This is a genomic window from Modestobacter sp. VKM Ac-2982 (genome assembly GCF_026967935.1).
In the GTDB taxonomy this organism is placed as follows: Bacteria; Actinomycetota; Actinomycetes; order Mycobacteriales; family Geodermatophilaceae; genus Modestobacter.
In genome coordinates this window covers 110,051-225,393 of record NZ_JAPVBL010000006.1, presented here as the reverse complement: position 1 = coordinate 225,393, position 115,343 = coordinate 110,051, and the positions used below count along the sequence as shown (strand labels likewise).

Annotated in this window: 83 protein-coding genes, 1 pseudogene and 1 riboswitch (1 of these 85 cut by a window edge); of the genes and pseudogenes, 48 read left to right on the top strand and 36 right to left on the bottom strand. The window is 72.0% G+C overall.

Translation table 11 applies throughout. The features are described 5' to 3' along the window. The 10 genes from drmD to O2W20_RS20620 all read left to right on the top strand — a co-directional run. On the top strand, nucleotides 1-2,225 hold the 3' portion of the coding sequence (gene drmD / locus O2W20_RS20665; protein WP_269173503.1) for a DISARM system SNF2-like helicase DrmD. It extends 967 nt beyond the left edge of the window; the window shows 2,225 of its 3,192 coding nt (coding positions 968-3,192); its start codon lies beyond the left edge, outside the window; its stop codon occupies nucleotides 2,223-2,225. A 74-nt stretch (nucleotides 2,226-2,299) separates the two neighbouring features. Further along, nucleotides 2,300-6,355 carry a DNA methyltransferase gene (locus tag O2W20_RS20660; protein WP_269173502.1) on the top strand — a complete coding sequence of 1,352 codons (4,056 nt, stop codon included), beginning with the start codon at nucleotides 2,300-2,302 and terminating at the stop codon, nucleotides 6,353-6,355. Then, the gene (drmA, locus tag O2W20_RS20655) at nucleotides 6,352-10,092 is read left to right on the top strand and encodes a DISARM system helicase DrmA (RefSeq protein ID WP_269173501.1); all 3,741 of its coding nucleotides are present in this window, start codon (nucleotides 6,352-6,354) and stop codon (nucleotides 10,090-10,092) included. The genes O2W20_RS20660 and drmA overlap by 4 nt, the downstream gene beginning before the upstream one ends. Then, nucleotides 10,062-12,146, top strand: a complete 2,085-nt coding sequence (drmB, locus tag O2W20_RS20650) for a DUF1998 domain-containing protein (RefSeq protein WP_269173500.1) — start codon at nucleotides 10,062-10,064, stop codon at nucleotides 12,144-12,146. Before drmA ends, drmB begins: the two co-directional genes overlap by 31 nt. Next, complete coding sequence (gene drmC, locus O2W20_RS20645) at nucleotides 12,136-12,846, top strand: DISARM system phospholipase D-like protein DrmC (protein ID WP_269173499.1); 711 nt, start codon at nucleotides 12,136-12,138, stop codon at nucleotides 12,844-12,846. The genes drmB and drmC overlap by 11 nt, the downstream gene beginning before the upstream one ends. A 982-nt stretch (nucleotides 12,847-13,828) precedes the next feature. Then, nucleotides 13,829-15,634 carry a hypothetical protein gene (locus O2W20_RS20640; protein WP_269173498.1) on the top strand — a complete coding sequence of 602 codons (1,806 nt, stop codon included), beginning with the start codon at nucleotides 13,829-13,831 and terminating at the stop codon, nucleotides 15,632-15,634. Continuing rightward, entirely contained in the window at nucleotides 15,631-16,836 is a 1,206-nt protein-coding gene (locus O2W20_RS20635; RefSeq protein WP_269173497.1) for a DUF6361 family protein, read from the top strand. The genes O2W20_RS20640 and O2W20_RS20635 overlap by 4 nt, the downstream gene beginning before the upstream one ends. Further along, nucleotides 16,823-18,595 (top strand): phospholipase D family protein, encoded by a 1,773-nt coding sequence (locus O2W20_RS20630; RefSeq protein ID WP_269173496.1) that lies wholly within the window; start codon nucleotides 16,823-16,825, stop codon nucleotides 18,593-18,595. Before O2W20_RS20635 ends, O2W20_RS20630 begins: the two co-directional genes overlap by 14 nt. Next, entirely contained in the window at nucleotides 18,592-21,759 is a 3,168-nt protein-coding gene (locus O2W20_RS20625) for a helicase-related protein (protein WP_269173495.1), read from the top strand. The genes O2W20_RS20630 and O2W20_RS20625 overlap by 4 nt, the downstream gene beginning before the upstream one ends. A gap of 89 nt (nucleotides 21,760-21,848) precedes the next feature. Beyond that, entirely contained in the window at nucleotides 21,849-22,427 is a 579-nt protein-coding gene (locus O2W20_RS20620) for a hypothetical protein (RefSeq protein ID WP_269173494.1), read from the top strand. Between the two features lie 41 nt (nucleotides 22,428-22,468). On the opposite strand, the gene O2W20_RS20615 is transcribed toward O2W20_RS20620, so the two are convergent. After that, nucleotides 22,469-25,561, bottom strand: a complete 3,093-nt coding sequence (locus O2W20_RS20615; RefSeq protein ID WP_269173493.1) for a DUF3427 domain-containing protein — start codon at nucleotides 25,559-25,561, stop codon at nucleotides 22,469-22,471. A gap of 273 nt (nucleotides 25,562-25,834) precedes the next feature. Between O2W20_RS20615 and O2W20_RS20610 the strand changes: the two genes are divergently transcribed. Continuing rightward, complete coding sequence (locus O2W20_RS20610; RefSeq protein ID WP_269173492.1) at nucleotides 25,835-26,599, top strand: nuclease-related domain-containing protein; 765 nt, start codon at nucleotides 25,835-25,837, stop codon at nucleotides 26,597-26,599. 184 nt (nucleotides 26,600-26,783) lie between these two features. Here O2W20_RS20610 and O2W20_RS20605 read toward each other — a convergent pair whose 3' ends face one another. From O2W20_RS20605 to O2W20_RS20595, 3 genes are all read right to left on the bottom strand, one after another. After that, nucleotides 26,784-32,615, bottom strand: coding sequence for a DUF4011 domain-containing protein (locus tag O2W20_RS20605; protein ID WP_269173491.1), 5,832 nt, complete (start codon nucleotides 32,613-32,615; stop codon nucleotides 26,784-26,786). A 141-nt stretch (nucleotides 32,616-32,756) separates the two neighbouring features. After that, entirely contained in the window at nucleotides 32,757-32,921 is a 165-nt protein-coding gene (locus O2W20_RS20600) for a hypothetical protein (RefSeq protein ID WP_269173490.1), read from the bottom strand. 165 nt (nucleotides 32,922-33,086) lie between these two features. Continuing rightward, entirely contained in the window at nucleotides 33,087-34,502 is a 1,416-nt protein-coding gene (locus tag O2W20_RS20595) for an ADP-ribosylglycohydrolase family protein (protein WP_269173489.1), read from the bottom strand. Between the two features lie 71 nt (nucleotides 34,503-34,573). Between O2W20_RS20595 and O2W20_RS20590 the strand changes: the two genes are divergently transcribed. Beyond that, nucleotides 34,574-35,704 carry an NUDIX domain-containing protein gene (locus O2W20_RS20590; RefSeq protein ID WP_269173488.1) on the top strand — a complete coding sequence of 377 codons (1,131 nt, stop codon included), beginning with the start codon at nucleotides 34,574-34,576 and terminating at the stop codon, nucleotides 35,702-35,704. A 23-nt stretch (nucleotides 35,705-35,727) separates the two neighbouring features. Here the strand turns inward: O2W20_RS20590 and O2W20_RS20585 are convergent, their stop codons facing one another. Both O2W20_RS20585 and O2W20_RS20580 read right to left on the bottom strand, forming a co-directional pair. After that, nucleotides 35,728-40,299, bottom strand: coding sequence for a cation-translocating P-type ATPase (locus O2W20_RS20585; protein ID WP_269173487.1), 4,572 nt, complete (start codon nucleotides 40,297-40,299; stop codon nucleotides 35,728-35,730). 185 nt (nucleotides 40,300-40,484) lie between these two features. Next, on the bottom strand, nucleotides 40,485-41,045 hold the full coding sequence (locus O2W20_RS20580; protein ID WP_269173486.1) for a DUF6328 family protein: 561 nt from the start codon (nucleotides 41,043-41,045) through the stop codon (nucleotides 40,485-40,487). Nucleotides 41,046-41,128: 83 nt separating this feature from the next. On the opposite strand from O2W20_RS20580, the gene O2W20_RS20575 reads away from it, so the two are divergent. From O2W20_RS20575 to O2W20_RS20545, 7 genes are all read left to right on the top strand, one after another. After that, complete coding sequence (locus O2W20_RS20575; RefSeq protein ID WP_269173485.1) at nucleotides 41,129-41,398, top strand: type II toxin-antitoxin system Phd/YefM family antitoxin; 270 nt, start codon at nucleotides 41,129-41,131, stop codon at nucleotides 41,396-41,398. Next, entirely contained in the window at nucleotides 41,398-41,829 is a 432-nt protein-coding gene (locus O2W20_RS20570) for a type II toxin-antitoxin system VapC family toxin (protein ID WP_269173484.1), read from the top strand. The genes O2W20_RS20575 and O2W20_RS20570 overlap by 1 nt, the downstream gene beginning before the upstream one ends. Before the next feature lie 154 nt (nucleotides 41,830-41,983). Further along, nucleotides 41,984-42,523 carry a hypothetical protein gene (locus O2W20_RS20565; RefSeq protein ID WP_269173483.1) on the top strand — a complete coding sequence of 180 codons (540 nt, stop codon included), beginning with the start codon at nucleotides 41,984-41,986 and terminating at the stop codon, nucleotides 42,521-42,523. Continuing rightward, nucleotides 42,520-43,815, top strand: coding sequence for an exonuclease domain-containing protein (locus O2W20_RS20560; RefSeq protein ID WP_269173482.1), 1,296 nt, complete (start codon nucleotides 42,520-42,522; stop codon nucleotides 43,813-43,815). Before O2W20_RS20565 ends, O2W20_RS20560 begins: the two co-directional genes overlap by 4 nt. Before the next feature lie 10 nt (nucleotides 43,816-43,825). Beyond that, nucleotides 43,826-45,469, top strand: coding sequence for an NERD domain-containing protein (locus tag O2W20_RS20555; RefSeq protein WP_269173481.1), 1,644 nt, complete (start codon nucleotides 43,826-43,828; stop codon nucleotides 45,467-45,469). A 104-nt stretch (nucleotides 45,470-45,573) separates the two neighbouring features. Next, the gene (locus O2W20_RS20550; protein ID WP_269173480.1) at nucleotides 45,574-46,119 is read left to right on the top strand and encodes a DinB family protein; all 546 of its coding nucleotides are present in this window, start codon (nucleotides 45,574-45,576) and stop codon (nucleotides 46,117-46,119) included. Between the two features lie 359 nt (nucleotides 46,120-46,478). After that, on the top strand, nucleotides 46,479-47,213 hold the full coding sequence (locus O2W20_RS20545) for a matrixin family metalloprotease (RefSeq protein WP_269173479.1): 735 nt from the start codon (nucleotides 46,479-46,481) through the stop codon (nucleotides 47,211-47,213). A gap of 206 nt (nucleotides 47,214-47,419) precedes the next feature. Here O2W20_RS20545 and O2W20_RS20540 read toward each other — a convergent pair whose 3' ends face one another. The 5 genes from O2W20_RS20540 to O2W20_RS20520 form a co-directional block, all read right to left on the bottom strand. Further along, the gene (locus tag O2W20_RS20540) at nucleotides 47,420-49,105 is read right to left on the bottom strand and encodes a GAP1-N2 domain-containing protein (protein WP_269173478.1); all 1,686 of its coding nucleotides are present in this window, start codon (nucleotides 49,103-49,105) and stop codon (nucleotides 47,420-47,422) included. After that, nucleotides 49,102-50,283 (bottom strand): TRAFAC clade GTPase domain-containing protein, encoded by a 1,182-nt coding sequence (locus O2W20_RS20535; RefSeq protein ID WP_269173477.1) that lies wholly within the window; start codon nucleotides 50,281-50,283, stop codon nucleotides 49,102-49,104. Before O2W20_RS20535 ends, O2W20_RS20540 begins: the two co-directional genes overlap by 4 nt. 1 nt (nucleotide 50,284) lies before the next feature. Beyond that, on the bottom strand, nucleotides 50,285-50,422 hold the full coding sequence (locus O2W20_RS20530; RefSeq protein WP_269173476.1) for a hypothetical protein: 138 nt from the start codon (nucleotides 50,420-50,422) through the stop codon (nucleotides 50,285-50,287). Between the two features lie 17 nt (nucleotides 50,423-50,439). Continuing rightward, the gene (locus tag O2W20_RS20525) at nucleotides 50,440-51,543 is read right to left on the bottom strand and encodes a serine/threonine-protein kinase (RefSeq protein ID WP_269173475.1); all 1,104 of its coding nucleotides are present in this window, start codon (nucleotides 51,541-51,543) and stop codon (nucleotides 50,440-50,442) included. 429 nt (nucleotides 51,544-51,972) lie between these two features. After that, nucleotides 51,973-52,677, bottom strand: coding sequence for an endonuclease/exonuclease/phosphatase family protein (locus O2W20_RS20520; protein WP_269173474.1), 705 nt, complete (start codon nucleotides 52,675-52,677; stop codon nucleotides 51,973-51,975). Between the two features lie 213 nt (nucleotides 52,678-52,890). Here O2W20_RS20520 and O2W20_RS20515 point away from each other — a divergent pair, with 213 nt between their 5' ends. Next, a complete protein-coding gene (locus O2W20_RS20515) occupies nucleotides 52,891-54,636 on the top strand; it encodes a putative bifunctional diguanylate cyclase/phosphodiesterase (RefSeq protein WP_269173473.1) in 1,746 nt (581 codons plus the stop codon). 55 nt (nucleotides 54,637-54,691) lie between these two features. Here O2W20_RS20515 and O2W20_RS20510 read toward each other — a convergent pair whose 3' ends face one another. Continuing rightward, nucleotides 54,692-55,171: an allene oxide cyclase barrel-like domain-containing protein gene (locus tag O2W20_RS20510; protein WP_269173472.1), complete on the bottom strand. Its 480-nt coding sequence runs from the start codon at nucleotides 55,169-55,171 to the stop codon at nucleotides 54,692-54,694. 26 nt (nucleotides 55,172-55,197) lie between these two features. Beyond that, on the bottom strand, nucleotides 55,198-55,677 hold the full coding sequence (locus O2W20_RS20505; protein ID WP_269173471.1) for a hypothetical protein: 480 nt from the start codon (nucleotides 55,675-55,677) through the stop codon (nucleotides 55,198-55,200). 166 nt (nucleotides 55,678-55,843) lie between these two features. Between O2W20_RS20505 and O2W20_RS20500 the strand changes: the two genes are divergently transcribed. The 4 genes from O2W20_RS20500 to O2W20_RS20485 all read left to right on the top strand — a co-directional run bounded on the left by O2W20_RS20500 (nucleotide 55,844) and on the right by O2W20_RS20485 (nucleotide 61,590). Beyond that, nucleotides 55,844-57,799 (top strand): GAF domain-containing sensor histidine kinase, encoded by a 1,956-nt coding sequence (locus O2W20_RS20500; protein WP_269173470.1) that lies wholly within the window; start codon nucleotides 55,844-55,846, stop codon nucleotides 57,797-57,799. After that, nucleotides 57,796-58,437, top strand: a complete 642-nt coding sequence (locus O2W20_RS20495) for a response regulator transcription factor (protein ID WP_269173469.1) — start codon at nucleotides 57,796-57,798, stop codon at nucleotides 58,435-58,437. The genes O2W20_RS20500 and O2W20_RS20495 overlap by 4 nt, the downstream gene beginning before the upstream one ends. A 131-nt stretch (nucleotides 58,438-58,568) precedes the next feature. Then, nucleotides 58,569-58,715, top strand: a complete 147-nt coding sequence (locus O2W20_RS20490) for a hypothetical protein (protein WP_269173468.1) — start codon at nucleotides 58,569-58,571, stop codon at nucleotides 58,713-58,715. Nucleotides 58,716-58,989: 274 nt separating this feature from the next. Continuing rightward, entirely contained in the window at nucleotides 58,990-61,590 is a 2,601-nt protein-coding gene (locus O2W20_RS20485; protein WP_269173467.1) for an MGH1-like glycoside hydrolase domain-containing protein, read from the top strand. Nucleotides 61,591-61,640: 50 nt separating this feature from the next. Here the strand turns inward: O2W20_RS20485 and O2W20_RS20480 are convergent, their stop codons facing one another. The 10 genes from O2W20_RS20480 to O2W20_RS20435 form a co-directional block, all read right to left on the bottom strand. Further along, nucleotides 61,641-62,963, bottom strand: coding sequence for a hypothetical protein (locus O2W20_RS20480; protein WP_269173466.1), 1,323 nt, complete (start codon nucleotides 62,961-62,963; stop codon nucleotides 61,641-61,643). Nucleotides 62,964-63,029: 66 nt separating this feature from the next. Then, nucleotides 63,030-63,347 carry a DUF1905 domain-containing protein gene (locus O2W20_RS20475; RefSeq protein ID WP_269173465.1) on the bottom strand — a complete coding sequence of 106 codons (318 nt, stop codon included), beginning with the start codon at nucleotides 63,345-63,347 and terminating at the stop codon, nucleotides 63,030-63,032. Next, a complete protein-coding gene (locus O2W20_RS20470; protein ID WP_269173464.1) occupies nucleotides 63,347-63,724 on the bottom strand; it encodes a VOC family protein in 378 nt (125 codons plus the stop codon). The genes O2W20_RS20475 and O2W20_RS20470 overlap by 1 nt, the downstream gene beginning before the upstream one ends. 110 nt (nucleotides 63,725-63,834) lie before the next feature. Further along, nucleotides 63,835-64,797 (bottom strand): ROK family protein, encoded by a 963-nt coding sequence (locus O2W20_RS20465; protein WP_269173463.1) that lies wholly within the window; start codon nucleotides 64,795-64,797, stop codon nucleotides 63,835-63,837. Further along, entirely contained in the window at nucleotides 64,794-65,525 is a 732-nt protein-coding gene (locus O2W20_RS20460) for a copper homeostasis protein CutC (protein WP_269173462.1), read from the bottom strand. The genes O2W20_RS20465 and O2W20_RS20460 overlap by 4 nt, the downstream gene beginning before the upstream one ends. Beyond that, complete coding sequence (locus O2W20_RS20455; RefSeq protein ID WP_269173461.1) at nucleotides 65,522-66,484, bottom strand: asparaginase; 963 nt, start codon at nucleotides 66,482-66,484, stop codon at nucleotides 65,522-65,524. The genes O2W20_RS20460 and O2W20_RS20455 overlap by 4 nt, the downstream gene beginning before the upstream one ends. After that, nucleotides 66,474-67,343 carry an amino acid ABC transporter permease gene (locus O2W20_RS20450; protein ID WP_269173460.1) on the bottom strand — a complete coding sequence of 290 codons (870 nt, stop codon included), beginning with the start codon at nucleotides 67,341-67,343 and terminating at the stop codon, nucleotides 66,474-66,476. The genes O2W20_RS20455 and O2W20_RS20450 overlap by 11 nt, the downstream gene beginning before the upstream one ends. Continuing rightward, nucleotides 67,340-67,984, bottom strand: a complete 645-nt coding sequence (locus O2W20_RS20445; RefSeq protein WP_269173459.1) for an amino acid ABC transporter permease — start codon at nucleotides 67,982-67,984, stop codon at nucleotides 67,340-67,342. The genes O2W20_RS20450 and O2W20_RS20445 overlap by 4 nt, the downstream gene beginning before the upstream one ends. A 42-nt stretch (nucleotides 67,985-68,026) precedes the next feature. Further along, on the bottom strand, nucleotides 68,027-68,986 hold the full coding sequence (locus O2W20_RS20440; RefSeq protein ID WP_269173458.1) for a glutamate ABC transporter substrate-binding protein: 960 nt from the start codon (nucleotides 68,984-68,986) through the stop codon (nucleotides 68,027-68,029). Nucleotides 68,987-69,068: 82 nt separating this feature from the next. After that, nucleotides 69,069-69,809 (bottom strand): amino acid ABC transporter ATP-binding protein, encoded by a 741-nt coding sequence (locus tag O2W20_RS20435; RefSeq protein ID WP_269173457.1) that lies wholly within the window; start codon nucleotides 69,807-69,809, stop codon nucleotides 69,069-69,071. A gap of 140 nt (nucleotides 69,810-69,949) precedes the next feature. Here O2W20_RS20435 and O2W20_RS20430 point away from each other — a divergent pair, with 140 nt between their 5' ends. Both O2W20_RS20430 and O2W20_RS20425 read left to right on the top strand, forming a co-directional pair. Then, nucleotides 69,950-71,128, top strand: coding sequence for an ROK family transcriptional regulator (locus tag O2W20_RS20430; protein WP_269173456.1), 1,179 nt, complete (start codon nucleotides 69,950-69,952; stop codon nucleotides 71,126-71,128). Between the two features lie 149 nt (nucleotides 71,129-71,277). After that, nucleotides 71,278-73,128 carry a bifunctional metallophosphatase/5'-nucleotidase gene (locus tag O2W20_RS20425; RefSeq protein ID WP_269185528.1) on the top strand — a complete coding sequence of 617 codons (1,851 nt, stop codon included), beginning with the start codon at nucleotides 71,278-71,280 and terminating at the stop codon, nucleotides 73,126-73,128. 162 nt (nucleotides 73,129-73,290) lie between these two features. Here the strand turns inward: O2W20_RS20425 and O2W20_RS20420 are convergent, their stop codons facing one another. After that, on the bottom strand, nucleotides 73,291-73,575 hold the full coding sequence (locus O2W20_RS20420; protein WP_269173454.1) for a HesB/IscA family protein: 285 nt from the start codon (nucleotides 73,573-73,575) through the stop codon (nucleotides 73,291-73,293). A gap of 219 nt (nucleotides 73,576-73,794) precedes the next feature. Continuing rightward, nucleotides 73,795-74,331: a C40 family peptidase gene (locus tag O2W20_RS20415; protein WP_331254065.1), complete on the bottom strand. Its 537-nt coding sequence runs from the start codon at nucleotides 74,329-74,331 to the stop codon at nucleotides 73,795-73,797. 16 nt (nucleotides 74,332-74,347) lie between these two features. After that, nucleotides 74,348-74,480, bottom strand: a riboswitch (cyclic di-AMP (ydaO/yuaA leader). A 540-nt stretch (nucleotides 74,481-75,020) separates the two neighbouring features. On the opposite strand from O2W20_RS20415, the pseudogene O2W20_RS22835 reads away from it, so the two are divergent. Continuing rightward, nucleotides 75,021-76,221: pseudogene (locus tag O2W20_RS22835) on the top strand (DUF222 domain-containing protein). Nucleotides 76,222-76,364: 143 nt separating this feature from the next. Here O2W20_RS22835 and O2W20_RS20405 read toward each other — a convergent pair. After that, on the bottom strand, nucleotides 76,365-82,025 hold the full coding sequence (locus O2W20_RS20405) for a DUF4011 domain-containing protein (protein WP_269173453.1): 5,661 nt from the start codon (nucleotides 82,023-82,025) through the stop codon (nucleotides 76,365-76,367). Between the two features lie 90 nt (nucleotides 82,026-82,115). Beyond that, a complete protein-coding gene (locus tag O2W20_RS20400; RefSeq protein WP_269173452.1) occupies nucleotides 82,116-83,327 on the bottom strand; it encodes a M20 metallopeptidase family protein in 1,212 nt (403 codons plus the stop codon). Between the two features lie 91 nt (nucleotides 83,328-83,418). Between O2W20_RS20400 and O2W20_RS20395 the strand changes: the two genes are divergently transcribed. The 8 genes from O2W20_RS20395 (at nucleotide 83,419) to O2W20_RS20360 (ending at nucleotide 92,512) form a co-directional block, all read left to right on the top strand. Continuing rightward, the gene (locus O2W20_RS20395; protein ID WP_269173451.1) at nucleotides 83,419-84,441 is read left to right on the top strand and encodes an Lrp/AsnC family transcriptional regulator; all 1,023 of its coding nucleotides are present in this window, start codon (nucleotides 83,419-83,421) and stop codon (nucleotides 84,439-84,441) included. A 135-nt stretch (nucleotides 84,442-84,576) separates the two neighbouring features. Further along, the gene (locus O2W20_RS20390) at nucleotides 84,577-85,620 is read left to right on the top strand and encodes an ABC transporter ATP-binding protein (RefSeq protein WP_269173450.1); all 1,044 of its coding nucleotides are present in this window, start codon (nucleotides 84,577-84,579) and stop codon (nucleotides 85,618-85,620) included. Beyond that, nucleotides 85,617-86,669, top strand: coding sequence for an ABC transporter ATP-binding protein (locus O2W20_RS20385; RefSeq protein WP_269173449.1), 1,053 nt, complete (start codon nucleotides 85,617-85,619; stop codon nucleotides 86,667-86,669). The genes O2W20_RS20390 and O2W20_RS20385 overlap by 4 nt, the downstream gene beginning before the upstream one ends. Before the next feature lie 151 nt (nucleotides 86,670-86,820). Next, nucleotides 86,821-88,368, top strand: a complete 1,548-nt coding sequence (locus O2W20_RS20380) for an ABC transporter substrate-binding protein (protein ID WP_269173448.1) — start codon at nucleotides 86,821-86,823, stop codon at nucleotides 88,366-88,368. Nucleotides 88,369-88,462: 94 nt separating this feature from the next. Then, complete coding sequence (locus O2W20_RS20375; protein ID WP_269173447.1) at nucleotides 88,463-89,389, top strand: ABC transporter permease; 927 nt, start codon at nucleotides 88,463-88,465, stop codon at nucleotides 89,387-89,389. 30 nt (nucleotides 89,390-89,419) lie between these two features. Continuing rightward, nucleotides 89,420-90,265 carry an ABC transporter permease gene (locus O2W20_RS20370; RefSeq protein ID WP_269173446.1) on the top strand — a complete coding sequence of 282 codons (846 nt, stop codon included), beginning with the start codon at nucleotides 89,420-89,422 and terminating at the stop codon, nucleotides 90,263-90,265. Nucleotides 90,266-90,273: 8 nt separating this feature from the next. Next, the gene (locus O2W20_RS20365; RefSeq protein ID WP_269173445.1) at nucleotides 90,274-91,239 is read left to right on the top strand and encodes a threonine/serine dehydratase; all 966 of its coding nucleotides are present in this window, start codon (nucleotides 90,274-90,276) and stop codon (nucleotides 91,237-91,239) included. Nucleotides 91,240-91,279: 40 nt separating this feature from the next. Next, on the top strand, nucleotides 91,280-92,512 hold the full coding sequence (locus O2W20_RS20360) for a metal-dependent hydrolase family protein (RefSeq protein ID WP_269173444.1): 1,233 nt from the start codon (nucleotides 91,280-91,282) through the stop codon (nucleotides 92,510-92,512). A gap of 81 nt (nucleotides 92,513-92,593) precedes the next feature. Here O2W20_RS20360 and O2W20_RS20355 read toward each other — a convergent pair whose 3' ends face one another. The 5 genes from O2W20_RS20355 to O2W20_RS20335 form a co-directional block, all read right to left on the bottom strand. Continuing rightward, nucleotides 92,594-93,820 carry a M20 family metallo-hydrolase gene (locus tag O2W20_RS20355; RefSeq protein WP_269173443.1) on the bottom strand — a complete coding sequence of 409 codons (1,227 nt, stop codon included), beginning with the start codon at nucleotides 93,818-93,820 and terminating at the stop codon, nucleotides 92,594-92,596. Continuing rightward, nucleotides 93,817-94,263, bottom strand: a complete 447-nt coding sequence (locus O2W20_RS20350; RefSeq protein WP_269173442.1) for a RidA family protein — start codon at nucleotides 94,261-94,263, stop codon at nucleotides 93,817-93,819. Before O2W20_RS20350 ends, O2W20_RS20355 begins: the two co-directional genes overlap by 4 nt. Further along, complete coding sequence (locus O2W20_RS20345; protein WP_269173441.1) at nucleotides 94,260-95,453, bottom strand: amidohydrolase family protein; 1,194 nt, start codon at nucleotides 95,451-95,453, stop codon at nucleotides 94,260-94,262. The genes O2W20_RS20350 and O2W20_RS20345 overlap by 4 nt, the downstream gene beginning before the upstream one ends. A gap of 1 nt (nucleotide 95,454) precedes the next feature. Beyond that, entirely contained in the window at nucleotides 95,455-96,405 is a 951-nt protein-coding gene (locus O2W20_RS20340) for a threonine/serine dehydratase (protein ID WP_269173440.1), read from the bottom strand. 153 nt (nucleotides 96,406-96,558) lie between these two features. Continuing rightward, a complete protein-coding gene (locus O2W20_RS20335) occupies nucleotides 96,559-98,079 on the bottom strand; it encodes a M20/M25/M40 family metallo-hydrolase (protein ID WP_269173439.1) in 1,521 nt (506 codons plus the stop codon). A gap of 402 nt (nucleotides 98,080-98,481) precedes the next feature. Here O2W20_RS20335 and O2W20_RS20330 point away from each other — a divergent pair, with 402 nt between their 5' ends. Both O2W20_RS20330 and O2W20_RS20325 read left to right on the top strand, forming a co-directional pair. Next, nucleotides 98,482-98,889, top strand: coding sequence for a hypothetical protein (locus O2W20_RS20330; RefSeq protein WP_269173438.1), 408 nt, complete (start codon nucleotides 98,482-98,484; stop codon nucleotides 98,887-98,889). Between the two features lie 167 nt (nucleotides 98,890-99,056). After that, entirely contained in the window at nucleotides 99,057-100,142 is a 1,086-nt protein-coding gene (locus O2W20_RS20325) for a DUF3048 domain-containing protein (RefSeq protein WP_269173437.1), read from the top strand. Nucleotides 100,143-100,200: 58 nt separating this feature from the next. Here the strand turns inward: O2W20_RS20325 and O2W20_RS20320 are convergent, their stop codons facing one another. After that, nucleotides 100,201-101,043 (bottom strand): hypothetical protein, encoded by an 843-nt coding sequence (locus tag O2W20_RS20320; protein WP_269185527.1) that lies wholly within the window; start codon nucleotides 101,041-101,043, stop codon nucleotides 100,201-100,203. 185 nt (nucleotides 101,044-101,228) lie between these two features. On the opposite strand from O2W20_RS20320, the gene O2W20_RS20315 reads away from it, so the two are divergent. From O2W20_RS20315 to O2W20_RS20300, 4 genes are all read left to right on the top strand, one after another. After that, on the top strand, nucleotides 101,229-103,124 hold the full coding sequence (locus O2W20_RS20315) for a metallophosphoesterase (protein WP_269173435.1): 1,896 nt from the start codon (nucleotides 101,229-101,231) through the stop codon (nucleotides 103,122-103,124). Between the two features lie 164 nt (nucleotides 103,125-103,288). Beyond that, the gene (locus O2W20_RS20310) at nucleotides 103,289-104,056 is read left to right on the top strand and encodes a biosynthetic peptidoglycan transglycosylase (protein ID WP_269173434.1); all 768 of its coding nucleotides are present in this window, start codon (nucleotides 103,289-103,291) and stop codon (nucleotides 104,054-104,056) included. 921 nt (nucleotides 104,057-104,977) lie between these two features. Further along, nucleotides 104,978-106,150 (top strand): DUF262 domain-containing protein, encoded by a 1,173-nt coding sequence (locus O2W20_RS20305; RefSeq protein WP_269173433.1) that lies wholly within the window; start codon nucleotides 104,978-104,980, stop codon nucleotides 106,148-106,150. Beyond that, a complete protein-coding gene (locus O2W20_RS20300) occupies nucleotides 106,147-107,559 on the top strand; it encodes an AAA family ATPase (RefSeq protein ID WP_269173432.1) in 1,413 nt (470 codons plus the stop codon). The genes O2W20_RS20305 and O2W20_RS20300 overlap by 4 nt, the downstream gene beginning before the upstream one ends. 136 nt (nucleotides 107,560-107,695) lie before the next feature. Here O2W20_RS20300 and O2W20_RS20295 read toward each other — a convergent pair whose 3' ends face one another. Continuing rightward, a complete protein-coding gene (locus tag O2W20_RS20295) occupies nucleotides 107,696-108,859 on the bottom strand; it encodes an RtcB family protein (RefSeq protein ID WP_269173431.1) in 1,164 nt (387 codons plus the stop codon). A gap of 155 nt (nucleotides 108,860-109,014) precedes the next feature. Between O2W20_RS20295 and O2W20_RS20290 the strand changes: the two genes are divergently transcribed. The 5 genes from O2W20_RS20290 (at nucleotide 109,015) to O2W20_RS20270 (ending at nucleotide 112,402) form a co-directional block, all read left to right on the top strand. Further along, a complete protein-coding gene (locus O2W20_RS20290) occupies nucleotides 109,015-109,491 on the top strand; it encodes an NUDIX domain-containing protein (protein WP_269173430.1) in 477 nt (158 codons plus the stop codon). Between the two features lie 242 nt (nucleotides 109,492-109,733). Then, complete coding sequence (locus tag O2W20_RS20285; protein WP_269173429.1) at nucleotides 109,734-110,444, top strand: biosynthetic peptidoglycan transglycosylase; 711 nt, start codon at nucleotides 109,734-109,736, stop codon at nucleotides 110,442-110,444. A gap of 51 nt (nucleotides 110,445-110,495) precedes the next feature. Continuing rightward, nucleotides 110,496-111,485, top strand: a complete 990-nt coding sequence (locus tag O2W20_RS20280) for a TIGR03557 family F420-dependent LLM class oxidoreductase (protein ID WP_269173428.1) — start codon at nucleotides 110,496-110,498, stop codon at nucleotides 111,483-111,485. Nucleotides 111,486-111,504: 19 nt separating this feature from the next. Next, nucleotides 111,505-112,164, top strand: a complete 660-nt coding sequence (locus tag O2W20_RS20275; RefSeq protein WP_269173427.1) for a hypothetical protein — start codon at nucleotides 111,505-111,507, stop codon at nucleotides 112,162-112,164. 85 nt (nucleotides 112,165-112,249) lie between these two features. Further along, nucleotides 112,250-112,402, top strand: coding sequence for a hypothetical protein (locus tag O2W20_RS20270; protein WP_269173426.1), 153 nt, complete (start codon nucleotides 112,250-112,252; stop codon nucleotides 112,400-112,402). 28 nt (nucleotides 112,403-112,430) lie between these two features. Here O2W20_RS20270 and O2W20_RS20265 read toward each other — a convergent pair whose 3' ends face one another. After that, nucleotides 112,431-112,919 (bottom strand): MarR family winged helix-turn-helix transcriptional regulator, encoded by a 489-nt coding sequence (locus O2W20_RS20265; RefSeq protein WP_269173425.1) that lies wholly within the window; start codon nucleotides 112,917-112,919, stop codon nucleotides 112,431-112,433. An 83-nt stretch (nucleotides 112,920-113,002) separates the two neighbouring features. Here O2W20_RS20265 and O2W20_RS20260 point away from each other — a divergent pair, with 83 nt between their 5' ends. Both O2W20_RS20260 and O2W20_RS20255 read left to right on the top strand, forming a co-directional pair. After that, the gene (locus tag O2W20_RS20260; protein WP_269173424.1) at nucleotides 113,003-113,890 is read left to right on the top strand and encodes an NmrA/HSCARG family protein; all 888 of its coding nucleotides are present in this window, start codon (nucleotides 113,003-113,005) and stop codon (nucleotides 113,888-113,890) included. A gap of 95 nt (nucleotides 113,891-113,985) precedes the next feature. Continuing rightward, nucleotides 113,986-114,597: an HD domain-containing protein gene (locus O2W20_RS20255; RefSeq protein WP_269173423.1), complete on the top strand. Its 612-nt coding sequence runs from the start codon at nucleotides 113,986-113,988 to the stop codon at nucleotides 114,595-114,597. A gap of 36 nt (nucleotides 114,598-114,633) precedes the next feature. Here O2W20_RS20255 and O2W20_RS20250 read toward each other — a convergent pair. Further along, a partial coding sequence (locus tag O2W20_RS20250; protein ID WP_269185526.1) for a DUF3320 domain-containing protein occupies nucleotides 114,634-115,343 on the bottom strand: 710 nt, incomplete at its 5' end.

Here is a 115,343-nt window from a genome sequence, read left to right as displayed (position 1 = left end):
ACCGGCTCTTCCTCAGCGCCACCCCACACAACGGTCACCCCGAGTCGTTCACCGCCCTGATGGAGATGATTGATCCCCGCCGGTTCTCGCGAGGCGCTCGTCTCGACGCCGCGGCGCTGCGCGATGTCACCGTCCGACGACTGAAAACGGACCTGACCGACAAGGGCTTTCAAAAGCGCTCAGTCACAGCGCTCTCCTACTCCCCGAGCGCCGAGGAGCAAAGCAAGTTCGAGGTGCTTGATCGGATCGTCCGGCGGAGTGCGGAGCTCAACGGCACCAGGCCGGGCGGCGACATCGTCACGATGCTGTTGAAGAAGCGATTCCTGTCGAGCCCTTACGCCTTCGGGACGACGTTGTCCCACTACGTTGCCGCGCGCGCCGGGGCTGGCTTGGCCGACGACGACTACGACGACGTCTTCGGGGAGGGGCGGGCCGACGACGAGGAAGGGCTCTGGGAGCAGGACGAAGCGACCCGACTCCGAGACTCGAAGAGCTCCGACCCACTCAGCGGCGCCGAGCCGGGGCAATTGGAGGAGCTCGCGCAGTGGGGGCGCAGCCATGAGAGCAAGCCTGATTCGCGGCTGGAGCGGCTCGTTGAGCTACTTGACGCCGTCTGTCGTCCCGCCGGCTCCTGGTCGAACGAGCGCGTCGTGGTCTTCACCGAGTACGCGGATACCGTCGACTGGCTGACCAGGGTGCTCACGCAGCGCGGGTACGCAGACGTGCTGGCCGTCATACAAGGGTCGACGCCGACCGAAGAGCGCGAAGTCCTCCGCGAGCAGTTCAACGCCGATCCGGCCACGGAAGCGGTCCGGGTCTTGCTGGCCACCGACGCGGCCGGCGAGGGCATCGACTTGCAGAAGTTCTGCCATCGGTTGGTGAACTTTGACATTCCGTTCAACCCCTCACGCCTAGAGCAGCGGATCGGCCGGATCGACCGGTACGGCCAGACCGAGCGCCCCGAGGTGTTCCACCTGGTCCCGGACTCGACCTCCTCGACCTACGGCGCCGATGCTCAGTTTCTGTCGATGATCGGTCGCAAGATCGCCCAGGTCGAGTACGACCTCGGGTCCGCCAACCAGGTCGTGGCCGGCGAGCTGGCGAGGCACTTTGCTGGGGGGCGGGCCACGAAGAGCAAGAAGAAGGGCCTCGACGGAAACCAGGTCATCGCCCAGGCCCTGGCCGGAAGTCTGACCATGAACTACAGGCTCACCGAGCTGGAGCAGGGCTACAGCGCCTCTCGAACGGCGATGCACCTGTCTCCCGCCAACCTGCGCAGAGTCGTTGACACCGCCCTCCAGATCAACCACCAGCTGCCGCTGATCCCCAATGACGACTTCGTCGAGGACCTCGACGCCGAGGTGTTCGATGTGCCCGCGCTGACGGCGGGATGGCGGCCTGCGCTGCGAGGCCTCGACACCCGTCGAAAGCCCGGCATCCTCCGCCCGATCACATTCGACCCGGAGGCGACCGCGGGACGCGACGACCTGGTTTATGTGCACCTCGGGCACCCCATCGTGCAGAAGGCACAGAGGTCGTTGCGTCGCTCGCTGTGGAGCGCCGACTCCCCGCTGAACCGGGTGACCGCTGTGGTCGTCGATGGGCTCCCCGAGTCCTTCGTCGCCGCGGTGACGCGCATGGTGCTGGTCGGCCGGGGCGGTCTGCGGCTGCACGAAGAGGTGTTCCTCGCCGGGGTCCGGCTGCGTGGACGGCGGGTCATGGCCGAGGACATCGCCGAGACTGCACTGGACACGGCTCTGGACGGAGGTGCCTTCATCGCCGCCGAGCGTGACCTCCGGGTACAGCTGACGGGGCTGTGGGACGCCGACGATGGAGCGCTCCGGGCCCGCTTGGAGCAGTCGATGAGTCAACGGGCGGCGCGCCGACACACGCTCGTCGTCGAGCAGCTGATGAAGCGTGAAGCGGCCGACGTCCAGCGAGCGCAGGACATCTTCGCCGCGTTCCGCACCAACCTGACCGAGAGCCTTAGTGCACTGGAGCAGGTCGAGAATGATCAGCAGCTGTCGCTGCTTCCGGATGAACAGGAGCGCCAACGTCGCCGCGACATCGACGGGATGCGGCGGCGTCTCGCGGAGCTCGGCGACGAGGAAGACCGGGAGATCCTGGCGATCCGCGATCGGTACGCCGAGGTCAAGCCGCACACCACGGCGGCTGCAGTGGTCTTCGCTCTGACGCCGGCCGACGCCCGAGGGGTGTTCGCCTGATGGCCCGCACTGCCCGCACTGCCCGCGCAGCTGGTCAGAGCGGTCGCCAGGTCACGCATGCCTGGATGCGCCCGATGAGCGCTGCCGAGCTGCATCGCTCGTGGCTGACCCTCGTGGACACTGAGGGCCCGTTTCTGGCGGTCCCGCCCCTCAAGCGCGTGTGGCCTCAAGGAATGCCAGCTCTCGCCGTCGAGGCAAAGGCCGCCCTGGCGTCGGCGCACCGTACCTTCGTCGCCGGGTGGGAGAGCTACGACCGGGACCCGTCAACGGAACACGCGCTCGCCAACTACCGGGACGCCCGGGACGCCTGGGTGCAGGTCGTGCTCCGGGACGTCGCGGGTTGGGCCGAGTCCATGAGCTGGGACGAGATTCCCGGCTTGGTGGCGTCGTCACCCGGCCGGGAGGTCACGGTGACCGCGCAGGCGGCTATCAGGGACGGCGACGGGTGGGGCTGCCTCGTCCACTTCGTCGACCCGATTGATTCGCTGCGCCAAGCCCCGGGCGACCGGTGGGCTGCCTCACCGGTCGACAGGTTGGAGGCTCTGCTGCGGGCCGGCGGACCCGAGGTCGGCCTGGTGACCGATGGTCGCTGGTGGGGCCTGGTGTGCGCCCGGGAGGGCGCCATGGTCGCGTCGGGGGTGGTCGACGCGCTGGACTGGGTCGCCGAGCCCCGGGTGCGGGATGCGTTCTTCTCGCTGGTCTCCCGTCGCCACCTGATCGGTGGTGACCCCGCTGAGCGACTGCCAGTTCTGTTCAAGGACTCGGTGGCTGAAGCAGAGGAAATCACCGAGGCGCTTGGCGCGCAGGTGCGCCAGGCAGTTGAGCTGCTGATCCAGTCCTTCGCCGAGTCCGCCGCTGAATCTCAGCGGCACGGACTGCCCGACCCCCTTCCCCGTCGAGCTCACGACACGTACGAGGGTGCGGTCACGGTGCTGATGCGGATCGTTTTCCTCCTCTTTGCGGAGGAGCGGGGATTGCTACCGACGGGCGAGCTCTTCGAGCAGGGGTACGGGATCTCCGGAGAGCTGGCCCGATTGGTTAAGCGTGAGGCCGCGGAGACCGAAGAGGCGCTCGACTCGACCTCGTTGACCTGGCACCGGCTCTTGGCCACCAGCCGGGCCCTCTACACAGGGGCCTCATTCGAGAACCTGCGGATGCCGCCCTACGGCGGGTCACTGTTCGATCCGTCCCGGTTCCCTTTCTTGACCGGTACGACCGACCAGGAGACCTTGGCGCTCACCGTGCCCGACCGGGTGATGCTGCACGTTCTGCGGTCCGTGCAGCTACCTCGGCTGAAGAGTGGCGAGGCCCGGCAGATCTCGTTCCGTGAGCTGGACGTCGAGCAGATCGGCTACATCTACGAGGGACTGCTCGGCTACACGGCTGAGCGCGTCGACGAACCCCACTTGGGATTGATCGGCAAGGCCGGCAGCGAGCCGGAGATACCCATGGCCGTGCTCGAAGATCTGGCGGCCGAGCACGCAGAACCGAGGAAGCTGGCCGAGGCGATCCGGCAGTGGCTCAAGGACGACCAGCCCGCAGCTGTCCCAGCCTCCGCGACCGCGATCGCCAAGGGCATCGGTGCGGAGGCAGACTCTGGCGCCGTCAGCGCTTTGCGACAGGCGGTCGGGGACGACACAGCGCTTCATGACCGGGTGCTCCCGTGGCTGGGCCTAGCTCGGCTCGACCTGCGGAAGCAGCCCTTTGTCGTGCTGGACGGCGGCCTGCTGGTGAAGGAGACACCGTCGCGCCGCAATGCGGGTGCTCACTACACGCCCAAGTCGCTGGCCACGGAGGTGGTCAAGCACGCACTGGAGCCACTGTGCTTCAACCCCGGGCCGCACCAGACGGCGGATGAGAGCCAGTGGAAGCCCAAGACGTCGGAACAGATCCTTGCGCTCAAAGTCGCGGACATCGCGTGCGGCTCCGGGGCGTTCCTCGTCGCCGCCGCCCGGTACCTGTCTGAGCGGGTGGTCGAGGCGTGGGTCCGGCAAAACCCCGACCATGAGGCTCGTACAGACCTTGAAGGTCGGGCGATCCGTGAGGTGGTGGCCAGCTGCCTCTACGGCGCGGACATCAACGAGATGGCCGTCGAGATGTGCAAGCTCTCACTCTGGCTGGTTTCCCTCGACCGGCACCAACCATTCTCCTTCGTCGACGACAAGATCTTCCTCGGCAACTCGTTGCTCGGACTCACCGATGTGCAGCAACTCCGCACGCTGCACATCGACCCAAGCCGCGCGAAGAAGCTCGAGACGTACGGCGTGGACGACGTTGAGGTCAAGGAGGTGGTTCGCCGCGCTTCTGAGCTCCGGACTCAGCTCGCCACCGAAATCGACGATCGCGACCCCGCCCGAGACGGTGCAGCGAAGCGCCGCCAGCTTGCAGACCTACGGCGGCTCACCGCTGACCTGCGTCGGCTTGCGGACGGCGTCATCGCCGCTGGCCTGCCCTGGGGTGGGAAGCCCGGCGGTAAGCTGGACGACGCCTACGAGAACCTCCGCATTGCCGCCCGAGCCGCGGCTCCCCGTAATGGCGAGCCGGGCAACCCGGCCATGCTCGACACCTTGATCGACAAGGGCTTGACGCCCACGGTTGCGACCGACTATCGGCGATGGCAGCCGCTGCACTGGGTGCTCGAAGCCCCCGACGTTATGGTGGATCACGGCGGCTTTGATGCCATTGTCGGGAACCCTCCCTTTTTAGGCGGGAAGAAGGTCACTGGCGCCGTCGGATCGGACGTGCGGGACTGGATGGTATTTCAGCTGGCTGGTGGAGTCAGGGGAAATGCCGACCTTGTCGCCTATTTCTTCTTGCGTGCGCGGAATCTCCTCGCGAATACGGGGAAGCTGGGCCTGATTGCAACCAATACGATCGCCCAGGGTGATACGCGCGAAGTTGGACTGGACCAGGCTGTGGCATCGGGTTTCGCTATCAGCCGAGCTGTCCGAAGTCGGCGATGGCCCGCGACGGGTGTCAACTTAGAATACGCTGCAATCTGGGGGAGTCTGACACCGCTCTTGTCGGAGGCTGCCTTGAACCTCGACGGCGTGTCGGTGCCGAGTATTTCGACGTACTTGGAGCCCGCGGGCAGATCCTTCGGCTACCCCGTCAGGCTAGCTGAGAATCGCAACGCCGCCTTTATTGGAGTCTATCCTTTAGGGATGGGGTTCGTCGTGTCTCCCGAAGAGGCCGAAAATTGGCTTAGCGCGTCCCCGAAGAACTCCGATGTGCTCCTTCCCTTCTTGAACGGTGACGACCTCTACTCCCGCCCCGATGTATCCGCGTCGCGTTGGATCGTAGACTTCAACGATTGGTCAAAGGAACGCGCACAGGAATACGAGCTCCCCTTCGGCCGTATTGAAGAGCGAGTACGCCCGGAGCGACAGCGCCAGGACGCCCACGGCCAGTTCGTTCTGCGCGCTCCTCTGCCAACACGATGGTGGCAATTTGCCGACAAGCGTCCGGCGCTGCGCAAAGCAATACTCCAGCTGGGTCAGGTTCTCGCTGTCACTATCGTGAGCAAATCTCTGATGCCAGTGCGCATTTCTGCACGTCAGATACTGAGCAACTCGCTATGTGTTTTCCCGACAGACTCGTACGCACAACAAGCCATCCTTTCATCCTCTGTGCATCAGGCTTGGGTGATCAAGTACGGGTCGGGAATGAGAACGGATCCCCGATATACGCCGTCGGACGTCTTTGAGACATTTCCACGAGCGGGAGATACGCTGGGGCTGGCGACGGCTGGGCACAATTTGGAAGAGGTGCGGCGGGAGATCATGTTGCGGCGACAGCTGGGCCTGACTGCGTTATACAACCTGGTGAATGATCCTGCGATCGCTGACGCCGTTGAGCCAGACGTGGCGCGGATGCGGGATATCCATATGAGACTTGATCGCGCAGTCATGGGGGCCTACGGCTGGGGTGACGTCCCGCTCGACCACGGGTTCCACACCTACCGCCAGATGACGCGATGGACCGTCAGCCCAGCCGCGCGGGTTGAAATACTCGACCGGCTGCTGGAGGAAAATCACCGCCGGGCTGCGGCCGAGCAGGCAGCGGGGGTCACCGGCAAGGGTTCTAAGCCGCGGATCCCATCTGAGGAACAGGAGTCACTTTTCCCGTGACGGCAGCCAATCCCGCGAGCTCCCGCCCACAAGGCACGTACGAACTGACTCACGAGCTCGACGGTTCGTCGTACGAGGTGCGTGAGAACCTCGTCGACATCCTGGAACGCGAGCTGCTCGGTCCGGTCGGTGGTCCCAATGAGGTGCTGTCGTTTAGTCCGCGCCAGCAGTATCTGGTCGGGCACATCGCTCCAGTGAAGCTGACCGACGACGTTGCCGTCACCGAAACGGAGGTGGCGGAGGCCGGTCGCGGCGATCTGGTCCAGGTCCGCTCTGACGAGGCTGCCTTCACCGAGGGCCGCGGCGTGCCCGCATTTGCTGCCGACGACACCGAGGCCGAGTCGGAAGACGACGACGCCGAAGACCGCACGCCCAAGCAGGGACTCATGATCCCCTCGTCCATGGGTCTGCGGTTTCAGGTGCCCGCCGATCTGGCCGCGTTCACGGTGCACGCCTCCTGGGGCGTGTACGAGCCGGTCGAGACCGATGAGGTCACGAAGTCCGGCCGGCCCATCCGCAACTACCAGCGCACCCCTGTCGAGGAGCCCAGGACCGTCGAGCTCGCTGATCTAGTGCCCGGCGAGACCCACACGGTGTCCCTCCGCGACAAGGTCTGCCTGCGCATCGACCGCTACGACGACACGGCGCTTGGACGCGTGCTCGTGGAGATCGCCCTGTGCAACGACCGAGTCACCCCGATGCCGATCCCGATCGGCATGTGGCTCTTCCAGACTCGACTCGCCATCGACGCCAATGGGGCCGAGGTCTTCTTGCCGGTCCGAGACGCCCTCGAGGAGTACTGGGCAGAGCACGACTCCGAGGTTCGGCGGCTCGACCTGCAGTACCGCGACCGGCTGCAGTTCGCGATCGGCCGGTGCTGCTCGGTCACGTGGAAGGCCGAAGTTGGATCGCGACGTGCCACCTCCGTCGAGACCACTTGGCTGCCTGTGTCAGAGACTCCGCAAACGCGTGCCGGCGAGATCGACCAGGCGATGCTGTCCATGGCCGCGTTGGCAGAGGCGGACGCCACAGGGCTGGCGACCGGGCTGTCTCCGCTGGTCGCTGGCTACGGAGCCTGGCTCGATGAGCAGGAGGAGCTGGCTACCGAACTGCCGGCCCACCTCCTGGACACCGCTGCGGATGCCCTGCGCGAGGCCCGGAAGGTGCACAAGCGGCTGACCGCCGGGCTGGCGCACGTCACGTCCAAGCCTGAGGCCCTGCGCTGCTTCCAGTTCATGAACAGAGTGATGCGCGACCAGCGCATCGCCTCGCAGGTTGCCGCGGAACGTGCCTCGAACGCGGACATGTCGATTGCTGACGCTCATGCATTGGTGGCGGCCCGTGGCGACAAGGCCGCGACCTGGCGCCCGTTCCAGCTCGCGTTCATCCTCATGCAACTCGGGGCGCTCACCGACCCCACCGCCCGGCTGCGCAGCGAAGATCTTCAGGCGCAGGTCGAGCTGTTGTTCTTCCCCACCGGTGGCGGCAAGACCGAGGCGTACCTCGGCCTGGCGGCCTACACGTTCGCCATCCGCCGCAGGCAGGGTGTTGTCGACTCCGGCGACGGCCCGCTCGACGGAAACGACGGGGTCGCCGTGCTCATGCGCTACACGCTTCGGCTGCTGACCGCCCAACAGTTTCAACGAGCGACAGCCCTCGTCTGCGCCGCTGAGCTGGCCCGGTGCGAGGATGAAGGCACCTGGGGGACGACGCCTTTTCGCATCGGACTTTGGGTCGGTACCGCTGTCAGCCCCAAGCGGTACGAGGAGGCCGAGGACCAGCTCGTCAAGGCCAACCAGTACGGCAGCCACCGACTCACGGTGCTGCAGGTCCAGCGGTGCCCCTGGTGTGGCACGCCGATTGGGGCCGCCAACGTCCGCGCCGACCCCGTCGCGCGGCGGGTGTTCGTGTACTGCGGAGACGAGCTGGCTCGCTGTCCTTTTGCGAAAGGCGGCGCAGTCACCGAGGGTTTGCCGGTCCTGACCGTCGACGAGGAGATATATCGTCTCACCCCCGCTTTCGTCATCGCCACCGTCGACAAGTTCGCGCGATTGGCCCGGGAGGGTGAGGCGGCGGCCCTGTTCGGCTACGTCAACCGTAGGTGCGGCAGACACGGCTACGTGCACGTCGACTACCCGCATTGCACGGGCAGCTCGCACACGTCGAAGGGCGGTCCCGCGGCCACCGTCGTGCCAGTGGGCCGGCTCCGGCCACCGGACCTGATCATCCAGGATGAGTTGCATCTGATAACCGGGGCGCTCGGTACATCCGTCGGGCTGTTCGAGGTGGCCATCGAGACCCTCTGCAGCTGGCAGACTCCCGACGCCATGCCGGTGAAGCCGCTGATCGTGGCGTCGACTGCCACGGTGCGCAACGCCCAAGCGCAAGTGCGCGCCCTCTACGGGCGCTGGGTGGAGATCTTCCCGCCGCAAGTGCTCGACGTAGCCAACACGTTCTTTTCCTACGAGATCCCCATCAGCAAGGAACACCCGGGGCGGCGCTACATCGGGGTCAGTGCTCAGGGCGTGCGACTCTCCAGCGCCGAGATCCGGGTCGCCGAGGTGCTGTTGTCGGCAGGCCAGTTGCTCTTCGACCGTTCCGCGGACGACCCGGCACTGACGGGGGACGCGCGGAAGGCCGCGGACCCCTACATGACCTTGGTCGGCTACTTCAACGCCACGCGTGAGCTCGCTGGCATGGCCCGCTATGTCGCGGACGACGTCCAGAACCGGGTCAAGCGACCGCGCCGGGGGGCTGGATTCCCCAGTCGGCTCGGGGCCTCGTTCGGTGTCCTCCACGTGGGTGAACTGACTTCTCGCATCGCGTCGGCTGAGATTGGCCGGACCCTGGACCGCCTCGGTGGTGAGTTCAACCCGGACTACGACAGCTCGGCAGCGTTCGGGGCGCGGATGGCGGCAGCTGATGCGGGTGTGTCCGCCTCCCCTCGCAAGGAGGTGCCTTTCGACGTGGTTCTGGCCACCTCGATGCTGCAGGTCGGTGTCGACGTCCAGCGGCTGGGTCTGATGCTGGTGGTCGGGCAACCGAAGAATACCGCCGAGTACATCCAGGCGTCATCTCGGGTCGGCCGAGACTCGGATGATCGGCCCGGTCTGGTGGTGTCGCTGGGGAACTGGGCGCGGCCCCGCGACCTTGCGCACTTCGAGCAGTTCCGGCACTACCACGAGACCTTCTACGCCCAAGTGGAGGCGCTGTCGGTCACTCCCTACTCGCCGACGTCTCTCGAGCGAGGGATCGACGGCCTGCTGGTGAGCGTCGTCCGCGTGCTCCAGGCCGCCACCGCCGACGGTCTGTCGCCCGAGCAGGCGGCGGGACGCATCAAGCAGAACCTTACCGCCGTACAGGGGCTCGTGTCCCGCTTGATGCAGCGGATTGAAGCCGCGGCGCAGGACGAGGACGCGACCAAGCTGGCAGACCACCTACTGGTCAACCGGGTCGAGCACTGGTCGAAGCGCGCGGGGGAAGCCATGGCCAACGGACAGACTCTCGTCTACGAGCGCACAGGGAAGGGCAACGCTCACATGCCTTTGATGATCAGCCCGGAGAACGCCGTCGCCATTGCTGGCAGCTCGGTGGCCGCGCCGTTCCGGATCGCCAATTCAATGCGTGAGGTCCAGCCGGAGATCAACCTGCTGGTCAGTCCGCTGCCCGACCGACTCTTCGCCCGTGCGCCCGAGGGCGCCCCTGCATGGACTTTGCCTTCAGGGGACGACGCCTGATGGCCGAAGCCTCCACCGCATCGCCCGACGCAGTCGCGGACATGCTGGCCGACGCCACGGACGCACTTGACCCGCTGGCCGACGCCGAGAACGCAAACGTCAAGAACCGCGCTCGCGTTGGATCAGCCCGTCCCTCTTCATTGCTGTACACATACGGCCCCGGCGCCGTTATGGACCTGCCGAACTTCGCCGTGATGCCGGCCGGGCTCGACGACTGGGATCCCATCTGGAAGCGTCGCGAGCACGTGCCGACCATCATCGAACCACGGCTGCTAGACGTCGTCCGGATGCACCTCGGCAGAGATGTCGACTCGCTTCGGCCTTACCCCTGGCAGCCGAAACGCGGTGGCCCCTCCATTGAGGGAACCGACCTCGGTGTTCCGGCTCGCGTGTTCCCCCAGTGGTTCCGGTGTACCGGCTGCGACTACCTCGGTCCGCTGCCCCGCTTCACCTATACGAACACCCATCCCTTCCGCCCCGACCTTGCGCAGTTCACCCACGAGAGCTGCCCGGGGCGAGGCAAGAAGTCCGGGGGGAAGGGCAAGCGGAGCAATCCGGCTGTGCCCGCGCAACACCTGTTGACCTGTACCAACGGGCACCTCGACGAGTTCCCGTATGCACTGTGGGTGCACAAGGGGATGGCTTGCCCCAAGGCTGAGAGTCCCGACCTCAAAATGCGGGACGCGAACGTCGGCGGCAGCGTCGGCTCCAGCATCGTGTGCACGCAGTGCTCGGCTAGCCGCGGGATGACGGAGGCACAGGGGCGTGTGGGCCGCGATAAGTTGCCACAGAAGTGCCGCGGCCGCCATCCACACCTCGGCGCCTTCGATGCCGACTGCGACGCGCGACCGGCCATCGTCCTGATGGGTGCTTCGAACCTGTGGTTCGCATCGACGCAGTCGGTCATCGTGATGCCGCGCGATGACAAGCAACAGACGGCAGCGCTGGCCGACCAGATGCGCGCTGAAATCGGCTTGGACAAGGTCGCGAAGTACCAGGCGCATCCGGACTTCCTGCGGGATCTTCTGTCGGCACACATCGAGCTCGGTGCGGTGACGGACGACGAGCTGGCGGCTGCGGCTGCGAAGGCGATGGCGGGGGATTCCGACGAGGTGCGCCAAGACAAGCTGGCGGGCTGGGACCCGATCGACTTGTTGGTGCCCGAGTGGGCCTACCTCCAGCAACCTGCATTGTTTGCGCAACAGTCCAACACCACCGGTCTGATGGTCACCGAGCGCGACCGAGGGGCGAAGCTGCATCCCCGCGTTCAGCGCGTGGTCGCGGTCAACAAGATGAAGAAGGTGAACGCCGTCCTGGGGTTCACCCGACTCGACGAGATGGACCGGGTCAACGACCTGTCGAGCCGGCTGGTCAAGCTGACTCGCAACAAACGGCCGAGTTGGGTGCCGGCAACCGAGGATCGCGGGGAAGGCGTCTTCCTGCAGCTCGACCTCGATGCGGTTGCCGCATGGGAGACCGTCGTCCTGGCGTCACCGTTGTGGGCGGCACATCGACAGGCGCATGACCGCAATTTCGCCCGGCGGTTCTCGGAGACAGCGAAGAACGTCGACCCAGAGACACGATTCCCTGCGCCGCGGTACTGGTTACTGCACTCGTTCTCGCATGCACTCATCCGTGAGATGGCCATGTACAGCGGATACGGTGCGGCCAGCCTGTCCGAGCGCATCTACGGCTGGCCGGCGTCCCCTGAGCGAACTGCGGCTGCAGGCCTCTTGATCTGCACCACCGCGTCCGACAGTGAGGGCACGCTCGGCGGTTTGGTCGCACTGTCCCAGCCCGAGCGGCTGCAGTCGTTGGTGTCGTCGGCGCTCCGGCGGGCTGCACGCTGCTCGTCGGACCCGGTGTGTGCCATGCGAGTACCGAGGGACCCCGAGGACTTTCTGCACGGGGCGGCCTGTCACTGCTGCACGTTCGCGTCCGAGACCTCGTGCGAGAAGGCGAACCGCTTCCTGGACCGGCGGTTCATGCTCACGCTCGCGACGACGACGGGCGTGACCGTTCCTGGGTTCTTCGGCGAGATCGATGCCGGCTGACCCGCTGGGTGAGCTCGGGGGTTACCTCACAGCGGGAGAGGCGCGTGCCCTTGCTGCTGGACTTGCGGGCGGGCGGCACGTTACACAGGTGCTGACCGCCGTGGCCTCCGCCCGACGTGGTCATGCTCAACAGCTGATGGCGGAGGCAGGGCTCGATCACACCGACCCCGCCAGGGCCGTTGCGGTACTGGGCGCGGTCGCGGGTGCGAAGGCGGTCCACCCGAGGCTGACGCCCGTCTGGACGATGCCGGGCAACGAGGCCACAGTCGGGCACCTGACCAGCCAGTTCCACGAAATCGTTCAGGGGGCAAGGCAGTCGGTCACGTGCGCGACCTACAACTTCCAGCAGACGTCGCAAATGTGGGCGGTCCTGGCAGAGGCCGCGGAACGACCTGGTGTGCTGGTCACGGTGTACGTCGACGGCGCAAAGGCAGATGCAACTGCGGTGCAGGCGCAGCTTCCGGGCGCGACAGTCTATCGGTCTGCTGAACTGGCGTCTGGCAAGAAGGTCGTCAGTCACGCGAAGTTCGTTGTGGTCGATCATCAGTTGGTGCTTTTGACCAGCGCCAACTTCTCGTACAGCGCCGAGAACCTCAATGTCGAGTTCGGGGTTCTGATCCACGACGGGGGTTTAGCGGAGTCGATTGAGTCCGTTATGGGCAAGAAGCATGGCTCGCTTTACGAGCTCGCGGAGGCATGAAGGCTCGCGGCCGTGAGTCGATGAACTGTTATTGTGCCCGTTCATGGCAGACGCGCGTTCTGCCAGGCGTTGGGTCGCCCCGACTAGGCTGCCACGACGGCTTGTATCGCTTCGTTCGAGGGTCGCGTCGGGGAGCTGCCCCAGTGGCGAATATAGGGTGGCGAGATGGACTGGATGGAGCCAGGACCTCGGCACCGGCGGCGGTGAGTGCGGCGCGCCGGTCGGGGTCGGCCGCGGCGCAGGTGACCAGCTGGTCGTCGGGCGTCAGCGACGCCCGCCGGGACACGACCACCACCGGGGCGACCGGCGGGCGGCCGAGCTCGGCGCGGAGCCGCCCGGCGGGGGAGTCGGCGGTGATCGGCCGGTAGCCCTCGGCCGCCGCTGTCCCCCCTGGGCCAATGGCTCGCCGGGCGGTTGGCAGCCGCCCGGTGCACTCGCGGATCAACGCATCGAAGCTCTCGTGCATCAGCTTGCCGATGTCTGCGGCGCTGATGACGATGACGTCCTCGGGCTACTCGTCGGTGAGACTCTCAACGGACGCTCGGCGACGTTGGGTGTGCAGTCAGCCGGCGAGCTTCTCCAGTGCGGTCCGGGGATACCGACGTCCTGCCGGCGGTGCTCGGGGCGGCCGGTGACCCCTGTTGACTGCCGTCAAGCGGATGAACCGATCGCTGTTCCGCTCTTGCGCGAGCTCCACAGCCGCGACGGCAACGTCCACGCCGTTTCTGGCTCCGTTCGGACGACGTCCCGTAGCTCGTCGAGCGCGGCGCGCCCGGATGCAGTCATGTCGCCCCCGTGAATCAGACCGAGATGGACCCTAACAGCGGGAACTGACCCGCCGAGTGCCTCGGGTCACAGTGGTCGCAGCCGCCTCACCCGTTGGGGTATCGGGTGTCGTCGTTCCCGAATGGTCCCTACCTGATGACAGGGTCAGCGCTCCACGGTTCTCAGACGTGGTCGGTCACTGTCAGGAGTTCATGTCTTGTCTGCAAAGCTCGTCTTCTTGCACGGCGTCGGTGATGGTGACCCGCGCGGTCAGTGGCTGACCGATCTGAACCTCGGGCTGGAGAGTGCCGGCTACCGAGGTCTTGCCCGGGCGGAGACCATCGCGCCGCGTTACAGCGACCTGCTCAGCACGGACGGTGTCCACGCCTCAGTTCCCGCGCGCACCTACAAGTCCTCCAACGAGGACGAGCGGCGGCGCAAGTACGAGTTCCAACAGGCACATGCCGCACGCCTGATCGGCACTGATCCCGACATCGGGCGTTTCGGCTTTGACGGCCTACCTGCTGTGGTGCTCGGCCCCGGACAGGAGGCAGTCATCGCTGCCGGCATCCTGCAGCTGCACCAGGTCCGCCGCTACATTGAAAACGAGGGCCTGCGCGGCGCGATCCTCCGGCGCGTGCTCGAGCACCTCCCAGCGTCGGGGGAGATCGTGCTCGTCGGACACAGTCTGGGGTCCGTGGTAGCCGTCGACCTCCTCGATCACCTGCCTGGCGGTGTAACCGTCAAGCGGTTCATCACGATCGGGAGCCCGGCTGGGTCGTCGTTCATCCACGAGAACTGTGAGCGCCTGCTCAAGAAGTTCCCGTACGGGATCGTCGGGGACTGGTCCAACCTGTACGGCCGTGCCGACATCGTCACCGCGGGTCGCGGGCTCGGCTCCACCTTCCCTGCCGCAGCTGACCACCCGATCGCAGTCGGCCCACGGCATGCCGCCAAGGCCTACTTCGAACACCCGTCGGTCGCGATCTTGATCGGTGAGGCGCTCCAAGGGTCGCTGGGAACTGATCTGGCCGTCCGATCTGTGGCCCTTGAGGTCATCGGTTCTGTGCCTGAGCAGACCGCCCTGTTCGCCCTGGCGTTCGCACACCACGTCCGGCGGAGGATCAAGGACAAGGCGGTTGCTGCCCGCTACGAGCTGGCGCTGCGGACCGTGCAGTTGGAGATGGCGGAGAGCCTCAGGCTCCTGCTCGCGAATGAAGGTCGACCACTGTCGGGCGCCGTCCGGGCTCTCTCGAACGGGGAACCACCCACGCTGATCCGGGCCTGGAGCATCGACGAAGTCGTCGAGGTTCTCGTCCTCTGCGCGTTGTCCAACCTCGTCCAGCCCTATGACGTGTCGACCGGCGACGCACCGATGGACGCTCTGCGCGACATGGCGACGGAGCTCCACATCCAGCCGGAGAGCGGGGACCGCATCCGTCAGGCCATCGCTGAGGTAAAGGGCTGCCTCGGAGGCAGCACTGGCATCCCGTGGTCACGCATCCTCATCGGTGTTGGTGGCGTGGCCCTCCTCGCCGCCGGGCCCCTCGGTGTCGCGCTGGCTGCGCCGGCGACCGCCTACGGGGCAGCGGCAGTCACGGGTGCTCTGGCTGCCTTCGGTCCGGGCGGCATGATCGGTGGACTTGCGATGCTGAGCGGGTTGACCTCAGCCGGCGCGGCAGTGACTGCGGGAGCGGTCACCGTGAGTGCGGCCACCGCATCCGTTGATGAACTCGCGGCTGACGTGGTCATCCGGGTGAGCTCGGCGAGAGCTCGCCAGCTCCTCGATGTGACGCCGGATGCAGGTGCCTGGTACTACCTCGCCGGCGCTGAGACAGATGTGGCGGCAGAGCTCAACCGGTTGACGCCCCTGTCGGACCCCAAGTCCCCGCGGATTGCCGATCTTGAGCGGAAGCGTGTGATCCTCCGTCGGCTGCTGACATTCATGTTCGACCACGGACTCCAGCCGAGCGAGCTGCTAGCGGCGGAGCAAGAGCCCGCCGAAGCTGGAGTGCCCGGATGACCTCGACTCTGAATTGGCTCGACTTCTCGGCTGAGGAGCAACGCCGGACACGCGAGATGCTGCGCCTGTTCGAGGAGAAGGAGAGCCGCGACGAACTGGGCATCGGTCAGGTCCGCGATGCCTTCTCGGACCTGCTCTTCCCGGGTACATCGGTGCTGCTGACTCGTGCGCGGTACTTCCTCGTCGTCCCGTGGTGCGGTCAGTACGCAGACAGCACGGCGCACTACCGGCGGGGGCGGCAGACGTTGGACATGGTCGAGCGCAGGGCGCTCGTGGCGCTGAAGGCGGCGGCACCGGGCGAACCCGGGATCATCGGTGCGTACGCCGGAACCGCGGTGAAGAACCTGCCCTCGGTCCTCTACAAGCAGGCGCTGGAGCGCTACGGCATCGCCCGCCCAGCAGTCGAGAGCGGGGTGCTCGCTGAGGAGGCGGTCGGGGAACAGGTCACTCGCGATGCCCCAGGCCGATGGGTTTCCTCCCTGCCAGTAGCGCCGCCCGGGTTCCCCGATGCCATAGACGGTGGGGTACGGCTGTCGCTGGAGGAGGCGAGCTGGTTGAGCGAGCAGATCACCGTTGCCACCCCGGACTCCTATCTGACGCACGTCCTGCTGTCCGAGTGGCCGGTAGACGGCGTGGACTGGCCGTGGAGTCACCCCGCCGTCGAAACGGCGCCCACCGAGATGGCCTCCGTCGTCATGGACGCAGAGCTCTTCTCTCTCGCAATGCACGGAGCGGCCCTGCTCTACAACCTGCTCATCAGCGAGTGGTACGAGAGCAAGGATTTGAGCAACGTCCCCAGTCCGGTCGAGACCTACCGCAGCGCCCTGGACGAGTGGGCAGAACAGGCGCTGGCGCATCCAAAGCGGAGTTCGTGGGACACCGCCGCGATGTGGCAACGGGTCATGAGTCAGAATCCGCGCGTCGAGGGGAACATCCGCGCCCGCCGGTTCATCAGCGACTGGCTCGAAGGGTTCGTCCGCGGTGACGTCGACGGGATCGCAGACGACGACGCGTGCCGGCAGCTCATCAAGCAGCGCGAGCGCTCGATCAAGGGCGCGCAGTCGCGGTTGGCCAACGAGAAGCTCCTGCGCAGTTGGGCCGGCGCCTCCGGCAGCCGGCGGCTGACCTACCGGTGGAGCAACGTGGCCGCGCTGGTTGCGGACATCCACCAGGGACTGGAGTCATCCGATGCTCGAGCCTGACGGCCGCGCACTGCTGCTCGACGCCCTTCGCCCACCGGAGGGGTACCGCCTCGACTACGGCGTGGCCACGACCTTCACGCTGCACCTCGACACAGCGCTGTCGGTCCCGCTGTCTTTCCTTTCCCGTCGGCTGGCCGACTCCGGTGATCCGATCGCGCTGATGGAGGCGGTCCGGGCAGCGGCTGACCGGCTCGACATCTTCCACCAGGCCGGCATGATCGCCCTGCCGCCTTCGCGGTCGCCCATCTTCTCCTTCCTGGAGCCGGTGCTGCACGCGGTGCGGAGGCCCAAGGCGGGACATCTCTTCCACCCGAAGTTGTGGGCTCTCCGTTACGTGGCCGACGACGACGTCGCCGACGTCCGTATGCGGCTGCTCGTCCCCAGCCGCAACCTCACCGCCGACCGCAGCTGGGATCTCTGCCTCCAGCTCGACGGTCAGCTGGGTCCAGGTCCCGTCGAGGGCAATAGCCCGGTCGCCGACCTGCTGACTGCGCTGCCCCGCATGTGCTTGTCGACCATGCCGCCTGAGCGCACCGCCCGACTCGATGCTCTGGCGAGCGACCTCCAGCGGACAGAGTGGGAACTGCCCGAGCACGTCGACGATCTCTCTTTCGACGTCCTGGGGCTGGGCCACTCCCTGGCCGCCGACTTCTTCGTCGGCCACCAGCACCTCGTCATCTCACCTTTTTGCACAGACGGCGGCCTGGCCACCGTCACCGGCGGCACGCCAGCGACCGTGGTCAGTCGGCAGGAGACCCTCGACGGGCTGGACCGGAATGCTCTCGGGGAGCACGAGACGTTCGTCCTCGACCCGCTCACGAGTGAGATGGAAGACAATGGAGACGGGACAGACCCGACGGCCACCGGGCTGACCGGGCTGCACGCCAAGTGCTTCATCCTCCGCCATGGCAGGAAGGCGTGGATCCGGGTGGGCTCGGCCAACGCCACAGAAGCGGCCTTCGCCGGGAACGTCGAGATCCTCGTCTCGCTGGTCGGCTCGGCGGCGAAGCTGGGCGTGACCGACCTCTTCGAGGCCGAGAGCTCGCTGCGCAGCATCCTCACCGAGTACTCGCCGCAGGCGGCCCCCGATGAGGACGACGTGGCGGGTCAGCTCGGTGACCTGTTGATCGACCTGGCCAGTGGGGACTTCACCGCGTCGGTCCAGTCGACGGACCACGGCCACCTGATCCAGCTGCAGGGCCCAGCCATCCCGACGTTGCCGGTCGGTGCACGCGTCACTGTCCGCCCGGTCACGGTGCCCGAGTTCGCCGCCGAGGTACCGCCCGAGCAGCTGATCGACGTCACGTTCGGGCCCATGGAGGTCGACCAGATCTCGGCCTTCGTGATCATCACGGCAACGACCCAGGACGGTGTCTCGGCGAGTGCCGTCGTCCTCGCTGACCTCGTGGGGGCCCCGATGAACCGGCTCGACGAGATCATCGCACGGCAGGTGGACACCCCAGAGAAGTTCCTTCGCTTCCTCGCGCTCCTGCTCGGGATGGGTCAGCCCGCCTGGGCGGTGGGGATGAAACCCGTCGGAAGTGCCGGAGCATCCGCCGCAACTGCATTCGAGGCCCCCGGGTTGCTTGAGTTGCTGATGCGGGCTTTGGTCGAGCACCCAGGCCGGCTGGATGACCTCGCCCGCCTCGTCGACCGTCTTGGTGCGTATGCAGACCGGGGGAGCGTGCTCCCGGACGGGTTCAAGGAGATCTGGGCGGTCGTGGACGCCGTCCGACGCGATCAGGAGGCCGTCGCGTGACGCGCTTTGATGCCGGCCCGGTGCTCGCCGGACTGAAGGACTTCCAGCGCGCCACCGTGGACCACGTCGCTCGCCGGTTCTTCACCGATGATCAACCGACGCGACGGTTTCTCGTTGCTGACGAGACAGGCTTGGGCAAGAGCGTCGTGGCCCGTGGCGTCATCGCCAAGACGCTCGAGCACCTCCAGGACGACGACTCGGTCGACCGCATCGACGTCGTCTACATCTGCTCAAATGCGGACATCGCCCGGCAGAACCTCGCTCGGCTCGAGGTCACCGGAAGTCGAGCCACGCACATGTCCACGCGATTGACGATGCTCGCCAAACACACGGCATCGTTGAAGGGCGCCACCTCGGATCTGATCGACAAGCCGGTCAACCTGGTGGCGTTCACGCCCGGAACGAGCTTCGAGCAGGGCTGGCGGACGGGACAGGCCGAGGAGCGAGCGCTCATCTACCTGTTGCTGGAGGAGCACCTCGAGCTCTCCGGCTGGGCCCGTCGCAGCGCACTCCAGACTCTGCGGGCCACCACCCGGTCGTACGAGCGGTTCGAGTCCGCCGTTGAGTACCTCCGCTCGACCCTCGACGGCGGTCCCGACCCCGTCATCGCGGAAGCCTTCGGTCAGGCGATCAACAGGGACGACCTTGGGCGGCGCGCCGAGGACCTCTTTGCTGATGTCGGCCGTCGGCAGGACATCACTGGCGAGTTGTGGCAACGCGCGACGGGGCTGATCGGAGAACTCCGCGGTCGGCTGGCGCGGGCCTCCATCGAGTCCCTGGAACCCGATCTCGTCATCCTCGATGAATTTCAGCGGTTCAGGAACTTGCTCTCGGTGGAGCAGGGCGGGGAAAGTGCCGAGCTCGCTCAGGAGCTGTTCAACCACGGCCAGGCGAAGGTCCTGCTGCTGTCCGCTACGCCGTACAAGCCCTTCACGTTGGAGCAGGAGCGGCTGACGACGGGGGAGAGCCACCACAAGGACTTCCTGGAGACCCTGCGTTTCCTCAACGGAGACCCGGATTGGCTGGACCAGGTCGACGACGCTCTGGCGCACTATCGCGATGCGCTGTCACGTGCCATCCCCGCAGCGGAAGCGGCCCGGCGCGTCCGAGAGCTGTTGACGACCGTCATGACACGGGCGGAGCGCCCGCGGTTGAGCACCGGGGAGATGGTGCAGGAGCGGCGCACTGAGCTTGCTGACCTGACCGCTGACGACGTCCGTGGCTACGTGCGGCTTCGCGAGCTCGCCTCGGCGCTCGACGCCAACGCGACGCTCGAGTACTGGAAGTCCGCGCCGTACTTCGTCAACTTCGTCGAGGGATACCAGCTCGGCGACAAGCTCAAGAAGGCCCTCGCGGACGGCGGCCCATCAGGCGTCCGCGAGCTCGCCTCTCGTACCCAGCAACTGGATGCGGCGGCTCTTTCGTCGTTCAAGCCGATGGACATGGGCAACGCCCGGCTACGTCGTCTCGCTGGGGACACGGTCGACAAGGGATGGGCAGAGCTTTTGTGGCTGCCGCCGTCCATGCCGTACTTCTCTCTCGGTCAGCCCTTCGCGCAGCACGCGGCCGCCGGGATCACCAAGCGCTTGATCTTCTCCTCGTGGTCGGCGACTCCTACGGCCATCGCTGGGCTGCTCAGCTATGAAGCTGAGCGCCGCATCGCCGACGGCGTGCTGACGGAGAACACCGTCCAGGCGCGTGCCGCGGTGGCGAGTCGGCTCGACTACCGCCTCACCGACGGCCGGCCCGCAGCCATGAGCGCGCTGGCTCTGTTCTGGCCGCATCCGGAGTTGGCTCGATTGGGTGACCCACTCATTGTGGCGCGCTCGCGCCCTGGCGAACTGCTGAGCCGTGCGCAGCTGGAGACCGCGGTCCGAGACGCGCTGGAAGGTGCGGAGGACGACGGAGAGCAGGCGGAGCCGGACGGCGACACCGCGGCGTGGAACCGGTTCCTGAGCTGGCCAGGCGCTCTGCCGGCCGACGTGGGTGGCGGGCTGCCACAGCTGTTGGCGGGCGGCTCTGGCGAATCACCCGACGCGGGCCAAGAGCAGCCAGAGACGGGTGCCGGTTTGAGTGCACACGTCGATCAGGCACTGCAGGCAATCGCCCGCGGCGGCCCTGCCCGACTGCGTCGCAGAAACAGCCTCGGCCGGGACGTCGTCCGGTTGGCCGCACACGCGCCCGGGAACATCGCGTGGCGGGCGCTGAGCCGCGTCCTCACCGAGGACGACAACGTGAACAGCGGCGAGCACTGGCGGGCGGCAGCGCATCTCGCTGCCGGCCTGCGCGCACTCTTCAACCGACTTGAGAGCACGCTCATCATCGACCGCGGTGACGAAGGACCCGCCTACTGGCGCGCAGTCCTCGACTACTGCGCGGCCGGCAACCTGCAGGCCGTTCTCGACGAGTACGTGCACCACCTGCGGAGTTCACTGTCTGACACGCCCCTGACCGGCGAGGCTCTGTTCGGCTTGGCGGATGACATGGTCCGCGCGGTGAGCCTGCGCGTCGCCAACTACGCGCCCTACTACCCGCTCGATGGCAACGGCCCACGACTCCGCAGTCGCTTCGCGCTCCGCTACGGATCGGCGCGAGGGACAGCAGCCGATGCTGCCGAAGGTGTGCAGATCCGCCAGCAGGACGTGCGTGCGGCGTTCAACAGCCCGTTCTGGCCTTTCGTGCTCACCACCACCTCAGCCGGCCAGGAGGGCATCGACTTCCACTGGTGGTGCTCGGCGATCGTGCACTGGAACACCCCGGCTAATCCGGTGGACTTCGAGCAGCGCGAGGGTCGTGTGCACCGCTTCGGCGGGCACGCCGTGCGGCGCAACGTGGCTGCCGCGCACCGAGCGGAAGCGCTCGGCTCCTCGCTGAATGACCCGTGGAGGGCGGCCTACGACGCCGCTGACCAGGCGACTCAAGACCAGGGTGACTTCGTGCCGTACTGGGTCTACGGCGGCGACGCCAAGATCGAGCGGTACGTGTACCCGTACGCGCTGAGCCTGGACGGTCCGCGATACGACCGGCTGAAGCGCGACCTGGCGCTCTACCGGCTCGCTTTTGGCCAGCCACGCCAGGAGGACTTGCTCAAGCTGCTCGACCGGCGCAGCGATGACGAGGTCGCAGCTACCGATGTCATCGACCTTCGGGCGCCGACGGTGTGAGACAAGCGGTGACGCCGTCTCCTGCTCGACATCGAGGCTGATGCGGACGGGCAAGCCATCTTGTGAAAGCCCCAGTCAGGAGACAATTGATGGATCTCAAGCCCGATCAGTTGGGCCAGCTCGTCACCGCGCGACAAAAATGTGGATCAGCCGTATCTGAGGCCTATGACGAAGCCTTGTGCGAGGTGACCGCCCGCATCGCCTCAACGGGCTCTGTGGGGAAGGCGGACATCGGTGCACTTGTGCTCTGGAAGCGTCTGCAGGCGAACACCCCCTGGGCGGCGCGCCTGAACTCGACACCCGACAGCAACGTTCGTGCTGCCACGCGTGCGGCCGTTGAGGCGGTGCATGACTCGAACAGGTCGACAGCCGACGCCGCCGGAAGTGGCCGCAGTGCTCTCCGGTCGTTGCCTGGTTTCAGCCATGGCGACGCACTGGCATCTGCCGTCCTGGTCGCCGCGGCACCCGAGCGAATGGCGATCTACGACCGACGAGCCCACGCGGCCCTGGCCCAGTTGGGCGTCCAGCTCGACAACGCGTCGGGACGCTATGGCCGCTACATGCAACTGGTCGAAGACGCACGCGCGATGGTGTCGAGAACACACGGCCTCTCATGGACCGCGCGCGACGTGGATCTCGCGCTGTACTGGCTGGGCGGCCGCAGGTGACCTGGAGAAGGCTACGACCGTCAACGTTGCCCGCCGATCTGTCAGGCGACCTTCGCGGCATGGAAGACGTCACCGGGTAGAGCATGCTCGAGCCGCCAGAGGATGCGCATCGGCCGGTTGCCGGTGTGCGACTGGTAGGTCATCGGTCCGGCATACAGGTACGGCGGCACTCCGCGGGCGCCGTCCGCCGTTTTCGTCTCCCGCACGAACAAGTGCACCGAGCTACCACGCTCCCGGTGGCGCACGTACCGCTGGCCGACGGGTGACGCTTCCGTCGTCGTGTTCTGCGACTCCCACTGGAACAGCGTCGGTGTGATTGCCGAGTCGGCGTACATCGTGGTGGGGGAGAAGTGACCCTCGGTCTTGGTCAGCGTCACGAAGAACAAATCCGCCCGCTCGTCCAGCACCCACTTCACGCCGGACCCGAACGTGCCGGCCAGATCGGTCATCCCGAACGCCGCCAGCGCCTCCTCGCGGCTGTATCGGGCGTGCACGTGCAGCGGCCGCGACCCGCCGTCCAGCGCTGGCGCCACGCGATGGATGCGCTCTCGCAGCACTCCGATCAGTTGAGCCAGCTCCGCCGAACGAACTCGGTCGGCGAGCAGTCGGGCCAGTGACTCCTCCACCGAGGAGAACGGCGTCCGCGAACCCCAAAGTGCGAAGTGAAGCATCGCGGCCAGTCGTCGGTCTCGGTCGCTCGATCCGAGAACCCCGCCGTTGAGCACGTCGCCCAGGCGGTCGAGTCGCTCGACGTCGTCCAGGTGCAGCATCCGGGCGAATGCGCCGCGCAGCCGAGCGTCGTCCGGCCCCGGTTCGGCGGTGACCACGCCGGCCGCGCGCTGCAGGTCCAGCCAGCTTCGGTTGGTGCCGCGGTAGAGGTCCTCGATGTCCAGCCCGGTCTCGTCCAGGAAGGTGGGCAGGTCGGCCTGCGGGGAAGCAGCGAGTTCGCTGGCCAGTTGCGGCCAGGGGAGCCGCAGCGACTGCCGGACGTTGTCCAGGACCACCTGCTGGGCGACCCGGTCCAGTTGGATCGAGCAGCCGGCCGGCAGCGTCGGAAAACCGAGGTCGATCTCCCGTTCCAGCCCACGTCGGGACGTCCCGGTCAGCGCCCGAAAGCGCAGGTCGAAGCGGAAGCTCCGGTGCTGGGAGCCGATGAAGTCCAACACCGTAAGGCACGGCTTGTCCTCAGCCAGCCGGAGGCCGCGGCCGAGCTGCTGCAGGAACACGGTGGCGCTCTCCGTCGGGCGGAGGAAGAGCACCGTGTCGATCTCCGGCAGGTCGAAGCCCTCGTTGAACAGATCGACGGTGAACAGGACGTTCACCTCGCCGTTGCGCAGTGCCGTCAGCGCTGCCGCGCGGGCGTCCGCGCCGTCCCGGGATGTCACTGCGCGGCTCGGGATACCGGCGGCGTCGAACCGAGCAGCCATGAAGACGGCGTGGTCGATGCTCACGCAGAAGCCCAGCGCCCGCATGCGCGTCGGCTCGGCCACCGTGTCGACGACGGCCTGCAGGATCAGCCGCACCCGGGCGTCACTGCCGGTGTAGAGGTTGGTCAGCTCGGCGACGTCGTAGCCGGAACCCCGTCGCCAGCGCACCGTGTCCAACGGGACGTCGTCGTGCTTGCCGAAGTACTGGAATGGCGCCAGCAGCCGCTGTTCCAGCGCCTCCCACAGCCGCAGCTCGACTGCCGGTCGGCCGCCGAAGCGGGCGATGACGTCTCGGCCGTCCGCCCGTTCCGGCGTCGCGGTCAGCCCGACGAGCACCTTCGGCTCCAAGTGGTCAAGCAGCCGGCGGTACGTAGCTGCCTCCGCGTGGTGGAACTCGTCGACCACCACCAAGTCGAACAGGTGCGGCCGTAGTTCGGCCAGGTTGAGCTGGGCCAACGACTGCACCGAGGCGAACACGTGCTGCCACTGCGTGGGCTTGGCGCCATCGACCAGCAGCTCACCGAAATCACCGCGGCGCAGCACCTGGCGGAACGTCGACCGGCTCTGGGTCAGGATCTCTTTGCGGTGGGCGACGAAGAGCACTGTCTCGACGTGCCCCTGGGCGCGCAGCCGCCGGTAGTCCAGCGCGGAGACCACCGTCTTGCCGGTGCCGGTCGCCATCACCACGAGGTTCTGCCAGCGGTCGTGCACCAGCCGCTCGGCGTCCAGCGCCTCGAGGATCTCCTGCTGGTAGCCGAACGGACGGACGTCCAGCGAGGTGATCTCGGTGGTCACGTCGCCCCGACCGCCCCGCTCGACAGCGATGGCGGCGGTGAAGCGCTCGGCATCGTAGGGCTCGAACGCCGGGTCGTGCCAGTAGGAATCGAACGTCTCGGCGAAGGTCTGCAGCAAGTGAGACTGCTCCACGGACGACAGCCGGACGTTCCACTCCAGCCCGTCAATCATCGCCGCCCGGGACAGGTTCGACGATCCGACGTAGCCGGTGGAGAAGCCGGAGTCGCGGTGGAAGAGCCAGGCCTTGGCGTGCAGCCGCGTCGTCCGGGTCTCGTAGGAGATCCGGACGTCGGCGCCCGCAGCGATCAGTCGCTCGACGGCGCGAGGCTCGGTGGCTCCCAGGTAGGTGGTGGTGATGACCCGCATTCGCACGCCGCGCTGCTGAAGGCCCTGCAGGGCCTGCTCCAGCACCCGGACGCCGTGCCAGGTAATGAAGGCGCACAGCAGGTCGACGCTGTCCGCGGACGCCAGCTCGCGCTCCACCTCGTAGCCGATCCGCGGCTGCCCCCGGCCGTTGACCAAGAGCGCGCTGGTGCTCAGCGGCACCTCTGGCCGCGCAGGGAAGGCCACCGGCGCCGGGGTCGGGGAAGGCGTCGCGACGGCAAGCAGCTGCTGGGCGGCGTCGGCGACCCGGTCGCCGGTCAGGACGGCGTCCGGTGTGCTGAGTTCGCCGACGGCGGTCGCGATCCGGTTGGCCAGCTCGATCTGCGCGGCCACCTTGCCTTGATCGGACCCAGGCGCGGATTGCAGTGACCGGCTGATGAGGCTCGCCAGGTGTCGGGTCAGCACGAGGTGCGAGTCGGCCGGGTCGAGCGGCTCGTACCGCACCAGCTCTCTCGGCGTGCTGGTCAATGCGCCAGCCAGCTCCTCAGTGACCAGCGCCTCGTAGATTCCCGGCGCGACCTCGCTCACTGCGTCCTCCGTCGACCAGGCATCGACGCAGAGTCGCACGTGCTGCCCAGGCGCCCGAGCGCACGCGCCGAGAACGACTGAGTCAAGACGATGAGCTCTTCATTAGAAGTGGTGGCCACCGGATCGAAAAGGCACGACCTTGAAACGGCGGAGGCCGTCCACTGCTGTGCTCGCGCTCGGCTGCCTAAAGGTGAGGCGGGGAGGGCGCCACTACGGGTGAGAGCCACGACCAATGGCCTGTCCCGGTGCCCTGTGCTGACGGATGATCACCGAATGGCAATGTTGCGTCGCTCGCCCAGTGCGGGGCGGTTCGCGGAAGGCCGCTATCGCGAGCTACGCAGCCACTGGCGGCGCCGGATCTCCCGCCGACTCCTGCTGCTCGTTGCGATCACCTGGACCACCTGGCTGCTGGTCTCCTGGCTCGGTGATGGCTGGGTTCGGTGGTACGGCGGCTTTATGCTCGGCGCCTTCGTGATGATGGCCGTCGCCGTGTGGACCACGCCGCCGGAATCGATCCAGCGCTGGGGTGCCGGGGCCGAGGGCGAGCGTCGCACCGCACGGGAGCTGAAAGCCCTCGAACGTCGGGGCTGGCACATGACCCACGATCTCGATTGGCCGGGCGCAGGGAACATCGACCACCTGGTCATCGGCACGGGCGGGATCTTCGTCATCGACAGCAAGGCATGGAACGGCGTCGTGAGCGTGGACGACGCAGGCGCCACCATTACGCCCCGGGACGACGCGGACCGGGCCTGGACCGAACGCGGGCAACGGAACCACCAGATCCGTGCGGCGAGAGCCGTCGCCCGAGCGCTCGCGGCTCGTAGCGGGGCTGCTGTACCCGCTCCTCACTCCGTTGTGGCGGTGTGGGCGCCCTTCCCGCAGCGCGTGGCGGTCAGCGGCGACGTCACGTACGTGGCGGGCGATCAGCTGACTGATTGGTTGCACAGCCGACCGAGACAACTGTCCCGCGAGCAGGTCGCCCTCGCTTCCGTTGCTGTCGGTGCTGATTTGCTGAGCGAGGCGCTGCCCGCCTGATCGAGGTACCGACCGAGAGATCGGAATGAAACTGTCCAGCTTCGACACGTTTACGACGTCGGTATCTGAGCGGTGAGACCCCAATCGCAGCCGGTCCGTCTCCCAGGTGGCCCCGCACTGCTGAGGGCCGGCCAGCCTCTACCGGGTCTTGTTGACGCCAAGCGCCGGCGTACCGAGCCAGTGGTCAGGCGGTGAACAGACCGGCGCTGGTCTCGGTAAGCCGGCCGGCGTTCACCGCGGCCGACAGCGCGGAGTCCAGAAGGGCGACCTGGGCCGGCGTGCGGCGGCGGTAGCCGAACACCTCCAGCGTACGAGCGAGCAGCTCGTCCCTCGTCATCCCGGCGCTCGCCCGGCACAAAGCGACCATCGCGTTGCCGCTCTCCTCCGGCGCCACCTGCTCCATCGGCCGGGTCGCCTCCGGGTCACGTCGGAACCCCGTCCACGTCGCCCGGTCCAGCTGCGCCGGCCAGACGACGTCACCGATCCGGGCCGCCTCGGGCACCAGCGCGGCCAGGGCGTCCCGACGGGCCTGCGCCACCCGCCCCAGCCCGAACGCCCCGGCGGCCAGCCGGGTCAGCCGGTCGAGGTGGATTGGCCCCTCTGCCTCGACCCCGGCCTGCAGAACCGCACGCACTTTCTCGGCCACCCGCCGGTTGCCGAGCTGGTCGAGCAGGCTCCGGGCGCCCGCAGGCTCCGGAGACCACGGCACGAACGGCTCCTCGCCGTCCAGCACCGCCGCGGGGGGAGCGACCTCCGCAGCATCTGAAGCCGGAGCCACCGAAGCCGGAGGAACCGGAGCAGCCGTTGGAGCCGCCGGGACGGGGAGCGGCTTGACCCGAGGCGGGAGAGCGACCGGGGTCTGGGCGGCGGCGACCAGCCGCTCCACCACCGCGTTCCGGTTGGCGAGCCAGGCCGGCAGCCACACACGCTCCACTGCCGGCCAACGCAGCATCTCGCCCAGCACCTCCACCGGCAGCCCGTCGCGGTCACCGACCGTCCGCCGCCGCGCCCACGCCGGGCCGTCGAGCAGTACCGCCAGCACCGGCACGTCGGGCGCCGAGGCCAGCGACACGGCCAAATCCACCTTGAACTCCGACAGCCCCACGTCGGTCCGCACGACCAGTCCACGAGCACGCAGCGCGTCGGCGACGGAGTCCCGGTGCCGATCGGGCAGCGAGGCGAACCGCGCGTCCCGCGGCAGCGCGTCGGTGCCGTGTGCGGCCAGGTCCAGGTAGGCGCGCAGGTGCTTGATCCCCACCGACGACGTCTGCTCCGACCGCAGGTCGGCCGGGTCGAAGGAGGAGAACACCACCACCTGCCGCCGGGCGCGGGTGATCGCCACGTTCAGCCGTCGCTCACCGCCCACCTTGTTCAGCGGCCCGAAGTTCAGCGGCAGCTGACCTCGGTCGTTGGCGCTGAAAGCGGTCGAGAAGAACACGGCGTCCCGCTCGTCGCCCTGCACGTTCTCCAGGTTCTTGACGAACAGACCCTCGCCGTCGGTGCGATCGAGCGCCTCCACCAGCCGCTCGTCACCGGCGTCCCGCAGCAGCGCATCGATCAGCGCCCGCTGCTGGGCGTTGAAGGTGACCACGCCGATCGAGGGCGGCTCGTCGGGGGAGAGGGCGAAGCGTCGGCGGATCTCCGCCACGATCGCCTCCGCCTCGACCGGGTTGGTGCGCAGCAGCTTGCCCGCCCCCGAGCGGTGGAACGTGCCGTCCACCCGCACCAGCGAGACCCCGCGGCCGTCCGGGGCCGAGGAGGCCGGTCCGTGCACCGGTGCCGGGAACGAGGACAGCCGGTTCTCGTAGTACTGGCCGTTGCTGAAGGCGATCAGCGACTCGTCCTGGCTGCGGTAGTGCCAGGACAGCCACTGCCGCGGCACCCGAGCCTGCACGCACTCCGAGAGGATCGACTCCTCGTCCTCCACCGCGGTGGCCAGGTCCTCGGGCAGCGCATCGTCGTCCGTCGTCGGCTCGGCGAAGGACGTCGGCGGCATCTGCTTGCTGTCCCCGACGACGACCGCAGCGTGCGCCCGGCCCAGCGCACCGACCGCGTCGGCGACCCGGATCTGCGACGCCTCGTCGAACACCACGAGATCGAACAGGCCGGCCCGGGCCGGGAAGAAGCGGGCCACCGAGTCGGGGCTGACCAGCACACACGGCATGACGGCGGTGACCAGTTCGCCGTACTCGGCGATCAGCCCGCGCACACCCAACCCGCCGCGCTGCCGGTTCAGCTCCCGCTGCAGCGCACCGACCTGACCCCCACGCGCGGTGACGTCGAACGACCGCGCCGCGACCACCGATGCGGGCAGCGCCGCGGTCAGGTGCCGGCGCACCGCCCGGGACGCCGCCGCGAACCGGGAGATCGCCCGCTCGTGCACCGGCGCGTCGAAGAGGGCCAGCCCGGTGGCCTCCTCCCGCTCGGTCATCGCGGCCCCGGCCAGCCCGAGCTCGAAGGAGCGGACGGCGTCGTCGGCCGGCACCGCACCGGACAGCAGCGCTGACCGAGCCTCACCCAGCCCGGCGGAGCGCAGCGGCTCGACTGCGGCGACCAGGTCCAGCCAACGGCGTAGCGACGGCACCCCGGGGGCTGTGACTGCCCGCTCGGCGCGGGTCGCCTGCCACCGGGCGAACAACCCATCGCTGCCCGCCCACGCCGCGAGCAGCTCGGGCGTCGACCGGCAAACGGTCAGCAGCCGCTGCACCGCCTCCTGCGCGCGGCCGACCGCCGCCGCGGCGGCCGGGTTGGTCGCCGGCCCCTGGGCCAGCAGCGCCCGCAGCGCCCCGGGAAAGCCGTCGCCGCCCTCCACCACCGCACCGGCCAGCCGCAACCAGTCGACCTCCCGGTCGACCAGGCCCGGATCCGTCAGCGGGTTCCAGTCGCCGGGCACCTGCAGCCCGGGGATCGCCGCGGCGCGGGCGGCCAACGCCCGCGCCGCCGTCTGCGCCGCGAGCAGCGCCGACGCCAGCGCCGGCACCGCCTTCGGCACCACCTCGCCGGTCAGCACCGGAGCCAGCGAGTCGCGGACGGCGATCAGCCGCTTCTTGCGGCCGAAGAAGCCCGACTGCGCAGCGGCCTCCCCGGCGGCGGCGATCTCCGCCAGCGGCAGGTCCAGCGCCGCCGGCGTCGCTCCGTCCAAGCCCGGTGCCGCGCAGAACGCGGCGACGTCGGCGGACAGTGCGGCCGTCTCGGTGCGCCAGCGTGCGGACCGGGTCTCGTCCAGCACCGTCAGGTCGACCGGCGGGCCGTCCAGCACCCGGGCCAGCCCGGCGAGGTCGCCTGGCGTGGTCACCGCGGCCAGCACCGGCGCCAGCCGCGCCGAGCCTAGGAGCTCGGCGACGGCCGCATCGACCGCAGCAGCGGCGGTCGCGGCGGCCGGCACGTCGACGTCGGCGACGTCCACGAAGCTCCACGGGTGGCCCGGCCGCGGCCGGGCCAGGTCGGCGACGTCCGGGAGCCCGGCCAGTGCCCGCCGCACCGCCGCCACGTCCTCGGCGGTCAACCCACCGACCGCAGCGGGCGAGACGGGCAGCGGCGGCACGGAGTCGCCGACGCTGAGCGCGCCGGTGTGCGCGCTGTACAGCGACAGGCCGGCGGCGTTCGGCTCGTGCAGCCGGGTGGCGTACCGGGCCAGCGAGCGCCGGGCCGAGCGGAGGTCCTCACCGTCGGCGGCCAGCCCCTGCTCGTCGACCTGCACCGCGTGCTCCAGCGCCGCGCGGATCTGGGCCCGCACCACTGCCGGCCGGCTGCCCTTGTCGTGCAGGTCGAGGGCGAACGGGCCCATCCCGACCGCGTCCAGGCGCCGGGCGACGACGTCCAGCGCGGCCCGCTTCTCGGCGACGAACAGCACCCGCTTGCCGTCGGCGACCGCCCGGGCCAGCAGGTTGGTGATGGTCTGCGACTTGCCCGTCCCCGGCGGGCCCTCGAGCACGAACGTCCGGCCGGCGGCGGCCTCGGCGACCGCGGTCAGCTGCGAGGCGTCCGCCGGCACCGGCACGGCGGCCGCGAGCTCGTCGAGGTCGACCGAGCCGTCCTCGGCGACCGGGTCGTCGAACGGGTCGGTGGGGGAGTGCACCAGGTGGGCGACCAGCGGGTTCTGGCTCAGCGTGGCCCAGTGCTCGTCCAGGTCCTTCCACAGCCGGAACTTCGCGAACGCCAGGATCGCGAGATCCGCGGTCGGCTCCACCCGGTACGGCAGCCCCTGCTCGACCAGCGCGACCCGCATCGCCTGCAGCGCGGCGTTCAGGTCGATCCCGGCGCCGTCCTCGGTCGGTTCGGCCAGGCCGGGCACGCTCAGCCCGTGCAGCTGGCGCAGCTTCTCCAGCAGGCAGTAGTTGGGCGTGCTGGTGCCGGACTCGTCCACGGTCAGCCGGTAGGCGCCGGACCGGGAGTGGGCCTTCAGCACGACGGGCACCAGGATCAACGGTGAGCGCAGCGGCCGGCCGTCCAGCTCCCAGGCCAGGCTGCCCAGCGCCAGGTACAGGTTGTTGGCGCCGGTCTCCTCCAGCACCGTCTTCGCCTTGTAGGCCAGCGCCCGCATCCGGGTGAGGTACGAGGCCTCCGGGACGTCGACGTACAGCCCGCGGCGGTCCAGCAGCAGTTCGGCCAGCTGCTCCTGCGGCAGCTCCCGGGCCGAGCGCAGTCCGCGCTCGCGCTGGACGGCGGCCAGCTGGTCGCTGGGCAGCAGGGTCAGCGCCGTCCCGCCGTTGACCAGGTCCTCCAGCGCGCCCAGCTGCGCGTCGGGCACGGTCAGCGCGATCCCGGCACGCGGGGTGTAGTTGATCAGCCGGTTGCGCAGGCTGAGGTCCAGCAGCGCGTTCTTCCACTGCGCAATCCGCGGCGGGGCTGCCTCACGAGCATCCAGCGGAGCCGCCGTCCCGCTGTCGGTCGGGCGGGCCGGGGTGCTGTGCACGGCCGGCCGGTACTCGACCACCTGCACGGTGCCGTCGGCGTCCCGGGTGCGGGCCGGCAGCGGGAGGACGCCGTCGCGCCGGGCGCGGTAGACGTCGACGACGCCGATCACCCGGTCGAGGTCGCCGGTGAGCCACGCTGCGTACGGCGGGCGGTGCAGCTCCTCGAAGCCGACCGGCTCGGTGCGGGTGGTAAGCATGGTCGTCTCGACCAGCCGGATCAGCCCCAGGTCGACCAGGTTCACCAGGCTGGCGACGTCGGTGGTCGCCGAGCTCTGCGCCGACAGCTCCTCCCGCCAGTAGCCGATGAAGGCGTGCCCCTCGACCAGCCACAGCAGCGGCCGGATGCCGGCCTGCTCCAGCGCGGCAGCCAGGACGACGACCAGGTCCAGGCAGGTGCCGACCCGCTCGTCGAGCACCTCGCCGGGCGTGCGCACCTTCTGCCCGACGTCGGCCCAGCTGGCCGGGGGTTCGCTGTACCGGACGGCGCGGGCCTGGACGGCGGCGCAGATCGCGGCGGCGATCGCGTCCACCCGCTCGGGGCCGGACTGATAGCCCTGGATCGACGGGCTGCCGGTCTCCGTGTTCAGCACCTCGGCCGCCTCCGCGACCAGCGCCGGGATCGACGGGTGGTTGGGCAGGACGTGGGCGGCGAGCATCTCCATCGCCAGCTCCAGCGGAGTGGCCAGCCACTGCGCGGCGGCCAGGAGCTGCACCGGGACGCGCGCCCGGCCGAGCACCTCGCCGTCCTTCTCCACCAGGACCGACAACCAGCCGGGACGGCGCTCCTCGACCTGCAGCATCGCCGCCGGGTCGAGCCGCAGTCCCACGTCGGTGAGCACCGTGGTGTGGCCGGGGTCGACGTCGGCGAACAGCTCGACGGCCTCGCCGATCGGACCCTCGGCGTCCCGGACGGCCACGTGCACGCTGGCGTGCCGCACCGATTCGTCGTGGCCGGTGAGCACCAGCTGGGAGACGACGGCGATGCCGTTGTGCGCCAGTGCGTAGCTGAGCACGGGCACCGCGGTGACCTCGACGGTGACCCGAGCGCCCTGCGCCGCCGCGTCGGTCGTCGCCGGGTGCAGGTCCGCGGGGTCAGTCATGTGCCCTGTCTACCGGCCGGCAGCGACGAGTCCGGGTCACGCCGTGACGGTTGTGGCAGCTGGGGCGTCAGCGGACGAAGTCGATACGTCTCACTGCGGCGGTGACGGCCACGGCGTGCTCACGCCACGGCCGGCGCCGCGCTACTGCAGGACGGTGAGCACGAACGGGATGAGGAGCGCTGACAAGGCCACCATGAACAGGCTTCCGGCGACCGACAGGGCGATGTAGTTGTCGGGGGCGCGCCAGGCGACCAGTCCGCCCGCGATGGCGGAGACGAGCAGTACTCCGAGCAGGAACCAGATCATCGGTACGTCTCTTCTCCAGGGTCTGCGGTCACGGGGCGTCAACGGGCGTGGCCAGCGGCGCCCGAGTGTGGGTCATCAGCTCGATGGGCTCCCGCACTGCTGTCCGCGTGTGTCGAAGTCGCCCACCTCGACCTTCGCCGCTCGTAGCCAGGCTGGTCGGCTGACTCAGCCACTCGCTGCGCCGGTCGACCGGGGCAGGCGGTCCAGCGCGGCGGTGAAGCTGTCGTTCCACAGCCCGAGGTGCGGCCACGCGTCCTGCACCCTGGCCGTCGCCTCCGCGGCCGACAGGCCCTCCGTCCGGCGCAGCCACGCCCGCAGCACCAGTCCGGTCCGGGACGCCCCGCCGTGGCAGTGCACGAGCACCGGTCGGCCCTCGGCGCGCAGCGCCGCGATGTCGTCGAGAACGTCTGCCAGTACCGCGTCTACCTCGCTGTTCGCGTCGTCGTCGGTCAGATACGCGAACCGCTGGACCTCGTGCCCGAACGGCTCCCCGGTGCGGCACAGCGAGACCACGGCGAAGTCAGGGGAGCTGTTCCGCGCGCCGTCCAGGTCAGCGGCCCACACACCGGGCAGCACCTCGCGCGGCTCGATCCGAGCGCTGCGGGCCGCTACGTGTCGGTTGGTCGGGCTGCCGTCCAGGGTCATGGCGAGGGCGTGCAGGTCGGCCAGGTCCCAGCGCTTGTCGGCGTAGCCGGGCACCCGGCCGTGGACGACGGAGGTCCACCGCATCGGGATGCCGGCGATGCCGAGCACCGCACCGGCCAGCCCGCCGGCGACGGCGGCCACCGTGTCGGTGTCACCACCGAGGTCGATGACCAGCCGCATCACCCGGGCGAAGTCGTCCGCGTGCCGCAGCGCCCACACCGCCGAGCCGAGCGTCGGCCACACCGCGCCGTTGCTCTCGGTCGCCTGGTCCGGCGTCCAGTCCGGTGCCAGCACGGTCGCCCAACGGCCGCCATGCTCCGGCGTCACGAGCTCCAGCGTTGCGGGTATCGCGGCCAGCGGGTCGCCGCCGTCCAGTGCCACCCGCACCAGCTCGTGGAAGACCGCGCAGCCCTCGCCGGCCGACGGGTCGCCGTGGGTGAGGGCGGAGATCCGCCGAGCGGCGTCCATGGTGGCCTCGGTGCCGGACCGGGCGAACCAGATCGCGGCCGGCGTCGTCCGCATCAGCGAGCCGTTGCCGGCCGCGTGCCCGGAGCGGGCGAAGTGCTCAGCCGCGGCGACGTCCCACTGCCGGCCGGAACCGAGGACGGCGCGGGTCTGCTTCCCGGCGTCCGGCGGGTCGGCGCGCAGCCAGGTGCGGAACCGGTCGAAGAGGTCGGCCTCGTCCAGACCGCCCCGCTCGACCAGGGACGCCGCCACCAGCAGCGCCATCTGGGTGTCGTCGGTGAACTCGCCCGGCTCCCGGTCCAGCGATCCGCCGCCGCACATCTCGGTGGCCACCCCGCGGGCGTCGGTGAGGAAGCGGGCGGAGAACTGGCCGGCCGGGCCGAACTCGAACGGCGCGCCGAGGGCATCGCCGACGGCGGAACCGATCAGCGCACCGGCGACACGGTGGTCGCGGGGCATGGGCTGGGTCATCAGGCCTCCATCCAGGTCGCACGCCTGCAACCGCGTACGAGTCAGCCGCACACACGCCCTACGGTCAACGGGTGAGTGACCAGGGAGAGCAGGACCGTTCGTCGGCGGGCCACCGACGCCCGTCCGTCGCGGTGGACACCGCCGTCCTGACGGTGGACGTGCGCAACGGCGCCCTCGGCGTCGTCCAGCACCAGCGGCGCGGCGAGTGGGCGCTGCCTGGCACCTTCCTGCACGAGGGGGAGACGCTGGCCGACGCCGTCCTCCGCTCGCTGGCGGCGGAGGTGGCCCTCCGCGGGTCGCGCCCGCAGCAGCTGCACGTCTTCGAGGACCCCGAGCGCGACGACCGGGGCTGGGTCCTCTCCGTCGCGCACGTCGTCCTGCTGCTCGCCGAGGACGTCGACCCGGTGGTGACCAGCCGCGACGACGTCCGGGTGGTGCCCGTGGACGACGCCGTCGGGCAGCCGTTCGACCACGACGTGATCGTGCGCCTGGCCGTCGACCGGGTACGGCAGGACTACGCGCTGCAGCCCGACCCCGCCGGCCTGCTCGGCGAGGCGTTCCCGCTCAAGAGCCTGCAGACGCTGCACGACGCGGTCGCACCACGGCCCGGGCCGGGGGAGAGCCGGCCGTCCATCGACACGTTCCGGCGGTACATGGTCGGCAAGGGGCTCATCCAGCCCACCGGGGAGTTCGCCCGCAAGGAGCGGCCGGGCGCCATGGGCAAGCCGGCCGAGCTCTACCGCCGCGCCGGGGAGAGCCGGGACGTGACCGACGTCCTCGGCATCCGCCCGGTGCGCAAGGAACGGAACCGGGCGGACCGGCCGGTGGACGACGTGGGTCCAGCCCGGACCTTCAGTGAGCTGGGCGCGCACAACGTGGCGTCGGCGATCCAGCGACTCGTGGACGAGGTCGGCGCCCAGGTGCCGCTGACGCTCACGGTGATGCCGCACTACGTGGCCGTGCGGCCGGCAGGGGAGGAGCGGGTCGCTGCCTACGCCAGGCCGCAGACGCTCTCCGTCGGACTCGACCCGGACGACGCCGTGACGGTCACCGACGACCACCCGGACTTCCGGCTCGAACGCACGTCAGCGGCGACGCATCATGTGCACGTGCCCGCTGCTGCCCTGCACGAGCCGGCGCACCGGGAGGCGGCCCGCGCGGCGCTGGAGCAGGCACTGGCGCGCGTCACCGGCGCGCACTGAGCCTCGGGAACCCGCCGGGCGACTCACGCCGGGTGACTGCGCCACCGGGCGATGACGCCCGGGACCAGTTCGGCGCCCGCGGCCCCGACGGCGGCCGACCCGAGCACCACCGACCACGACACCGGGTCCAGCGGCGTGCAGCCGAAGAACCGGCTCACCCCAGGGGTCTGCACGATCCCCACGAGGACGGCGAGCGAGCCGGCCACGGTGACCAGGACCAGCGGGCTGCGCCGGCCCGACCACGCGGTCTGCGCCAGCTGGGTGGTGATCAGTGCGGCCAGACCCATCGTGCTGGCCCGGCCGGGCAGCGGCCCGGTCAACCGGCCGACGACCCAGGCGCCGGTGGCGCCGACCGTCGTCGCCGCTCCCCGGACCAGCACCATGTGCCGGACCGCGTCGGTGAACCCGCGGTGGGGACCGGCCCGCAGCACGGCGGCGAGCGGGTGCTCGGCGAGCGGGCCGTCGTCGTCCCCGGCCGGGACGTGCCGCGGCGCGGCGACCGCGACGGCCAGCGCCGGGAACATGTCGGTGAGCAGGTTGACGAGCAGCAGCTGGCGAGTGCCCAGCGGCGCCCGCCCTCCGACGGCGGTGCCGAGCACGGTGAACGCCACCTCCCCGGCGTTGCCGCCGACGAGGATCGACACCGCGTCGCGGACGCGGGACCACATCGCCCGGCCCTCGGCGATCGCGTCGACCAGCCGAGTGAGGTCCAGGTCGGTGAGCACCAGATCGGCAGCGGCGCGGGCGGCCGGCGACTCCGCGCCCTCGACCCCGACGCCGACGTCGGCCAGCCGGATCGCCGCGGCGTCGTTCACCCCGTCGCCGGTCATCGCGAGCGTCGCCCCGGCCCGGCGCAGCGCGGCCACCAGGGTGACCTTCTGCTCGGGCGAGAGCCGGGCGAACACGGCCGTCTCGCGGACGATCCGGGCCCGCTCGGTGTCCGACGCCCGGGCCAGCTGAGCGCCGGTGACCACTCGGTCGGCGTCGGGGACGCCGGCCTCGGCGGCGATGGCGCTGGCGGTCCCCGGGTGGTCACCGGTGGCGACCACCACCCGGACGCCGGCGGCCCGTAGCTGCTCCACGGCGCGCACCGAGGACTCGCGCAGTGTGTCGGCCAGCCCGATGAACCCGCGCAAGGTCAGCCGGTCGGCCGCCTCGTCGAGGTCATCGGGCAGGCCGTCGACCGCGCGGTCGGCGACGGCGAGCACCCGCAGCCCGTCGCCGGCCAGCTGCCGGACGCGGTCGCGCACCTGCGGGTCGTCGGCGCAGCGGCGGAGCACCACCTCGGGGGCGCCCTTGACCACGAGCCGGCCGTCCCGGACGGCGGCGGAGAAGCCACGGCCCGCGGTGAAGGCCAGCGCCTCGTCCGGCGCGCCGTCGTGGCCCAGGCCGCGCTCGGTGGCGGCCGCCACGACCGCGCGGTCGGTCTCGTGCGCCCGGTCGTCGCCGTTGCCCATGCCCGCGGCGGCCAGCCGGAGCAGCTCCGGTTCGGCGGCCTCGTCGTCGGAACCGTCGGTACTGCCGTCCGGACCGACGGGGACGAGCCGCGCGACGCGCAGGCGGTTCTCCGTCAGCGTGCCGGTCTTGTCGAAGCAGACGGTGTCGACGCGGCCGAGCGCTTCCAGCACCCGGGCGCTGCGCACCACCGCACCACGACGGGACAGCCGCCTGGCCGCGGCCTGCTGGGCGACCGTGGCGACCAGCGGCAGCCCCTCGGGGACCGCGGCCACCGCGATCGCCACCCCTGCGGCCACCGACTCGCGGAGCGGGCGGCGCCACAGCAGGCCCAGCGCGGTGACGGCCGCGCCACCGGCGAGGGTGAGCGGCAGGACGGCGCGGGTGAGCTCGGCCAGCCTGGCCTGCACGCCGGCCGGCGGGGCCGCGCCCCCGGCGGCGCGCGCGGCCCGGCCGGCCTGCGTGGCCTGACCGACGGCGACGACGACGGCCCTGCCGCGGCCGGCCACCACCGTGGTCCCGTCGAAGAGCAGGCAGCTGCGGTCGGCGACCTCGGCCCCCGGAGTCGGGGCCACCGACTTGGCGACCGACAGCGACTCGCCGGTGAGCCCGGATTCGTCGACCTCCAGGTCCTCGACCTCGAGCAGCCGGGCGTCGGCGGCGACGACGTCGCCGGGTTCGACGAGGACGACGTCGCCGACGCGCAACGCGGTCGCGGGCACCTCCTCACTCCCGCCGTCGGTCTCCCGGCGTGCGCAGTGGCCCTGGTCGAGCAGCAGCGCTTCCAGGGCGGTCTCGGCGCGCAGCCGCTGCAGGCCGCTGACGACGGCGTTGATCCCGGTGACGCTGCCGACCAGGAACGCGTCGGTGGCCTCACCGAGGACCGCGGTCGCCGCCGCGCCGGTGGCCAGGACCGGAGTCAGCGGATCGGCGAGCTCGGCGGAGACCGTGCGGGCGAACCGGGCCGGTGTCCGGACCGCGGGCACCCCGGCCACCAGGCGGGCTGCGGCGGGCACGCGGCCGGGCCGGTGCTCGGGCTCCCTGGGCAGGTCGGCCAGGCGGCGCAGGACCTCATCGGGCTCCAGCGCGTGCCAGGGGGTGTGCGCGGTCGGTGCCGGGACAGGGCGGCCGGCGGCACGCACGGCGACCCAGCTCCCGGTGGTCATCGTCGTGACGGTCGCCCACTTGCCCGGCGTCGTGGCCCGGCGCTGGCCGTAGCGGGCGCTGCCGACAGCGGCGAGCAGGCCGCCGAGGACGTTGCCGGTCAGCGCGGTGCCGGCCGCGCGCCGGCTGACCGCCTTCGCATCGGGAACGGCGGCGACGATGCGGCAGGCGTCGGCCAGCCCGGGAGCGGTGACCAGGTCGGCACCCCAGGCAGGGCCCCGGCCCGCGAGAACCGGGGCCACCGCGATGTCGGAGGCCAGCAGTGCCGGGCCGTCCGCCGCGGACACCAGCAGGACGCCGCGCCCGTCGGACTGCAGCCGCCGGACCGTGTCGACCAGGCCCTCCTCGGCGGAGGTCACGTCGTCGGCCAGGCCGGCGATCTCCCGCGTGCCGACGTGCCGGGAGAGGACGAGCCGGAGGCCGGCGTCGGCGGCGGTGGTGAGCAGCGACTCGGCGTGCGGGTCGAGCTCGGGGGCGACCATGGCGGTGCCGACCCGGCGGCGGCCCTTCAGGAGCGAGCGGACCTCGCCGCCCGGTGCGTCGGCCGGCGTACGCGGTGGGCCGAGCCGGAGCCGGCCGGTGCCGTTCCCAGCAGCAGCGCCGGCATCGGCGTCGTCGTCGGCGAGCAGGCGGGCGGCGGCCGACCAGACGTCGGCGTCGTCCCATCCATCGGCCTCGGCAGTGGCCTCCACGACCGTCGGCGGTCCGGTGCACAGCGTCCGGCCATCGACGACGACGGTGTCGATGCGGTCGAGCCGGCGGTAGGCCGAGCCGTCCATCGGAAGGATGCCGCGGCGGGACAGCAGGAGGTCCAGGACGGCGGCGAAGGACTCCCGGCCCTGGACGGCGGCCTTCGGCGTGAGGGCCTTGAGCAGGTCGGCGGAGCGGCCGGGGCGGCGGGTGAGCGCGACCAGACCGAGCGCCGCAGCGAGTTCGGTGGGCGCCAGTCGTTCGCGGTAGGTCTCGATCGGGCCGGCCGGCAAGGATCCCGGTCGCGGGCCGGGCGGCTGCTCCGGCGCGGCGTCGTCGGGCTCGGGTCGGCAGAGCTCCCGCTCGCGGCGCCGCCAGACCTGGCGGCGCGCGCGCATCTCCAGGGCCCGCTGGATCGCGGCGGCGGCATTGAGCGCCGGCACGGTGGGGCTCTGGGTGAGGGCGTGCAGCAGCGCGCCGGTGCCTTCGAAGACCAGGTCGGTGCCGACCGGTCCGACGCGGTCGGAGACCGCCCGCTTGAGCCACTGCTGGGTGTCCAGCAGCGCCATCAGCAGGGTGGCGTGCCGGTGCACCGCGGGGATCGGCAGCACCTTGGCGGCGGCGGCCACGCCGACGGCGGCGGTGTCGACGGCCGCGGCGAGGACGGCGGCCAGGAGCGGCTCGAGGTCGGCCGGGTGGTCCGGGCGCTGCGGGAAGACCCCCGTGGCGCCGCGGGCCTGCTCGATCTCGGTGACCACGCCGACCACGTCGTCGACGGTGACCCGGCGGGCGTCGACGGCGACCAGCACCCGGCCGACGACGTCGTTGACCGTGGCCCACTCGACGCCCTCGAGCCGCTCCAGCTGGCGGCGCAGGGCGGTGCGGGCCTCGGGAGTCTCGTCGTCGGCGGGCGCCTCGACCTCGATCTGGAGACGGTCGCGGTCACCCCAGACCCGTCGCGTGCGGCGGGCGAGCGGCGGCTCGACCATGCCCTTCGCCGCGTCGACCAGGTCGTGCAGGTGGCCGCCGGGGAAGGGGTCGGCCCCGGTGACCAGGGTGCCGACCGCCCGGGTGCCGGAGACGGCGGCGTCCCTCGCGAGGTGGATGGAGCCGGTGGCCACGGTGGCCCCTGCTCTGGCGACCCGGGAGGTGACCGAGGCCGTCTCGCCCAGCAGGCCGGCACCGACGACCACCGGCACGGCGGCCAGCGCCGCGGCGCCGGTGGCGAGGCGCGTGGCCTCGCGCGCGGCGCTGCCGGCCCACGCGATCGGGCGGAGCAGCGCCATGGGAACCCCCCGTGTGACGACAGTCACCAAACGGTACGTCGTCGGCCGGCCCTTCGTGTCGGTGTGGTTCGGTCGGCCGATCCCGGCAGTCGCGTCAGTGGGGTCCGCTACCCGACGGCGAGGCAGGTCGGAACCCGGGGCGCGGAGTGACCCATGGGGTGACTCACGGTCGGCCGTCGTCCGGATCAGCCGTTCGTCGGTGTCACGCTCCGACGGCGAGGTCCGACGGCACCGAGGAGCGGGATGTCGAACGCCCCCGCCCGGGTGCGGACCCGGTTGCTGCAGCGATCCCGGCAGACAGGCCAAGTGGCGCTGCCCTCGTTCCCGGTGGCTTTGTCCAGCGAGTTCTGCGGGTTGCGCATCCGCGTCCAGACGGGAACCACGATCCACCACCAGAGCAGCAGCGCAGCGACGGCTCCAGTGATCCACCAGGCGCGCGTCCGGCCGAAGAGCACGTCGATCACCAGGAGGATCGCGGAGGCGATCGCGACTGCGAGGACGGCCAGCCCGGCCAACGCCGACCAGTTGCTGCGCCGCAGCAAGGACTCCTCGTCCTGCTGGCGGAACAGCAGCCGGTGTTGCGCGGCCGGGGCGATGAGCAGCCCGGTGGCGACCGCAGCCGCCACGAGGGTCGTGAAGTAGACCTCCTGCTGGAACTCCGACATCTGGGTTGCCCGCGGTTGGAACGGGGCGATCAGCAGGAAGGCGAAGAGGAACTGGGGGGCGGCATCCCAGGCGGCCCGCATCTGCAGAGGCAGGGCCCCCCGCTTGCCCCGCGAACGCTCCCGACCTACCTTCTGTACATGTCAGCTGTACATCCGAGGTCGTCGTGACCGAGCCGGGTGACCCGGACCTGCGCTCCGTGAGCGTCGCCGAGGCTCGCGCGCGCTTCAGCGAACTGCTCGACGCCGCCGAGGCGGGGGAGACGGTGGTGATCACCCGGCGCGGCGAGCCGGTGGCCGAGCTCCGGGGGCGCGCCCGATCACCTCGGACGGGTGCGCGTGACCTCAGCTGGCTGGCCGAGGAGGCCGCGAAGATCTCCTACAACCCCGTCGACTCCGGCGAACTGGTCCGCGGGATGCGCGACGAGCGCTACTGATGCTCTACCTGGACACCAGCGTGCTCATCGCTCTCGTCACGGCGGAGCCGCGCAGCGCGGCGCTGCGCGACTGGGCAGAGGCCGTGGACGACGTCTTCGTGACGTCCGACTGGTCGCTGACCGAGGTGGCATCGGGCCTGTCGATCAAGCAACGCACCGGTGCGCTGACCGAGCGGGAGCGGGCGGTCGTCGAGCGGGCGCTGGCCCGGTTCCTGGCGGAGAACGTCGAGGTCGTCGGGGTCCACCGGGTCGACTACCGAACCGCCGCCCGGCTGTCGGCTCAGCCCACACCCCCGCTGCGCGCCGCGGATGCCCTGCACCTCGCCGTGGCTGACCGGCACGGCGCCGTGCTGCACACGCTGGACGACCAGCAGGCAGCCGGGGCACGGGCGCACGACATCGGCGCGGTGGTCCCGGTGCCACGGAGCTAGCGGCCGGCGGGGGGTGGGATGTGGACCCCGACGCCGGTCGGCCAGCGACCGCTGGGACTGGTGAGCCCGATGGGACGACGTCGTTCCGTAGACACCGTCTCCTGTCGTCGCGCCGTGCCATGGTCCGCCTCGTTGCACCGAGAGCGGGGGACGCATGAGCGGGATCATCGTGGTCGATCAGCCGACCGACGAGCAGGTGGCCATCTGGCAGGTGAGCGTCGGTGACGGCCTCGAGTCGACGATGGCGGGCGCCTGGCTCCTCCCGGCGGACGACGCGCGGATCGACGGGCTGGTGCGCGGACGCCTCCTGGTGACCACCGAGTCAGCCTCCGGGCGGTTCGGCGCAGGAGCCGATCCTGCGGCTCTCGCGTCGGCGATCCGCCAGGAGATCGTCGACCTGGACCGGGCCTTCGCCGGGCACCTGGCGTCGCTCCCGTCGACCCGCCGGAGCCTCGTCCGGCCGCGGTGGCCCTCCGTCCCCGACGCAGCGACTCCCGAGACCGCCGGCGACCCGCTGGCCTCGCGGGCGCTGACCCTGGCTCGCTGGATGTCCGACCTGCTGACCGCGTGGGACGAGGTGGAGAGCCAGCGGCTCACCCGGCCGTTCCTGCTGTCCTCCGGCGGTGAGACCTCCCGCGAGCACCCGCCCGGTTGGCCGGCCGCGCCGGGGACGACGCAGGAGGAGGCAGCGTGAGCGTCGCCGTGCTGGACCTGGAGACCACCGGCCTGCGCCCCGGCGTCGACCGGGTGGTCGAGGTGGGCGTCGTCCTGCTCGACGACCGCGGTGAGGTGGAGGGCGAGTTCTGCACCCTGGTCAACCCCGGCCGCGACGTCGGGCCCACCTCGGTGCACGGCATCTCCGCCCGCGACGTCGCCGATGCCCCGGGCTTCGCCGACATCGCCGGCTACCTCAGCCACCTGCTGGCCGGCCGGCTCATCGTGGCGCACAACGCCCTGTTCGACCTGCGGTTCCTGGGCCGCGAGTTCGGTCGCGCCGGCCTGCCGATCGGGCTGTCGCCGTCGCTGTGCACCATGCGCTTGGCCCCATTGTTCTTCGGCGCGGGCACCCGCTCCCTGCAGGCGCTCTGCGACTACATGTCCATCCCGCTGGAAGCGCACGCCGCACTGAACGACGCCCGCGCGACCGCGGAGCTGCTGATCCGGATGCTCGCCTCCGACCTCGGCACCGAACCGCTGGTCGGCGCCGGCCTGGCCGTCCGGTTCGCCGCCGACGGCGGTTACGAGGGCTTCGAACCGCTGGACGCCGTCTGGGCCGACCTCGTCGCCCGGGCGGTCGAGCCCGGCCCGTGCGCGCCGTGCGACCCCTGCCCCTCGGTGCCCCGGGACGCGGCCACCGCGCTGTCCCGCCGGCGGGACGGCTACCTCGGCGGGCTCGTCGCGGCCCTGCCCGCGCTGGACGGCGCACCGCCGAGCATGGCGCCCTACCTGACCGTGCTGGACGAGGCGCTCGAGGACCGGCTGGTCAGCATCACCGAAGCCGACCAGCTGTTCTCTCTCGCCGCCGAGCTCGGCTGCGGGGCGGACCACGTGCGGGCCGCACACCGTCTCTACCTCGATGCGCTGGCCACCACGGCGCTCGCTGACGATGTGGTCACCGACGCCGAGCTGACCGACCTGCGGCGGGTCGCCGAGCTGCTGGGCATGGAGAGCCGGGACGTCGACGTCGCGCTGACCATGGTCCGCTCCGGCGCGAAGGTTTCGCTGCCTCGGCGTCCCGGGCTGTTCTCCGCGGGCGACAAGATCGTGTTCACCGGCGAGATGTCCCGCAGCCGCGACGACCTCGAGCAGGCCGCCCGGGACGCCGGCCTGCAGCCGATGTCCTCGGTGTCGGGCAAGACCAGCCTGCTGGTGTGCGCCGACCCGGACTCCCAGTCGGGCAAGGCCCGGAAGGCCCGCAGCCTCGGGGTGCGGGTGATCGGGGAGGCGGTCTTCTGGGAGTCGCTGTCCCTGGCGGGCGCCCGGTGAGCAGGCCTGCGTGACGGCGCGCGTGTACCCGGTGGAGCCGGCCTTCGAGTCACCCGCCGAGCAGTCGTTCGTCCAGGCGCTTCGCGACCAGTTGCCCGACGACGCCGTCCTGTTCTGCAACCTGCGCTTCACCGACCGGACCGGGGACCGGGAGGCCGATGTCATCGTCGCGTGGCCGGGCGTCGGCGTCGCGGTGATCGAGGTCAAGGGCGGCAGCGTCTCGCTGCGCGAGGGCCAGTGGTGGCAGACCGGCGGGAAGAGCAAGGCGATCCACCCGGTCGAGCAGGCGTTGAAGTGCAAGTACGCGTTGCGCGACTTCCTGTACCGGCACCCGCGGTGGTCCCGGGGCAACCCGCGGTCGAACCACTTCGTCGCGCTGCCGACGACCGTGCTGCCCGCCGACTTCGCGGCTCCGGACGCGCCACGCTGGCTGGTCATCGACAGCACGGAGACCGCCCACGCGGCCGACCGGATCTCCTCGGCGCTGCGCCGCACCGAGGAGGAGCACGACGCGCCGACGCCGGACGACGTCGAGCTGCTGGTCGACTGCCTGGCCGGGACGGCGATCCCGCAGGCCGACCTGGTCGCCGACCTGGCCGAGCGGGAGGCCGCCTGCGACCTGCTCACCCACGCGCAGGCGAAGGTGCTCGACTACCTGAGCGGCAACCCCAGGGTCGAGATCCGCGGCGGCGCCGGCTCGGGCAAGACCTGGCTGGCGATCGAGAAGGCCCGGCGACTCACCGCGGACGGCCAGCGGGTCGCGCTGATGTGCTACTCCCGCGGCCTCGCCGAGTACCTGCGGCGGCGCGTGTTGACCCTCCCGGCGCGGCAGCGACCGGCGTACGTGGGCACCTTCCACAACCTCGGGATCAGCTGGGGCGTGGCACCCGGCTCCGACGACGACAGCTCGTACTGGGAGCAACAGCTGCCCGAGACGATGGCGTCCCTGGCGGAGGGGCTGCCGGCGGAGGAGCGGTTCGACGCCATCGTGATCGACGAGGCGCAGGACTTCGCCGAGTCGTGGTGGCCCGCCGTCCTCGCGGCGCTGCGGCGTCCGGACGACGGCTGCCTGTACGTGTTCTCCGACGAGGGGCAGCGGGTGTTCGCCCGGCAGGGCCGGCCGACGGTGCCGCTGGTGCCGATCGAGCTGCCGGAGAACCTGCGCAACACCAAGCAGATCGCCGGCACCTTCAGCAGCCTCGCGCCGGCGCAGATGCGGATCCGCGGCGGCAGCGGCGTCCCGGTGCGGTTCCTCCCGTGCGCGGCGGAGGACGCGGTGGACGTCGCCGACGACGCGGCCGACGCGCTGCTCGACGAGGGCTGGCCGCCGGAGTCGCTGGCGCTGCTGACGACGTACAGCCGGCACCCGGTCCAGGTCGAGCGGCAGGCTGCCGGGCAGGACGCGTACTGGGCGACCTACTGGGACGACGACGACCTGTTCTACGGGCACGTGCTCGGCTTCAAGGGGCTGGAGCGACCGGCCGTCGTCCTGGCGGTGAACGGCTTCCGGAGCGAGGAGCGGGCGCGGGAGATGCTGTACGTCGGGCTCTCCCGAGCACGGGACCGGCTCGTCGTCTGCGGCGATCTTGAGCTGATCCGCCGCGTCGGCGGGGAAGCCGTCACGCGGCGGTTGACCTCGGGATCGCCCCGATGACAGCTGGTGACCTCGCCGAGTGAACGACGGACCCAGCGCTCACCACCGCCGATGAGCGGGACGGATCAGCAGCCCGTCGGCGGATGACCGGGGAGGATGGCGGTGTGCCAGCCGACCACCGTCCGGCGCTGCCGCGGCTGGCCGGCGAGGAGCACGTCTGCCTGTCGTGCCCGTTCTCCTACGCCGATCACGACGTCGACCGCGCGTCAGCAGTCATCGTGGACGTCCCGGCCCGAGCACGGGCCCTGTTCGGCCCGCTCGACGATGCGACGTGCCGGCAGCCCGGCCCGGACGGCGCGTGGTCAGCAGTGGAGTACCTGTGCCACCTGCGCGACGTCTACGCCACCTCCACCATCCGGCTGCACCGGGCGCGCACCGAGGACGACCCTGCTCTCGAGCCGATGCTCAACGACCTGCGGGCCCGCCGCTTCGGCTACCGCGACGCCGCGGTCGGGCCTGCGCTGGACCAACTGCAGGCCCACGTCATCGGCTTCCTCGCTGAGATCGAGCGAGTCCGACCCGAGGACTGGGGCCGACCAGTGCACCGCCTCCCGGACGAGCACCGCAGCGCGCGGTGGCTGGTCCGGCAGGCAGCGCACGAAGGCGTGCACCACCTCCGCGACATCACCGAGGTCTCGCGGCAGCACTGATGGTCGCGAGGGCTTCGTGCGTGGCGCCACGCACGGAGCTGTGGCACCAGTTCGCGCTCACCCGTGCGAGCGACGAGGGCTCCACGCAGCGCCGGCGGTCGGCTACGAACAGCAGCGGAACACGATCGGCCGACGATGGGGGACCAGTGCGCCAGCACGACGACCGGGCGCACGCACCCACCGGGTTGCGCAGCTCACCGACGGGTCGGGTCCCGCAGTGGGTCCTCGACGAGTCCGTCGGTCGGACCAGCCCGGCCGAGCCGTGGCGTGCCTGGACGCCCGCGCAGCCACCCGCTCGCCGCACACGGAAGCGGCGCACGTGGACTGGTGTCGGGGGAGCACTGCTGGTGGTCGCTGTCGTGGCGTCTCTCGCCGGCACCGTCGAGCTCTTGCCCGGCCTCGGTGTGATGGACGCCGGTCGCACCGCGCCGACGGTCGGCATCGAGGCGGCCGACGACCCGCTGGGCACGCCTCTCACCCCGCCTGCGGGTGATGGGACCCACCAGTTCGCGCAGCTGCAGGACGACGGGGTCACGCCGATCGCCTACGACCCGTGCCGGCCGGTGCACTACGTCGTCCGGCCGGACAACGCTCCGGTCGGCGGTGACCTGCTCATCGCCGACGCCGTCGCCCAGGTCTCGGCGGTCACCGGGCTGCAGTTCGTCGACGACGGCGCCACCGACGAGGCCCCGACTGACCAGCGCGACCCCTACCAACCCGACCGCTACGGCGACCGGTGGGCGCCCGTGCTCGTCACCTGGGACACGGTCGCCGAACAGCCCGACCTCGCCGCCGACGTCGCCGGCCTGGCCGGCAGCCTCGCCGTTTCATCCGGCGAGGCGCCGGGCGTCTACGTCACCGGCCTGGTCGAGCTCGACGCCGCCCAGTTCACCGAGATCCTCAGCCGACCGGGCGGTCAGGCGGTCGCCCGCGCGATCGTGCTGCACGAGTTCGCGCACCTGGTGGGCCTGGACCACGTCGACGACCCGACCCAGCTCATGTACCCGACGACGTCCGCCGTCCTCGACTTCGCCGCCGGTGACCTCACTGGGCTGAGCCGGCTGGGCGCGGGAGCCTGCGTTCCCACGCTCTGACGGCTGACAGCCCGGCGCCCGGGAACGGAACGGAGGCACAAGGGGAGCGATCCCCAGTGCAGGGGCCCACGAGTGCCCACCGACACCCTGTCCCTCGATGCTCGTGCTCTGGTGCGCCAGTACAGCCAGAGCACAAGCGTGCGCCGACCACGTATCGCTGACCGGCGCCGGCGAGCTGCGGGGGTCGGGTGCCGGGTGCGCGAGTTCTACCGGCGCCGCCGCGGCCACATGCCGGTCTTCCGGCGACCCTCGGGCGCCTCCCCGCCGTCACCAGCGCCGAGCGCCCCAGCCGTGAGCCGGGCGACCTCACCCGGCCAGCCGTCGTCCCCGGCCAGCACCAGGAAGTTCCGGGCCACGATCGCGGCAACTTCCTCCTCGGCCAACCCGGACCGGAACAGCACGTCCCGCAGCGCCCAGCCCTGCCCGGCCAGCTCACTGGCGGCCACGGTGACCGCCAGTCGCTCCACCATCGGCGCCGCCAGCCGCTCCGCCGCCCAGGGCAGCGCTGCCCGCACCACGGACGGCGGGGTGGAGCCACCGAGGGTGAGGAACCAGTCGGGGTCCTCCAGCAGCAGGTGCCCGAGCAGCGAGGCAGAGCTCGCGGGCCACTCGAGAACTCCCGCCCACTCCCGCACCAGCGCTTCCCGCACCACCGGCCGGCTGGTGGCCAACCGGGCCAGCCCGGCGAGGTCGTCGGTCAGCTCCAGCAGCACCACGGGATGGGGGAGGGCCACCGACTCCTCGACGAGCGCGGCCGCAGCCCCGCCGACCTCGGGCAGTCGGCGGCCCCGCGCCAGCTCCGCGGTGAACGCCTCGCACAGCTCGGCCCGGGTCAGGCCGGTGAAGCCGATCGGCACGTCCGCCCTCCCGGCGCCGCTGAAGACGGCGGTCAGTGCGGCGTCGAGCTCCCGGTCGCGCAGCCGGTCCCAGACGTCCGGGTGCCGTTCCAGCGCGGCCCGCAGCGCCGCCTCCACCTCGGGGGCCGACGCGGCCACCGCGCAGGCGACGTCCACGGCGTCCGGGGAGGACAGCCACCACCCGGCCTTCTCCGACTCCAGTACGCCGACCAGCTGGGTCGGGGTCAGCGCCGCCGGGTCCAGCCCCGTCCAGGTGTCGGTGAACAGCCACCGGTCCAGCGTCTCCAGCTTGCGCAGCTGGTCGGAGCACAGTTCCTTCTTCGCCGCCGCCTCCAGCAGCGCCCGTGCCCGCGCGGTGTCCTGACCGTCCGGCACCACGTCGGAGGTGACGTCCGGGCCCGCGTCCACGTGGACCCGCACCGCGCCCGCGTCGCCCATCACGGACGCCGTCCCCACGTGCAGCGCGACGGCCGAGGCCATCGCCCGCGGCAGCACACCGAAGACCAGCTCGGCGACGTCGCGCCCCGACGCCGTCCGGGCCGGCAGCCCGACCACACCCGCACCGGCCGCCACCGCGGCGAGCACCGCCGCCATCGCGGGCACGAGGGCGTCGACGTCCTCTGCGGTCAGCGGCGGCAACGACCGGCGAGCCGACGGCACCTCCACCGCCGGCATCTCCCGCGACGGTTCGGCCTCGACCGGGAGCCCGTCGAGGAACCCGCCGGCGCTCCGGAACGCCAACACGTCCCGGGGCGTGAGCCGGCCGTCGCCGTCCCAGAGCAGGTGCACCAGGTGGTTGCCCGGCCGGCCGAACGCGTCGGTCCCGGCCGGCACCGTGCGGTAGGCGATCCGCCCGTCGGCGGCGTGCCGCAGGCCGAAGGACTCCCCGGTGCCGAGGGAGATCAGCGGGCCGAGCGTGGCGCGGCTGTCACCGACCGCTGCGGGCCAGTCCGGCGAGAGCTGGACGACGCCGAAGCCCGGTCCCTCCAGCGTCCGGCTCGCCGACGTGTAGACCAGTTGCGCGCAGGTGGTCATCGGCGCAGCCGATCGGCGCCGGCGTAGGAGCCGTCCAGGTCCAGCCCGTCGCTGGGCAGGAAGCGGTGCCGCGCCAGCAGCACCAGCAGCGGTTCCAGGCAACCCACCGGGGCGATCGAGGGGTAGGCGCCGTCGCTCGCCTCCGACCCGGTCGCCGACACGGCGTGCACGGTCGGGTCCGGCAGCCGGGTCAGCAACGTGGTCAGCAGGTTGCTGCCGCCGTTGACCTCCAGGAAGTCGACCAGCCGCGCGCTGTTGTCGCGCACGTCCTCGAAGAGGCTGGGCAGCGCGGCGAGGCTGATCTCCGGGTTGCGCAGCGTGTCGGTCGGGAACTCCGGCCGGGTGAGCAGCTTGTCCGCCTTGCTCAGGATCACCCCGGTGGACACCCCCTGCAGGAAGCCGTCCCGGCGCAGTCCGCGGGCCGAGCGCAGCAGGTCGGCCAGGTTGACCAGCATCTGCGTCGGCCGGGCCATGCCCAGGGCCCCCTCGCCGGGGTCGGCCACCGCCTGCAGCCCCGGGAACATCCCCGGGGACAGGACGACGAGCACCGCGCTGGCCACGTACAGGAACTTGCTGAACTGGCCCAGGTCCTCCTTCCGGTACAGCTGCTCCCCGGACGCGTCGAACAGGACGACGTTCATCGACCGTTCCTGCCCGTCCTGCGTCGTCCGCCGCAGCACCAGCATCAGCGGCTCCGGTGACTGGCCCTGCTCCAGCAGCGGCGGGGTCAGCGGCAGCTGCCGGTGGTCGACCAGCAGCGGCTGGTGGTACTGCCGCTCGAACCGGTCGGCGCTGTTCTCCTCCAGCTCGACGGAGACGTCCAGCGGGGCGAGCGCCCCAGCGTGCAGCGCGTCGATCAGCACCGTGAGGTACGTGCTCTTCGAGGCGCCGGTGAGGCCGACGACGCCGACGACGACGGTCGGCCGGGTGGCGTAGTCCGGCGGCAGCCGGTGGCCGTTCGGGCAGACCGGCACGGCGTCGACCGCGTCGGAGGCGGCCGCCCTCGCCTGGGACGACGGGCCGGGTGCCGGCTGGCCACCCCACCGCCCCTCGCTGAAGCGCTGCCACGCGCTGCGCCGCTGGACCGGCACCGGCTGCGCCCCGCCGAAGGGGCTGCGCAGCAGCGGCACCGGGAAGGTCTCCAGGCAGCGGGGGCAGACGAGGTCCTTCTTCGCCATCTCAGCCCACCAGCAGGAGGTAGCCGAGCACCGTCGTGATCGCGAACACCAGCAGCAGCACCCGCTGCCGCCGCAGGTACCGGTGCCGGCGTGCCTCCAGCGCCTGCTGGGCCATCGCCCGCTGGTACAGACCGGACACGACGCCTCCTCGGGGGATCAGAAGATGATGTAGGTGAGGAAGCCGAGCACCACGGCGGCCACCAGACCGAGCAGGACGGCGGCGACGATCGCCGCCGCGTAGCCGGTGGGGGTGTCGGCGATCGCCCGCTCCAGCCGGGAGAGCTGGTAGCGCACCGCCTCCCGGACGGCGACGGCCGACCGCAGGTCCTGCAGCACCGTCCGGGGGGAGGGGATCTCCGACGGCTGCCCCAGCCAGCGGGTCTGCTGCTCGACCTCGCGGGCCAGCTCCGCGACCGACGGCCGCCGCTCCGGTGCGACCCGCAGCGCGTGCGACACCGGGTCGAGCAGGTTCGGCGGCACGGCGGAGAGGTCCACCCGACCGGCCCGCAGCTCCAGCCAGTAGTCGGCGGGGGGCAGCTCGTCGTCCGGGTCCACCGGGTGCCGGGCCCCGGCCGCGTAGGCGATCACCATGCCCCAGCTGTAGACGTCGCTGGCCTCGGTCAGCGGCAGCCCCTGCAGCTGCTCGGGGCTGGCGAACAACTTCGAACCGAAGCCGGCCAGCGCGGTGGTGACCGTGCCGGAGGGGCCCTCGGAGCCGAGGTAGCGGCTGATGCCGAAGTCGACGAGGAAGACGTCCCGGTCGGTGATGATGATGTTGGCGGGCTTCACGTCGCGGTGGACCACCGCGGCCGCGTGCGCGTCCCGCAGCGCCCGCAGCAGCCCGATGGCGATCCGGCGCAGCTCCTCGGCGTTGAGCCCGCCCTCCCGGGAGGCGAGGAACTCGTCCAGCGGGGTCCCCGCTACGTACTCCTGCGCGTAGTACGGGTTGGCCGCCGCGAGGTCCTGGTCGACGATCTGGGCCACCCGGGGACTGCGGATGCGGGCGGCGTTCTCCACCTCGCGGGCGAACCGCCGCCGGACCAGTTCCCCGGCGCCGTCCGGCAGGCACTTGACGACCACCAGCGGATCGGCGGCATCGTCCCGGCCGACGAAGACGTCGGCGCCCTGACCGCCGCGTGGCAGCCGGCACAGCAGCCGGTAGGGCCCGATCTGCGGCGGGTCGCCGGCTTCCAGCGGGTGCAGGCGGCGCTGACCGAGCTCGTCGGTGAGTCCCTCGGTGGGGGAAGAGGCGTCTGACACCGTGCCGCGCCCCTCCCGTCGCCGGATCGACTGCGGCCCACGGTAGAGCCCCGACCTGTGCCGGCACCATGAGCTCCGCCCTGCACCGCCGGAGGACGGTGCCGGCCGCCGTCGACCCGTTCGGGGGACTGGCTTGATGGCGGGTTGATCAGTCACGCTGAGTCGTCGGATCGGGTCGTCGAACGACGGGGAGCTGGGCACATGGCGGACGCACAGCCGGGACGACGCACGCGCCGACGTCGGTGCCCCCAGTGCGGCGAGCTCGGTGCACTCCCGGTGGTCTACGGACTCCCGGACATCACAGCTGTGGACCTCGCCGACGAGAGCAAGGTCATCCTCGGCGGCTGCATGGTGGGGCCGGACGATCCCGAATGGCTCTGCCTGTCCTGCGCGACGGGCCCGGATCAGCTGACCGCCTGACCGGTCAGCTCACCGCTGGACGGCGACCGTCACCGGCACGTGGTCGCTCCGCCCGGTGCCCACCCAGGTGTCGAAGTCGCCCACCTCGACCGCAGCCGCGTCGGCCCACGCCGTGGGCAGGAAGACGTGGTCGATGTCGAACGGGTCGTCCTGCCGGCGGTGGTGGAAGTAGGTCGGCTCCGCCGGTCGCTCACCGGCCTCCAGTCCGCGTGACGCCCGGTAGGCGTCGACCAGGCCCAGGTCGTTCAGGCGCTGCTCGACCCGGTCGTAGTGCTTCTGGCTGTCCGCGATCGGGGCGTTGAGGTCGCCGGCCAGGACGGTCGGCGCATCGGCGGAGAACTGTGCGATCCAGTCGACCGTCCGGTCGAGCTGCGCGACGTAGCCGGGCGTGCCTGCGAACCTCACCGTCCAGACGGCCACCAGCGTGAACGACGTCGGACCGCTGACCCGCACCGGCAGCACCCACCCGGGCGCCGACCCGGCGTCTTCGTGGAGCTCGATCGACCACGGCTCCCGGGCCACGATGACCAGTTCCCTCGGGCTCTCCGACCAGACGCGCTGCCCCAGGCCGGTCAGCGCCCGGCCGTCGGGGGCGGTCGGCCAGGTCGCGAGTGTGCGGGCCTCGCAGACGACGGCCACGTCGACGTCCAGGGTGAGGAGGTGCTGCAGGTTCTCGTCGAACTTCCCGCAGCAGTTCCAGGTGCTCAGCTTCACCGGGCGATGACAACAGTGCGCAGGCACTGGGTGGTGCCGCCGCGCCCGAATAGGCCGGATCCTGGGTCGGCTGAGCCAGTAGAGACGAACGGCTGCTCTCCGGAGGGCGGTCACCCGGGCGGGGGAGTGGAACGGGGCAGTCTCGCTGAAGCGGTCAACCACGTCCGCCGCGGACCCGACGTCGTACAGGTGAGCTGGTCGACGGCGCCTGCGGTGGCGACACCCCGGATGATGGCGCGCGTCCTCGCGACCTTCTACGTCGCGGCCGGCATCGCCGGGTTGCTCGCCGTCTTCGGTCCGGACGCCGCCACCGAGGGGCGCTGGGCGATCTTCGGTCTGGCCATCGTCGTCCTGGCGTGCGGCGCCGTGGCGTTCCGTTGGGGCCCGCACTGGCCGCGCCGGGTGTTCCACTGGCCGGTCGCGTCGGCCGCCGGGCTGGTCGCCGTCGCGGTGACGGTGAGCCCCGACGCCGCCACCGCGATGGCCGCGGCCACGATCATGGCCTTCGTCGCCGTCGACGCCTGCTTCTTCTTCAGCCTCCCGCTCGCCTGGCTGCACATGGCGTTCGGGATCAGCGCGGTGACCGCCGCGTTGCTCGCCCAGGGCGACGTCCCGGCGTCCATCGCGTTGGGCCTGGATGCGGTCATCGTGGCGCTGGGCAGCGTCGTCCGCGGCCTGGTCATCCGGGCGTCGAGCGCCAGCCGCGACCCGCTCACCGGGCTGGCCAACCGCCGCGGCTTCGACGACGCGCTGCACGAGCTGCGCAGCGCGTCCGCCCGCATCGGTGAGCCGCTCTCGGCCGCCCTGGTCGACCTCGACCACTTCAAGCAGATCAACGACACCGCCGGCCACGAGGCCGGGGACCGGGTGCTCTGCCGGATCGCCGACGTGTGGCGCCGGGAGCTGCCGCCGACGGCCGTCTTCGCCCGGCACGGCGGCGACGAGTTCGCCCTGCTGCTGCCCGGCGTCGGCGGTGCCGAGGCGCTGACCCTGGTGCGCCGGACCGCCGACCGGCACCCGGACATCGGCATCTCCTGCGGCGTCGCCGAGCACCGCCCTGGTGAAGGCGCCGCCGAGCTGATGCGCCGGGCCGACCGCGCGCTGTACGACGCCAAGGCGGCCGGCCGCGGCCGGTGCGAGCTCGAGGGCGGCAGCGGCTCGGCGCTCGCCCACGACCTGTCGGCCGCGCTCGCCGCCGGGGAGGTGGCGGTGCACTACCAGCCGATCGTCGCGCTGCCGGACGGCGCCGTCGTTGGGGTCGAGGCGCTGGCCCGCTGGACCCATCCCGAGCACGGCCCGATCCCGCCGGAGGAGTTCGTCGCGGTCGCCGAGCAGAACGGGCTGATCCTCGCCCTCGGGGCGCACGTGCTGCGCACCGCCTGCGCCGCACTGGCCGGTGTCCGCGCGCGGGCCGGCGTGCAGGTCACCCTGGGGGTGAACGTCTCCGGCCGCGAGCTCAACGACCCGGACTGCGCGCAGCGGGTGCAGGACGTGCTGGCCGAGACCGGGTTCCCCGCCGGCCACCTCGTCGTCGAGGTCACCGAGAGCATGTTGGAGGGCGAGTCGCCGGCCGCCGTCGCCACGCTGCACGCCCTGCGCGCCGCCGGGGTGGTGGTGTCCATCGACGACTTCGGCACCGGCTACTCGTCGCTGAGCCGGCTGGACACGCTGCCGGCCGACGTCCTCAAGCTCGACCGTTCGTTCATCGCGACCGTCGCCTCCTCCCCGCGCCGGGCGCAGATGCTGCAGAGCCTGGTGGCGATGTGCCGCGGCCTGGGCCTCGACGTCGTCGCCGAGGGGGTGGAGACCGCCGAGCAGGAGGCCGCGGTGCGCGCGATGGGGTGCACGTTCGCGCAGGGCTGGCGCTACGGCCGGCCGGTCCCGCTGCCCGACCTGCTCGCCGGCCTCCGCACCGGCGGCGCACACCACGTTCTCCTGCAGGTCGCCCGCCCCGCCTGACGGGGCGGACAGAGCGGGGTGCCGGCGCGACGGCGCCGGCACCCCCGCGAGCGGATCAGCGGAAGCGGATCTCCCAGTCGACGATGTCGGTGTCCGGGCGGAAGGTGCCCCGTGCCTCGCCGCCGGCGTCGGTGTACCGGCCGGTGCCTCCGGTCACCGCCCAGACGAACCCGGCCGGTCCCTCGCTCGGGTCCTCGCCGAAGGCACCCTGCATCGCGATCGTCCCCTGGGGCAGCGTCAGGGTGGCCGTGCAGTGGCCGACCAGCCGGGTCTCGGTGAGCTCGGCCAGCGTGCAGCTGCCGGCCGAGCTGCCGATCGACCGCCCGTCACGCCGGACGTCGTCGAGGAAGACCTGGGTGTCGCCCGCGCTGGGCCCGGGGTCGCCGAGGTCGAGGTCGGTGTTCCGGATGACCTCCGTGGACAGCCGCAGCGGCTGGTCGCCGGCTGCGGCCGGTACGACGATGAGCAGCGAGCCGGCGACCAGCACCGCTCCGGCGGCACCGATGACGGCGGGGCGGGACACGGTTCGGGACATGGCGGTTCTCCTTCGGGAGTGGGGGATCAACCGGTGAACGCGAGGTAGACCGCGCCGAGCGCGATCAGGGCCGCGAGGACGAGGGCGCCCGCGGCCGAGGCGGGCAGCCGGCCGAGCCGGCGGTGGGTGGAGACCGCGAGCCCGGCTGCCCCGGCGGCGAGCACCGGCGGCAGCCCGGTCCAGAAGACGACGATCGTGACGACGCCGAGCCCGGCCAGCAGCAGCGCGCGCCGGGCCGTCCGCTCCGGTGCGACCGCGCGGGCCCGGGCGGTCGCCAGGCCGACGAGGACGACCGCGACGGCGACGAACGCGATCAGCAGGGCCAGGCCGCCCCAGCCGCCGTTGCCGCTGAACTCGACGCCCCACTCGGTGGAGCCGGACTTCCACGGGGTCTGCACGTACGTGCCCACCAGGACGCATACGAGGGCGAGCCCCGCGCCGGCGACGGTCCAGCCGTCCGGTGCCGGCAGCGCGCGACGGTGGGCGGTCGGGTCGAGGGTGGTCATGGTGGTCCTCCCGGGTGTCGGGTGGGGGAGCGGACGCCGACCACCGTGGCCGCCCGCGCCGACCCGCCGGATGAGCGCGACGACCCGGTCGGTCCGGGAGGACGTCCCGGTCCGACCGGGACACGAAGGCCCCCGACCGGGACGCCGCCGGGGCCACACTGACGCGATGAGGTCCCGCGCGGGAACCACCGGTGCCGCAGTCGCGGCGGTGGTCCTGTGCGCAGCGGCAGCGGTGCTGGCCGCCTGGGTCGACGGGCAGGCACCCGGGCTGGACGTCTCGGTCTCCGGCGCGGTGTACGCGGTGGGCTGCGCCGCGATCGGCGCGCTGCTGGTGCACCTCCGTCCGCGCAACCCGATCGGCTGGTTGCTGGTGCTCGTCGGCCTGCTCCAGGCGCTCAGCGCCTGGAGCAACGCCTACGGCGGGTACGGCGTCGACGTCGCCGAACCCGACTGGCCGCTGGCCCCGGTGGTCGCCCAGGTCGGCGTGATGGTCTGGTTGCCGTCCCTCGTGCTGCCGGCGACGGTGCTGGTGGCGATCTACCCGTCGGGGCGGCTGCCGGCCCGGTGGTGGCGGTGGCCGGTCGGCGCCGTCGCGGCCGGCCTCGGCGTCCTGACCGCGCTCAGCACCCTTGACCCGTCGGCCTACGACGACGTCGTCCGCTCCCGGCCGGCCCCCGTCTCGCTGCCGCCGTCGGCGTGGACGACGGCCGCGCTGGTCGCCGCCGCCGTTGCCGTGATCGGTGGGGCGCTGGTCATCTGGGCCGGGACGGCGGTGCGGCTGGTCCACGCCCGCGGGGTGGAGCGGCAGCAGCTCGCCTGGCTGACCGTCGTCGTCCTGCCGCTGATGGTCGTCGTGTTCGTGGTCCCCGTGCCCAACTGGCTGTTCGCGGGGCTGGCGTGGATGGTGCCCGGCTCGGTGCTGGTGGGCGTGGTCTTCTACCGGCTGCTCGGCATCGTCGTCAGCCGGGCGCTGGTCTACCTCGCCCTCACCGGCGCTGTCGTCCTGCTCTACCTCTCCCTGGCCGCCGCGGCGGCCGCCGCGTTCGGCCGCACCCTCTCGCCGGTCGCCGGCGCCGTCGCCGCCGCGCTGCTCGCCGTGGCGCTCAGCCCGGGCCGCGTGCGTCTGCAGGCAGCCGCCGACCGGTTCGTCTACGGCCGGCGTCGTGATCCGGTGGGGGCGGTGACCGAGCTCGGCGACCGGGTGGCCAGCGCGCCGGAGGGGGACCTGCTGCCGGCGGTCCTGGACACCGTCACCGCAGCGCTGCGTTCGCCGGGCGCCCACGTCGCCTCACCCGGGGTCGTGCCCGCAGACGACGGGGCGGTGGCCGTGCCGCTGCGGGTCAGCGGGCAGGACGTCGGCACGCTGCTCGTCGCGCAGCGGGCTCCCGGTGAGCCGTTCACCCCCGCCGACCGGCGGCTGCTTGCCGTGCTCGCGCCGCAGGTGGCCGTCGTCGTCCGGGCGCTCGAGCTCGCCGGCGAGCTCGAGCACGAGCGCGTCCGGGTGCTGTCGGCGACGCACACCGAGCGCGACCGGATCCGCCGCGACCTGCACGACGGGCTGGGCCCCACGCTGGCCGGCATCGGCCTCGCCGTGCAGGCCGTGCAGGCACAGCTGGGCGAGCGGGCCGGCCCCGAGTCGGCGGCGCTGCTGGCCCGGCTCAAGGACGAGGTCGACGCCGCCGTCGGCGAGGTCAGGCGGATCCTGGACGGGCTGCGCCCGGCACCGCTGGACGACGTCGGCCTGGTCGCCGCCCTGCAGCGGCACGCCGCCGCCCTCGCACCGACCGTGCCGGTGCGGGTCACCGCCGAGGAGCTCCCGTCCCTGCGGCCCGACGTCGAGACGGCGGCCTACCGGATCGCTCAGGAGGCGCTGACCAACGTCGCCCGACACTCCCGGGCCCGGTCCGCGGAGTTGGGCCTGCGGGCCCGGGACGGCCGGCTGGAGGTCGCGGTCGCCGACGACGGTGCCGGCTTCACCCCCGCCGATCCGGTGCGGCCCGACGGGGTGGGGCTGGAGTCGATGCGCACGCGGGCGCAGGCGGTCGGCGGGGACCTGACCGTCACCAGCGGCCCGACCGGCACCCGGGTGGTCGCCGGCCTGCCGCTGGAGGTGTCCCGGTGACCGTCCGCGTCGTCCTCGCCGACGACCACCCGATGTACCGCTTCGGCCTGCGTGCCGTGCTCGACGCCTCGCCGGAGGTGGAGGTCGTGGGGGAGGCCGCCGACGGTGCGGAGCTGCTGGCCCAGGTGGAGCGGTGCGCACCGGACGTCGTCCTCACCGACCTGTCCATGCCCCGGGTGTCCGGCGCCGCCGCGGTCGACGAGCTGTCCCGCCGGCACCCCGGACTGGGCGTGCTGGTGCTGACCATGCACGAGGACGACGCATCGCTGTTCGGTGCCCTCCGGGCCGGGGCCCGCGGCTACCTGCTCAAGGGCGCCGACCGGGAGGAGATCGTGCGGGCGGTGCTGGCGGTGGCCGGCGGCGACGCCGTCTACGGAGGAGCCGTCGCCCGCCGGGTCGTCGACGCGCTGACCGGGTCCGGCGCTCGGGCACCGGTGCTCCCGGAGCTCACCGACCGGGAGCGGGAGGTGCTGGACCTGCTGGCCGCCGGGCTGTCGACCGGGCGGATCGCGGGGCGGCTGGCGCTGTCGGACAAGACGGTGCGCAATCACGTCTCCGCCGTCCTCACCAAGCTGCAGGTGCCCGACCGGTCAGCCGCGGTCGCCCGCGCCCGCGCGGCAGGCCTGGGCGGGACCTGACGGGACGGCGCTGGGTCTCGGGAGACCTGCCGGGCGTGGAACCCGACGTCCTGGGGCACCCTCGACAGGCGCGGCCGGCGCCGGCACGTGGCACCGGCCACATCGACAGAGGGAGATCCACCATGGCAGGCATGATCCGCAAGCTCCTGATCTCGGGCGTCGCGTCCAAGGTCATCCAGGAGGCCCGCAAGCCGCAGAACCAGGCGAAGCTCAAGAAGGCGTTCGCCGACTTCCAGGCCAAGCGCAGCGGCGGCAAGGGCGGCACCGGCCGCCACTGAGCCGGCTCCCGGCAGCGGCGTCCGGTCGGACGCCGCTGCCGTGCCCGCGTCGTCCGCAGGCAGGGACAGGAGCGACGGGCGGGGCGTCCGGCGGTGAGCCTGGTCTCGCACGGCCGTGCGCGACACAATCGTGCAACCTCGTCGTGGCACTGTGGAGGTCGTGTCTGCCGCTGATCCCGGCGCCCCGCTCCGAGACCCGGACCCGGCGCCCGCTCCCCGAGACACTGACCGACCCTGCAGCGCCGAGCACGCGCGCCTGGCCGAGTCGGCCGACATGGCTGCTCCCTGGCGGATGTGGGGGCCGTACCTGGCCGGCCGGCAGTGGGGGACCGTCCGCGAGGACTACTCCGCCGACGGCGACGCCTGGGCGTCCTTCACCTTCGACCACGCCGTCGCCCGCACCTACCGCTGGGGCGAGGACGGCCTGGGTGGCATCTGCGACCGCTACGGCTTCCTCAACTTCTCCGTGGCGATGTGGTACGGCAAGGACCCGGTCCTCAAGGAGCGCCTCTTCGGCCTGACCAACGGCGAGGGCAACCACGGTGAGGACGCCAAGGAGCACTGGTGGCCCACCGACGGCACGCCCACGCACTCCTGGATGCAGTGGCTCTACCGCTACCCGCAGGCCGAGTTCCCGTACGCGCAGCTGCGTGAGGAGAACGCCAAGCGCACCCGGCTGGAGCGGGAGTACGAGCTCGCCGACACCGGGGTCCTGGACGGGGACCGGTTCTTCGACGTCCAGACGACCTACGCCAAGGCCGGCCCGGACGACGTCTGCATCACCGTCACCGCCACCAACCACGGCCCCGAGGCGGCACCGCTGCACCTGCTCCCGCAGGTCTGGTTCCGCAACACCTGGTCCTGGGGACTCGACGACCGCAAGCCCACGCTCACCGCGCAGGACGAGGAGGTCGCGGCGGTCGTCGCCGAGCACGGCTACCTCGGTCGCTGGGTGCTCGCCGCCGACGGCAGCCCCGACGTCCTCACCTGCGACAACGAGACCAACGCCGTCGCCCTGTTCGGTGCCGAGAGCAACGCCAGCGAGTACACGAAGGACGGCATCGACCGCCGCGTCGTCCACGAGGACAAGTCCGCGGTGAACCCCGACCGGACGGGCACGAAGGCCGCGTTCTGGTACCAGTGGGACGCCGTCGAGCCCGGCGAGACCGTCACCGTGAAGCTCCGGCTGACCCAGGCCGAGCCCGAGCAGCAGATGTTCGGTGCGCAGTTCGACGAGGTGCTCAGCCTCCGGAGGGCAGAGGCCGACGAGTTCTACGCCGGCGTCATCCACCCCGGGCTCTCCGATAACGACCGGCACGTGGCCCGTCGCGCCTACGCCGGCCTGCTCTGGACCAAGCAGCTGTACCGCTTCGACGTCGCCCGCTGGCTGGACGGCGACCCCGACGTCCCCGCACCGGCGGAACGCCGGGCCAAGGGACAGCGCAACACCAGCTGGCGGCACGTCGCGCTCGCCGACGTGATCTCCATGCCCGACGAGTGGGAGTACCCGTGGTTCGCCGCGTGGGACACCGCCTTCCACACCCTGCCGCTGGCGCACGTCGACCCCGACTTCGCCAAGGAACAGCTCGTGCTCATGTGCCGCGAGTGGGCGATGCACCCCAACGGTCAGCTCCCGGCCTACGAGTGGGCGTTCGGTGACGTCAACCCGCCGGTGCACGCCTGGGCGGCCTGGCACGTCTACCGGCTCGACGGCTACCGCGACCAGCAGTTCCTCATCCGGGTGTTCACCAAGCTGCTGATGAACTTCTCTTGGTGGGTCAACCGCAAGGACGCCGACGGGTCGAACGTCTTCGAGGGCGGGTTCCTCGGGATGGACAACATCGCGCTGTTCGACCGGTCCGCACCGCTGCCTCCCGGTTACCGGCTGGAGCAGTCGGACGCGACCAGCTGGATGGCGTTCTACTGCCAGCAGATGCTCAAGATCGCCCTCGAGCTGTCGCAGTTCGACCGGGCGTGGGACGGCGTCGTCACCAAGTTCTTCGAGCACTTCCTCGCCATCTCTGAGGCGATGAACGCCTTCGGCTCGCACGAGGTGTCGCTGTGGCACGAGGACGACGGCTTCTTCTACGACGTACTGGTCGCACCGGACGGGACGACGGAGTCGCTGCGGGTGCGCTCGATGGTCGGCCTGCTGCCGATCCTGGGCGCCACCGAGATCCCGGCCTGGGTCGCCGAGCGGTTGCCGGACGTCGCCGAGCGGGTGCGCTGGCTGCAGAAGCGCCGGCCGGAGCTGATGGGCCCGCTGCGCAGCCGGCGGGCGCCGGAGGGCCGCAGGCTGCTGCTCTCGCTCGTGGGCAAGGAGCGGCTGCAGCGGATCCTGCAGCGGATGTTCGACACCGAGGAGTTCCTCTCCCCGTTCGGCATCCGGTCGCTGTCGAAGTCGACGGGGCAGGTGTTCGCCAACGTCGGTGGTCGCGACGTGTCGATCGAGTACGAGCCGGGGGAGTCGCGCACCGGGCTGTTCGGCGGGAACTCGAACTGGCGCGGGCCGGTGTGGTTCCCGGTCAACGTGCTGCTGGCCGACAAGCTGCGCACCCTCGGCCGGCACTACGGCGACTCGTTCACCATCGAGATCCCCACCGGGTCGGGCACGCAGTGCACGCTGGTGGAGGCCGCGGACCTGATCGACAACAGCCTCACCCGGCTGTTCCGCCCGGTGGACGGCAAGCGCCCGGCCGACGGCGACCGGATCGAGTCCAGCGACTCACCGCTGTGGCGTGAGCACCCGACGTTCAGCGAGTTCTTCGACGGCGACACCGGCGAGGGCCTGGGCGCCACCCACCAGACCGGCTGGACGGCGCTGGTCGCTCACCTGCTCAACCCCCGCCTCCCCGCCGACCCCCGCTGGGCCTGATCGGAGAGTTGTCGCTCGTCGACATGCTTCGCCGCGGGACGGTGGTGGCCTTAGATGGCGTCGCTAGCGTTGCCGTGAGGGTGTGCGATCGTCCTGATCTCATCGACGAGTGACGGTTCATACAGCACGTGACCACGATCGAACGTCTTTAGCGAGACACCCTTGTTCTTGTCCAACTTGTCCGCATATGCCACCTCGCGCTGATGGCAGGTCGGACAGGGCCGGATGACAACAAGCGGTGTCAGGTCGATAGCGCCCGTCGGCGAAAGAATGTAGAAGATGTCGTCGGCGAGCGTTTCGGTGGTCGTGATGGACATGTGGTCGAAGTCCGGGTGGTCACCCATTGCTCGCGACGCACTGACGAGAAAATCCCGTTCACGCCGGCGCCACTGTGACTTCTCGATGAGGACCCATGGCCACTCAGTCAGGAACGACGCTCGCTCCAACGCCCGCTCCAAGTGGGGCATCGTCTCGGCCAGGCGCTCGGCTGCTTCCGGCTTGTTACGCGGGCCAGCACCATGTGCCCATCGATTCCATTCAGCCACCAGCTGGTCCAAGTCATACAGTAGGCCTGACCCACCCTTTCCGCGGCGTAGCGCATCCGCCATCCCGGGCACGGGTCCCTCTTCGCGCGCCAGCGGCGATTCCATCGACCGTGCGACATCGATCCAGTGGCCTTGCGACACACCCCTGGTCACGTATGCGACTTCCAGTTTGTCGAGGGCCTCGGTGGTCACCCCGCGATGCCTGGCCCATGCTGCGCCAGTAATCCCAAGGACGGTCGCCAGCGTCTCTGCCGTCCGGAGAGCGACGTCGTACATCTCACGCGCATCACCGGCGAGCTGAAGTTTGCGAACGGAGCGCGCCACCGGGTAGGGGAGCGAACTGCGGGCTTCCGTCAGCACTGAATTGCGCTGAATGCTCGAGAGGTCGAGGGTCGCCAGGGACACCGGCCGGCTCGGGGCTGACGGGGGCCGTACGGGCAACGGAGGCCTGGCCGGCGCCGGATGGGAAGGCCCTTGTGACAAAGGTTCCACGCTTGACGCGGGCTGCCCAGGCACTTGCGCAGCAGCGTCTTTGCGCCGCCGCTGCCGGATCACCCGTCGGCGGACCAGCAGTCGCACGTAGGCCGGAATAACACCGAAAAGCAGGCCGAAGACGAGGGCCGCAAGTAACGCGTCCAGCCAGCGCGGAAGCGAGCTGGTGCGGGCGCTCTCGGTCGTTGGGAAGGCGATCGCAAGACCGGCAAAGATGGTCCAGCAAGCAGTCCACCAAGCCAGCCAGTCGCGATATGGCGGCTTGTCGTACAGCCCCAGAATGCCGCCAAGTTCCCTCGGTGGGACTTCTCGGTCCGGGTCCAGCGAGAACCTCATGCGCAGACCGTATGTGGGACACGTGACTTCATGCTCGGTGGCCGCGCCGACAGTACGTCTGGCTGATCAGCCGCTCGTCGCCCGAGCTCGTGAGCCGACGGGGTGGGCGGTGGTGATGCGCTCCGTCAGGTGCACCTCAACGGTGTCGCCAGCCTGCTTGCCGATCGCAGCGCGGAGCGCGGCACGCACCGGCAGCTTGTGCGTCCCGTCGCCGAGCGCCATGAACGAACTCCGGAACGGGTGTCCGTCGATCGTCCCGATGACCTTCACGAGCCCGCGGGTGCCGAAGAAGGTGACCGAGTCCGGCCACACCAGGTACGTCCATCCGCCGTCCGCCGGGCTCTTCAGCAACCGGGCCGTGAACCGCTCGTCGAGGGCGGTCATCACGCACCTTCCACCAGCACCAGGACGTTGCCGTCTGGGTCGCGGACACTGAACATCGGCGGGGCCATCTCGCCCATCCGCAGCACCTCGTCGTCGACGTCCACGCCCCGCCCGCGCAGCTGCGCGTGGGCGGCGTCCGCGTCGGCCGTGCCCAGCCGGATGCCCGGTGGGAAGCCGCTGCCCGCCGCGATGAGGGCGATCGACGTCCCCCCGCCGGCCGGCGCCACTTCGACCCAGCGCATGCCTGGACCCAGATCCGTGTCGCGGACGACCTGCAAGCCCAGGTCGTCCACGTAGAAGTCCAGGGCCCGCTGCAGGTCCGACACCACCACGGTTGTCGTGGCAACCCGGGTGATGCCTGTCGTGGCCTCGTTCATGACGCTCCCACTCCGCCCGGCGCGCACCGCCAGGCAGAGATGGAGACCCGGCTCGTCCCCAGAAGTCATCGCCGAAGCCGGAGAGGGGCCGAAGTCGCGACTTCGGCCCTTCAGGGGATGGGGGCGCCGAGGAGGGCGTGGGGGGTCCAGGTCTGGAGGGCATCGGCGTGGCCGGCGGAGCGGAGGGCCAGGGCGGCGGCGCCGATCCAGCCGGCCTCGCTGCCGAGCTCGGCGACCCGCACCGGCGGGGCGGAGCGCCACGCCAACCCCGCCGCCAGTCCGGCTCGGACCGGTTCCAGCAGGGCGTCGCCCGCCGCGGTGAAGCCGCCGCCCAACACGATCGTGGTCGGGTCTAGCAACAGCGTCGCGGTGACCAGGCCCTGGGCCAGCACGGCCATCGCCTCGGCCCACACCCGGTCGGCGTCCGCGTCGTGGCCCAGCCGGGCGACGACGTCTTCGGCCGGCAGCGAGACGCCAGAGAGAGCCGCGTACCGGCGGGCCAGCCCGGCTCCCGACGCGTACACCTCCAGGCAGCCGCTCTGCCCGCACGTGCACGCCTCGCCGCCGGGGACCATCGGGATGTGGCCGAGTTCGCCGGCCGCCCCGCCGTCCCCGGTCACCGACCGGCCACCGGCCACCAGCGCCGCGGCCACGCCGGTGCCGATGGTCACGAGCACGAAGTCCTCGACGCCGCGCGCCGCCCCGAGCAGCTGCTCGGCCAGCCCCGCCGTCCGCACGTCGTGGCCGGTCACCACCGGCAGCCCGGTCGCCTCGGCGAGCAGCGCCCGCAGCGGCACGTCCCGCCAGTCCAGGTTCGACGCGTAGACGACCGTCCCGGCCGCCTCGTCGAGCATCCCCGGGGTCACCACGCCGGCGCCGACCACGTCCAGACCGTGGTCACGCGCGAGGGCAGCCAGGGAGCGGAGGTGGCCGGCGATGGCGCCGACGGTGTCCGTCGCCGGGTCGGTGGGCCAGCGCTCGACCACCACCGGGCGGCCGTCGCGCGTCACGACCGCGCCCTTCATCGAGGTGCCGCCGACGTCGATCGCCAGCACCGCAGGAGTGGTCGTCACGAGGCGAGCGCCTCGACGACAGCCCGGATCGGGCCGGCGGAGGTGGCCAGCCGCGGGACGGCGTCGTAGCTGACCTCCGTTGCCGAAACGGACGGCGACGCGACCGGCGAAGCCGCCCGCAGGTGCACCTCCGGCACGCCGGTCTCCGCGACGAGGGACGCCACGTTCGACCCACGCACCGACCCACCCGCGAGCACGGTGATCCGGTCGCCCGCCAGCTCGACCAACGAGCGCAGCACGTCAGCCCCCGCCGCAGCCGTCGGCGCACCACCCGAGGTCAGCACCCGGGACACCCCGGCGGAGATCAGCACCGGCAGCGCGGCGGGGAGGTCGGGGAGGGTGTCGAACGCCCGGTGGAACGTCACCGGGCACCGCCCGGCGGCCTTCATCAGCCGGGACAGCACAGCGGTGTCGATCGCGCCCTCGGCGGTCAGCGCCCCGACCACGAACCCGACCTGCGCCGACGCGGGCAGCGCCCGGACGGCGGCGATGTCGGCGAGCATCACGTCGACCTCGGCGGGGGAGTACACGAAGTCCCCGGCGCGCGGCCGGATCAGCACCTGCACGCCGATCCGCGACACCTCGGCGAGGACCGTGGACACCAGCCCGATCGACGGCGTCGTCCCGCCCTCCGACAGCGCCGCGCACACCTCGACCCGGTCCGCGCCGCACTCCTCGGCGAGCGTCGCGCCGGCGACGTCGTCGATGCAGATCTCGACCGCGGTCACCGGGCGGCCAGCCAGGCGAGGACGTCGGCGCCCGGCTCGATCGCACCGACCGGCACCCCACCGCCGAGCACCGGGAGCGCGGTCAGGGAGGCCGCGGCGGAGACGTCCACGCCCAGCCCACCCAGCACGGTCAGCGCCAGCATCGTCGTCGCCCGCGGGTTGCCGTCGACGATCTTCATCGCCACCGCCTGGCCGTCCGGCCCGGCCACGCCGATCACGCCCTCCGCGCCGCCCTTGGCGACCGCGCCCGGCACGAGCTCCATCACCGCGGAGTTCTGGTGTCCGGTGCCGCCGACGAAGAAGGGGTGCGTCCGCATCGCGGAGGCCACCTGAGCGGCCGGTCCGTCGACAGCCAGCGACAGCGCACGGAAGGCAGTCGCCAGGCCGCGCACCGTGGTCCCGAACAGCGGAGCGCCGCAGCCGTCGATCGCGTCGTGCCGCACCGGCGCACCGGTCCACTCCGCCGTCACCGCGCGCACGTGCTGCTGCAACGGGTGTCCCGGGTCCAGGTAGGAGTCCGTCGGCCAGCCGTTGACCGCGCAGGCCAGCAGCATCGCGGCGTGCTTGCCCGAGCAGTTCATCCGCACCGCACTGCGTTCGGCGCCGGCCCGGATGAGCGCGACGCGGGTCGCCTCGTCCTCGGGCCAGTCGACCGGGCACTGCAGCGCCGACTCGTCCAGCCCGGCCCGGTCCAGCAGCCGGCGCACGACGTCGGCGTGCGCGTCCTCGCCGGTGTGGCTGCCGGCGGCGATCGCCAGCTCCGGACCGGTCAGCGGCGCGCCGGCGGTCAGGCAGGCCAGTGCCTGCAGCGGCTTGGTGGTGGAGCGCGGCAGGATCGTGGCGTCGGGGTCGCCGAGGGACAGCGCCACGGAGCCGTCGGCGTCCAGGGCGAGCAGCGAGCCGAGGTGCCGGCTCTCCACCAGGCCCGAGCGGCGGACCACGGCGAGTTCAGCGGACAACGGGGGTCTCCAGTTCACGGTCGGCGGCCTGCTCGGCGGGCCCGGACGGCGGCGCCACCTGGCGACGGACCCGGGTGCGCAGCCGTGCGGCCAGGTAGGACAGGGCGCCGTTGAACACCAGGTAGATCAGCGCCACCACGAGGAAGGTCTGGATGAGCAGCCGGTTGTAGGCGCTGAGCACCTGCGCTCGGTAGAGCAGCTCGGTGAAGGCGACGACGTAGCCCAGCGAGGTGTCCTTGATCAGGCTCACCAGCTGGGTGACCAGGGACGGCGTCACGTGCCGCAGCGCCTGGGGCAGGACGACGAAGCGCATCGCCTGGCCGCGCCGGATGCCCAGGCTCAGCGCCGCCTCCATCTGCCCGCGCGGCAGGGCGAGCACCCCGGCCCGGACGATCTCGGCGACCACCGCGGCGTTGGCGATGGTCAGCGGCACGACGAGCTTCCAGAGCACCGGCAGGTTGATCCCGTAGGCCGGCAGCCCGAACAGCATCAGGTAGATCAGCAGCAGCACCGGGATGGTCCGGGCCACCTCGATGTAGCCGGTCGACAGCCAGCGCAGCGGCCGGTTCTGCGACAGCCGGCCGATGGCCAGCAGCACGCCGAACGCCCCGGCCAGGACGGCGACCAGCGCGGCCGCCAGCGCGGTGCCGCGCAGCCCGACCAGCAGGTAGGACCAGATCGGCCAGTCGAGGAACGGCGTCCACCGGTCGGCGTCCAGCTGCCCGGTCCGGCCGAACTGCACCAGCGCCAGGGTCAGCAGGCCGGCCAGCACCAGGGCGCTGACCACCGAGCCGAGCATGATCCGCCGCCGGGCGCGGGGCCCGGGGGCGTCGTAGAGAAAGGCACCGGTGTGGCTCATCGGTGGATCGCCACCTTCTTCTCGATCCGCCCGGCGGCCAGCCCGATGGCCAGCGCGAGCGCCATGTAGGTGAGGCCGGCGGCGGTGAAGATCGGGATCGGCTGGGCCGCGACCAGGTTCACCTTGTTCACCGCCGAGGTCAGCTCGACCACGCCGACGGTCGCGGCCAGGGCGGTGTTCATCAGCAGCGCGATCATCACGTTGCCCAGCGGCTGGACCACCGCGCGCACCGCCTGCGGGACGACGACGTGCCGCAGCGTCTGCGACAGCCGCAGCCCCAGCGCCCGGGCGGCCTCGACCTGCCCGACAGCCACGGTGTTGATGCCGCTGCGCACCGCCTCGGCGACGTACGCCGCCTCGTAGACGGTGAGCACGACGATGACCGTGGTGGTCAGTGGCATCAGCAGCCCGGCGTCGGGCAGGGCGAAGACCGCCAGCAGCAGCAGCGCCAGCAGGGGGACGTTGACGAACACCTGCACGTAGGCGAACGCGGCCCCGCGCAGCACCGGGATGGGGCTCACCCGGGCCACGGTGATCAGCACCCCGAGCACCAGGGAGCCGGCCGCGGAGATCACCAGGATCAGCACGGTCGTCCCCAGTGCCCTCAGCAAGGGGTCCAGGTTCTCGATCACTGCAGTCACGTCGTCGTCCTCTGCTGGCGCTGCTGCCTCAGGGGTGCCGGGTCAGGAGCCCGGCACCGAGCCGATCTCCGGCGGCGTCGGGGCGTCGCCCTCGACGACCGTGCCGAGGGTGGCCTCCCAGATCTCGGCCCACGAGCCGTCGTCCTCGATCTCCTCCAGCCAGGTGTTCACGAACTCCTTGAACTCCGGGTCCTCCGGGGGGAGGCCGATGCCGTAGGGCTCCTCGGTGAACGGCTGGACGGCGATCTTGATGTCGTCGTTGGCGTCCGCCGCGGCCAGCAGGAGGGTGTAGTCCTGCACATAGGCGTCGCCGCGGCCCTGCACCAGCGCCTGCACCGCCTGCGGGTCGGTGGCGAAGCTGGTCACCTCGGCGCCGGGGGCGACCTCGGGCACCGCGGTGACCGCCGGGGTGTTCGCGCCGACGATCACGTTCTTGCCGTCGAGGTCCTCGATGCTGGAGATGTCCTCGTTGTCGGCGGCGACGGCCACCGCGAGGCCCGAGGTGAAGTACGGGCCGGCGAAGCTGATCTGCTCGGCCCGTTCCTCGGTGATCGTGTAGGTGTTGAAGACGACGTCGACGGTGCCGTTCTGCAGCAGCGCCTCCCGGGTCTCCGACGCCGGCGGCACGATCTCGATGTTCGGCTCGCCCAGGATGTAGATGGCCAGCATCTTCGCGAGGTCGATGTCGAAGCCCTCGACGTCCTCGGGGTTGCTCGGGTCCTGCTGGGAGAGCAGCGGCGCGTCCAGGGCGGCGGCGACGCGCAGCACGCCCCGCTCCTTGATCTCGGCCATCGTGGACTCGGGGAGGATCAGCTCCTCGTCGGCGACCGGCGCGTCCTCGTAGACGGCGTCCAGGCCGGAGGCGGCGGTGTCGTCGCCGCCTCCGGGGACGGCGTCGGACGAGGAGTCGGACGACCCGCACCCGGCGACCGCCACCGAGGCGGTGGCCAGCACGGCGGTGATCAGCGGGAAGCGGCGCCTGGGAAGGCGGATGTCACTCATGCCTTGCCTTTCTGATCAGCCCGGCCGGGGGAGCGGCGCCGGGCGTGGGGTGGGCGGGTCCGCCCGGGGTTGCGCTCGGCCGTCAGTGGGCCAGCACGTTGGAGAGGAACGAGCGCGCGCGCTCGCTCCGGGTGGCGTCGAAGAACTCCGCCGGTGGGGCCTCTTCGACGATCTGACCGGCGTCCATGAAGACGACGCGGTCGGCGGCGCGGCGGGCGAAGCCCATCTCGTGGGTCACCACGACCATGGTCATGCCGTCCCGGGCGAGGCCCACCATCACCTCGAGGACCTCGCTGACCATCTCCGGGTCCAGCGCCGAGGTCGGCTCGTCGAAGAGCATCAGCTTCGGGTCCATCGCCAGCGACCGGGCGATCGCGGCGCGCTGCTGCTGACCGCCGGAGAGCTGAGCGGGGAAGCGGTCGGCCTTGTCGGCGATGCCCACCCGCTCCAGCAGCGCCATCCCCTCGGCGCGGGCGGTGGCCTTGGCCACCTTGCGGACCTTGAGCGGCGCCAGCATCACGTTGTCCAGCACGCTCAGGTGGCCGAACAGGTTGAAGGACTGGAAGACCATCCCGACGTCGGCGCGCAGCTGGGCGAGCTGGGCGCCCTCCTCGGGCAGCGGCCGGCCGTCGACCCGGATCTCACCGGCGTCGATCGGCTCGAGCCGGTTGATCGTGCGGCACAGCGTCGACTTGCCCGACCCGGACGGCCCGATGACCACGACGACCTCCTGCGGGGCGACGTCCAGGTCGATCGAGCGGAGCACGTGCAGCTCGCCGAAGCGCTTGTCGACGCCGCGCATGCTCACCATCGGCGTGCTCATCGTCGTCCTCCTCACGATCGGCGTTGAACGTTGGGGGAAGGCTAAGTGGCGATCGTTACAACGAGAAGTCCATGAAGTATTTCCACTTCCGGAGTAAGTGTCCGTTGCTTCGGACGGCGGGCGTTGCTTCACTGACCGGCATGCCCACCTCCGCCGGTGACCGGTCGGCCACCTCCCCGAGCGAGGTGCTCTCGCTGGTCCGGCTCGGCCGCGCCACCTCTCGCGCCGACGTCGCCCGCGAGACGGGGCTCTCGGCGACCACCGCCGCCGCCCGGGTGGAGATGCTGATCCGGCGCGGCTGGCTCGTGGAGACCGGCACCGGGCCCTCGGCCGGCGGGCGGCCGCCGCGCCGGCTGGAGATGCGCGGCGCGGCCGGCCTGGTGGTCGCCGTCAGCCTGGGGGAGCGGCACGCGGCGATCGCCGTCCTGGACGCCGCCGGCCGTCAGGTCGCCGAGCGGCACCTGCCCATCGCCGTCTCCGACGGCCCGGAGGCCGTGCTGCGCACCGTGGTCAGCACGGTCACCGACGCGGTCGCCGGGCTGGAGGACGCCCCGCCGCTGCTGGCCATGTGCGTGGGCGTGCCCGGGCCGGTCAGCGCGCGTACCGGACTGGTCGTCTCCCCGGCCCGGATGCCCGGCTGGAACGGCGCCGACGTCGCCGCGATCGTGCAGCAGTGGCTCTCCGTGCCGGTGATCGTGCAGAACGACGCGAACCTGATGGCGCTGGGCGAGCACGCCGCCGGGGGTTCGCCGGCGGAGCAGATGGTCTTCGTGAAGGTCGGCTCGGGCATCGGCTGCGGCGTCGTCGCCGGCGGGGTGCTGCACCGGGGGAGCGGCGGGTTCGCGGGGGACATCAGCCACACCACCGTGCCCGGCGCCCCACCGGTGCCCTGCTCGTGCGGGCGGGTCGGCTGCCTGGACGCGGTGGCGAGTGGAGCCGCGCTGGTCGAGCAACTCGCCGAGCGCGGGGTGCCCGCCCCGGACACCGAGGGGATGCTCGACCTGGCCCGGGACGCGCACCCGCTGACCACCCAGCTGCTGCGCGAGGCGGGGGGGAGCACCGGCACCGTGCTCTCGACCATCCTGAACTTCTTCAACCCCGAGCGGCTGGTGATCGGCGGGCACCTGAGCAGCGCCGAGGCCTTCGTCGCCGGGGTGCGGTCGGCGATCTACGCGCAGTGCCCGCCGATGATCACCGACGGCCTGGAGATCGCGGTCAGCCGCGTGGGCCAGCAGGCCGCCGTGCTCGGCGCCGCCCGTGAGGCGCTGGACCTGGCGTTCTCCCCGGAGCAGCTGGCCGCGCGCGGCGCCTCCCGCTGAGGTCTCCCTGGGGCGCCGGACGACCCGGCGAGGACCGTGACGTGAACAGGCGCTGACTGGTGTCGACTTGTCGGCATTCCTCGTTACCTTGGCTCAGCAACCGCACAGCCGGTCCACGAGGGGCGGCTGACGAGCTTGGGGGAGATCGCGTGCGCAGACGGACGACGGTGACGGTCGCGGCAGTGGTGCTGGCGATGAGCTTCGGGGCGGTGACCCCCGCGGCGGCGAGCCCGGGTGGTCACGACAACGGCCACGGGAACGGCCATGGCCAGGGGAACGGCCACGGCCATGGCAAGGGGCACGGTGGCGGGCAGGGCGGCGGCCACGGCAAGGGGCAGAGCCTCGAGCTCACCATGCTGGCCACGACCGACGTCCACGGCCGCGCGCAGGACTGGGACTACTTCCGCGACGCGCCGTACACCGACAGGGCCGGTGACGCGACGGGCCTGGCCCGGATCTCCTCGGTGGTCGACTCGGTACGCGCCGAGAAGGGCGCGGACAGCGTCTTCGTCGTCGACAACGGCGACTTCCTGCAGGGCACGCCGCTCACCTACCTCGCCGCCCAGCAGCCGCCGGAGGCCGAGCACCCGATCGCGGCGGCCTACGACGTCATCGGCTACGACGCCCAGGTCGTCGGCAACCACGAGTTCAACTACGGCCTGGACACCCTCGCCGGCTACGTCGACGACGTCGACCACCCGGTGCTCGGCGCCAACGTCATCGACGTGGAGATCGGCGAGCCGTACCTGCCGCCGTACACGCTGGAGCGGATGAAGGTGCGCGGCGCCAAGCCGGTCACCGTCGGCATCATCGGCCTCACCACACCGGGCTCGGCGATCTGGGACCGCAACAACGTCGAGGGCGAGCTCGAGTTCCGCGACATGGTGGAGACGGCGGAGGAGTGGGTGCCGGTCGTCGCCGAGCAGGCCGACGTCGTCGTCGTCCTGGCGCACGCCGGGGTCGGCGGGACGTCGTCCTACGACGACCCGGCCGTCGGCACGGAGAACCCCTCCGACGTCATCGCCCGCACGGTGCCCGGCATCGACGCGATGGTCGTCGGCCACACGCACCGCGACGCCCCGTCCCAGGTCGTGGTCAACGAGGTCACCGGCGAGGAGGTGCTGCTCACCCAGCCCTACCGCTGGGGCGCCACGGTCAGCCAGGTCGACTTCGAGCTGACCAAGACCCGTGGTCAGTGGGACGTCACCGAGGCCACGGCCACCGCACTGCGCACCAGGGACTACCCGGAGGACCCCGACGTCCTCGCCGTCACCGACGAGGCGCACCAGGCGACCGTCGACTACGTCAACCAGGTCGTGGCCACCTCCACCGAGGAGCTGACCACGCTCACCAGCCGGTACGAGGACACCCCGATCCTCGACTTCATCCAGCAGGTGCAGACCGAGACCGTCGACGCTGCGCTCGGGGGCACCGAGTGGGCCGACCTGCCGGTGCTGTCGATCGCCGCGCCGTTCAGCCGGGAGGCGGTCTTCCCGGAGGGCGAGGTCACCATCCGGGACATCGCCGGGCTCTACGTCTTCGACAACACCCTGGAGGCGGTGGAGATGACCGGCGCCCAGGTGCGCGACTACCTGGAGGAGTCGGCGAGCTACTTCACCCAGGTGCCGGCCACCGGGCCCGTCGACCCGGAGACGATCACCAACGCCGACGGGACGCCGGACTACAACTACGACGTGCTCTCCGGCGTCGAGTACGACCTGGACGTCTCCCGGCCGGTCGGCGAGCGGGTCACCCGGCTGGAGATCGACGGTGAGCCGGTGGCCGACGACGCCCGCTTCGTCGTCGCGGTGAACAACTACCGGCGCTCCGGCGGTGGCGGTTTCCCGCACATCTCCACGGCCCCGGTGGTCTACAACGAGCAGCTGGAGATCCGCCAGCTGCTCATCGAGTGGGCCCAGGAGCGCGGCGTGATCGACCCGGCCGACTTCTACGTGGAGAACTGGCAGCTCGTCCGCGACGGCGAGCCGCTGCTCGGCTGATCCCCACGGAGGTGCCGGGATCACGCCCCCGGCCTCTCCGGACCGACGAACGCCCCGTCCTCCCTCGGGAGAGCGGGGCGTTCGCGTACGTCGGGGCCGCAGACGACGTCCGCCCCGCTCCGGCGGACCGGAACGGGGCGGACGTGGTCGTGCCGGGGGAGCTCAGGCGCTGGACTCAGCGATCCCGAACTGGACCTTGCCGGTCGGGTCGGGCTGCGCGTCCAGGACCTTGTCGTCGAGGACCGTCGCAGCCTTCTCGTCCAGGAACACCCGGGCGCCGGACTGGTCCAGCACCTGGTCGTCCTCGGCCGGCACGGCGGCCAGGCTCAGCGCGAGCGACTGGGCGGTCGGGTCGTTGGCGATCCGCAGGCCGCCCTGCTCGGGGGTCTCGGACTGGTCGAGGATCCCGCGGATCGCGGTTGCTGCCTGGGGGGTCAACGTGAGCATCGGTGAGGTTTCCTCTCGTGTCTGGTGCCCTGACCAGCTGCGGAAGGGTGTGGCGCGGCACTGCGCCACACCCTCCGGCAGTTCGTCGGCCGCCCCTGCGGGCGACCGGGCCGTACGGGGCCGGGACTCGCTACCTCGCACGTCCCAACGTCGCGGTCGGGGAGACACGAGGCAAGGGGCACCGCCGATCGTCACGGGGTCGCAACACCCCCGGCGACGTCAGACCAGACGACGCGCGGAGTTGTAGCCCCACATGGTGTCGACGTTGATGGTGCGGACGACGTCCCCTGCGGTCGGCGCGTGCACCATCAGCCCGTTGCCGATGTAGATGCCGACGTGACCCACCGGGTCGTAGAAGAAGACCAGGTCACCGGGCTGCAGGTCGGCGCGGGCCACCGGGACGCCCATCGTCGACTGCATGCGGGAGGAGTGCGGCAGCGTGATGCCGGCGGCCGCGTAGGAGTACTGGGTCAGCCCCGAGCAGTCGTAGACGTTCGGACCGGCGCCGGCCCAGACGTAGGGCTTGCCCTGCTGGGCGAGCGCCGTGTCGACGATGATCTGAGCAGCTGCGTTCGGCGCCGCGACCGGGGCGGCCGCAGCTGCGACGGGGGCTGCGGCGGGTGCGCCACCGCCACCGACGGAGGCCTGGGCGGCCATCGGGGTGAGGGCGACGCCGGCGCTGGCGAACAGCGCGATCAGTGCCCGGCGACCGGAGCGAGAGGGACGACGGGCAGGGGACGTGCGAGTGGTCGTCATGGACGACGGGTTCTCCTTGTTCTCCTCGACCGCCTACCGAGTTAGCTGACGGGTTCGGGCGGGGAACTCGCCCGGCGCTCCGGCACTCGCATGCCGTCGCGCTTCACCCCAGAACTGCGGTGGGTCCCCGGTCCGGGCGTTCGCTGCGACGTCGCAGCGGGTGCCCGGTTCGGCGGTGCTCGCCGGTGTCACCGTGTGGTGACTCAGGGACCGGCGGGCGCGGATGACGGTAGGTCCGTCATGGATTCGTCACAAAGTGCCGCCTGTCGCGGTTCCGACACCCCGTGGGGCCGCAACACGCCCGGGCGACTCGGGCGACTCGCCGACGTGACGTCGGGCAACGCCGGAGGGTGGTGCGTGCGACGACGGCTCGGATCGGCTGTTCCCGGTCGCAAGCCGATTTCGGCTGGACCGGCGGGTGTGCACCGTCCGTGCTCGGCGCATCACGCCGACGTCGGGGGTTGTCGCGACGCCCGCCGTTGGAGTCCGGTCGCGACCGGGGAGACCGGCGTGGGCTGCTGGCTCGTCGACCGTGGTGGAGTTCGAGCGGCGTGCTGGTGTGTCGGACCGGCTCGCGTCAAGGGGTCAGGGTGATCTGTGGACAAGCGCCTGACCTGTGGATTCGCATTGTGGGAGTCCTTCTTCGGCGGTAGTATTCGTACACACGTTCGAACCGGTCGGAAGGTGTCATGAGCGAGTTCCAGTCGGCTCTGGATGCCTTGGCGGCCGATGACCTGCACGGGCTCACCGACGGGCAGGTGTTGGACCGGACGGCAATGCTGGTGCAGCTCGGCAATCGGGTCGCGGCGGAGTTGACCCGCACGGTGCGGCACGCAGAGCTGACGCAGGCCTGGGAGCACGACGGGTTGAAGTCGATGCGGTCGTGGTTGATCGGGCACGCCCGGTTGTCGCAGACGGAGGCGTCGCGGATCGTGCGGTCGGGGCGGGTGTTGGAGCACTTCCCGGCGCTGGCGGCCGGGTTCGCCGGCGGTGAGATCACGGCGGCGCAGGTGAACGTGGTGGCGGAGAAGGTCGGGGCGGGTGAGGTGGCCCGGGCCGAGGAGCAGGGCATCGACCTGGGTGCCTTCGACCAGGTGTGGGCGCGGGTGGCCACGGAGTCCCCGCACGAGTCGCTGGCCGCCGCGGTGCAGGCCTTCGACCGCCCTGGACCCCGACGGTCCGGAGCCGGATCCGACGGAGGGTCGTCGGTTCACGATGGTCAAGCACGCCGATGGGAGTGTGACCGGCCGGTTGGAGCTGGATGCGGTGGGTGGGGAGAAGGTGCAGGCGGCGATCGAGTCGATCGTGAAGGCCGACCGGCCCAAGGGCGATGAGCGCACCCGGGCCCAGCAGAGCGGCGATGCCTTCGTGCAGCTGTGTGACAACCAGCTGGCGTCGGGGAACCTGCCGATCCTGCGAACGGTGAAGCCGCACGTGGTGGTGGGCATCGACCTGGACGACCTGGTCGATCCGGCGACCGGTGCCGCTGCTGCGGAGATGGGGTTCGGGGCGACGATCTCTGCGGCCCGGGCCCGTTACCTGGCGTGTGACGGCAGCATCTCCCGGATCGTGATGGGCCCCGATGGCGTGCCGCTGGATCTCGGGAGAGATCACCGGGTGGTCACCCCGGGCCTGCGCAAGGCGGTGGAACGGCGGGACAAGTCCTGCGTGTTCGCCGGCTGCGGTGCCCCGTCATGGTGGTGCGACGTCCACCACCTCATCCACTGGCTGCACGGCGGGGAGACGTCGCTGCAGAACTCAGCCCTGTTGTGCGAACGGCACCACACGAAGGTCCACCACGGGTTCCGGGTGGAGCGAGATCCCGGCGGTCGATGGCGCACCTACCGGCCCGACGGCACCGAGATCCTCATCGGAGCACTGGCGCACTGATCGGCCCGGTCCCGGTAGCCGGCCACGGTCCCACCGTGGCCGGCTACCGGTGCGCGCGTGCGGCCGTCACGTCGCCCGGCTACCCGAGTTGTCCGGCGACCGGAGTTGCCCGGCGACCGGAGTTGCCCGGCTGCCGGATCAGGTCACCCGGCGACGGGCTGGTCGAGGCCTTCCGGCGCCGCGATCCCTTCCGGCGCCGCGAGCCCTTCCGGCACCGCGGCGCTGACCGGGACAGGTGGGGTGGGGACGGCCTGCAGGTCCGCATCGCCGTCGGCCACCGCGGTCAGCCACTGACCGGCGCCCTGCCGGGTGATCCGGCCGGCGCGCACCGCCTGCGCGAGCGCCACCTCCAGCAGCGGCATCAGGACCGGGTGCCGGCGGCGGTGCCCGAACACCGCCAGTGTCTGCTGGAACAGGTCGTCGCGCGTCATCCCGGCCACCGACCGGCACAGCGCCACCATCGCGTTGCCGATCTCCTCCGGCGGCACGTGCTCCAGCGCCCGGTCGGTGCTCGATGCCTGCCGCCGGAACGTCGTCCACGCCGCCAGGTCCGGCGGGGTCCGGTCCGACGTGGCCGGCCACAGGAACTCCGCACCGGGCTCGGGCAGCAGCGCCAGGATCGACTCCATCCGGGCCGCGTTCACCCGAGGCACCCCGAACGCCGACGCGGTCAGCCGGGCCAGCCGTTCCCGGTGGACCGGCCCCTCCGCCCGGATCCCCGCCGCCAGCACCCGCCGCACCAGCCGGGCCGCCTCCGGGTTCTCCAGCTGCCGCAGCATCCGCGGCTCGCCCATCGGCTTCGGCGTCCACGGCCGGAACGGCACCTCGCCGGCGAGCAGCGCCGGCGTCACCACCGGGTGCGCCGCGCAGCGCACCGGCTCCGCCGTCGACACCTCGTCCAGGTCGTCGGGAGCGTCCGGGTCGAAGGGGTCGATCTCCTCCACCGGCTCGTCGACCGCGGCCACCGGGGCCGGCAGCGGCGGCAGCAGCGGCTCCACCGGAGCCACCTCCGCCACCGCGGTGACCAGCCGGTCGAGCACCGTCTCCCACTCGGCCAGCCACTCCGGCAGCCACACCCGCTCCACCGCCGGCCAGCCTTGCAGCTCCTGGTACGCAAGCTCGCGGTCCACCGTCGCCCGCTGCGCCCACGCGGGACCGTCCAGCAGCACGGCCAGCACCGGCCGCTCCGGCGCCTCCGGCCGGGCCACGGTCAGGTCGACCCGGAACCGGGAGAGCCCGACGTCGGTGCGCACCACCAGCCCGCGGCCCCGCAGCGCCGCTGCGACCTCCTCGCGGTGCGGGTCGCGCGTCGGCACGGCGCTCCGCGGGACCGCGCCCACGCCGTGCAGGGCCTGCTCCAGCCAGCCCCGCAGCCGGCGCACGCCCGGCTGCGCCGTCGTCGTCGGCCGCAGCAGCGACGGCGCGAACGACGCGAAGACCACCACCTGCCGGCGCGCGCGGGTCACCGCCACGGTCAGCCGCCGCTCACCGCCGGCCCGGTTCAGCGGCCCCAGGTCCAGCGGCAGGCAGCCGCGCTCGTCGGCCGCGCACCCGAGCGACAGCAGGACGACGTCGGCCTCCTCGCCCTGCGCCGCCTCCACCTCCCGGACCCGCAGCTCGCCCCGGTCCAGCGCCTCGGCCGCCCGGTCCCGGCCCACCCGCAACAGGCCCTCGATCAGCCGGCGCTGCGGTCCGTGCAGGGTCAGCACGGCCACCGACGGCACCGCCTCCGGCGACGCCGCGAACCGCTGCCGCAGCTCCGCGACCACCGCCTCCGCCTCGGCCGGGTTGGTCCCACGCTGCTCGCCGGCGCGCAGGAAGACGCCGTCCACCCGCACCAGCGAGATCGCCGGTCCGGCCGGTGGGCCGGGCACCGTCATGAGCCGGGAGCCGTAGCCGACGGCGTTCGTGAAGGCGACCAGCGACTCGTCGGCGCTGCGGTGGTGCCAGGTCAGCTCGCGCCGGGGCACCCCGGCCCGCAGGCAGGCGGCCAGCAGCCCCTCGTCGGCGGCCTCGTCGACCGCGGCGCGCGGCGGCAGCTGCTGGCGGTCGCCGACCACGACCGCCGCGCTCGCGCGGCCCAGCGCACCGAGGGCGTCGGCGACCCGCAGCGACGAGGCGTCCTCGACCACCACCAGGTCGAACGAGCCGGCGGTCGCGGGCAGGAAGCGGGCCACGGCGTCCGGGGTGGCCAGCACGGCAGTGGCCCGGTCGCCCGCCGCGAGGGCCGCAGCCGCCTGGGCCCGGGTCTCCGCCGCGGCCGTGAGCGCCCGTCGGACCGCCTGCTCCGCCGCCCGCGCGTCGGACGCACCGAGCCCGCCGGCCGCCGACCGCTCGGCGAACGACGCCTCGGCCACGCCACGGTCGAAGGCGGCGACGGCGCCGTCGGCCGGCACCGCCCCGGCCAGCAGCGCGGCGCGCGCCTCGGCCAGCCCGGCGGCCTCCAGCAGGTGCAGGTGTCGCAGCAGGTCCAGCCAGTGACCGAGCGAGGGAACGCCGAACTCCTCGACGGCCCGCTCGTCCTGGGTCGCCTCCCACAGCCGCACGATCCCGGTGTCCCCCGCCCAGGCGAGGAGCTGGTCGAGCGAGCTCAGGCAGGCCGCGGGCAGGGCGGTCAGTGCCGCCCGCAGCTTCCGGACGGCCACCGACCGGGTCGGATCCGGCGCCGGTGCAGTGTCCAGGAAGCGGCGCAGCGGGGGAGTGAAGGCCGGGTCGCCGTCCAGCGCGGCGCCGATCCGGTTCAACGCGGCCACCTGCCGCTCGACCAGCAGCGGGTCGGTCAGCGGGTTCCAGTTCCACGGCACCGCCAGCCCGGCCACCGACGCGCAGCGCAGGGTCAGCTCGCGGGCCGCCCCCTGCACCTGGAGCAGCTCCGCGGTCAGCAGTGGGACGTCGGTCGGCTCGACGTGGGCGTCCGGTCGCAGCGACGGGGACAGTTCGGTGAGCACCGCGGCCAGCCGCTTGGCCCGGCCGAACCGCCCCGAGACGGCCGCCTGCTCGGCGTCCTCGGCGATCCCGGCCAGCGGCAGGTCCAGCGCCTCCGGCAGGGCGACGTCGAGCCCGGGGTGGGCCGCGGTGACGAAGGCGGAGACCTCGGCGAGCAGCGCGTCGACGTCCTGCGCCCACTGCTGGGTGCGGACGGCGTCGACCGCGGCGAGCGGCACGTCCGGGCCGGACAGCACGGTGGCGACCGCGTCCAGGTCCGCCGGGGTCCGGGCCGCGGCGATCACCCGTGCCAGCGGCCCGGCGGGCGGCAGCGCGCGCAGCGCCGTGTCGACGGCGAGCACCGCGGTGTGCACGGCGACGGGGTCGGCGTCGGCCGAGTCGAGGAAGCCCCACGGGTGCCGCGGCCGCGGCCGGGTGCGGGCGGCGACCTCGGGCAGCGTCGTCAGCAGCTCGTGCACCTTCGCGGTGGTGCGGGCCGACGCGGTGGCGACGTACGTGGTCGCCAGCGGCAGCGCCGGGGTGCCGGGCACCGCGGAGAGCACCCCGGCGCGCGCGGCGTACAGCGACAGTCCGGCGGAGTTGGGCGCGTGCAGCCGTTCGGCGTAGCCGGCCAGCTCGCGCCGCGCCGTCCGCAGCTCCTCGGGGAGGGGAGGGACGTCCGGCGGGCTGCCGGCCTCGGCCGGGGCGTCGGCGGGACGGCGCAGCGTCGTGACCAGCCCGCCGAGCCCCACGCCCGCCAGCCGCCGGGACACCGCGTCCAGCACGGACTGCTGCGCGGCGAGGACCAGCACCCGCTGACCACCGGCGGCCGCCGCGGCGACCAGGTTGGCGACCGTCTGCGACTTCCCGGTGCCCGGTGCGCCCTCGAGCACGAAGGTCCGCCCGGCGGTGGCGTCGATGATCGCCCGCAGCTGGTCGGTGTCGGCGGGCAGCGGCAGGGTCGCGGCGAGCTCGGTGAGGTCGGTGGCCAGGGCGGTGCCGGGCGCCGGCGCGGGGTCGACGAACGGCTGGCCGGGGCGCAGCAGCACCGGCACCAGCGGGTTGCGCAGCGCCGCGGCGCCGAGGTGGTCGGCGTCCTGCCGGATCCGGGCGGCCGCCGCGGGCAACAGTGCGAGGTCGGCGGTCGGCTCGACCCGGTGCGGCAGCCCGCGCTGGGCCAGCCCCTGCCGCAGCGCCGGGAGCGCGACGGCCAGGTCGAGGTCCCCGTCGGTCTCGAGCGCCGGCACGGACACCCCGGTGCGGCGGCGCAGCTCGGCCAGCAGCTGCCCGTTCGGGCCGATCGTCCCGGCCGGGTCGGCGGTGAGCCGGTAGGCGCCGGTGCTCGCCACCCGGCTGAGGAGCACCGGGACCAGCGCCAGCGGCGAGCGCACCGAACGCCCGTCGAGCTCCCACGTCACCGAGCCCAGCGCCAGGTGCAGGTCGCCGGCGCCGGTCTCCTCGAGGAGCGCGGCCGCCTGGTCGGCGAGCGCAGCCAGCCGGCGGGCGTAGTCGGCCGAGCCCAGCCCGGTGTACAGCCCGCCGTGCTCGACCAGCAGCTCACCGAGCTGGTGCGGCGGCAGGTCCCGGGCCGAGCGGATGCCGCGGCGCCGGGCGGCGGCGCCCAGCTGGTCGGTGGGCACCAGCGTCAGCGCGGCGTCGGCGGCGAGCCGTTCGGCCAGGACGGTCAGCCGGCCGGGCGGCACGGTGATCGGCACGGTGCCGCCGTCGGCCCGGTCCAGGTCGAGCAGCGCGGCCGTCGTCCCGGCCGGTCGTGCGCTCGGGCGCGGGGCGCTCCAGGCCGGGCGGTGGTCGGGCAGTTGGGGCAGCGGGAGCGGGGCGACGCCGTCCAGCCGGGCGCGGTGCACGTCGGTGACCCCGAGCACCCGGTGCAGGTCGCCGGCGAGCCAGGCGGCGGCCGCGGTGCGGTGCAGGTCCCCGAAGGTCGCCGGCTCGGCGGTGATCCCCAGCATCGTGGTCTCGACCAGCGCGATCTGGCCCAGCTCGACCAGCTCGGCGAGCCCGGAGACCTCGGTGGTGGCCGCGCTCTCGGCGCAGCGCTCGGTGCGCCAGTAGCCGAGGAAGGCGTGTCCGGGGCAGGTCGCGCCGTCGGCGGCGACCCACAGCAGCGGTCGGATCCCGGCGTGCTCCAGCGCGGCGGCCAGGGTGAGCACGGTGTCCAGGCTGGTGCCGGCCCGGTCGTCGAGGACCTGGTCGGGGGTGCGCACCCGCTGCGGCACGTCGGCCCAGCCGGCGACCGGTGGGCGCGGGCGGATCGCCCGGCGGCGCATCGCCTCCACGATCGCCGCGGCGGTCTCGTCGATGCGGTCGGCGCCCTTGGGGTGCCCGCCGACCGTGGGGTCGCCGGTGCGCTGGCGCAGCAGGTCGGCGGCCGCGCCGACCAGGCCGGCGACCGCGGGGGAGCCCGGCTGCACGTGGGCGGCCAGCAGCTCCAGGGCCAGGGGCGCCGGCGCGGCCAGCCACTGGCCCGCGGCCAGGACGCGCACCGCGGTCCTGGTGCAGCCGAGCAGCCGCCCGTCCCGCTCGACCCGGGCCTCGACGGTCGCGGTGCCCGGCTCGGCGACGGCGGCGAGCACCGCCGGGTCCAGCAGCAGGTCGACGTCGGTGAGCACCGTCGTCCGGCCGGGGTCGACGTCGACGGTCACCTCGGCCGGCGCGCCCAGCGGACCGGCGGGGGTGGAGATCGTGACGGTCACCTGCACGCCGTGCACCGGCTCGGCGGCGCCGGTCAGGGTGAGGACGGCGACGACCGGCACGCCGGCGCGGGCCAGCGCCTCGCCGACCACGGGCACGCAGTCGAGCTCCACGGAGACCAGCGGTTCGGCTTCCGCGGTGTGCTGCGGGCACGGGGAGACGCCCATGGAGTCGTTCTACCTCCGTCGGGCCCCCGGATCGGGGAGCCCCGGCGGAGGTGTGACAACTGAGACGGAAGGGTCGCCCCCTGGCGGTGGTCAGGCCGCCGCGTCGCGCTCCAGCGCCCGCACCGCCAGCTCGGCGTGCAGCAGCGCACCGTCGGCGAGCACCTCGTCGCTGAACTGCGCCCGCGGGCTGTGGTTGTTGGGGGCGGCGGCGTGATCCTCACCCACCGCGGCGCCGAGGAACAGGTAGCAGCCGGGCACCTCCGCCAGCACCCGGGAGAAGTCCTCGGACCCTGACTGCGGGAACACCTTCGGCGCGTACCGCTCGTCGCCGAAGACCTCCTGGGCGACCCCGGCGGCGAACGCCGTGTGCGTCGGGTCGTTGACCGTCACCGGGTACTCCTCCAGGTAGAGCGCCTCGGCCTCCAGGCCGTAGCCGGCCGCCACCGACTCGCACAGCCGCACCGAGGCCATCCGCATCCGCTCCCGGGCCTCGGCGGAGAAGGTGCGCACGGTGGCCTGGAAGGTCGCCTCGTCGGGGATGATGTTGCGCTTCGTGCCGCCGGCGAACAGGCCGACGGTGAGCACTACCGGGTCGAAGACGTCGAACTGCCGGGTGACCATCGTCTGCAGGTCGCCGATCAGCTGCGCGGCCACCGAGATCGGGTCGCGGGCCAGGTGCGGGGCCGAGCCGTGCCCGCCGCTCCCGCGCACGGTCACCCGCAGCTCGTCGCTGGCCGCCATCAGCGTGCCCGGGCGGGTGGTGAACTCCCCGCGAGGGCTCATCGCCGACATCACGTGCATCCCGTACGCCGAGGTGACCCGCGACCCGGCGGCGTCCAGCACGCCCTCGCGCAGCATGTGGCCGGCGCCGTCCCAGCCCTCCTCGCCCGGCTGGAACATCAGGACGACGTCCCCGGCGAGGGACTCCCGGTGCGCGCTCAGCAGCCGCGCGGCGCCGACCAGCATCGCGGTGTGCAGGTCGTGCCCGCAGGCGTGCATCGTGCCGTCGACCTCGCTGGTGAACTCCACCCCGGTCTGCTCCTGCACCGGGAGGGCGTCCATGTCACCGCGCAGCAGCACCGCGGGACCGGGCCGGCCACCGCGCAGCACCGCCGTCACCGAGGTCAGCCCGGTGCCCGTGCTGACCTCCAGGCCCAGGCCGTCCAGGGCGGTGAGCACCGTCTCCTGCGTCCAGGGCAGCTGCAGCCCCACCTCGGGCCGCCGGTGCAGCGCGTGCCGCAGCTGCACCAGCTCGTCCTGCATCGCACGGGCGTCCTCGCGCAGCGCGCCTGACCGGATCACGTGCCCTCCTTCGGATCGGTGGGCGGGACGTTAGGAGTTCCGCACGTTCTCCGACAGGATTTGCAGTCATCCGTCACGAGAGGTGCCTGAAGTGACCCGATCGGTTGTGCTGGACGAGGACGACCTGGCTCTCGTCGAGGCGTTGCAGCGCGACCCGCGGGCCCCGTGGACCGAGGTCGCGGCGATGGTCGGCACCAACGCGGTCACCGCGTCCCGGCGGTGGGAGCGGCTGCGCGCCACCGGCGCCGCCTGGGTCACCGGCACCCCCGGCCCGGGGTCGCACCACGCGCAGGTGCTCGCCTACGTCGACGTGACCTGCCTGCCGAGTGAGAAGACCCGGGTCGCCAGCGAGCTCGCCGGTGACGCGCACGCCCTCTCGGTGGACATCACCGCCGGCGGCCGGGACCTGATGCTGACCGTGGCCGCGGTCGACCTGCCCACCCTCGGGCGCTACCTGCTGGAGCGGCTGGACCGGGTGCCCGGGGTCACCGGCACCCGGGCGCGGATCGCCACCCGGCTCTACGCCGAGGGCAGCACCTGGCGCCTCGGCGTGCTGCCGTCGACCGGCGGCAGCGGCGGGCCGCCGCACCTGACCCGCCCGACCGTGCTCGACGACGTCGACCGGGAGCTGATGTCGGCGCTGGGGGAGGACGGCCGGGCGTCCTACGCCGCGCTCGCCGCGGCGACCGGGATCAGCCAGCCGACCGCGCGCCGCCGGGTCGACCGGCTGATCAGCTCCGGCGCGGTGCTGATGCGGACCGAGGTGGCCGCACCGCTGGCCGGGCTGCCGGTGATGGTCGTGCTGTCGGCCGACGCCCCAGCCGGGCGGCTGGACGACGCCGCCGCCCGGCTGGGCCGGCTGCGCCAGGTGCGGCTGTCCACGACGCTCGCGGGCACGCCCAGCCTGCTCGTCGTCGCCTGGCTCGCCTCCCTGGAGGAGGTGCACCGCTTCGAGCAGGAGCTCGCCCACGTGGTGCCCGACGTCGTCGTGGTCGACCGGCTGGTGGTGCTGCGGGCGGTCAAGCGGATGGGCCACCTGCTCGACGTCGAGGGCTGCGCGACCGGCACGGTGCGGATGGACGTCTGGTCCGATCCGGTGCCCGGCGGGCAGTAGTCTCCCCTCCGACCACACCGAGTGTGAGGTCGATCACACGCAGCGCATGGACTCACCGTCGTGACACGTCTGTCACCCAAATCACGTCACAGTGACCTAGCTTTCATCCACTGATCGGTCGAGGAGGCGCTGTTTGTGAGCAGTCCTGTTCTCTCCATCCGGGGCCTGACGACGGAATTCGTCACCCCCGCCGGCGTCGTGCGGGCCGTCAACGACGTCAGCTGGGACCTGTTCCCCGGCGAGACCCTCGGCGTGGTCGGTGAGTCCGGGTCCGGCAAGAGCGTCACGGCGATGTCGATCCTCGGCCTGATCCAGAGCCCGCCGGGGCGGATCACCGCGGGCGAGATCCTCTTCGAGGGCCGCGACCTGCTGACCATGCCGGAGAAGGAGCTGCGTCGGCTCCGCGGCAGCGAGATCGGGATGATCTTCCAGGACCCGATGACCAGCCTGAACCCGGTCCTGACCGTCGGTGCCCAGATCTCCGAGGCGCTCCGGCTGCACGACAAGAAGCTGAGCAAGGACGCCGCCCGCACCCGGGCGGTGGAGCTGCTGACGATGGTCGGCGTGCCCAACCCCGAGGGCCGCGTGGACCAGTACCCGCACGAGCACTCCGGCGGCATGCGCCAGCGCGCGATGATCGCCATGGCGATCGCCAACGACCCGAAGGTGCTCATCGCCGACGAGCCCACCACCGCCCTGGACGTGACGATCCAGGCGCAGGTGCTCGACGTGCTGAAGACGGCGAAGGAGCGCACCAACGCCGCCACCATCCTCATCACCCACGACCTGGGCCTGATCGCCGAGCACGCCGACCGGGTCGTGGTCATGTACGGCGGCAAGGTGGTCGAGGTCGCCGACGTCTTCTCGATCTTCGCCGCACCCCGGCACCCGTACACGCTCGGCCTGATGAGCAGCCTGCCCCGGCTGGACGTCGACCTGGCCCGGCTGGACCCGATCCCCGGCGCGCCGCCGAACCTCATCGACCTGCCGCCCGGGTGCTCCTTCCACCCGCGCTGCCGGGTCTCCAAGGGCCGTGAGCGTTGCCGCACCGAGGTGCCCCCGCTCTACGACACCGGCGACGGCGCGCGTGCCGCCTGCCACTTCACCGAGGAGGTCCCCGCCGAGATGGCCGTCGTGTACCGCGAGATGGGCGCCCGGCTGGGGAGCAGCGGCGCATGAGCTCCGTCGCCACGCCGACCGGCGCGCCCCAGGACCTGCACACCCGCGCCGCGCACGGCACCGAGATCCTCCGGGTCACCGACCTCAAGACCCACTTCCCGATCCGCGGCGGGGTCACCCGGCGGCAGGTCGGCACGGTCTACGCCGTCGACGGCGTGAGCTTCACGCTCACCGCGGGGGAGACCCTCGGCCTGGTCGGGGAGTCCGGCTGCGGGAAGACCACCACCGGCCGCACCCTGGTCAAGCTGCTGGAGTCGACGTCGGGCTCGGTGCACTTCAAGGGCGTGGACATCACCGGCTTCGGCCGGGCGCAGATGAAGGCGGTCCGCCGGGAGATGCAGTTCGTCTTTCAGGACCCCTACACCTCGCTGAACCCGCGGATGACGGTGCGCGGCATCGTCGCCGAGCCGCTGCAGATCCACGGCCTGGCCTCCGGCAGCGAGCTGCGCGCCAAGGTCGACGACCTGCTGGAGTCCGTCGGGCTCAGCGCCGAGCAGGCCAGCCGGTACCCGCACGAGTTCTCCGGCGGGCAGCGGCAGCGGATCGGCATCGCCCGGGCGCTGGCGCTGGACCCGCAGGTGCTGGTGCTCGACGAGCCGGTCTCGGCCCTGGACGTCTCCATCCAGGCCCAGGTGGTCAACCTGCTCCAGGAGCTGCAGGACCGGCTCGGCCTGGCCTACGTCTTCATCGCCCACGACCTGTCGGTGGTGCGGCACATCTCCACCCGGGTCGCGGTGATGTACCTGGGCAAGATCGTGGAGATCGGCGACCGGGCCGACATCTACGCCCGGCCGACGCACCCCTACACGCAGGCGCTGCTGTCGGCGGTGCCGATCCCGGACCCGACCAAGCGCGGCAGCCGGGAACGGATGATCCTCACCGGCGACGTGCCCAGCCCGGCGAACCCGCCGTCGGGCTGCAACTTCCGGACCCGCTGCCCCAAGGCCCAGCAGATCTGCGCCGAGGAGGAGCCGGCGCTGATCGACCGCGCCGGCTCCGGTCACCCCAGCGCCTGCCACTTCGCCGAGGTCAAGCCGGTGATCGCATGACCGGTCCGGCCTCGCTCCCAGCCCCGTCGCCCCAAGCCCCGTCGTCGCCGACGACACCGTCCCACCGTCCGTCCCGTTGTGTGCCACCTCGTCAGAGCGGAAGCCGATGAACACGACCCGAGCACGACGCAGCCCCTCCCGGATCAGGTCCATGGCCGCCGTCGCGGCCCTGGGCCTGCTGATCAGCGCCTGCAGCGTCAGCGACCCGGAAGCGCCCGCAGCCGACGGGGAGGGCGGTGACGCCACCTTCTCCATCGCCGTGGGCATCGACCCGGACACGTTCGACCCGGCCGGGCAGACCACGACGACCGTGTCGAACATGGTCGACTACGTGGTCGAGACGCTCGTGGAGATCAACGACGAGAACGAGATCGAAGGGCTGCTCGCCGAGTCCTACGAGGTCTCCGAGGACGGCCAGACGATCACCTTCGAGCTGCGTGAGGGCGTGACGTTCCACGACGGGACGCCGTTCGACGCCGAGGCCGTCGTCTACAACCTCGAGCGGATCACCGACCCGGAGCTGACCGTGCCGCAGGGCGCGGCGTTCGCGGCCTTCGAGTCGGCCACCGCGGTCGACGAGAACACCGTCGAGATCCAGCTCAGCCAGCCCTCACCCGGCTTCGTCAGCGCGCTGTCGGCGACGGTGGCCGGGATCATCTCGCCGACCTCGGTCGACGCGGAGGGCAACAGCTACCAGGAGTACACCCGGCCGGTCGGCACCGGTCCGTACGTCTTCGACGAGTACACCGCCGGGGAGAGCGTCACCGTCACCAAGTACGACGACTACTGGGGCGAGGAGCCGTACTACGAGACGGTCGTCTTCCGGGTGGTCCCCGAGGCGGCGACCCGGGAGAGCCTGCTGCTCGCCGGCCAGGTCGACATGATCATCCTGCCGCCGGTCTCCGACATCGAGTCGCTGGAGGCCAATCCCGACGTCGAGGTGCTGCTCGCCGAGAGCGACCGCACGATCTTCATCGCGCTGGACAACACCGACCCGGTGATGCAGGACCCGCGGGTGCGTCAGGCGCTGAACTACGCGGTCGACAAGCAGGCGATCATCGACAACGTCCTGTTCGGCGCGGCCGAGGTGCTCGATGCGCCGATGGCTCCCAGCCTGTTCGGCTACTGCGAGACCGGCTCCTACGAGTACGACCCGGAGCGGGCCCGGCAGCTGCTGGAGGAGGCCGGGGCGGTCGGGGCGAGCATCGAGCTGCTGACCCCCAGCGGCCGGTACGTGCAGGACGCCCAGGCGGCCGAGGCGATCGCCGGCTACCTGCGCGAGGCCGGGCTGGACGTCACCGTCTCCACCAGTGACTTCCCGTCGTTCCTCGCCCGGGTGAACGCACCGGTCACGGAGAACACGCCGGAGGCGCACCTGCTCGGCTGGGCCCCGGCCTACCTGGACGCCGACTTCCAGATGCAGATGTTCCGCCAGGCGACCCACCCGCCGGCCGGTCTGGGGACGTCGTTCTACACCAACCCCGAGGTCGAGGAGCTGCTCGCCCAGGCGGACGTGGAGACCGACCCGGACACCCGTGAGCAGCTGTACTGCGACGCCTCGCAGATCATCTGGGACGACGCCCCGTGGATCTTCCTCTGGACCCAGTCGTTCCCGATCGTCTACGACGCGGACATCACCGGTGTGAGCGCCACCCCGGTCGAGAAGTTCGACGCCATGTACGCCCGGCCGGCGAACTGACCACCATCGAGCGGCCGCCCCTGCCTGCGGGCAGGGGCGGCCACCGCCCGGCGGCGCACGCGGGCCGCCGGACCGGGTATGGGAGAGGACGGAGATGACGGGCACCGCCGCACACATCGTGCGCACCCTGTTGCTGTCGCTGATCACCCTCTTCGGGGTGTCGATCCTGATCTTCCTGATGCTGCGCGTGCTGCCCGGTGACCCTGCACGGGTGCTCGCCGGGCTGAACGCCAGCGAGGACCAGGTCGCCCGGCTCCGGGCCGAGCTCGGGCTCGACCAGTCCCTGCTGACGCAGTACTGGTCGTTCATCACCGGTGTGCTCACCGGTGACCTGGGCACCTCGGCGCGCACCTCGGCGCCGGTGGCGAGCGAGATCGCCGTCCGGCTCCCGGCGACGCTGATCCTGGCGATCGTGGCGACGATCATCGGGACCATCGCCGGGGTCACCGCCGGCGTGGTCGCCGCCGTCCGCCGCAACTCGATGGTCGACCACGTGATCTCCAGCGTGGCGATGATGGGCGTGTCCATGCCGGTCTACTGGCTGGGCCTGCTGCTGATCCTGCTGTTCGCCGTCACCCTGGGCTGGCTGCCGGCCGCGGGCAGCGGGGAGCCGTTGAGCATCGTGCTGCCGGCGGTGACGCTGGCCGCCTTCTCCACGGCGCTGATCTCCCGGATGACCCGGGCCAGCATGCTCGAGGTGCTCGGTCAGGACTACGTCCGCACCGCCGAGGCCAAGGGCGCGCCGCCGCTCACGGTGATCATGCGGCACGGGCTGCGCAACGCGTTCATCCCGATCCTGACGGTGATCAGCCTGCAGTTCGGTGCCCTGCTCGGGGGTGCCGTGCTGACCGAGACGGTCTTCGGCTGGCCGGGCATCGGGCGGCTGCTGGTCGACTCGATCGGTGCCCGCGACTTCGCCGTCGTCCAGGGGATCGTCCTGGTCTACGCGGCGGCGTTCATCCTGCTCAACGTGATCGTCGACGTGCTCTACGTCGTCGTCGACCCGCGGATCCGGTACTGATGATGGAGAGGGTCCGATGAGGGCAGAGTCATGAGGGCATGGAGCCGGTTCCGGCACCACACCCCGGCGATGATCGGGCTGGGGATCATCGTCACGTTCGTCGTGCTGGCGATCTTCGCCCCGCTGATCTCGCCGTACGACCCGAACGCGCAGAACCTGTCGGTCGCCATCCAGGGGCCGTCGGCCGAGCACTGGCTGGGCACCGACCAGCTCGGCCGGGACATCGCCACCCGGCTGATGTACGGCGCCCGGATCTCGCTGCTCATCGGCGTCCTGGCCGTCTCGATCGGCCTGGTCATCGGGGTGCCGCTGGGCATGATCGCCGGTTACTACGGTGGCTGGGCCGACCTGGCGATCTCCCGGTTCGCCGACATGATGTTCGCCTTCACCTCCATCCTGCTGGCGCTCACGCTGGTCGCCGTCCTGGGCGTCAGCCTGCAGAACGTGATCATCGCGGTCGGGATCAGCGTGATCCCGGTGATCATCCGACTGGTGCGCTCCTCGGTGCTGAGCCTGCGCGAGGAGCCCTACGTCGAGGCGGCGCGGGCGCTGGGCGCCAGCAACCTGCGGATCATCACCCGGCACGTGTTCCGCAACTCGCTGACCCCGGTGCTGGTGCACGGCACGCTCAGCATCGGGGTGAGCATCCTGCTCGCCGCCGGCCTCGGCTTCCTCGGGCTGGGCGTGCAGTCACCCACCGCCGAGTGGGGCACGATGCTGGGGGAGGGGCGGCAGTTCATCTTCAGCGCCCCGCACCTCACCACGTTCCCCGGGATCGCGATCTTCCTGGCCATCCTCGCCTTCAACCTGCTCGGCGACGGCCTGCGCGACGCCCTGGACCCGCGGATGCGCACCGTCGACGGGCCGGCCGGATGATCGCGGGCATGCAGACGACCGACCCGGCCTTGGTCACCCTGGACGACATCCGGGCGGCGGCGGCGCGGCTCACCGACCGGGTGCACCGCACCCCGGTGCTCCGCTCCACCAGCCTCGGCGAGCTGTGGGGGGTGCGGCTGGACCTCAAGGCCGAGCTCTTCCAGCGGACCGGCAGCTTCAAGGCCCGCGGGGCGCTGAACAAGGTGCTGTCCCTGCCGCCCGACCAGCGCGCCCGCGGGGTGATCACGCTGTCCGCCGGCAACGCCGGGGCCGCCGTCGCCTACGCGGCCGCCAGCGTCGGGGTGCCGGGCACGGTGGTCATGCCGACGACCGCGGTGCCGGCGAAGATCGCCGCCTGCCGGGCCTACGGGGCCGACGTCGTCCTCACCGACGGCGACCTGCTGGACGTCTACACCGCCACCGTCGCCGAGACCGGCCGGGTGCCGGTGCACCCGTTCGACGACCCCGCGGTCGTCGCCGGAACCGGCACCGTCGGGCTGGAGATCGCCGAGGACGTGCCGGACGCCGAGGTGGTGCTGGTGCCGGTCGGCGGGGGCGGGCTGATCTCCGGGGTCGCCGCGGCGCTGGCCCGGCTGGCGCCGGGCGTCCGGGTGATCGGGGTGGAGCCGGAGACCGCCGACGTGATGACCCGCAGCCTGGCCGCCGGCGGGCCGGTGCGGCACCCCGCCGCCCGGAGCATCGCCGACGGCCTGGCCGCGCCGATGAGCGGGCAGGTCACCGTCGACCACGTGCAGGCCTTCGTCGAGCGGGTGGTGACGGTCAGCGACGAGGACATCCTGCGGGCGCTGCCGCTGGCGGTGTCCCGCACCAAGCTGCTGCTGGAGCCCTCGGCCGCCGCCCCGCTGGCGGCGCTGATGACCGGGGTGCTGGACCTGCCCGCCGGCACCCGGGTGGTCGCCATCGCCAGTGGCGGCAACGTCGACCTCGGCCTGTTCGGCCGCCTGACCAGCTGAGCCCTGTTCGGCGCACGACCACCTGACCGGAAGGCATCGCATGACCCCCGCCAGCTTCCTGCTCCGCAACGTCACCGTCGTCGACGGCACCGGCTCCGCCCCCGTCCCCGGGCAGGCGCTGGTGGTCGAGGGCCGCCGGATCGTCTGGATCGGCCCGGTCGCCGACGCGCCGAGCACCGCCCCGGAGCACGTCATCGACGGCGGCGGCCGCACGGTGCTGCCCGGGCTGATCAACTGCCACGTGCACCTGACCGCCGACGGCGCCCCGGACCTGATGGCCCAGACCGCCGGCGACACGGTGCCGCTGGCCACCCTGCGCGCGGCCGCCGGGGCGGTGGAGACGCTGATGTCCGGCGTGACCACCGTGCGCGACTGCGGCGCCGCCGACGACGTGGTGGTCGAGCTGGCCAAGGCGATCGACCGCGGCCTGGTGCCGGGGCCGCGGGTGCAGGCGGCCGGCCGGGTGATCACCATGACCGGCGGGCACGGACACTTCATCGGCCGGGAGGCCGACGGCCCCGACGAGGTCCGCAAGGCCACCCGCGCCGAGATCAAGGCCGGCGCAGCGGTGATCAAGGTGATGGCCACCGGCGGGGTGCTCACCCCGGGCGTCTCCCCGACCCAGACCGCGCTGCTGCCGGAGGAGCTGGCGGTCGTCGCCCAGGAGGCGCACAACTCCGGCCGCCGGGTCACCACCCACGCCATCGGCCGGTCCGGCATCCACAACGCGCTGATCTCCGGCATCGACTCCATCGAGCACGGCTTCTACCTCGACGACGAGCTGTTGGACATCGCCGTCGCGCAGGGCACGTTCCTGGTGCCGACGATCCTCGCCGTCGACGGGATCATCCGGAACGGCATGGCCGCCGGCATCCCGGAGTGGGTGGTCGACAAGGCCGAGCGGGAGGCGGCCAAGCAGCGGGAGAGCTTCGCCGCCGCGGTCGCCTCGGGGATGAAGATCGCCGCCGGCACCGACGCCGGCACGCCGTTCAACCCGCACGGCGACCTCGCCCGCGAGCTCGCGCTGATGGTGCAGCACGGCCTGACCCCGATGCAGACGATCATCGCCGCCACCCGCGGGGCCGCCGAGAACCTGGGGCTGGCGCACGAGCTCGGCACCCTGGAGGTCGGCAAGCTGGCCGACCTGATCGTGGTCGACGGTGACCCGGTCACCGACATCACCGCGACCGGCCGGGTGGTCCTGGTGGTCAAGGACGGCGTCGTCCACCGCGACGAGCTCCCGGACACCGGCCCCGCCGTCCCCACGGCCTGAACCCGGGGAGGGGCCAAAGTCGCGACTTTGGCCCCTCCCCACTCCCCACCAGAATGGCCATTTTGGTGGGGAGTGGGGGCGTCACCAGGCGAGTCGGTGCAGGGCGGTGGCGAGGACGGAGGCGCCGCGGGCGCAGTCGGCGGGTGACGTGTATTCCGCGGGAGTGTGCGAGCGGCCCTCGACGCTGGGCACGAAGACCATCGCGGTGGGCACCCGGGAGGCCATCAGCTGGCTGTCGTGACCGGCGCCGCTGGGCATCCGCCGCCAGCTGGCCCCGCACTCCTCGGCCGAGCCGCGGAGCACCTCCAGCAGGTCGGCGTCCATCGTCGCCGGCTCCTCGTCCTTGTCCCGGACGACGTCCACCTCGACCCCGTGCCGCTCGGCCACGGCCGTGCAGATCCGGTGCACGGTGTCCAACAGCCGGTCCCGGACCCCGAGGTCGGGGTGCCGGAGGTCGACGGAGAACCGGGCCAGCCCCGGCACGATGCTCGGCTGCCCGGGCTCGACGGTCCAGCGCCCGGTGGTGACCACGGCGGGCCGGCCCTCCTGCTCGACCGCGGTGGTGATCTCCCGCGCCATCTGCGCCGCCGCTTGGAGGGCGTCGCGGCGCAGGTCCATCGGCGTGGCGCCGGCGTGGTCCTGCCGGCCGTGCACGGTGACCGTCTCCCAGGCGATGCCCGGGATGACCTCCACCAGCCCCACGTCGACGCCCTCGTCGGCCAGCACCCGGCCCTGCTCGATGTGCAGCTCCAGGAAGGCGCGGAGGTCGTGTCGCTCCGCGCTCGCGATCGCCGCCGGGTCCAGGCCGGCCTGCCGCATGGCGTCGGCGAGCAGCACGCCGTCCCGGTCGCGGAGGCGGTCGGGCTCGGCCGGGGCGATCAGGCCGAGCATCCCGCGGGTGCCGAAGAAGTTGGCCGGGAAGCGGCTGCTCTCCTCCTCGCACAGCGCGACCACCTCGAGGGTCGTGGTCGGGGTGCCGTGCTGGGCGCGCAGCGCGGCCAGCGCCGCCAGCCCGCCGACGACACCGAGCGCGCCGTCGTACTTGCCGCCGGAGGGCACCGTGTCCACGTGGGACCCGGTGAGGACGACGCCGTCGCCGGAGCCCGGCAACCGCCCGAAGACGTTGCCCACCGCGTCGACCCGGCCCTCCAGGCCGGCCTCGTCGATCCATCGCAGCAGGGCGTCGCGTGCCCGCTGCCAGGCCTCGGCGTACACGAACCGGTACATGCCGTCGGGGGTCTCGCCGAGGGCGCCCAGCTCGGTGACGTAGGTGTTCAGCAGCTGCTCGTCGACGTGCACGGCGGTCACGGGGCCTCGACCCCCAGCACCAGCTGCACCTCGACCGGGGTGTCCAGCGGCAGCACCGGGGCGGCGACGGCGGTGCGGGCGTGCCGGCCCCGCTCGCCGAGCGCCTCGATCAGCAGGTCGCTGGCGCCGTTGGCCACCAGGTGCTGCTCGGTGAAGTCGGGCGTGCTGGCGACGAAGACGGTGACCTGCACGACCGAGACGCCGGCCAGCGAGCCGAGGTGCGCGGCGGCCACGGCCAGCCCGTTGAGCGCCGCCAGCCGGGCCAGCTCCGCGGCCGCGGGCACGTCGACGGTGTCGCCGACCTTGCCGGTGCGCGGCAGCCGCCCGTCGACGAAGGGCAGCTGGCCGGCGATGAAGAGCAGGTCGCCGTGCCGGCGGGCCGGGACGTAGTTCGCCCCCGGCGGGGGTGGGGTGGGCAGGGAGATCGTGGGGGTGTCGGTCATGTCGTCCTCTCCGGGATGTCGACCAGCCGGCCGCCGAGGACGACGGTGCGGACGTCGGTCAGGGCGGTCACGTCGTCCAGCGGGTCGGCGCCGGTGACCACGACGTGCCCGGGGGCGCCGACCGACAGGTGCCCGAGGTCCGGCCGCAGCAGGCAGGACGCCGCGGTGGCGGTGACCGCCCGCAGCGCCTGCGCCGTCGTCAGCCCGATGTCGGCGACCAGCAGCGCCGCCTCCTCGGCGACCCCGCCGTGCGGGTTGAACGGGGTGCCGGCGTCGCTGGCCCCGGCGATCGGGATGCCGGCCCGGGCCGCGCGCCGCAGCGAGGCGACGGCCACGTCCCGGATCTCCTCGGCCCGGGCCACCACGGCCGGGTCGACCAGGTCGCGGTTGCGCAGCATCCGGGCCACCGCGACCTGGGTGGTCACCAGCACCGCGCCCGTCGTGGCCATCAGCGTGACCGTCTCGTCGTCGAGGAGGTAGCCGTGCTCGACACTGGTCGCCCCGGCGCGCAGTGCCAGCTTGGTGCCCTCGTGGCCGATGGCGTGCGCGGCGACCCACCGGCCCTGCGCCCGGGCGACGGCGGCCGCCGCGGCCAGCTCGTCCTCGGCGAAGGGGGCGTTGCCGAGGGCGGACCCCGGGGTGAGCACGCCACCGGTGGCGACCAGCTTGATGCCGCCGGCGCCGGCGGTGAGCTCCGCCCGGGCGGCGGCGGCCAGCTCCGCGGGCCCCTGGACCTCGACGCCGAGGTAGGGGATGTGGCCGCCGGGGGCGGTGAGCGCCCGGCCGGCCGCGGTGATCTCCGGGCCGGGGACCCGGCCGGCGGCGACCTGATGACCGAGGGAGATCGCGATCCCGTCGGGGGCACCCAGGTCACGCACCGCGACGGTGCCGGCGGCCAGGGTGCGCCGGGCGTTGGCCGCGGCCCGCGCCGCCAGCTGCTCGGTGCTCGACCGCACCACCGAACCGGCGAAGTCGGCGGCACCGTCGGCGACCAGGTGCACGTGGGCGTCGATCATCCCCGGGACCACCGCGCCGTCGCCGGCGTCGACCTCGGTCACCTCCCCGGTCAGGTGCGGGGCCCGGGACGCCGGGCCGACGTAGGTGATGACGCCGTCCTCGACGACCACCGCGCCGCGTGGGACCGGGTCGGCGAGGACGGGCAGGACGAGGCCGCGCAGCAGCACCGGCACGTCAGACCCCCGTCTCGGGCAGCACCGACCAGGACGCCGGGTCCAGGTTCGCCCCGCACACCACGACGCCCACCCGGTCCCCGGCGGCAGCGACGTGCGCGCCGGACAGCAGGGCGGCCAGCGCCGTCGCCCCGCCGGGTTCGGCGAGCACCCGCAGCTCCTCCCAGAGCAGCCGCTGGGCCTCCCGGATCGCCTCGTCGGGCACCAGCACGGCCTCGTCGACGTGCCGGGCGGCGACCTCGGCGGCGATGGCGCCCAGCCGGCGGGCGCCGAGGGCGTCGGCGGCCAGCCCGCCCACCTCGACGTCCACCGGGTGCCCGGCCGCCCGTGCGGCGTGCAGCGTCGGCGCCCGCTCCGGCTCGACCCCGACCACGCGCAGGCTGTCGGTGTACCAACTGGCGCAGCCGGCGATCAGCCCGCCGCCGCCGACGGCGATGAGCACCGTGTCCAGGTCGGGTGCCTGCTCGCTGAGCTCGGCGGCGACCGTCCCCTGCCCGGCGACCACCTCGGGCTGGTCGTAGGCGTGCACCCGCAGTGCCCCGGTGCGGGACTCCTCCTCGGCGCTGGCCCGGTACGCCTCGGCGTAGTCGCGGCCGACCGCCACCACGTCGGCGCCGTAGCGCCGGATCCGCGCCAGCTTCGCCTCCGGTGCGGCGGCGGGGACGAAGATCGTCGCCCGGTGCCCGAGCCGCTGGGCGGCGTACGCGACGGCTGCGCCGTGGTTGCCGCCGGAGGCGGCGATCACCCCGGTGGCCGGGACGTCGGCGGACAGCAGCGTGTTGAACGCCCCGCGCGCCTTGAACGACCCGGAGTGCTGGAGCTGCTCGAGCTTGACGACGACGTCGTGCGGCAGCCCCAGGCCGGAGCCGGCCAGGACGACGACCGGAGTCCGCCGGACGAACGGCGCGATCCGGGCGGCCGCCTGCCGGACGTCGGACCGGGTGATCGTCATGCGGCATCCTCCTCCGGCCGTCCGGGAGCGGCGGCTCCCGCACGCTATCCCCCCGCGACCGGCTGCCACGACCGGGCGGGACACGACCGGGCGGGGACGGCAGCGGGGCCGGACACCAGCTGGTGTCCGGCCCCGCAGGTGGAGCAGCGGAGGTCAGGCCGCCACGTCGGTGCTCCGGTCGCCGCCGTTGCCCTGCCCGCGGTCGTGGCCCGTGCCCTTGCCCTTGTCCTTGCCCTTGCCCTTGCCCGGGTGGTTGTCGGTCAGGTCCAGCGGGGTGGGGTCCTGGGCCAGCGACAGCGTGGCGAAGGCGATCGCCTGGCTGTTGATGCCCAGTGCGGTCAGGTCGACGTTGCTGAGGTCGTCGGCGGGGGAGTGGTAGTTCGGGTCGTGCGGGATCCCGGCGGTGCCGCCGAAGAGCGCGACCTCCTCGGGGGTCTTGATGTCGTCGGCGCCGGTGAACAGCCCGGTGGCCGGGATGCCGTACTCGATGAAGCCCTGGTAGTCCGACCGGCCGGAGAACTCGGTGTCGACCCAGGGCTGCTGGGTGCGGTCGAAGTAGCCCGTGAAGACCTGCTCCAGCGAGGCCGACCCCTCCGGCACCGCGACCGGTGCGGTGTACGTCGACTCGTCGGCGTCGTACACCCCGATGATGTGGTTCGGCGACCCGATCATGTCGAAGTTGAGGTACCCGGCGATCTGCCCGCGCTCGGCCTCGGTCAGCGACTCGACGTACTCCCAGGAGCCGATCAGCCCGGACTCCTCCGCGCCCCACCAGGCGAACCGCACCGCGTTCTGCGTCGGCTTCACCTCGGCGAGCTCGAGCGCGGTCTGCAGGATGCCGGCCGAGCCGGTGGCGTTGTCGTTGATGCCGGGGCCGTCGGGGACCGAGTCCAGGTGGGCGCCGAGCATGATCACGTTCTCGGTGTCGCCGTAGGGGGTCTGGGCGATGACGTTGGAGGTGGCGGTCTCGGTGACCTCGACCTGGATGTCGAGGGTGGCCTGCTGCCCCACCTGGCCGAGCAGCGCCTGCCCGGCCGCCTGGGTGAGCCCGCCGGCCGGGGCGCCGGGGACGGCCTCGCCCAGGGTGCCGTTCAGCGGCTCGTCGGCGACGTTGTTGTAGACCAGGACGCCCACCGCGCCGGCCGCGGTGGCCAGCTGCTGCTTGACCGTGAAGGAGCAGGTGCCGCGGGAGACCAGGACGACCGTGCCGGCTACCGTCTCCGGGTAGTCGGCGGCCTCGCAGCCCGGCGTCGCGTCGTCGGCGGCCAGCGCCGAGAGCGCCCCGGTGACCGTGCCCGACGGTGAGTACTCCATCGCGATGACGTCGACCGCGGCGCCGGCCACGGTCAGCGCCTGGGCCGTCGTGGAGGAGGCCACGAAGTCGAAGTACTGCCGCTCCACCTGGTAGCCGGCCTCCTCCAACAGCTGCTGCACGTAGTCGGCCGAGGCGTCGTACCCGGGCGTGCCGCTGGCCCGGTTGCCGCCGTGGGTGTCGGCGATCTCCTGGAAGGCGGCGAGGTGCGCAGCGACCTCCTCGGTGGAGACCCGCTGGGCGAAGCCGTGGGGGTGCGGGTTGCCCCCGGCGCTGGCCGGTGCGGCCAGGAGCACCGAGCCGGCGAAGGTGGCGGCGGCGGTGCCCAGGGTGAGGGCGGATCGGCGGGTGCGGCGCGACATGGACGTCCTTCCGGGAAGCGGCCGCAGGTCCGTCGGGCGGCCGGTGACGGCAACCTAGGCACGGTCCCGCGTCCGCGTCGAGAGCCCGCCGGCGGTCCCGAGCCGGTCCGGTTCCGCATGTCGGTGCGGTCCTGACGACGAACGTGCAGGTGACGACGGCGGGTCCGAACCGATCGGCGCATCCGGCGCGGACGAACACACGGCGTGGCGACACACCGCAGCGCGTGCTGTCGTGCCACCTGACTGCCCGTCCGCTGTGAACCCGGTCCCAGCTCCCTGGGAGGAGCCCGTATCGGCCGGAGGGTGTGGCACTGTTCGGCGCTGACCTGGCCGGCGCCGTTGCCGGCCCACCACGGACGGCCGCACGGCGTCCCACCCCGGAACAGACGAGGCACGCACCAGATGAGCACCGACAGCACCACCTCCGCCGACCCCACGCAGGAGGTCCCGGCCCAGCCCGGCGCCGCCCCGGTCGTGCCCGCGGACGACGGCACCGTCCAGCAGGAGCAGGAGCCGGGCTTCGTCAGCCGGCACACCGCCTCGCTGATCACCGTGCTGGTCGCGGTCATCGTCGCGGCCCTCGCCATCGGTGGGCTGTCCTGGTACCACCAGCAGGCCGACGACGCGAACGCCGACACCGAGGCCGCGTTCGTCGCGGTCGTCGGCGGCCAGGGCGCCACCGTCGAGACCGTGGAGTGCGACGGCGACACCTGTGCGGCCGTCATCGGTGGCCAGGCCTACACCGTCCTGGTGCAGGAGGACGAGGGCGGCGAGCAGCACTTCGGCGTCGCCGCCTACAGCGGCGACTGAGGCGCGCCGGCACCCGGTCCCGCCCCCGGCTGAGGCCCGTGGGACGAGGGGGACGCACCGCCTGGTGCGTCGGCGCTGCGGAGCCCGATCCGGGCCCCGCACCGACCTACGGTGGCCCGACCGCCCGCCGGGCGGCCGCACCACCCCCCGACGCTGGAGCACCCGACGTGGCCCCTCGCCGTTCCTCCGCCGACGCCGGCCGGGCGACCCGGCGCCGCGCCCACCGCTCTCTCGCGGCAGCACTGCTGGTGGGGGTGGCCCTGGCCGGCGCTGCCGCCTGTGGCGGCTCGACCGGGACGACGGCCGTCGCGGAGACCACCACGCCACCGCCTCCTCCGCCGCCTCCGCCGGTGCTCTGGCCCCTCACCGGGCTGGAGAGCGGCCCGGTCGACCCCCGCCCCGCGCTCGCCGTGAAGGTGGAGAACTCCGTCGCGGCCCGGCCGCAGACCGGCCTGGGCGCCGCCGACCTGGTGTGGGAGCAGGTCGTCGAGGGCGGGATCACCCGCTACGTCGCGGTCTACCACTCCAGCCTGCCGGCACAGATCGGGCCGATCCGGTCCGTGCGCCCGATGGACCCGGCGATCGCCGCCCCGCTGCACGGCCTGTTCGCCTTCTCCGGTGGCCTGGCCGGCTACGTCGGCGCGGTGGCCGACGCCGGGTTGCAGGTGCTCAGCAACGACGCCGGTGCCGGCGGCTTCTCCCGCACGGCCGATCGCCCGGCCCCGCACAACGTGCACGCCGATCCGCTGCTCTTCCTCGCCCAGGCCGACCCCGCCCACCAGGCGGCGCCGCCTCCCCAGTTCGACCTGGCCGCCACGGTCGACCAGGCGACCGCGGTGACCGCCGGCACGCCGGCGGCGAACCTGGCGCTGACCCTCTCCGGGATCAGCCACCCGCAGTGGACCTGGAGCCCGACCGACGCCCGGTGGCTGCGGTCCGAGGGGAGCACCCCGGCGCTCGAGGCCGACGGGGCCCGGCTGGGCGCCACCAACGTCGTCGTCCTCCGGGTCGCCGTCCGGGCGACCGCGGCCCGCGACCCGGCCGGCAACGCGGTGCCGGAGACCGTGCTGGTCGCCGGCGGCGAGGCCCTGGTCGCCACCGGGGGGAAGACGGTCGCCGCCACGTGGGTCAAGAGCGACGTCGGGGAGCGCGTGGTGCTGCGCGGAGCCGACGGCAACCCGGTCCGGCTGGCCCCGGGGAACACCTGGGTGGAGCTGGTGCCCGACTCCGGCGGCGCGGTCGCCGTCAGCTGAACGCCGAACGCCCCGCACCCGGGGACCGGGGCGGGGCGTCAGCTGTCGCTGCGGGGCGTCAGCTGTCGCTGCGGGACAGCACCGGGCGGGCCTTGGCCCACTGCAGGAAGCGGGCTGCCTGCTGCAGGTCGGGGAGGTCGTTGCCGACCAGCGAGCGCAGCAGGTCGTTGCTCCAGACCGCCAGCCGGCCACTCGTCCACGCCGTCTTCTCCACCGGCGGGAGGTCGAGCTCGAACACCGTCTTGGCCAGCTCCTTCTTGCCACCGTTGGCGGCGGTGTACCGCACCACGGGCAGGAATCGCTCGGGCTCGACGACGCAGAGGACCTTCGTCAGCAGCGCCTCCTTGAACGACGGGAAGCCCAGGCCCTTCTTGCTGCCGTCGATCAGCTGGGTCATCCGGTCCTCGAGCCGCAGGCTCTCCGGCCCGTACAGCAGGTGCTCGATGGTCGCGCGCACCTGGGTGGCCGCTTTGTCCGGACCGGCGGTCTTCCACGCCCGGTTGAAGCCGGACACGTTGCCCGGGTCGGCCACGGTCGTGGAGTTGGCGAAGTGCAGCAGCTGCTCCGGCGTCGCCGACGGCAGGTTCTCGCGGCTGAACAGGGTGGCGTACCGCTCGCGGTAGGGCTCGACGTCCGGGTCCGGCTCGGGCCGGTCCATGGCGAACTCCGACTGCAGCAGCATCACCCGCTCCCGCACGTCGGGACGGACGTCGGCAGGGGTCGGGAAGGCCGCCTGCAGCGACTCGAAGGACTGGACGGCGGGCCGGGCCGGGTCGCGGCGGGTCTCCCCGCGCAACCACTCGGCGCCGCAGTCGTCGCAGTGGATCAGCAGCCGGCCGTCCGGCTGCGGCTTGCCCGAGATCTCCTCGGAATTGCAGGTGGGGCAGGTGATCAGTGCCAAGGGAGCCCCGTTCGTCGGCGGCGAGTCAGCGAGCGCGTCGTCGTCGGTCAGGGTCCAGGGTCCCACGCCGGGCTGGGAGCGCGTCACCTCCGGCCCTGTTTCCCTGGACCGGGGCCCCAGCCGAACGCGCCGGACGGGCGAGCCGCAGGGGCGGCGTGTCCTGGGAGGCTGGACAATCGACCCCGATGTCAAGCACCCGGGGTGGGGACCAGCTCCCCCTTCCCCTTCCGTTCACCCGCCGCCAGCAGGCGGAGCACATCGCCCGGCGCACCGGATCGGTCGCCTCCCGCGTCCTCGCCGTGGTGCTGCGCTGGGCGCTCCGGCTGGTCCTGCCGCTGGCCTGTGCGGCTGCGGCGCTGCGTGCGTTCCCGTACGAGGCCACCGTGCAGGGCGTGCCCTTCGAGGTGCGGGGCACGCTGCTCAGCCGGCCGGGGCTCAGCGCCGACACCACGCTGGGCAGCTGGGAGTTCCCCGAGGTCAGTGGCGTGCCCTTCGGCGTGCACATCAGCCCGGTCGACGTCGACGTCCTGCAGCTCACCCGGCTGGCCGGTGGGGACCTGCCCGGCTTCGTGGAGCGGATGCAGGCCGACTTCGCCGCGCAGGTGCCGCGGATCGCCACCTGGCTGATCGCCGAGCTCATGCTGGGCCTCCTCGCCGGTCTGCTGATCGCCGCGGCGATCAACATGTCGGTCCGCTACCTGCGGGGCCGGCCGCGCCGCCCGGACGAGCTGCGGTACCGGGCACTGCAGGCCGCGGGTGCCGCCGCCGTCACGGTGGCCGTCGCCGGGTACGGAGTGCTGAGCTACAACCCGAACTGGGTCCGCGACTCCCAGCTGACCGGCACGCTCGCCGCGGCGCAACTGTTCCCCAGCGAGCTGAGCGCCTACTACAGCCAGTCGAACAAGGCGCTGGACGTGCTCGGTTCGGTGGTCGGCATCCAGGCGGCTCTGCAGGCGCAGATCGACGACGCCCAGACGCCGGAGACGGCACTGCAGATCATGACCATCTCGGACATGCACCTGTCGGCGAACTACCCGCTCGCGGCGCGGTACGCGGACAACTACGACGTCGACCTGATCATCAACGCCGGCGACGAGAGCGCGTTCGGCACCCGCCAGGAGCTGACGCCGGCCTACCTCGAGGGGATCACCGCCCTCACCTCCGTCGCCCCGATGCTCTGGGTGGCCGGCAACCACGACTCCCCGGCCACCGTGGAGGTCATGCGCACCATCCCGGGGGTGACGGTGCTGGGCGACAAGGTCGCCACCGCGGACGGCTACGAGGTGACGGCCGGGGTCGTGGAGGCCTACGGGCTCACCGTGGCCGGCCTGTCGGACCCGCGGGTCTACGGCGGCCCCGGCCGGTACGGCGCCGATGCCGCCGACGTGGTGGAGCCGTTGCAGCGCGAGGCGGTCCGGGAGGCCCTCGGCGTGCGGGAGGACGAGGAGATACCTGCGGACGAGGAGATCACCGCCGACGGCGACGCGGCTGCCGGTGACGACGGTGTCCCGGCCGACGGTGCGGCGGCAGCGGAGCAGGGCGCCCCCGTCGGCGATGGGGCGGCCGTGCCGGACGGCGTCGTCGCTGCGGCAGGGGAGGCAGCGCAGGGGGGAGCGGACGACCTGGGGACCGTCGACGTCTTCACCGTCCACGAGCCGGTCGCCGCCGAGGAGCTGCACGAGGTGCTCCCCGGCCGAGTCCGGCAGACGGTCTCCGGCCACGTACACCGGCAGAACGACAGCTCCGAGCTCCAGGACGAGGACGGGGTGATCGACCTCGTCGAGGGGTCGACCGGTGCCGGTGGCCTGGACAACATCGTGCGCGGGGATGGCCGCCCGCCGATCCAGTTCAGCATCGTGTCGGTCGGCACCGACTGCCAGTTCACCCGGGTCATCCGCTTCTCGATCGAGTCGACGCAGCCTGCGCTGGTCGCCCCGCCCGCGGCGGACTCGCCGCAGGACTTCGGCGACGACGTCACCTCCTCGACGGTCTACTTCCGTCCTCAGGACGTCGAGCCCGACCGCAGCTGCGGCACTGAGCTCGGGATCAGCGACGAGCGTCCCTGGCCGCTGCCGGAGTGACCGTCCGCTGAGGGACCCCCGCCCCGGCGGTCCCCCGGAAGGGTGGACTCCGGTGCCCTGAGCCGTCCGGGCCACCGTCCGGGCTCCCCGGGACCGGCCACGGCACTGATCATGATCGGTGCCGTACCGGGCCCGGTGTGGCCGGGACGGAAGGTGGTCGGTCGGTGTCCGCAGGCACCCTGCAGCGTGTCCAGGTGCCCGGCGAGGCCGTGCCCGCCCGGCGGTCCTGGCCCCGGCGGGTGGCGCGCCGCCTCGGTGCGCTCGGCGCGGTGCTGGTGGCCCTCGGCGTGGTCGTGCTCGGCGTCGGCTGGGCGAGCACGCCGGCGGTCGACGACGCCGCGGCCCGCGTCGCGGCGCACCTGGCCGAGAACGACGCGCCCGCGTTGCAGGTGGAGCCTGCGCCGGCCTTCGTGCAGGCACTGCTCGCCACCGAGGACGCCGGCTTCGCCAGCCACCCCGGGGTGAGCCCGACCGGTGCCGTCCGGGCGTTCTGGGGGCTGCTGTCGGGCACCGACCAGGGTGGGTCGACGCTGGTGCAGCAACTGGCCAAGAACGTCTACCTGGACGGGGAGAACGGCCCGGTGCAGAAGGCCGAGGCCGTCCTCCTCGCCGTCAAGCTGGACGCCACGTACAGCAAGGACGACCTGCTGCGGATGTACCTCGACAACGGGTACTACGGGCACGGCTTCGTCGGGCTGCCCGCAGCCACCGAGGGCTACTTCGGGGTGCCGCCCGACCAGCTGAGCTGGGCGCAGTCGACGCTGCTGGCCGGTCTGTTCCAGGCGCCCACCGCCTACGACCCACTGGTGCACCCCGACCTCGCCGCACAGCGGCAGGCCCACGTGCTGGACCGGCTGGTCGACGAGGGCGTGCTCACCCGCGCCGCGGCCGACACGATCGCCGCCGAGGACTGGGGCATCGTCGCCGGCTGAGCGGCCGCTTTGCCTCCTTGCTCCGCGGGACGGGACGGGACGGCTAGACCCGGGCGGCTCAGGTCATCGCCGAGGGGACGACGGGCTCGTCGCCGGGCGCCCGTGGTGTGGGGGTAAGCAGAGCTAGGCGCATGTCGCCTAGCGGGTTGATCACCGCTACCTCGCCCTGGACCGCGTGCATCAGTAGGTCGACCACCCGGAACGTGTCGCCGTCCGGCCCAGCGCGGGTCGCCAGCCGGCGTCCCGCACGGTCGAGCCCCGGCTGCCCTTCATGACCCGGGCAAGACCTCGGCCACGATCCGGCCGCCACCCCGGTCATCCGGCCGCCGTTGCGCTTGGTCTCGCGCAGCACGCAGACCCACAGCTGTGTGCGCGTGAGCAGCTACTCATCCTGCCCGGAGGTGAGCCCGGTAACGACTCGGCCGTCGCCGGCGAGCACCGGCTCCCGGGCGGGCGGCTCAAGACAGAACAGGTTGGCCGGCCGCTGCCAGGCCGGCCAGGTCGACCATGGTCGGGCGCTCGAGGTTGCGGGAGGCCAGGTTGCGCTTCATCTCTGGTGGTCGACGGACCGTTGCGCCGGGTGGTCGGGGAGCTTTCCTTGCCCGTCCCCGCTCGGGTCACTTTGGAGCATCTCGCTGGTGAGCTGGTCTGGTTCCTGGTGACCAGGCCGCCCGCGCGTGCGGGTGCGGGTGCGGGTGCGGGTGCGGGTGCGAGCCGGCCTCGGGCAGCCCGATCGTCACTCCCTGGCTAGGCACCTGACAGCTGATGCGTGAATCTAATGGCCTGACGGCACGAGCGGTACGCGCCGACGGGCAAGCATCTACTGTCAACTTCTTACCAACGGCGTCCGAGTTCATAGGCGCCACACCGGAACTATGCCAAGCTTGGCCATCGGCGAGCGAGACCAGATAGCCTGAATCGGTGAAGTTGGAGCCTTGGGAGCCAGATCTGCGGACGTTGCTCGCTCGAGTCGATGAGGGGGAACTCGATCTACAGCCTGACTTCCAGCGAGGACTCGCTTGGAATGCGTCCAAACAGCAACGCCTGATAGATACGATCCTCCGTGGCTGGTCAGTGCCCCCGCTGCATCTGCTTGTCCTTCCTGAGGAACAGCTTGCCGTATTGGATGGACAGCAACGACTAAGAGCGGTCGTCGCGTTTGTTTCGGGACAGCTGCGCGTTGGTAAGTGGGCCCCGGAAGACGACAGTGTGTGGGATCTTGAGGGAGCAACCTATGGGGACCTACCAGACGTTGTGAAACGTCGCGTGCAAAACTACAAGTTGTCGTGTTACCGCCTGTATGACTATGAGCCAGATGAGCCCTATGAGCTGTTCTTTCGGCTCAACTTGCCGACAGGTCTGACGCAGGCGGAGAAGCGTAATGCACTCGTTGGAGACAGTCGGCGGCAGGTAAAGAACTTGGTGGAGCTCGCCGAGGCCGTCGGTTGGCATTCTGAGTCCGTTGGGTTTGTGAATTCCCGCATGGCCTACGACGATACGATCGCACGGGCATGTGCCTACGTTGAGGCGAACACGCTTCGGGTCTCGCTTACGCCACGCGAGCTTGAGAATCAGTATCGCAAAAAGGGTGGATTCTCCGAGTCGACGATTGACACGCTCGACCGCGCCATCCGTCTCATGGCGGACGCGCTAACGTTCGACCCATTCGGGCCGCGCTTGAATAAGGCGACTCTCCTTACGTGGCTCTTAGCTCACTGTCGGGCCGTGCGAGATTACGGAGCCTCGTTTGAGCTTGGACCTGCACTCAGCATGATCGAGAGAGGCAGGGCGGCCGTTAGAAGGCCAGGTGCTGAGGTCATCCCGCCGGAGTTGGGGCCTCGAGATGTTGCAGCCGCATATCTCGACGTCTACAACGATCGTGCCAGCTCGCGTGTTACGGACGTACTTTCGGTTGTCGCCCGAGATGCGGTTGTTTGGCGCCTGTGTGCGGAGGTGGTGCCAGAAGTGCGAGAGCGGCAGGCTGTGGCCGACCTTCTTGATCAACTGAAATCCGCTGAAGCCGAAGTTGCCGACCTGGAGTGGAAACTCCTTCAGCTTCTCGACGATCCCCGTGTATGGGGAGGGCTGTCATGAAGGTTGCCGCCCGGGATGATGCGTGGCGCCGCGTTGGAGCCGATTGGCCAGACGCATTGCAGCCGATGCAACTTGAAGTCTTCGCCGTGCCGGGCATCGAGCCCACGGTTGTTGACCTTCAAAATGGCCTGACCGTGCTCTGTGGCGTAAACGCTGCAGGAAAGACTCGCTTGCTCTCGCAAGTTGCTGACGCGCTTGAAGGAAAGGTGTCGGGGGTATCTTTGCGGCTTCCCGGGCCGTCGCGACAAGTGCAATTCGTTGACACGTTCTGGCTGATCCAGAAAACGAGACTTTCTTTCGCTAATGATGCGGCGCTCGGTGAACGCATCGATCAAGCTGGCCTCACGCCTATGAGAGCGGAGGAAGTGCGACTCGCCTCCTATCTTCTTGGTAGGAATTATGACTCTATTCAGCTCGCGGAGATGGAGGCCACCGACGAAGATCAACAGCTGATTGACATGGCGCCCAGCGACCCGCTAGTCAGTCGGGCTTTGGGATTTCTTCCCGAGGTGGTTCCCTACTTCGTCGTTGAGCGAGGAGGTCTCCAGTTCTCCTCACCTCAGCTCAGTCAAGGTGAGCTTGCGGGGCTAACCCTGCTGTGGGCCCTGCGGCAGCTGGACGCTTCATCGCTGGTGATTATCGACGAGCCGGAGACCTTTCTATCCCCTCATTCGGCACAGAAGGCGCTCGACGTAATTGCACACTTTGTTGGACTGAAGCAGTGTCCTGCACTGGTAAGCTCCCATTCCTATCTCGGATTGGCGATGGCCCCCCCGGAGCATCTGTTGCTCATGCGGCCGAGTGGGTTGGTCAACGTCTCCCTGGCTGTAGCGGACCGACCTTCACTTTGGGCAACGCTTAGGTTGACTGCGCCGAAGACTATCGTGTTCGTTGTCGAGGACGCTGCGGCTCGACAGTGGTTGCTATTCTTGCTTCACCGCCTATCCTTCACTCATCTTGACGTGGCTGACGTCTGGGTTGGTGGCGATCGGGACGCTGTTCGTGACGCGGCCCTATTCCCCTCGAGGTCACCCAGTGCCACCATGGCCGTGTGGGGGGTGCTTGATGGTGACGAGCGGCAAGTGAAGCGAAAAGGGCGACAAGGCAACCTGTTATTTCTGCCTGGAGATCAGTCGCCGGAGGAGATTATCGCGTCCGCTCTGCTAAAGGACGAGGTCGATGTCCCCGGCCTGAATATCGCAGACGTAACCGAGGCGTATCGGATCTTTGAGGGCGGGAACCCCCATGACGTGGTCGTCCAAGTTGCTACGCGACTCGGTTGGAACCTTGCCAGCTTCCGGCACGCGGTCTGGGACGCTTGGCTGCATCAAACAGTAGAGGGACAACAGTTTCGTCTCGATCTGATCGAGGCGCTGAAACAAGTGCAACCGCCAGCTGCGATGGCGTGAGGCGGGACTGGCTGGTCGAGCGGCTTGTAGGGGAAGCCTAGGCTAAGTGAGCTGATGCTTGGAACGGCCTTGGCGGCCGCGAAAGTAGCGAGTAGCTGACCGGTGGTCGGCGTTCTACGGAGACGCCGACCACCGGTCAGTCGCCCTTAACGTTGACGACCTGCCGCAGCGTGTGCCGGACCCCCACCAGGTCGGCCGCGTCGGCCATCACCTGGTCGATCGGCTTGTAGGCGTCCGGGTGCTCGTCCAGGAACGCGTCGGAGTGCCCCCAGGCGATCCCGGTCATCCGCTGCTCCAGGTCCGCCCGGCTGAACAGCCGGCGGGCGGCGTTGCGCGAGTGGTTGCGACCCGCACCGTGCGGAGCCGACATCAGCGCGGCCGGGTTGCCCAGGCCGGAGACGACGTAGGACGCCGTCCCCATCGAGCCGGGGATCAGCCCGGCCTGCCCCTTCCGGGCGCTGATCGCGCCCTTGCGGGACAGCCACACGTCCCGCCCGTCGTGCTGCTCACGCTCGGTGTAGTTGTGGTGGCACTGCACCGTCTCCAGCCGCTGGACGTCGTCGTCGAGGAACCGGCCCAGCTGGTCGACGACCCGGTCCATCATCTCCTCGCGGTTCAGCCAGGCGAACCGCTGGGCCCAGCGCAGCGCCTCGAGGTAGGCGTCGAACTCCGGCGTCCCCTCCTCCAGGTACGCCAGGTCGCGGTCGGCCAGCTCGATGCCGAGCGCGCGGCACCGCTCCTGGGCCCGGCGGATGTGCACCGAGGCGAGCTTGTTGCCGACCCCGCGGGAGCCGGAGTGCAGGAACAGCCAGACCCGGTCCTGCTCGTCCAGCGACACCTCGATGAAGTGGTTGCCCGAGCCGAGCGACCCCAGCTGCAGCGGCCAGGTGCCGGCGGCGCCGTCGGCCTGGGCGACGCCGGGGAGCGCCCGGAGCTCGGCGACCCGGGGCTCGGCGGTGGGCCGCACCGCCTTGTTGTTCCGCCCGGCCGACAGCGGCACCGAACGGGAGATCTGCCCGTGCAGCACGGACAGGTCGCGGCCGGTCAGGTCGGCGGCGTCGAACTGGGTGCGCACCGCCATCATCCCGCAACCGATGTCGACCCCGACCGCGGCCGGGATGATCGCGCCGTCGGTCGGGATGACCGAGCCCACGGTCGCGCCCTTGCCCAGGTGGGCGTCGGGCATCAGCGCCAGGTACGGGTGGACGAACGGCATCGCCGCGGTCCGCTCGGCCTGCTCGCGGGCGCCGGGGTCGAGGATGGACGCCCAGCTCAGCAGCCGTCCGTTGATGGTCTCCATGGTCCCTTCCCGTCTCGTCGAACTCCGTTGGGGCCGAAGTCGCGACTGTGGCCCCAGAGGGGAGTCGGTGGTGCCGCGCGGCCGGGGCAGTCAACGTGACTCCGGCTGGACCCGCACCCGGTTTACCCGGCCGAACCCGTGCGAAGCTGCCGGGCGTGCCAGTCACGCGCAGCGCCGGGGTGCTGCTCCACCGGGTCTCCAGCGGCGGCGACGTCGAGGTGCTGCTCGGGCACATGGGTGGCCCGTTCTGGGCACGCAAGGACGACGGCGGATGGTCGATCCCCAAGGGCGAGCACGGGCCGGGGGAGGAGCCACTGGACGTGGCCCGCCGGGAGTTCGCCGAGGAGCTCGGCTCGCCGGTGCCGGCGCAGGAGTTCCTCGATCTCGGTGAGCTGCGGGTGACCAGCGGCAAGCTGCTCACCGTCTTCGCCGCGGCGGGCGACCTGGACGCCGCAGCCTGCACCAGCAACACCTTCGACCTGGAGTGGCCGCCCCGGTCGGGCCGGGTCCAGCAGTTCCCCGAGATCGACCGGGCCGGGTGGTTCCCGGTCGCGGAGGCGCGGGCCAAGCTCGTCAAGGGCCAGCTGCCGTTCCTGGACCGGCTGCTGGACCGGCTGGCCACCCCCGGCTGACCGGGGTCCACCCAGGAGCGGAGGAGGGGGTCCGCCCGGGGGTGCAGGGGGGACGACGGAGGTCAGTGCGCGGGCCGATGCGCGCCGCGGGTGGACTGCGGTCGACTGGGGGAGCACCGCACCCCAGCCGAGGAGCACCCGATGTCCGCACCGCACGCCCCGACGTCCGCCGGTGGGCCGGCGTGGTGACGACGGCGTCCCGGCCCACTTGGTCGCCCGCACCGGCCCCGCGGCCACGGCGGGTGTCCCGGGGGCGCCGGGTGCTGCGCGGTGCGGTCCGGGCCGTGGTCGCCCTCGTCCTCGTCGGGCTGCTCCTCCTCGCCGTGGCCTGGCAGCTGACCCCCGACGTCGGTGACGCCCGGGACCGGGTGGATGCCCGGCTGGTGGCCGCCGCAGCGCCGCCACTGTCCGGGCCACTGCCGGCGCGGCTGTCGGCGGCGGTGCTGGCCACCGAGGACAGCCACTTCCGCAGCCACCCGGGCGTCGACCCGCGCGGTGTGGTGCGGGCGGCCCGTGGAGCGCTGACCGGCGTCGACCTGGGCGGGTCGACGCTGCACCAGCAGCTGGCGAAGAACGTCTACGAGGGCGGGGAGAACGGGTTCACCGACCGGGTCTCCGCGGTGGTGCTGGCGCTGAAGCTGGACCGCACCTGGAGCGAGGACGCCGTGCTCCGGATGTACCTGGACGACGCATACTTCGGGCACGGCTTCACCGGTGCCACCGCGGCGGCGCAGGGGTACTTCGGCGTGCCACCCGAGGAGCTCAGCTGGGCCCAGGCCACGCTGCTGGCCGGCCTGCTGCAGGCCCCGAGCGCCTACGACCCGGTGCAGCACCCCGACCGGGCGGCCGCCCGGCAGGGGCACGTGCTGGACCGGCTGGTGGACGTCGGGGAGCTGACCCGCGCCCAGGCCGACGAGGTGGCCGCCGACCCCTGGGGCCTGGTCGCCGGCTGACCGGCCGGTTTCCGCTGCCGACCTCCCGGGCACCGCCGTCGGAGACAGCACGTGACGACGGAGGGACTCCCCATGCAGGTCGGCTACAAGCTCGCCACCGAGGCGTTCAGCCCCACGGAGATCGTCGAGCAGACCGTGGCGGCCGAGGAGGCCGGCTTCGACTTCGTCGAGCTCAGCGACCACTACCACCCGTGGCTGGAGGAGCAGGGCCACAGCGGGTTCACCTGGTCGATGCTCGGCAGCATGGCGGCGAAGACCGAGCGGATCGGCCTGGCCACCGGCGTGACCTGCCCGATGATCCGGTACCACCCGGCTGTCATCGCCCAGGCCGCCGCCACCGTCCAGCTGCTGTCGGACAACCGGTTCACCCTGGGCATCGGCGCCGGTGAACGGCTCAACGAGCACGTGGTCGGGGGCGGCTGGCCCGCCGTCCGGATCCGGCACCACATGCTCCGCGAGGCGCTGGAGATCATCGACCTGCTGTGGCAGGGCGGCTACCAGTCCTACGAGGGGAAGTACCTCACCCTGGAGGACGCCCGGGTGTTCGACCTGCCCGACCAGCTGCCGGTGATCGCCGTCGCCAGCGGCGGCCCGGGGGCCTCCAAGCTCGCGGCCCAGTACGGGAGCGGGCTGTTCGCCACCGAGCCGAAGGCCGAGCTGGTCCAGGCCTACGCCGAGCACGGGGGCAGCGGCCCGAAGTACGCCGAGGTGCCGATGGCCTGGGCGCCGGACGAGGACGCCGCCGCGCAGGAGGCGCTGAAGACCAGCCGCTGGGCGCTGTCCGGCTGGAAGGTGATGAGCGAGCTGCCCAACCCGGTCAACTTCGACGCCGCCAGCAGCACGGTCACCCTGGACGACGTCAAGGGCCAGTTCTCCTGCGGCCCGGACCTCGACCGGCACGTGCAGCAGGCGCAGCCCTACGTCGACGCCGGCTTCGACCACATCGTCTTCCAGAACGCCGGCCCGGACCCCGACGGTTTCCTGGAGGTCTGCAAGGGCGAGCTCATCGAGCGGGTGCGTTCGCTGACCCCGTCGTCCTGATCCCCGTGCGAGGTGCGCCGTGAGCCGGGAGGAGCGGTGGGAACGCCGTCTGGCGCTCCCCGTCCTGGTCGCGGCCCTGGCCTCGGTGCCGGCGATGTTCCTGACCTTCGCCGGCGGACCGCTGGGCACCGCCGGCCGCTGGGTGGACATCGCCAGCGGCGTCGTGCTCGTCGGCGAGGCGGTCATCCTGCTGGTGGTGGCGGAGGACAAACGCGCCTGGATCCGCGGGCACGTGGGGTTGCTGGCGCTCAGCTTCGCGGTGCTGGTGGCGATCGTGCTCGCCGTCGGACCGGTCCAGCTCTTGCGGCTGGTCCGGGCCGTCGGCGCGCTCCGGGTGCTGCGGGCCGGCCGGATCGTGCGGGCCGCCCGCGAGCTCGCCGACCGCCTGGGGTGGACCGGTCGGGCCGCCGGCGTCTTCGCTGCCGGCGCAGGTCTGCTGGCCGGGGTGTTCGTCGGGGTGGTCCTGGCCGACCCGACCTCGCGCTCCCGCTCGTTGCTCACCTGGGCGCTCGGGCCGGTGAGCCCACCGGTCGTCGTGGTCCTCTCGGTGATCGCCGGCGCGCTGCTGGGCGGGGCGACCTACCTGTTGGCCCGCGACAGCGGCCTGGGGGACGCCCCGGCCGAGGACGAGGAGGACGCCGAGGAGGACGCCGGCGAGGAACGGCCTGCATCCGGCTGAACGAGACCGCCCGGGACCGGTTGAGCGCGAGCTGTGCGGGCACCGTCAGGTGACCAGCTGTTGATCGAGACGAAGGAGGACCACCATGGGCATGCTCAGCAAGCTCACCAAGGGCGCCGCGGCGAAGAAGGCCATGTCGGCTGCGCAGAAGCCGGAGAACCAGCGCAAGATCAAGAGCGCGATCTCCTCGATGCGCGGGAAGAAGAGCGGCGGCACCGGCACCACCCGGCGCGGCTGACCGGCGCACCGCTTCCGTCGGGGCGCGGTCAGGGGCCGTACGGGTCCGGACCGACGTCACCGACGTTGCGGCTGATCGAGCTCAGCAGCTCGATCAGCCGCGCGCGGTCGGCCCGGCTCAGGTCCCCGACCGTGCGCCGCTCGAGTTCGGCCCAGATCTGCTCGACCCGCGGCCGCAGTGCGCGGCCGCTCGCGGTCAGCGACACCAGCACCACCCGCCGGTCCTCCGCTGACCGCTCGCGCCGGACGAAGCCGGCCTCCTCCAGCCTGGACACCGCCTTGACCGCGGTCGGCGGCTCCACCTGCAGCGCCCGGGCGAGTTCTCCGGGGGAGCGGGGCTCGCGCTCCCACAGCTGCATCAGCAGGAGCTCCTGGCCCGGGTAGAGGCCGACCTCCCGCAGCAGCGACCCCGCCAGCGTGCGGTGCGCTCGGGCGACCGTCGGGATCAGCGCGCTGACCGGCCCGGCCGCCGCGACCGACGACCCGTCGTGCGCCTGCTCCTGAGCCAGTGTGCCCACCCCCGGAATGAAACACAGTCGGCTACTGGTCAGCCGACTACAGGAACCCGCCTGAAGCGGTTCCCGGTCCGAGGGAGTACAGCATGGACACGACCACCACCTCCAGCAGCGACAGCCCCGTCGTCGCCGTCGTCGGCTCGACCGGTCAGCAGGGCGGGGCGACCGCACATGCGCTGCTCGACGCCGGCGTGCGGGTGCGCGCACTGGTCCGCGACCCGGGCAAGGCCAGCGCCCGGGCACTGGCCGCGCGCGGCGCCGAGCTCGTCCAAGCCGACCTGCGGGACCCCGGATCGCCGCGCGCCGCGCTCCGTGGCGCCGACCGGGTGTTCGCGATGACCACCTTCGCCGATGAGCGGGGCGTCGAGGGCGAGGTGCAGGACGGCCGGACCCTCGCCGACGCCGCGGCCGAGGCCGGGGTGGGGCACCTGGTCTACAGCTCGGTCGGCGGCGCGGAGCGGGAGACCGGTGTGCCGCACTTCGAGAGCAAGCGGCGGGTGGAGGAGCACATCGCGTCGCTGGGGCTGCCGGCCACCGTCCTGCGGCCGGTCTTCTTCCTGGAGAACCTGACCGCCCAGGGGCCGACGGTCGAGGACGGGGTCCTCGTCGTCCGGCTGCCGCTGCCGGCCGGGGTGCCGTTGCAGATGGTCGCCGTGCAGGACATCGGCACCGCCGCCGCGGCCGCACTGCAGCAGCCCGGCCGGGTGCCCGGCGGCGCCATCGAGCTCGCCGGCGACGAGCGGACCGGCGAGCAGATCGCCGCCGCGTTCGGCGCCGCAGCCGGGTTGCCCGCTCGCTACGAGGCGCTGCCGCTGGCCGTGCTCGGCGGCGACGAGGACATGACCCGGATGTTCCGGTGGTTCGCCGAGACCCCTGCCTACCAGGGCGACCTCGCCGCCAGCCGGGCACTCGTGCCGGACCTGCACGACCTGCCCGGCTGGCTCCAGCGCACCGGCTGGACCCCGGCCGGCTGACCGGATGCGGCGGATCCCGCCGGTGATCGCCGGGTTCCTGCCACCTCGCGTCGGGGACGGGACGAGGGGTGCGGTCGGCGGCCAGACTGCCGTCCGTGGCTCTCGACGACCTCGTCCCCGACACCCCCGCCGCCGCCTCCGCCCTCCAGGTGGCCCAACAGTTCCACTCGCCGGCGCTGCTGAACCACTGCCGACGCGCCCACCTCTGGGCCGCCGCGTACGGCGGGGCGCGGGGGATCGCCTTCGACGCCGAGCTGCTCTACGTCGCGGCCATGCTGCACGACATCGGGCTGGCGCCCGTGTTCGACAGCGCCACCGTGCCGTTCGAGGAGGCCGGCGGCGCGGTCGCCTGGGTCTTCGGTGCCGGTGCCGGGTGGGACGCCGACCGGCGGCGACGCACCGCGGGGGTCATCGTCGCGCACATGGCGCCGGAGGTCGACGTCGCCGCGGATCCGGAGGGCCACCTGCTGGAGCTGGCCACCGGGCTGGACGTCTCCGGTCGCCGTCCCGACGACTGGCCGGCGGACGTCCGCGCCGAGGTGCTGGAGGCGTTCCCGCGGCTCGGTCTGGCCGAGGAGTTCCTCGGCTGCTTCACCGAGCAGGCGCGGCGCAAGCCGTCGTCCCTGGCGGGGCAGTTCGTCGCCGGCGGGTTCGCCGACCGGGTCCGCGCCAACCCGCTGGACCGGTCGGGCGACGCGGGGCGGTGACCGGGGCGGCGGGGACGGGTCCCCGCCGCCCCGGGATCAGGCGTTGAGCCGGCCGGAGGGCTGCTCGGTGAGCCGCCCGGCGGCCAGGGCGCCGGCCAGCACGGCGTCGAGCAGCGGCACCAGGGCAGCGGTGCGCCGGCGGTGACCGAAGACCTCGAGGGTCCGGAGCTGCAGCACGTCGCGGGACAGGCCGCTGCCGGCCCGGCACAGCGCCACCATGGCGTTGGCGATCTCCTGCGGCGCCACCTGGTCCAGCGGGCGGTCGGCGCTGTTGGCCTGGCGGCGGAACCAGCTCCACGTCTCCCGGTCGATCGAGGCCGGCCACAGGAAGTCGCCGTCGACGGCGCTGGCCGGCAGCAGCGCCAGCAGTGCGTCCCGCCGGGCCTCGGTCACCCGGGAGAGCCCGAACGCCGACGCGGTCAGCCGGGCCAGCCGGTCCCGGTGCACCGGCCCTTCCGCCTTGATGCCCGCGGTGAGCACCCGGCGCACCAGTCGGGCGACGGCGGGGTCGGCCAACCGGTCCAGCTGCCGCTTGTCCCCGGCCTGCTTCGGCGCCCACGGGATGAACGGCTGCTCCTCGTCCAGCGGCGTCGGGGCGGCCCGGGTGACCCTGGCCGGCGCCTTCGGCGTCGTCCTGCCGGTGGACATGGTCGGTGCTGCCGGCTCGACGACGGGTGCCGGCTCCGCGACGGCTGCCGGCTCCACGACGGGTGCCGGCTCCGGCTCGGGCTCGACCGCGACGGGCT

What these genes read in the sequence shown, in the direction of transcription:
- O2W20_RS20620 (WP_269173494.1), top strand. Translation starts at nt 21,849, where the DNA reads ATGGATCTCAAGCCCGATCAGTTGGGCCAGCTCGTCACCGCGCGACAA.
- O2W20_RS20510 (WP_269173472.1), bottom strand. Translation starts at nt 55,171, where the DNA reads ATGTCCCGAACCGTGTCCCGCCCCGCCGTCATCGGTGCCGCCGGAGCG.
- O2W20_RS20375 (WP_269173447.1), top strand. Translation starts at nt 88,463, where the DNA reads ATGACGGGCACCGCCGCACACATCGTGCGCACCCTGTTGCTGTCGCTG.
- O2W20_RS20500 (WP_269173470.1), top strand. Translation starts at nt 55,844, where the DNA reads ATGAGGTCCCGCGCGGGAACCACCGGTGCCGCAGTCGCGGCGGTGGTC.
- O2W20_RS20595 (WP_269173489.1), bottom strand. Translation starts at nt 34,502, where the DNA reads ATGACCCAGCCCATGCCCCGCGACCACCGTGTCGCCGGTGCGCTGATC.
- O2W20_RS20440 (WP_269173458.1), bottom strand. Translation starts at nt 68,986, where the DNA reads ATGAGTGACATCCGCCTTCCCAGGCGCCGCTTCCCGCTGATCACCGCC.
- O2W20_RS20270 (WP_269173426.1), top strand. Translation starts at nt 112,250, where the DNA reads ATGGGCATGCTCAGCAAGCTCACCAAGGGCGCCGCGGCGAAGAAGGCC.
- O2W20_RS20415 (WP_331254065.1), bottom strand. Translation starts at nt 74,331, where the DNA reads ATGACGACCACTCGCACGTCCCCTGCCCGTCGTCCCTCTCGCTCCGGT.
- O2W20_RS20405 (WP_269173453.1), bottom strand. Translation starts at nt 82,025, where the DNA reads ATGGGCGTCTCCCCGTGCCCGCAGCACACCGCGGAAGCCGAACCGCTG.
- O2W20_RS20505 (WP_269173471.1), bottom strand. Translation starts at nt 55,677, where the DNA reads ATGACCACCCTCGACCCGACCGCCCACCGTCGCGCGCTGCCGGCACCG.
- O2W20_RS20380 (WP_269173448.1), top strand. Translation starts at nt 86,821, where the DNA reads ATGGCCGCCGTCGCGGCCCTGGGCCTGCTGATCAGCGCCTGCAGCGTC.
- drmC (WP_269173499.1), top strand. Translation starts at nt 12,136, where the DNA reads ATGCCGGCTGACCCGCTGGGTGAGCTCGGGGGTTACCTCACAGCGGGA.
- O2W20_RS20295 (WP_269173431.1), bottom strand. Translation starts at nt 108,859, where the DNA reads ATGGAGACCATCAACGGACGGCTGCTGAGCTGGGCGTCCATCCTCGAC.
- O2W20_RS20260 (WP_269173424.1), top strand. Translation starts at nt 113,003, where the DNA reads ATGGACACGACCACCACCTCCAGCAGCGACAGCCCCGTCGTCGCCGTC.
- O2W20_RS20300 (WP_269173432.1), top strand. Translation starts at nt 106,147, where the DNA reads ATGAAGGTTGCCGCCCGGGATGATGCGTGGCGCCGCGTTGGAGCCGAT.
- O2W20_RS20540 (WP_269173478.1), bottom strand. Translation starts at nt 49,105, where the DNA reads ATGACCACCTGCGCGCAACTGGTCTACACGTCGGCGAGCCGGACGCTG.
- O2W20_RS20315 (WP_269173435.1), top strand. Translation starts at nt 101,229, where the DNA reads ATGTCAAGCACCCGGGGTGGGGACCAGCTCCCCCTTCCCCTTCCGTTC.
- O2W20_RS20340 (WP_269173440.1), bottom strand. Translation starts at nt 96,405, where the DNA reads ATGACGATCACCCGGTCCGACGTCCGGCAGGCGGCCGCCCGGATCGCG.
- O2W20_RS20585 (WP_269173487.1), bottom strand. Translation starts at nt 40,299, where the DNA reads ATGGCGCTGCTCCGCCCGATCGCGTGGGCCGGCAGCGCCGCGCGCGAG.
- O2W20_RS20420 (WP_269173454.1), bottom strand. Translation starts at nt 73,575, where the DNA reads ATGCTCACGTTGACCCCCCAGGCAGCAACCGCGATCCGCGGGATCCTC.
- O2W20_RS20430 (WP_269173456.1), top strand. Translation starts at nt 69,950, where the DNA reads ATGCCCACCTCCGCCGGTGACCGGTCGGCCACCTCCCCGAGCGAGGTG.
- O2W20_RS20480 (WP_269173466.1), bottom strand. Translation starts at nt 62,963, where the DNA reads ATGAGGTTCTCGCTGGACCCGGACCGAGAAGTCCCACCGAGGGAACTT.
- O2W20_RS20385 (WP_269173449.1), top strand. Translation starts at nt 85,617, where the DNA reads ATGAGCTCCGTCGCCACGCCGACCGGCGCGCCCCAGGACCTGCACACC.
- O2W20_RS20470 (WP_269173464.1), bottom strand. Translation starts at nt 63,724, where the DNA reads ATGAACGAGGCCACGACAGGCATCACCCGGGTTGCCACGACAACCGTG.
- O2W20_RS20660 (WP_269173502.1), top strand. Translation starts at nt 2,300, where the DNA reads ATGAGCGCTGCCGAGCTGCATCGCTCGTGGCTGACCCTCGTGGACACT.
- O2W20_RS20570 (WP_269173484.1), top strand. Translation starts at nt 41,398, where the DNA reads ATGCTCTACCTGGACACCAGCGTGCTCATCGCTCTCGTCACGGCGGAG.
- O2W20_RS20490 (WP_269173468.1), top strand. Translation starts at nt 58,569, where the DNA reads ATGATCCGCAAGCTCCTGATCTCGGGCGTCGCGTCCAAGGTCATCCAG.
- O2W20_RS20350 (WP_269173442.1), bottom strand. Translation starts at nt 94,263, where the DNA reads ATGACCGACACCCCCACGATCTCCCTGCCCACCCCACCCCCGCCGGGG.
- O2W20_RS20475 (WP_269173465.1), bottom strand. Translation starts at nt 63,347, where the DNA reads ATGACCGCCCTCGACGAGCGGTTCACGGCCCGGTTGCTGAAGAGCCCG.
- O2W20_RS20600 (WP_269173490.1), bottom strand. Translation starts at nt 32,921, where the DNA reads ATGATCTGGTTCCTGCTCGGAGTACTGCTCGTCTCCGCCATCGCGGGC.
- O2W20_RS20605 (WP_269173491.1), bottom strand. Translation starts at nt 32,615, where the DNA reads ATGACTGACCCCGCGGACCTGCACCCGGCGACGACCGACGCGGCGGCG.
- O2W20_RS20370 (WP_269173446.1), top strand. Translation starts at nt 89,420, where the DNA reads ATGAGGGCATGGAGCCGGTTCCGGCACCACACCCCGGCGATGATCGGG.
- O2W20_RS20330 (WP_269173438.1), top strand. Translation starts at nt 98,482, where the DNA reads ATGAGCACCGACAGCACCACCTCCGCCGACCCCACGCAGGAGGTCCCG.
- O2W20_RS20360 (WP_269173444.1), top strand. Translation starts at nt 91,280, where the DNA reads ATGACCCCCGCCAGCTTCCTGCTCCGCAACGTCACCGTCGTCGACGGC.
- O2W20_RS20435 (WP_269173457.1), bottom strand. Translation starts at nt 69,809, where the DNA reads ATGAGCACGCCGATGGTGAGCATGCGCGGCGTCGACAAGCGCTTCGGC.
- O2W20_RS20635 (WP_269173497.1), top strand. Translation starts at nt 15,631, where the DNA reads ATGACCTCGACTCTGAATTGGCTCGACTTCTCGGCTGAGGAGCAACGC.
- drmB (WP_269173500.1), top strand. Translation starts at nt 10,062, where the DNA reads ATGGACTTTGCCTTCAGGGGACGACGCCTGATGGCCGAAGCCTCCACC.
- O2W20_RS20485 (WP_269173467.1), top strand. Translation starts at nt 58,990, where the DNA reads ATGGCTGCTCCCTGGCGGATGTGGGGGCCGTACCTGGCCGGCCGGCAG.
- O2W20_RS20535 (WP_269173477.1), bottom strand. Translation starts at nt 50,283, where the DNA reads ATGGCGAAGAAGGACCTCGTCTGCCCCCGCTGCCTGGAGACCTTCCCG.
- O2W20_RS20565 (WP_269173483.1), top strand. Translation starts at nt 41,984, where the DNA reads ATGAGCGGGATCATCGTGGTCGATCAGCCGACCGACGAGCAGGTGGCC.
- O2W20_RS20365 (WP_269173445.1), top strand. Translation starts at nt 90,274, where the DNA reads ATGCAGACGACCGACCCGGCCTTGGTCACCCTGGACGACATCCGGGCG.
- O2W20_RS20630 (WP_269173496.1), top strand. Translation starts at nt 16,823, where the DNA reads ATGCTCGAGCCTGACGGCCGCGCACTGCTGCTCGACGCCCTTCGCCCA.
- O2W20_RS20335 (WP_269173439.1), bottom strand. Translation starts at nt 98,079, where the DNA reads ATGTCGCGCCGCACCCGCCGATCCGCCCTCACCCTGGGCACCGCCGCC.
- O2W20_RS20450 (WP_269173460.1), bottom strand. Translation starts at nt 67,343, where the DNA reads ATGAGCCACACCGGTGCCTTTCTCTACGACGCCCCCGGGCCCCGCGCC.
- O2W20_RS20610 (WP_269173492.1), top strand. Translation starts at nt 25,835, where the DNA reads ATGGCAATGTTGCGTCGCTCGCCCAGTGCGGGGCGGTTCGCGGAAGGC.
- O2W20_RS20580 (WP_269173486.1), bottom strand. Translation starts at nt 41,045, where the DNA reads ATGCGGGCCGCCTGGGATGCCGCCCCCCAGTTCCTCTTCGCCTTCCTG.